A 114,381-nucleotide genomic window follows, 5' to 3' on the forward strand; every position below is an offset into this window, starting at 1 on the left:
GTTTTCTCAAAATCATGGGTGAGGAACTCGTGGCGTTTCGCGATGGCAGTGGCAGCATCGGTCTGCTGCATGCCCACTGCGTGCACCGCGGCGCATCCCTGGAATACGGCAAGATCGAGCAGCACGGCATCTCATGCTGCTATCACGGCATGGTGTTCGATGTGGACGGCACCTGCCTGCGGGTGCCGTTTCCCGAAGGCGAAGAGGAAGAGGGCGAGCGCTATCGTTGCTCGATCCGGCAGGGGGCGTACAAGGCGTTCGAGCGCAACGGTCTGGTCTTCGCCTACATGGGGCCGCCCGACGAGGAGCCGCCTTTCCCGGAGTGGGAGGGAGACTTCACGGTCGCGGAGACGGACGAGCTGGTGCCTTACAGCAACTTCCAGCACTGCAACTGGCTGCAGGTGCAGGACAACGCGGCCGACAACTATCACACCATGGCATTGCACGCCAAACGCCAGGTGACCGGCGAGCACTACCAGGGCACGACCTTTGACGAGGTGGGTGCCGCGTCGATGGAGGTGCCCCCCGACATGCAGTTCGTCCCCGTGCACGGAGGCCGCAGCCTGGCTTGCGCGGGGGCGCGCCGCTCGGATGATGAGCGTATGCACATCCGTGTTCAGCACCAGGTGCTGCCCAACTTCAGCCTGCATGCTTACACATCCGAAGATGGCAAAAAGAAGAAGCTCTTTAGTCGTTTTCATATGATCCGCTGGACGGTGCCGGTCGACGATCACAACAGTAAGATGATCGGCTGGCGCGTCATGGGCCCGGGCGTGGACACGCGCGGCATCGGCGACAAGAGCATGGTGGGCTATGAGACCATCGATTTTCTCGAGGGCCAGGTCGCCATGCGCCGGCCGGAGCGCTTCGGCCAATATGCGCTCGAGGATCTTCCGCCCATCCCGCCCGATCACCGCGCCCGGGCCAACTACAAGGATTGCCAGTACGCGCCGGGCGACTATGAGGCCATCATCAGCCAGCGGCCCATCGCGGTGCATGCGCTGGAGAACCCGACAAAGTTCGACGCGGGCTTGTATGTGTTTCGCAAGTTGCTGCGCGATGCCGTGCGGGGCAAGAACCCCAACGCCAGCCCGGAGCAGTTCGCGCAATGGCTGCGCGATTGTTCCGGCAACCCCAATAGCTACTGCTCGGGCAATGTGTTCGAGCTGCCAGTGGGCCGCACCACCGAGGAGGAAATCACCTTGCGCCGCCACCTTGCCCGCCAGGTGGTGCAGATCATCACTGAGGCCGACGGTCTGCGCGGCGCGCAGCGGCACGCCTTTGTGACCGACAAAATGGAAGCCCTGCAGCAGGAAGTGTTGGCGCGGAGGATGGCTTGAACGCGCCGGCCTCGTCGCCCGCGCTGCAGGCCATGGCCGGCTTGGACATCATCGAGGTCCAACTGAGGGCCATACGCCTGCAGGCGCAGGGCATTCTTGCATTCGAGCTCACCCATCCGGGCGGCGCGGAATTGCCCGCCGCGCAGGCGGGCGCACATATCGACGTGCATCTGCCCGGCGGGCAGGTGCGCTCCTATTCGCTGGCGGGCGACCCCGCGGACCGCTCGCGCTGGATACTGGGAGTCCTGCGCGAACCCAAGAGCCGTGGCGGTTCGCGCGCCATGCATGAGAGCTTGCGCGTGGGCGACATCGTCAAGGTGGGCCTGCCGCGCAATGCCTTCGGGCTGGCGCCGGAAGGTGAGCACGCCGTGCTGCTGGCTGGCGGCATCGGTATTACGCCGCTCAAGGCCATGGCCCATGCGCTCGCCGCACAAGAGCGCTCGTTCGAACTGCATTACTGTGCACGCACTGCGGGCCATGCGGCGTTCGTCGACGAGTTGCGGGCGCTGCTGCCCGAAGGGCGGTTGCATCTGCACTTCGATGACGGTGACAGCAGCAAGGGTCTGGACATTGCCGCCTTGCTGGCCGATTACGAGGCTGGCCGCCACGTCTACTACTGCGGACCCGCCGGGTTCATGGCCGCTTGCGCCCAGGCCAGCAGCCACTGGCCCGGCGCTGCAGTGCACAGCGAACACTTCAAGGCGCCCGAAGTGGTGCGTCCCGAGGGCGCGGGCGACGGCAGTTTCGACGTCGAGCTGTCTCGCAGCGGAGTGACCGTGACGGTGCAGCCGGATCAGACGATCGTGCGGGCGATGGAGCTGGCGGGCTTGCGTGTTCCGACCTCCTGCCTATCCGGCTTGTGCGGGGCCTGCAAGGTGGACTACCTCGAAGGAGAGGTGGATCACCGCGACTTCGTATTAAGCGACGAAGAGAAAGAGCATTGCCTGACGGTCTGCTGCTCGCGGGCGCGAAGCGCCAGGCTGGTGCTGGACTATTGATCCGGCCGGGGCGGCGCGCGCGCCGCCCCGCTGCCGTGCGCCGGCAAGAGGGCACGCAGACGATCAATCGAGGATGCGCCCGGGGTTGAGCGTATTGTCCGGATCCAGCGCCCGCTTGATGCGCTGCAGCAGTTGCAGTTCCCCGGCGCTGCGCGTGTAGCCGAGAAAGGGCTTTTTCAGAAAGCCGATACCGTGTTCGGCGCTGATGGTGCCCTGGCGGCCCCGCAACGCGCTATAGACGATCTCTTCGACGTTGAACCATTCGCTCTCCGGATGGGGGCCGGTGAGGATATGGATATTGTTGTCGCCCAGGTGGCCCATGAACAGATGCCGGGCTTGCGGGTAACGCTGCTGCAAGGCGCGTTGGACCTGATCCACGAAGTCGGGCATCTGGGCCATCGGCAAGCCACAGTCGAAATTGACTGTGGGTTTGAGCGCAGACATCAGTTCCGGGATGCTTTCGCGCAGGCGCCAGAATTTGTCGGCATCGGCCAGGCTCGCGGCTACGGCGCAGTCGGTCACCAGGCCATCGTCATAGGCGCGGGTGAGCGCGGCCTCCAGGTTCGCGTGCGACTCGGTGCCGCCGCTGGCCTGGATGAGGACGCTCCATGCGCTGCCCGGACCCAGCGGAGAGGCCACGCCGGTCAGTTCGCTGGCCTGTTGCAGGAACTGCGTTGACATGAACTCATAAGCGGTCAGCTGCGGGCCGAGCGTGACCCGCAGGTGACGCAGCAGGGCGGCCAGCGAGGCGATGTCGGGGATCTGGGCCAGGGCCGTGGCCGACGCGCCGGGCGGGGGCTGCAGCCGCAGCGTCAGACGCGTGATGATGCCCAGCGTGCCTTCCGAACCGATAAACAGAAAGCGCAGGTCCAGGCCCGAGCTGTTTTTGACCAATCGGGTCAGCGAGGTGACGACCTCGCCATCGGCGAGCACGGCTTCGATGCCAAGCACCGAGTCGCGCAAGGTGCCATAGCGCAGCACCTGAGTCCCGCCGGCATTGGTGGCCGCATTGCCGCCGATCTGGCAACTGCCGCGAGCCGCGAAATCCACCGGGAAGAACCAGCCTGCGGCAGCCGCGGCCTCTTGCACCTGTTGCAGCGTCGCGCCGGCCTGCACCTGCATGATGCCCTCGACGTCGTCCACGTACTCGATGCGGTTCATGCGGCCCATGTTGATGACGACATCGCCATCGGCGGGCACGGCGCCGCCCGCCAGGCCGGTCAAGCCGCCCTGCACGGTAATGCGGTGTCCCTCGTGGCGCGCCTGGCGTACCAGGGCGGCGACGTCGTCCGTGCTGGCAGGCTGGTGCACGGCGCGCGGCACCCCGCGCGTCAGGCCGCTCCAGTCGCGCAGATAGCGCTCATCGACGCTCATGCCTTCTTCTCCACGACCGGAGCAGGGGTGGCGCTGCTCGAGCCCATGGTCGAGGCGATCTGCACGCCGCCCAGGCGCTCGATCAGCGCGGCCTGATCCGCCTTGGCCTGCCGATCCACGTCCTCGGGATTGCAGATCGCATACAGCGCGGCCTTCATGTCGGCCAGTACCGTGGCATAGGCGGGGTCGGCGGCCAGGTCATGGAGCTCTTCGGGGTCCTGCTCGAGGTTGAAGAGCTCCGGCTCGAAACGGACATAGTGGTGATACTTCCACGGGCCTTTCCGGAGCATGAAGCCTGCGGTGTTGCTGCCGGCGGCGTGGTACTCGCTCAGAATGGCGCGCTGCGGATCGAATGGCTGTCGGTGAGCGCAAACAGGGATTTGCCTGGGCGCTGATCCATATAGGGCCCGGCATCCAGGCCCACGGCCTGCAGTATGGTGGGATACAGATCGAGCAAGTCCACGGGCGTCTCGCACACCCCGGGGGAGACATCGGGGCCAGCCAGCAGCATGGGGATCCCCACGCTTTCCTGGTAGAGCGTGGATTTGCCCCACAGGCCTCGGGCGCCGACATTGTCGCCGTGGTCGGAGGTGTAGACCACATGGGTGGAGTCCTTCAGCCCCAGGGTCTCCAGTTCGCTCAAAATGCGTCCGACATTGCTGTCCAGAAAGCTGCACAGCGCGTAATAGGCCAGGAACGCACTGACGCGCTCGTTCTCATCGGCAAATGTCTCTTCGCTGCGTTCGAACTCGGCGTAGGCCTGCACCCAGGGATGGCGCTCGTAGCCTTGCTTGGGGTGCAGTTTGGCTTGGGGGATCTGGCGGGCGTCATACAGCGCATAGAAGGCCTGCGGCGCGATGAGCGGGAAGTGCGGCGCGACCAGGCCGACATACAGGGCAAAGGGTCTATCCTTGGCGGCGGCATTGCGCAGCCAGTCCAGGGTGCGCTCGGTCACCGAACGATCGTAGGCGGTGTAGGGGGACTCGCCGATGCCGATGCGCTCGCCCAGCATGCGCTTGCGGCCTTGCGAGGGCAGATACGGGTCTCGTATCGATGCCCAGACCATGCCGTGGCCACCCAGCACGTGCATGGGGATATGCTCGGCATCGAAGCCGACCGGATCTTCTTCGTTGCGATAGTGCAGCTTGCCTATGCTTTCGACCCGCACGCCGTGCTCCTGCAGGGCATGTCCCCAGCCGGAGGGATCGCCGATGTAGGGCATCGCGTTATCCCAATGCCGGGTCTGGTGCACACGCTGCCCGGTCGCAAACGCCGCCCGGGCCGGTACGCAGATGGGGCTGGGCGTATAGGCGTTGGGAAAGCGCACGCCGCGGGCGGCCAGGGCATCGAGATGAGGGGTCTTGATAAAAGGATGTCCGGAGCAGCCCATGAACGCGGGGTTGTGCTCATCCGACATGATGACAACGATGTTTCTGCCTTTCATTGCATTTCCTAAAGATCGCTGGGGCGTTCGTGCCAGCCTCACGCTTCGGGCACGTAGCCGCTTTCCTTGACCACGGCGGACCAGAACTGGCTTTCCTGCTGTAGCTGCTGTTGCAAGCGCTCAGGAGCGGTGACCAGGGGTTCGAAGAACTGCTGGCGCATGATGGCTTCAAAGCCTTGCGACTGCACTGCGCCGGCCATGGCCTTGGTCAGCGCCTGCCCCGCGGCTGGGGGCAAGTCCTTGCGGCCCAGCAGCATGAAGTATTCCGATTGCGTGAGCGTGGGGTAGCCTGCGGCGGCGAAGGTCGGCACGTCATGCAGGGCGGGTGACGGCGCCGAACCGGTGGTCGCCAGGATGCGGATTTTGCCCGCCTTGTGCATGGGGATCAGGTTGGGCAGGGTGGTGATCAGCGCCGGCAGGACTCCGCCCATGGTGTCGGTCAGCGCGAGCGACCCGCCTTTGTAGGGGATGGGCGTGAGCGGCACCTTGCTTGCGCTCGCGAGCATCATGCCCAGAAACTGCATCACCGTACCGGCGCCCGGCGTGCCATACACGGCGAATTTAGGATCCTGGCGGGCCAGCGCCAGAAACTCGGCCAAGGTCTTGGCGGGGCTGTCGGCGCCCACCGCAAAGCCGAAGTCAAACTTGCAGGCGGTGCCCAACGCAGTGAAGTCGGTGGGCTGATAGTGGATGGATTTGTACAGGTAGGGATACAACGTCAGATTGGTCGACGGTGTGAACAACAGCGTATTGCCGTCGTTGGCCGCGTTGAGCAATGCGTCGACGGCGATACGGCCGCCTGCGCCCGCCTTGTTCTCCACGATCATGCTGTAGCCGGCGGCGCGCATGCCCTCGGCCAGCGCCCGAGCGACCAGGTCTATCGCCCCGCCAGGGGCGAACCCGACCAAAAGGCGGATAGGGGAGCTGGCTTTGGGCTGCGCGATCGGCAGCGCACTACAGCAAACGGCCGCGCCCAGGGCGCGCAGCAGGTGTCTGCGGGGAATATTCATCATTGTCTCCGTATCGGCACTTGTGGACGTGCCTGCTTGGCCGACAGCGTAAGGCTGGGCCAAGCGAGAGGACAAATATTATTTTTCGTGCCACAATATAGTTTTTTTCTTATGCCTTGATGGCCCAACGATCCCAGACCGGTCTGGCCGACGCGTTGACGCGCGCGGGCTCAGCGGAGGTTGCCGCGCAGATGGATGTTCGGCGGCCGTTGCAGGCCCAGGTTTTCACGCAGCGTCTTGCCTGGATAGGCGCCACGGAAGATGCCGCGCCGTTTCAATTCCGGCAAAACGTGGGCGACCACATCGCGCAAGCCGTCGATCAGGCGCGGCTGGATCAGGGCAAAACCGTCCGTGGCTTCGGCCTCCAGTCGAGATCACTTCCGGGATACTGATGGCATGCGCGATGGCTTTGCGGACCCGGATATCCTGCAGCAACGGCTTGTCCATGTTGTAGAAGAACTGGATGTGCGGCCCGCCGAGATCCTTGACGTCATGCGTCGGGTGTTTCCACATCGACCAGATTGGCGAAGGTGGATTTGCGGCGTGGATGGACTTTCTTCAGCGTCAGGATGGAGTACGCGACATCTGCGGAGCTGAAGGGTTTTCCGTCATGCCACTTTACGCCTGTGCGCAGATGGAAGGTATGGCGCAGCGCGTCGGGGCTTTGCTCCCACGAAACGGCCAGGGCTGGCACGAGCTTGAGGTCCGCATCGTGGTCGACCAGACCTTCGAGGATCTTGGCGCCGATGGCCTCGGGCCCGTTGCGATCGATCTGCGTCAGCACCGCGGGCTCGTTGGCATACTCGGTCACCGTGCCGGCGGATTTTCCGAACACCAGGGCCGGAACGGCGCCTTGGGCAGCGATGGCCAGGCCGAGGAAAAGATTGAACCGCCTGCGAGTAAAAAGCATGATGTTTTCCGCAGTGAGCGGAGCGAATTCCAGAGACTGGGAATCCTATATTTCATCGCCGCAGCGGTCTAATCATAAGAAAACATATGAATATCCGCGCAGCGGTAATTTGCTTAACACCTGAAGGCCGGGTGTGTTTGTCGTTCGCGAGTGCGCTGCGGCGTCGGGTCCTTGTGCGTGGCTCGTCCGGCCGGGGCGACGCGGCGCACCGGCAAGACCGTGTCGCCAGGTGCTAAGGCTGGGCGATGATGCGTCCGGTGAGCAGCTTGCTCTTGACCAGATCCTTCATGACCACAATGAGCGCCTGCCCGACGGCCTGAGAGGCTGCCGCCTGGGCGTCGCCCGGCATGCGGACGATGGACTGCACGCGCGTGATGGCAGGCCGGACGACTTTGCGCTCTTCGATGTGCCGGTCGTGCTTGCCGAGATCCAGGCCGGCGCTGGCCGGAAGGACGGCAAAGGCCAGCCCTTCGCGTACCAATGCATAGTTGAGATCGGGATCGTTGATTTCGTATTTGACGTTCAACGGGCAGTTCAGGTCGATCGCCGTGCGCTCGATGAGACGGCGTAAATCGTGATCTCTGTCCGGGGCGACCAGCGGGCGCGAGCCGATGGCGGAAAACGCGATGGTCTTGCCTGCGCGTTCGAAGAGCGAAGCGCGGCCAAACAGCGAGAACCCTTCTTCGTAGATGGGGGTGCAATCCAGCCCAGGCAACTCGAACGCGTTGGGCATCAAGGCGACATCCAGTTGGCGGGTTTCCAGCGCCGTGCGCATTTCGCTGGACAGCGCCGACGACAGCAGCAAGCGCACGTCAGGCAGCTCGCGTTCGACATGGCGCAGCAGCGGGGCGACCAGCACCCGCGCCAAGGAGCGCGACAGGCAGACCCTGACCGGCCCGCGCGGCTTGCCGGGCGGGCCCGGCACATCGATTTTGAGCGCATCCAATTGCGCCAGTATGGAGGAGGCGCGTTGCCGGAGGCGCTCGCCTGCCGGCGTCAATGTCACCCCCTTTGCACGTCGCTCGAACAACGTGATCCCCAGTTCGGATTCCAGCGCGGCGACATGCTGGCTCAGTGCCGGCTGCGCCACGCGTAACGCCGCCGCCGCGACCGAGAAACTGCCGCACTGTGCAATTTCGAGAAAGTATCGCAGCTGTCGAGGAGTCATTGGATAAGGAGGTGGTGTTTCAAATCACAAAGCCTGAGTCAAGGAGAGGCGCGGATGCGGATACGGCATGCCTCGACTATCGGCGGGCTGCCGTGCTTTCAGGGTGGCCCATCGGATGTTAGCCGCTCAAGCTGGGTGCTACGAGGGTATGTCTTTTCAACGCGTCACGCGGCCGCCTAGTCGATCACGCACAGCGCCGGCATGGAAAGCGCACGCTTCGCTGATCCTGCATGCGGAGCGGGCAGAAGGTTTCCGTTGCGCCCCGGAGGACTGGGGGTTGAGAGTCGTTCATAATGCAATCAATTCTCAATATTGTTTGTAGACGGCGAGCCTGATGGCGACCCTATCACGGAGGATGAATGACGGATTACGACATCGCAACTGTGCCGCAAGGCCGCCTGCGGGGACAACGCAAGGGGGGCGTGAGCGCCTTTCTTGGCGTTCCTTACGCCGAGCCGCCAGTGGGCGCGCTGCGCCTGCGCTCGCCCCGGCCTTGCCAGTCCTGGAGCGGTGCGCGGGATGCCTTGCGGCCCGGGCCGGCGAGTTTGCAGACGCCGCTGGGCAATCAGAGCTGGCTCAACGAACCGCCGGCCGCCCAGTCGGAGGATTGCCTGTTTCTCAATGTGTGGACACCCTCGACCTCGGGCCGTCAGCCGGTTCTGTTGTGGGTGCATGGCGGCGCTACCCGCAATGGCAGTGGCGCGGCCGGTGCCATCGATGGTGCGGCGCTGGCCGCGCATGGCGTGGTGGTGGTGACGATCAACTATCGGTTGGGCGCGCTGGGCGGGTTGGCGCATCCGTTGCTCGCCGACCCTGACACCGGCTTGTGCGCCAACTGGGGGCTGCAGGACAAGCTGGCCGCCTTGCGCTGGGTGCGCGACAGTATCGCGGCCTTCGGGGGCGATCCGGCCCGGGTCACGCTGGCTGGGCAGTCGTCGGGGGCGGCCAATGTCGCCCTCATCGCCCAGCATGGGCTGGAGGCCGGACTGTATCGCGGCATCATCACGCAGAGCCCGCCCTTGTTTCGCCCGCCCATGTTCGCGGAGATGGAGGCCGCCAGCGCCTATACCGAGGCGCTGAGCGCGTCGTTGGGCGTGGACGTCGCGGGCCTGCGTCAGATCGATGGTGCCGTGCTGCAACAGCAGGAGCAGGCATTTGCGGTCTCGGCGGCTTTCAAGCGGCCGGCTACGGCGCCGGTGCGTGACGGCCAACTGATACGGCAGTGGCCATACGATGCTCCGGCCGCCCGGGTGCCGCTGCTGGCGGGGTGGACGGCCACCGAAGCGGACTTCTGGTTTGATCTGACCGACGGCCAGGGGCAGCGCCTGTCTCCCATGCAGGCGCCGGCCACGCTGGCCGAACTGCAGCCGCGTGCGGCCGCCCTGGTCGCGGCCCACTATGCTTTCGCCCAGGCGCCCGACGTGCGCGAGGTCATCGACCTCTACGCCCAGGGGCACGACACGGCGCCAGCCATCTGGCGAGCGCTCTATACCGACCTGGTATTCCGAGCGCCGATGCTGCATATGCTGGCGCGCCATGCTCGCGCCGGGATGCCGGCCTGGGCGTACGAATTCGGGTTTCCGGTCGCCGGCAGCGCCGACAGTTCACCGCATGCGGCGGATGTTCCTTTCGTGTTCGGCAATACCGGCCAGGCGCACGTGAGCCAGAAAATAGGGCGGCCCGCCGAAGCGTTGGCCGTGTCGCAGGCCATGATGGGGCGTTGGCGTGATTTCATTGTCGACCAATCGCCAGGCTGGTCCGGGTTTGATCCCGCCCGCCCGGCGGTGATGCGTTTTGGCCTGGACGGCGAGCATGCTGCCCCTGTGCACGCAGCCTCGGCGGCGGGCTTGTGGCCCGGGTATTTCTCTGCGACGCAGGCGTGAAAGACGACTAGCGTGCCTCGCCGACGATTTTGGTTGGCCCATCATCAATGTACGTACATAATGAATAACAGCAAAGTATTCTATGTACGGATGTAGACGAAGAGCTATGCCGGGCCACCAAAGGAGAGTGAGGATGCGCAATTGGATTGCGGGTGTTCTGCTGGGCGCTGCGGGCGCGGTTGCGGCGGCGCAGGCGGCCTACCCCGAGCGGGGGGTCAAGATCATCGTGCCGTATCCGGCCGGGCAGACCACGGATGTGATTGCTCGCGCCATCGGGCAGGAACTCGGCCAAGCCCTGGGCCAGTCCTTTTTCGTGGATAACCGTGGGGGCGCCGGTGGCATCATCGGGATGGAGGCTGCCAAGCGCTCGGAGGCCGATGGCTACACGCTGCTGATGACGGCCAGCGGCCCGGTGGCGATCAATCCGGGGCTCTATAGCAAGCTGCCCTACAACGTCGAGAAAGACTACGAGCTCGTCGCGCTGGTGGCCATGGTGCCGCTGTTTCTGGTGGTGCGATCGGACTTCCCCGCCAACAATGTGCGCGAACTGCTCGACCACGTGAAGCAGCATCCGGGGCAGTTGAACTATGGCTCGGGCGGCAGTGGGCTGACCAATCATCTGGCGATGGAGATGTTCAAGAGCCAGGCGGGCCTGAACCTGACGCATGTGCCCTACCGGGGAGCCGCCGCCGCGCTGACCGGGCTGATCAGTGGCGATGTCGCCGTGATGTTCGAGGCCGGGCCGGCCATCATGCCGCACGTGCAGGCCGGCACCTTGAAGGTGTTGGCCGTCGGCGGCAAGGAGCCGGCGCGCGCCTTCCCCAAGGCCGCGCCCGTGTCCGAGGCAGGCGTGCCAGGCTACGAGGCGCAGGCCTGGATCGTGCTGCTGGCGCCGGCGGGTACGCCTCGGCCGGTCGTCGACATGCTCAATGCGGCAACGCGCAAAGCGCTGGGCCGCGCGGATCTGCAGGACAAGCTCGCGGGCCTGGGCGCCGAGACCGTGTCGGCCAGCCCCGAGCAGACGCGCGAATTCATTGCGCGCGAACTATCGGTCTGGGGGCAGGCCGTCAAAAGTTCCAACGCTCGGGTGGATTGATCCGCGCGCCTCGACGCTCGGATAAGAACCGTCGATCAGCGTGTGGGTCGACAGCACCAGGTCGCGCACCGCACGGCGGCTGATCTTGCCTTGTGGATTGCGCGGCAGTGCAGCGACCGCGATGTGGGCGCGTGGATGCTTGTAGCGGGCCAGCTGCGCTACGCGCTGTCGCGCGGCCTCATGCCAGGCCGGGGCCGCGTGTTCGGCCACGGCGATGATGACCTCGCCCCAATAATCGGAGGGCAGCGCCACCACGCAGATATCGCCGCAATCCGGCATGCCGGCCAGCGCGGCCTCGATTTCGTCGGGGTATATCTTGTAGCCGCCGCTTTTGATGACGTCTGCCATCCGCCCCAGAAGCCAGAGCCTGCCGTGCTCGTCGATGCGGCCCAGGTCGCCGGTGCGATGCCAGCCATCGGCAGGCGGGGCGTGGAAGCCTTCCTGGTCGATGTGCCCGATATACATATGCCGCGAGCGCAGTTCGATTTCGTCGTGGTCGTTGATACGCAACTGCACACCGGGCGCGGGCCATCCCAGGCAGGCACCCTCGGCCGGATTGGCGTCAAAGCAGGCTTGCGTGGCTTGGGGATCCAGCACGGTGATGGGGTTGACGTTCTCGCTCTTGCCGTAGGTGATGCGTACGGTCGGGCCGAACATGGCGCGGGCCTTGGCATACAGGCCTGGGGTGAGGGTCTGCGTGCCGGTGAAGACACACCGCACACTGGGGAATCGTTCACCGTCGAATGACGCGGCCAGTTTGGCCAGCATCGTCGGCGGAGCGAAGACCGCGTCCAGCGTGCCGCTGCGCAATTCGCGGCCGACTGCCTCCCGTTCCACCCCTTTGAGCAACACCGCTGTGCCACCGTGATCCAACCAGGCTCGCGCCTGCATGGATGCGCCGTGGACGTAAGGCGTCATCAGCAGCACCCTGGAGCCAGGCCCCGGCGTGAAGGGCAGGACGGCCCGCAGTATCACGGCGGCCAGCCAGCGGCGGCCCTGGTCGTAGAGCAGGGCTTTGGGCTTGCCCGTGGTGCCCGACGAGAAGATCACGCGGCCGGGGTCCGCAGCATTGACGGCGGGCAGCACCGGCGGCGTGTCCAGGGGCGCGATGTCTTCGCAAAGTACAAGCGCTGCCCCGAGGTCGGCGACGGTCGGAGCCAGGGCGCGGTCGGTGATGATATGGCGCATGGGGGTGAGCTGCTGGGCCCACATGATCTCGTCACGGGTGTAGGCGGCGTTCAGGTGCACCAGGCAGGCGCCGCTGATCGTCACGCCATAGTCGGCCCACACTGCCGCGCCGCCGTTGGGCAGATAGATGCCGACATAGTCGCCGGCGCCCACGCCTTGGGCCTGCAAGGCGCAGGCCAGCGCATGAGCGCGGCCGTTGAGGTCCGCGAAGCTCAGTTGGGCATGGCCATCATCGACGGCGATCGCTTGCCCGAAGCGTTGGGCCAGGGTGTGCAGTTCTCGCGACCAGGCGATGGTGTCGGTCATGCTCAACTCCGAAACAGCGTGCGGACATCGTCGACCTGGGCAAGGCTGGCCAGCCGATCGTACAAAATGCCTTCTGCCGGCATATCGGCAGGTTGAGGCTGTCTGCGCCAGATGGCCAGGCAGTCGTCGAACTTGGCGCGCAGCTCCGTCTCGGATAGGGGCCGATGAGCATGGCCGCGTGGATACCGGATCTCGCCCGATTGCAGAACCCGTCCGTCGTGCAAGGTAATCGTGACCGTGTCGTGGCGTGAAAAGGCGCCGTCCTCGGGGTCGGCCTCATCGATCAGCCCGATATCCACCACGCCGTAGAGTGCCCGCAGTGCCGGTTCATTGACAAAACCGTCGTCAAGTTCAGACAGTCCGACCTTGCCGCGGGCCAGCGCGGCGGCTACTGCGAACTGAGCACTGAACTTGGCTTCCAACGCCGTCACGGGGGCGGTGTTGCGCAGCATCGAGGCCTGAGGCCGGCCAATGCCGATCTCCACCCGCTGCACCTGCGACGCGTTGACCGAATGCTCGCGCGACAAGTCGATCACCGCGTCGATGACACGATGGCCGGAGTAGCAAACGGGATATTTCTTGATGGACAGGCCGGTCTTGAGAATGCGGGGCTCGGATCGGACGTAGGGGCGCTCACGGTCGGCCCGCCCGTGTGGCGACAGGGCGGCAAGAAATCCCGCATGATGCTCCAGCGCATCGAAGGCGGCTGTCAGCCCCAGACCGGTCAGGCTGATGGCCTCGAAGGCCAGCGCTGCGGATCGGCCGGCGTGCAGAGGCTTGGCCATGGTGCCGAAATTGGCGACCAGGCCGCTGGCCAGACTGGCGGCGATGGCCAGCGCCCGAGCGGCGTCGGCGGCCTTAAGACCGCGCAGAAAGGCCAGGGCGGCCGTAGCGGCCACGGTGCCGAATACGGCGGTGGGGTGCCAGCCCTTGATGTGATACGGATCCGGCTCGCGTGAGGTCAATTCGGCCCAGACTTCGTAGCCCACGATGTAGGCGCGCAGGCAGTCGCGGCCCGATGCGCCTTGCACGTGCGCCTGAGCCAGAATGGCAGGCGTGAGCACGGTGCTGGGATGGCCCGACAATGCCACGTCGTCATAGTCCAGCGCGTGGCCGGCTACGGCGTTGACAAAGGCGGCTTGCGCCGGCGGCAGCGACTCGGACCCAAACCATAGGGGGGCCTGCCCCTTGCCCCCTATGCTGCGGGCGTGCTCCAGCGCGATGCGGGTGACGTCCTCGTCGCTGGCCGCCAGCGCCACGGCGATGGTGTCGGTCATGCCCTGGCGGGCAATGGCCTCGGCCTGCGCCTGGCGCGGACCGAACTCGGGATTGGCGATATAGGCGCCCAGCGCCTGGGTCAGTCCTGTCATGAGGGTCTCCGGGGCGGGGCTCAAAACGAGCGTGGCATGCCCAGCATATGCTGGCCGATATACGAGAGGATGAGGTTGGTCGAGATGGGGGCAATCTGCAGCAGACGCGTTTCGCGCCATTTGCGTTCGACGTCATATTCGCGCGCAAACCCGAAACCGCCATGCGTCTGCAGGCAGGCTTCGGCAGCGTGCCATGACGCTTCGGAGGCGAGCATCTTGCCCATGTTGGCCTCGTCGCCGCATGGCAGCCCTGCCTCGAAAAGCGTGGCGGCTTTGCGCAGCATCAGGTCGGCGGCCTGGGTCTCGGCGTGCGCGCGTGCAATCGGAAACTGTATGCCCTGGTTTTGGCCGATGGGCCGGTCAAAGACGCGCCGATCGTTGGCATACGCCACGGCGGTACGGATGAACCACCGCGCATCGCCGATGGCTTCCGAGGCCACCAGAATGCGTTCGGCGTTCATGCCGTCCAGAATGTAGCGAAAGCCTTTGCCTTCCTGGCCGATCAGGCTGCTGGCAGGAATGCGCAGATTGTCGAAGAACACTTCCGTCGTGTTGTGATTGACCATGGCCTTGAGGGGGCGGATGTCCATGCCGTTGCCCAGCGCCGCGCGGATATCGACCAAAAAAACCGACAGGCCGTCGCTTTTCTTCTGGACGTCGTCGTACGGGGTAGTGCGCGCCAGCAATAGCATCAGATCCGACTGCAGGGCGCGGGAGGTCCAGACTTTTTGCCCATTGACGATATAGCTGTCGCCGTCTTTCACGGCGCGGGTCTTCAGCCGCGTGGTGTCGGTTCCGCTCGTGGGTTCGGTAACACCAAAAGCCTGAAGGCGCAGTTCGCCTCGCGCGATCGCGGGCAGATAGCGCGCCTTCTGCTCCGGACTGCCATGGCGCAGCAAGGTGCCCATGGTGTAAATCTGGGCGTGGCAGGCCCCGGCATTGCAGCCAGCGGCATGTATCTCTTCGAGGATGACGGCAGCCGCGCGCAGCGGCATGCCGCTGCCTTCATATTCTTCCGGTATCAGCGCGGCCAGAAAGCCGGACGCCGTCAGCGCCGCGACGAACTCGTCGGGGTAGCGTTCATCCTGCTCCAGGGCGCGCCAGTCCTCACCGGGGAACGAGTCGCAGATGCGGCGCACACTGTCGCGGATGTCGGGGAAATCATCGCCCAATGGCATGGAAAGCGGATTGGAATAGGTATCCATGATGCCTCGCAGCAGGTGTCAGGCGGCCAGCGATTCGCGTGCCGGGATAAAGCCTCGTGGCAGTCCTGCGCGGGCCAGTCCGCCGTACAGCGTGGCGTCGGGCAGCGTGGCTTGCAGCCGTTGGCGCACGCCAAGCAACGCCTCCAGGTCTATGCCGGTATCGATGCCCATCGACTCGAGCATGTAGGCGGCGTCCTCCATGACGATGTTGCCTGTGGCGCCAGGGGCAAAGGGGCAGCCGCCCAAGCCACCCAGGGACGCATCGAACGCGCGCACGCCGCAGTCCAGCGCCGCCAGCAGGTTGGCCAGCCCCGTGCCACGCGTATCATGGAAATGCGCGGCCACGGGCAGCGTCCCGACTTCGGCCAGCACCGCCTTGAAGACGCGGCGCACCAGTGCCGGGTGGGCATAGCCGACGGTGTCGGGCACGATGAGCTCATCGGCGCCGGCTTCGGCCAGGGCCACCGCATACCGGACCACATCATCGACCGGCGCGCGTCCCTCGTAGGAGCAGCCCAGCGCGGTGGCCAGTCCCCCGCAAAGGATGGGCCGGACTGGCTGCTCGCGCACCTGCTGCGCCATGGCGCGGAAATCGGCCAGGGATTCCTCGCGGCTGCGGCGTACGTTTTTCATGTTGTGGGTTTCGCTGACCGACATCACGAAATTGATTTTGTGCACGCCCAGCGCCAGGCCGCGCTCTGCCCCGCGCGTGTTTGGCACCAGCGCGGCCACCGTCAGATCCGGGATCTGCAAGGCGCCGAGAGTGACTTGCTCGGCATCCGCAAACTGGGGCAGAAGTTTGGGCGGCACATACGAGGTGACCTCGATTTCCGCTACCCCCGCCGCGGCTTCCTGGCGTATCCATTCCAGCTTGTCCTGCGTGGCCACGAAGGCGCTGACACTTTGCAAGCCGTCTCGCAGGCCCACTTCGCGCAGGCATACGTCTCTTGTCATGCTGCTCTCCCTAACGGCCCGTGAAGACCGGCTTGCGTTTTTCATTGAAGGCCAGCACGCCTTCTCGGCGATCGTCGGTGTCGATCAGATGGTTGTAGGCTTCGATCTCGAATCGAAAGGCTGTGCGCAGTTCCATCTGGCCGCCATAGCGCACGGATTTCTTGATCTGCCTCACCGACAGCGGCGCGTTGCCGGCAATGACCTCGGCCGTGGCAAGCGCAGCCGGCAGCACCTGGGCAGGGTCGTACAGCGCATTGGCCAGGCCCCAGTCCAGCGCCTGCCCGGCATCAAAAGGCCGACCGGTCATGAGGATCTCTTTGGCGCGACGGTCTCCGACGGCGCGTGGCAGATTCTGTGTGCCGCCGGCGCCAGGCATGATGCCCAGGGTGACCTCGGTCAAGGCAAAGCGAGCCTGCCGGCTGGCATAAACAAAGTCGCAGGACAGCGCCATTTCCAGCCCGCCAGCATAGGCGTGGCCATTGACGGCCGCGATGACTGGCAGCGGTAGGTCCACCAGCGTCCAGTACATGCGCTCGAACAGCTCATGCTGACGCTGCCAGGTTTCTCGGCTCATACCGTTGCGTTCTTTGAGGTCGCCGCCGGCGCAGAAAATTCGCTCGCCCGAGCCGGTGAGCACGACACAGCGAACCGCGCCGGCGTCTTCGGTCAGGCGGCTCCAGAGATCGAGCAGATCGCGCCCCATCTGGGTGTTGATCGCATTGCCGTTTTGCGCACGATCGAGCGTGACCAGTAAGGTGTGCGGGCCGTGCATGCGGGTGCTCACGGTCTCGTAAGCGGGAAGTTCCAGTGCCTGCGGATTCATAGACCTGTCTCCTGGGCTGCCGGGGTTCGTCCCAGCAGGACATGCGTATGCTCGCCCAGCGAGGGCGGGCCTGAGTGGGGGCGGGGCCGTTGGCCGTCGAAACTCAGTGGCAGGCCGATGACATCCATTTCCGTGCCGGGTACGAGCTGGATGAGGTCGAGCGCCTGGGTTTGCGGATGCGACAGCATCTGGTTCATGTCGTTGACGGGCGAGCAGGGAAGGCCGGCTGCCTCCAGCCGCTCGAGCCAATAGGCGGTTGGGTGCCGCGCGAAGAGGGCATCGAGCGCGGCATACAGGCTGGCCTGATTGGCCACGCGGCTCGGGTTGTCGGCATAACGCGGGTCGCCTGGCCATTCCGGGTGACCGACGACCTGCGCCAGACTGCGAAACAGGCCGTCGTTGCCGGCCGCGACGACGATTTCGCCGTCCGCGGTGGCATAGCCTTTGTAAGGCACGATGCTGGCGGTGCCCGAACCGTGCCGAGCCGGTGTCTGGCCGCAAGCCAGTACTTGCGCGGCGATCAGGGACACCCAGGTCGTCGCCGTCTCGAACAAGGACACATCTACGATCCGGCCGCACCCGCTTGCCTGGCGCTGCAGCAGCGCGGCCAGCACACCGATGACCGCCCACATGCCCGTGCCCATGTCAACGATGGATGCACCCACGCGCACCGAGGGTCGGCCGGCTTCGCCGGTGGTGCTCATGATGCCGCCGAATGCTTGCATCAGCGGGTCGTAGCCCGGATGCTGCCGCAGCGGCCCGGCACCTCCGAACGCACCCATATTGCAATAGACCAGGGCAGGCTGGAGTGCCAGCAGCGCCGCGCCACCCAGGCCCAACGCGTCGACCTGACCGGGCCGCAGATTCTGCAGCACGACGTCGGCGCGCTCGGCGATGAAGCGCCGCAGGGTGTCGGCCTGCTCCGGGTCACGCAAGTCGCAGACGACGGATTGCTTGTTGCGGTTGAGCGCCTGAAACAGCGTCGCGGCGCCTTCCTGGAAGGGCGGGCCCCAGGCGCGCGCGGAATCGCCATCGGCCTGAACTACTTTGATCATGCTGCCGAAGTGGGCGCGCCCATCCCCAAGGAACCCATCATCTTCATGAAGGCGACTTCCTGCATCCAGGGGCCGGACGACCCTGTCATGTTGCCGGAAGGCTCGCTCAAGGGCGATTGGGAGGTGGAACTGGGCGTCGTCATCGGCCAGCGCGCACGCTACGTTCAAGAGGATGCCGCGCTGGATTACGTGGCCGGGTACTGCGTGGTCAACGACGTCAGTGAGCGCGAGTTCCAGATGGATCGCGGCGGCACCTGGGACAAGGGCAAGGGTTGCGACACCTTCGGCCCCATTGGCCCCTGGCTCGTCACGCCAGACGAGGTACCCGACCCGCAGGCGCTGGATCTGTGGCTGGACCTCAACGGCCAGCGCATGCAGACCGGCAACACGCGCACGATGATTTTCAGCGTCAAGACCATCGTCAGCTACGTCAGCCGCTTCATGACGCTGCTGCCAGGTGATGTCATCATCACGGGCACCCCGCCTGGCGTGGGCCTGGGGATGACGCCGCCCGTTTTTCTGCGCGAAGGCGACGTGATGACCCTGGGCGTGCAGGGCCTGGGCAGCCAGCGCCAGCGCGTGGTGGGCTTCGCGCGCTAGCGCCGGTGGCCAGGCGCTCAGCCGGAACGGGCCGACAGGCGCAGCATCAGCCTGTCGGCCAGCCACATCAGGATGAGCGACAGGCCTACCAGCGGAAAAATCAGGTTCATCGAGGAATACCGGGGAATGCAGACCGGATCTTGAGGAAGAAGTACTCCTGATCGCGGTAGCCGTAGGCGCGGCGCTTGATGACTTTGATGGTGTTGTTGATGCCCTCGACGATGCTGGTGTTGAGCCGGTGGCGACAGCGAGACAGAATCCCGTGCAGATAGGCTTTTAGCTTGAACGCGAAGTGAGCCAAGGCGGCGATGCCGCTGCCCTGAGCCTGTTGCAGCCAGTGATCCCATGCCTGGCGGGCGTAGCCGGGGTGTTGGTAGAACCACAGCTGTTTGAGCTCATCGCGCATCAGATAAGCGGTGAGCAAGGGCTGGTTGGCCTGGAGCAACTCGTCCAACTTTACCGATTGGCACGGATCGAGGTTTTTGCGATTGCGCAGCAGTAGCCAGCGACTGGACTTAATCACCCGGCGGGCCGGCTTGTCGTGCCGCAACTGGTTCGCTTGGTCTACACGCACCCGGTCTATCACTTCACGGCCGTACTTGGCCACGACGTGGAACAGGTCGTAGACGATCTCGGCGTTGGGGCAGTTGGCCTGGATCTCCAGCTCATAGGCCGTCGTCATGTCGATCGCTACGGCCCGGATCTGCTGGGCAACCCCAGTTGGCAGTTGTTCGAAGAAGGCTCTGGCCGTCTCGCGCGAGCGGCCATCACCGATCCATAGCACCTGACGGCGGATCGGATCGACAACGACCGTGGCATAACGATGGCCCTTGTGTAGAGCGAACTCGTCCATCGCTAGGTAGTGGATCTGGCTCCAGTCCGGCTCTTGGATCGCCCGTCGCAGCAGGGCCTTGTCCAGCGCCTTGACCGTGTGCCAACCCAGTTGGAAGAAGCGCGCCACGGCCAGAATGTTGCTGGACTCAAGCAACTGGCTGACCGCCTCGGCCAGCCGGTCGGTCACTCGCTGGTAACGGCCCAGCCAGCTCAGCCTCTCCAGATGCGGTCCACCGCACTGCTCGCACCAGACCCGCCGACGCGGCACTACCAGCGTCACTCGCAGCGCCATTAGCGGCAGATCCCGCACCCGGCGCGTGGTCGTCTCATGCACCTGCCGACATCGGTTGCCGCAGTGCTCGCAGTGCATCGTTCGCGCTGAAGGCTTCAGGTAAATCGTGACCGTCCGGCTCTCACCTTCAGGCCACACGACCCGCTCCACCCGATAACCTTCCCACCCACCCAACCTCTCGATCGTCTTGCGGTCCAGCATGATCCCGGCCTTGATCCTTGAAAAATCAAGGATCAAGCGTAACGGCAATCAAGCACGGCTCCACGCTATTCCGCGATGAACCAAAAATCAGACCGCCAGCCACCATGATGAGCATGACGCCACGCATGGCGCGTGCCTGCTTCGGGGCGGGCGGAATGCCCAGCCCCCCTGCCGGGCGCCGCTTCCACCACATGATGGCCCCGGACACCGACAGCAGCACGATGCCCAGGCAGGCCAGGCTCAGGACGATCTGATTGGTCAGGCCGAACTCCTGGCCCATGTGGACGTTGATGCCCCATTCCAGCGTCTTGCCCATCGGCCCGTAATCGCCGTAACTCATGTCCAGTAGCGGCTTGCCGGTGTATTGATCCAGGTGCACCACACGCTGCTTTTGCAGGTCGTTGGGATAGACCGCGAGGCGGTGTACACCCCTTGCGGGCCAACGGGCAGATTGATGGCATAGCCGGGCGCCATATTCAGCGCCTCGACGGCCTCGACGGCGTGATCCAGCCCGATGGGCGGGCGTGCCGAGGTGCCGGCGTGCTCGGCATGAAGCGGCGCACCGTGGCCGGCGTGTTCGCCGTGGCCCGCGTGGCCTTCATGCCCGCTTGCGGCTGCCGGCGGCGATTGCGGCACGCGGGCCTGCTCCAGCGACCAGGGGGTTTTGCCCTGATCGGCCAGCCTGAGGTCGGACATCGGGATCTGTACGCGTACGCCTGCCGGATAGCCAAAATTGCTGCCATTGGCCCATTGGTTGATCTTCCCTCCCCATACCTGCGACCAGGGCATGCCGGTCAGGGCCAGAAAGGCAATGAAAAACGCCGTAAACACTCCCGTGACAGCGTGCAGGTCGCGCCAGAACACCCGCTGCCTGGGAGCCCCCCGCACGGTTACCACCCCCTGGCGGCGGCCTCTGGGCCACCAAAGATAAATGCCGCTGGCCACCAGCAGCAACGACCATCCCGCGGCGACCTCGATGAGCGCGTTGGCCACCGGGCCGAAGTAATCCAGGCTATGCAGCCGCCGGATGGTCCACATCAACGTGTCGCGTTCGGGCAGGCTACCCAAAACGTGCTGGGTGTAGGGGTCGACGTACACGGCCAGTCGCGTGCCGCCTGCGGTGCGTACCACGGCTTGCGCGGAAGCGTGCGGGCCGGACGGCGGCAGGTATTTGAGCAGGGTGCTGCCTGGCTGCGCGGCGAGCGCGGTAGCGGCAATCTGGGCCGCCGTGTGGGGCGTGCCGCCAGCCTGCGGGACGTGCCGCAGATCGTGATACCAGGCGTCCTCGATCTCGTTGTGGAACAAGTACAGCGCGCCGGTGACGGCCAGCAGGATCATGAAGGGCAACACCAGCATGCCGGCGTAAAAATGCCAGCGCCAGACCGCACGATAGAGGTCGCCTGCCGGCGCCCGATCGGCAGCGTTTTTTGGGGGGTCAAGGACATGAGGTCTCCTCAGAAGCGATAGTTGGCGCTCAGTTCCACGCGCCTTCCTTCACCTATCAGCCATTGGGTCTGGTTGTAGTAGGCAGTTTCCGCGTAGTGGCGGTCGAATACGTTGTAGCCACGCAGGGCCAGGGTCAGGTCGCGGCGCGCCTGCCAGATGATGGCCAGATCGGTGGTGGTGTAGCCGGCCATCTCGAGCGTATTGGCCGCGTCGGCATAGCGGCGGCCCACGTAGCGCAGACCTGCCGCAGCCGTCCATTGCGGGGCGACGCGCCAACTGAGCCAGGCGTTGGCGACTCTCTCGGGCACGTCGGTCGGGACGTTGCCGGCGCGGGACACGGTCTGTCCCGCCTGAGCCTCGTTGAAGTCGTCGTAACGCGCGCGTAGAACAGCCGCGTTCAGATCGAGCCGCAGATCCGCGCTCAGTTGCAGGCCCAGCGTGGCCTCGAGACCTCGGCTGGACTGCTTGCCGACCTGCACACTGAGCCCAGGGTTGGCAGGATCGCGGCTGAGCAAGTGATCCTTGCGCAACTGGTAGGCCGCCAGCGTCCATTGCCCGCGCTCGTCCCAGAAGACCTGCTTGACGCCGACCTCTACCTGGCGGCCGGTCGACAGGTCGAAACCCTTGTTGGCGGGCGACAGCAGCAGCAGGCTGCCGACCGGATCGGCCGCTTCGGAGTACTGGGCATAGACCGAGAGTTGGCTCGTGAAGGCGTACACCGAACCCAGCCGCCAACCCACATTGTCGAACTGCGTGCGGTAGGCGGTGCGGTCGGCAATCAGATCGCGGCGCTTGAGGTCGATATGGTCGTAGCGTATTCCTGCCAATAGCGACCATTGGGGCGTGAGTTGCAGCCGGTCTTCGGCAAACAGCGCGTATTGCTCGGCCGTATTGCGATAGCGTGGCGTGGTGCCCGCCAGATTGATGAACTGCCCGTGTGTCACATCGTAAGGGTCGACGACGGAACTGCCGCCGTAGGGCGAATTGTTCGTGTGCCTGAGTGTGGCGCGGTTTGTCTCCAGTCCAACAGCGACCCGGTTGTCCAAGCCCAGCAACTGCCCTGTGAAGCTGGCATCGGCCATGGCGCCTGCCTGCGACTGGTCATGCTGGATGTCCGTGTACGCGCTGCGCTCGATCAGGCCCGACGGCAGCCAACGGTAGTTCTCGGCGTTGCGATAATCGCGGTCGCTGCCGATGTAGAAAATGCGGGCGCGGACCTGCGTGGTGGTGTTGGGTTGCCAGTCTGCCCGGAGTTCGCTGCGATGATCCCGATAGATGATTTTGCTGTCGGTCACGTTGTAGTTCTGACGTCGAAGGCCATCGTCCAGCTCGCCATCGACCAGGGGCGTGCCGAAGTACCGCGTGGGCTCCTGCCAGGAAAACGCCTGAGTCAGGGTAAGCCTGAGCTCGGGCGAGACGTCCAGGCGCAGCGCGCCCGTTGCGGCGGCATTGCGGCTGTCGCCCAGGCTCAGGCCGGCGTCGGTATGATTGCCGCTGATATCCAAGCGATACGACCAGCGGTCATCCAAGGAGCCGCCGCTGCCAAAACCCGGCCGCTGTGTGTCATGCGTGCCGGCCGTGAGCTGGATTTCGTTTTCGATGGGGCCGGGCGCCGGTTTGCGCGGGATGACGTTGACGACCCCGCCGATGGCGCCCTCTCCATACAGCACGGAGGCGGGGCCGCGCAGGACCTCGATGCGCTCGACTGCCCAGGGGTCGTAGACAAAGGTCTGGCCGACGCCGCCGAACTGGCGCACGCCGTCGTAAAGCAGAGCCACCGAGTTGCTGTCGCTGAAACCGCGCGACGACAGCGACGAGGCGCCGTTGCCCGGGTGACGCATGGCGCTGATACCTGTGGCTTGCGTGATGGCGTCGATGGCGGTGGGAGCGGCCCGCTCGCGTAACTGGACGCTGTCAATGATGTCGATGCTGGCCGGCGTTTGCAGGGGCGTTAATTCCAACAGCGTGCCGGTGACGGTGGATTCGAGTAGCGGACTGTCTGGCGCATCGCTATGGACGACGATGCGGGGCAGAGTCGCGACGGACGCCGCCCAGGGCACGCCTGGCGTGCAGCACATCGCCGCCAGGAGCATCCTGGCAGATGGGATAGGCATGATGTTTCTCGTTCGGATCGGTGACGGCCGTGCGGTGCGCACGGCAGGACGCGCGCCGGCGGCAGGCCGGCGTCGATCAGGCGAGAGACAAGGGTGGGGCTCGCGCGCCAAGTGGCGCGCTCAGGATGGGATAGGCGCGCCGCACGGGCGGTGCGCGGGCCGCCACAGGAAAGATCCGTTCGGCCACCGGCACCGGGCCGGGCGCCGCGCCAAGCAACGCGGCTGCCGCGACCGCCGCTCCGATGGAGCAGGCAGCCGCCTGGGCGGCATGGCGCTCATCGGGAGCATGGTCGGCCTTGGAGGGGCCTTGCACCCATATGGGACCCGCGGCCGAACACAGTTGGATCAGCGTGCCACCATGGGGCGAGCCGGGCATGAACCCCTGCGGCACCAGTGCCTTGAGCGCGAACAGAACCAGCGCCAGCCAGAAAACGGCGGCGCGGTATCGCGGCAGAAGGCGGATCGGGGCAGACATGATGGTTGGGGATTCTAGACGACTTGCGTGGCCGCGCGCGCACGACGGGTTCACGTTGCAAAACTCGGCATTGCGCAACAAAACCTCGCGCCGTCTCCAGGGCAGCACCAGGCGAGCGCGCGATTCCGGGGGGAGGGCGCCGGTGGAACCTGGGATTTTCCCTTATGCTTGCGCAAAGCAGGGGGGGTTTGTCTTGTCGAATGCACGGCATTCTCTTTTAGACGCCCCTGATTTGTTACGATAGCGACATTCGGCGCGGCAGCGCGCGGATCTAGCCGTTGACGCTCCCTTTTTCCCAGACCTGCGCCCTGTCGCTTCGACCAGGCCGATGTGGCTTGCCTCCCTAACAGGCAGCCCGGGTTGGCGGAGGTAGCTACGGCAAACGTGCCGGTCCACAGGGCCGGCTCTTTTGGGAATATTCCAAGTCGAGTTATCGACGGGGCGGCAATGAAGACGTGGTTCAAGCGCATTTTGATAGGCTTGGTGGTGGTGGTCCTGGTGGCGGTCGTTGGTGCGGCCATCTTCCTGCTGACCTTCGATCCCAATGCCTACAAGTACAAGCTTGAGGAGTTGGTCCAGGAGCGCTATCAGCGCACCCTGACGATCGACGGCGAGATCGAGCTGTCGCTCTTCCCGCGCATCGGCCTGTCGGTGCAAGGGGTGTCCCTGTCCGAAACCAACAGCCCCGAGACCTTTGCGTCGATAGACAGCATGCGTCTGGCCGTGGCCGTGTGGCCGTTGCTGTCGGACAATCTGGTGGTGGATCACGTCACCATCAACGGCTTCAAGGCGCGCATCATGCGCGACAAGGAAGGCCACTTCAATTTCGAGAACCTGGTTGGCGACTCGGTGCAAAGCACGGTCGTGCCGGCCAACGCCGCCGAGGCGACGGCCGGGGTCATCGCCGGCGCGACCCAAGCCCTGACCAGCGGCACCGTCAAGGCGCCGCGCAGCATGCAGATCGACATCGCCGGTCTGGGCCTCAAGGATGGCGAGTTGCAGATGCTCGACGCCATGAGCGGTATGGCGGTGTCCGTCACGCAGCTCAACGCCAACACCGGGCGGGTGACGTTCAATCAGCCTTTCGACGTCAGCCTCACTGCGCGCGTCGAAGGCGGAGATCCGCGTTTCGATGCCAACCTTACCGGCCAGGCTTTGTTGCGCCTGGACCCGGCCGCCAAGCGCTATTCCGCCCAACGGCTGGATTTGCGCATGGATGGCAAAATTCCGAGTGCGCAGGCCAAAAGCCTGGTCATGCGTGGCAACCTGGCTTTCAATGGTGCGACCTCGTCATTGGATGTGGCCGGCCTGGAACTGCTGTTCCAGGGTGATGTCGCCCATGCCTCCACCAAATTGACCGGTGTCGAGGCCAGTCTCGCTGTCCCCAAGCTTTCGCTGGACCCGCACAAAACGCAATTGCAGGTTGAAAAGCTCGCCATGCGGGCCAAGGGCGCGGCAGCCGACGGCCCGTTCGAGTTCGCGCTCGACACCCCCAGCCTGCATGTCTCGCCGACCTCAGCCGGAGGCGACGCGCTGACTGGCCGCGTGCGCACCCAGACGGTCGATGCCAGCTTTGGTTTGACCGGAATCAGCGGCAATGCCTCCGAGCTCGATATCAAAGAGGCCAAAGTCAACGGCAGCTTCAAGCAGGGCGAGCGCGTGGTCAAGACCACCTTGGCCTCGCCGGTGTCCCTGCAATTGTTGCCGCGGGTCATCGGCCTGGCTGCGCTCAAGGGCGACGTCAACATCACCGATCCGGCACTGCCCAAAGGCAGCCTGCAGATTCCGCTGATCGGCAGCGTATCGGCGGATCTGCTCAAGGATCTGGCCAGTGCCAAGATCAACGCCGTACTCGAAGGCGGCAAGTTCGACCTCACCGCCGATGTCACCCAGTTGTCGACGCAGCCGCAACTGAAGTTTGCACTGGCCGTCGACACGCTGGATCTGGACAAGCTCGTCCCTCCCGTGGGGGCCGCGCCGGCCAAGACGCCCAACGATGGCAAACAGGATGAATCCAAGCCTGCCGCCAAACCTGCCGTGGCGGCCAAGCCGGCGGATGACAGCCTCAATCTGTCCGGCCTGGTCGGGCCGACTGCCAACGGATCGATCAAGGTCGGCCAGTTGGTCATGCGCGGCCTCAAGGCCGCTCAGGTAGGCGCCAACGTCAAGCTCGAGAAAGGCAAGCTGGATATCTCCTCGCTGGCGGCGGATCTGTACAACGGCAAATTGGTGGGTAGCCTGTCGGTCAATGCCGCCGAAGGCAACCAGATGGCGGCCAAGCTCAACCTTACCGGCATCGCCATTGAGCCGCTGCTGGTGGATGTGGCCAAACAGGACGTCCTGTCCGGCACGGGCAGCCTCGCGCTGGACCTGAGCACCGCCGGGGCCAACACCTATGCCCTGACCAACAATCTGGCTGGCACGGTGCAGGCGCGGCTGCGCAATGGCGCGGTCAAGGGTATCAACCTGTCTCAGACGCTGCGTGATCTCAAGGCCGTGGTCAGCCAATCGCAGGAGATGTCCTTCGGCGCGGACAATTCGCGCCAGACGACGTTTGGCGCCATGGACGGCGACATGACCTTGGCCAAAGGCGTCGGCACGGTCAAGCGGTTGGATATCGCCACGGATTATCTGCGCGTGACGCAAGGCAGCCCCGCGACGATCGACTTCGTCAATAGCACCATTAATGTCGTGGCGATTGCACGCGTGGTCAACACCAGCAACGAAGGCAAGGATCTTGCCGACCTGCGCAATTTGCCCGTCCCTGTGCTCATCAGCGGTACGTTCGACAAGCCCGTCTACACCGTGCAGTGGCGTGAGATCGCCGGCTCGCTGCTCAAGCGCGGTGTCGAGAGCAAGATCAAGGATGCGCTGGGCGGCAAGTCCGGCAAAAATGAAGTGGGCAAGGCACTCAAGGGCATTCTTGGCAAATGAGCGTCACCTATCAACCCATCGCCGATTGCGGCTCGACTGCTCAGGCCGAGGCGCAGCCCTACCATCGGCGCTGGCTGGTCAGCAACGACGCCGGCCAATGGCTGTCACGCGAGCTCGCCCCTAGGCTGGCCGAGATCAACGTCGATGTGAGATTGGGATACTTGGTCCTGCGTGCGCCAGGCATGCTGCGTCTGGATATTCCGCTGGATGTTATCGAAGATGATGACAGTGTGCGCTACCAGATCCTGATCGGCGGGCAGACGGTCGACGTCGTTGACGAGGGCGAGCTGGCGTCGGCCTGGATGTCCAACTATCTGGGTATCCCGGCGCGCCTGCTCAAAGTGCATCCCGATATGGCAGCGGTGCGCTGGCCTGTCTAAGCCTTCGCGCGCAGGCTCAATACCATGTGGGCGAGCAGGCCCGCGGCCAGACCCCAGAAAGCCGAACCAATACCCCAGAAGCTGACGCCCGAAGCCGTGGCCAGCAAGGTGATCAATGCCGCCTCCCGGCGCTGTGCATTGCCCATGGCATTGGCCATCCCTCCCATGATGGCGCCCAAGAGCGCCAGTCCCGTCAGGGCGGCGATGAGCGCCGCAGGCAACGCCTGGAAAAACACGGCAACGGTGCCGGCCGCCACACTCAGCAGCACATAGCTCAGGCCATAGGTCGCCGCGGCGATATACCGCCGGGCCGGATCAGGATGCGCTTCCGGTCCGGTGCAGATCGCCGCGATGATGGCGCCCAGCGTGACGCTGTGCGCGCCAAACGGTGCGGCGGCCAGACCGGCCAGACCGGTGACGGCAACCAGGCGAGACGCGGGCGGGCGATAGCCGGCAGCCTGCAGAATGGCTAGGCCGGGCAGGTTCTGAGAAGCCATGGCCACGACAAACAAGGGTATCCCCAGGCTGATGGCGGCCTGCAGCGTAAAGTGCGGGGTGGTCCAGACAAAGGTCGTCCACTCCCAGCGCACGGCCTCCAGATGCAGCAGGCCTTGGCTGGCGGCCACCGCCAGGCCCAGCACCAGTACGGCCATGACGGCAAAGCGTGGCAACCAGCGCTTGCACACCAGGTAGGCCGCGCACATCAGTAGCACCAGCGCCGGAGCCCCCGCCATATGGCGAAAAATGCCCATACCGAAATTCAAGAGCACCCCGGCCAACATGGCGCCGGCAAGTTCGCCGGGGATGCGGCGCACGATGGGGTCTATCCAGCCGAAGACACCACAGACGAAGGTGAGTAGAGCTGCCAGTACAAAAGCGCCGACCGCCTGGTCAAACGGCACGCCGACCAGCCCTGTGACCAGGAGCGCGGCGCCGGGCGTAGACCAGGCAAACACCACGGGCAGTCCGGTACGCAGGCTGATGACCGCGCCACCCACGCCCAGCGCCAGGCAGATCGACCCAAGCCAGGAGCCGATCTGGGCGGTGCTCAGTCCGCCGGCATGGCCGGCCTGCACCATCAGGACGGCGGTACCGCTGAAACTGACGATGACGGCCACGAGCCCAGCCACCAGGGCCGAGACGGAGACATCCCGTGCAGCGTTCAGGCGGGGGGAGGCGAGCGTGGAGGGCGGCGGGCCCTCGCTCATGCGGGCGCACCCGTCAGGCGGCGATACTTGGCCATCAGGCTTTCCTGGCCTTCTTTCCATTGCGGGTGCAGTTCGATGCACTCGACCGGGCAGACCACCTGGCATTGCGGCTCATCGTAATGGCCCACGCATTCGGTGCAGCGATCTGGGTCAATGACGTAATAATCCTCGCCCATCGAAATGGCTTCGTTGGGACACTGCGGTTCGCAGACGTCGCAGTTGATGCATTCGTCGGTGATGAGTAAGGCCATGGCAGGGCGGGCGAGGGACTGGAGTCCCTCGCATTGTAGCGCCCGGTTGGTGAATGCTTAGCCGGCGTTGTTGGGCCAGGATTGCTCGCGGCGTTCCTTGGCCTTGGCTTGCAGCCAACGCTCCACCGAGGGGAAGACGAACTTGCTTACGTCGCCGCCCAGTTGCGCGATTTCGCGCACGATGGTGCCCGAGATAAATTGGTACTGATCCGAAGGCGTCATGAACAGCGTCTCGACGTCGGGCAGCAGGTGGCGGTTCATGCCGGCCATCTGAAATTCGTATTCGAAGTCCGAGACGGCGCGCAGCCCGCGCACGATGACACGGCCATTCTGCTCGCGCACGAAGTCCTTGAGCAGACCGCCGAAGCTGCGGACTTCGACATTGGGGTAATGGCCCAGCACTTCGCGGGCGATTTCAACCCGCTCGTCGATGCTGAAGAAGGGCTTTTTATTGCGGCTGAACGCCACCCCCACGACCACTTTGTCGAACAGGGCAGCGGCGCGGCGCACCAAGTCTTCGTGACCGCGCGTCAGCGGGTCGAACGTGCCGGGGTATACGGCAGTGATCATGCAGGCTCCCAAACCTTGTTTGTTTATGGTGTAACACCATCCTCCGAACCCGGATTATTCTCCGTTTTCCGCAATGCAGCAAACTGGAGCAAACCGTAATGGACAGCTCCGGCTTTACCGTTGCGTAAAAGCTCAAAATCCGGGGGGGCGGCGATGGGAGCCTCGGATTCCACATAGATGAGGGCGGCGTCGTCCAGCACGGCGGGCAGCAAGGGCCAGATCCGCTCCAGCCACCCCTGTCCGAAGGGCGGGTCCAGCAACACGAGATCGAAACGCGAGGCATCCATGCGCGACAGAACCTCCATCGCGTCGCCCGCGTGGATGCGGATTTGCTCGGCTTTCAACTTGTCGCGCAGCGTCCGCAGCGCGGACACCGCGGCGCGATCGCGCTCGACCATCTGGACCTGGGCCACGCCGCGCGAGGCGGCTTCCAGGCCCAGCGCGCCGCTGCCGGCAAACAGGTCCAGCACGCGCTTATCGTGGAAGTCGGCGTGCCAGAGATGGTTGAGCCAGTTGAACAGGGTCTCCCGCACACGGTCGGGAGTGGGCCGCAGGCCCGGGACATCCGGCACGGTGATCGGGGTGCGGCGGAACTGGCCGCCGACGATGCGAATGGCGCGTGCGCCGCTAGCAGATTGCTTCAAGAACGGAACCTCCTGGCGCGAATAGTAGCCGGTCGCAGCGTGGTGATGCGGATCCCGAATATACTTTTGCACATGTTCAGCTTCTTCAAGAAAAAGACCCCTCCGCCCGCCGCGCAGGCTTCGCCCGCGCCGCCGCCGGAGCCTGTCGTCCAGCCGGCCGCGCCCGTCTCGCCGCCCGCTGTTCCGTCCCCTCCACCCGCCGCAGCGCCTGCTGTGCCTGTCCCGCCGCCTGCGGTGCATCCGGCGGCGCCGCCCGTTCAGCCCGAACCGGCCGCCTCGCCTGTGCCCGCCGTGCCGGAACCCGTCGCCGCGCCCGTTGTGCCGCCGGCGCCTTCGCCTTCGGCCATCGCGCCGGCCGCTGCCGCCGAACCGGCCGCCGCACCCAAAAAGGCCTCCTGGCTCAATCGTCTCAAACAGGGCCTGGCGCGTACCGGGCAGAGCATCGGCGGCATTTTCGTCGGCGTAAAAGTCGACGAAAATCTGTTCGAAGAGCTGGAATCCGCCCTCATCATGGCCGATGCCGGTATCGAAGCCACCGAAAAACTCCTCACGGAGTTGCGTGCGCGCGTCAAAAAAGACCGCATCGAAGATGCGGCTCAGGTCAAGACGGCGCTGCGTCAACTGTTGACGCAACACCTCAAGCCGCTCGAGCGCAGCTTTGACCTCACGCGCACCCAGCCTCTGGTGGTGATGATCGCCGGCGTCAACGGCGCCGGCAAAACGACCTCCATTGGCAAGCTGGCCCATACCTTTCAACGGCAGGGCGCCAGTGTGCTGCTGGCTGCCGGCGACACGTTCCGCGCGGCAGCGCGTGAGCAACTGGTCGAATGGGGCACCCGCAACAACGTCACCGTCATCGCGCAGGAAGGGGGCGACCCCGCCGCCGTGGCCTTTGACGCGGTCAATGCGGGCCGGGCGCGTGGCGTCGGCGTGGTCATGATAGACACCGCAGGGCGCCTGCCCACGCAGTTGCACCTGATGGAAGAACTCAAGAAGATCCGTCGCGTCATCAGCAAGGCCGATGCGGCCGCGCCGCATGAGGTTTTACTGGTGGTCGATGGCAACACCGGCCAGAACGCGCTGGCCCAGATCCGGGCCTTTGACGCGGCCATTCAGCTCACGGGTCTGGTCGTGACAAAACTGGACGGTACCGCCAAGGGCGGCACCCTGGCCGCCGTGGCCGCCGGCAGCCAGGGCGTGCGGCCGGTGCCCGTCTACTGGATAGGCGTGGGCGAGGGCCTGGAAGACTTGCAGCCCTTCGTGGCCGAAGAGTTCGCCTCCGCCTTGCTGGCAGACTGAGGCGGCAGCCCCTCGCGCCAGGTGTTCGGGCATCACGGGCCCGCGCACCTGAGTCGCCACGCCGTGCCTAGCTTTTCCAGAACGCCTTGCCGTCGGCCAGCTTCACGAATGTGGGCTGAGCCTCGGTGGCAAGCACCTCCAGCCTTGCCGCGATCCACCCCAGCGCAAACCAGGCCTGGGGATGGTGCAGGGTTTGCGCCCGATAGTGCTCGGCAGCGACGGCCAGGTCATTGATTTCACCCAGCAGATCCTGCACGCGTGCCAGTTGCTTGCGATAGGCGCGCAAGCGGGCGCCAGGCAGCAGGGACTCCGCAAAGGTCAGCGCGTAGCGCAGCCGTTTGCCACGTTTGCGAAGCTCATGGCGCGCCTCCAGCTCCAGGTCTGCGAACTGCCGGCCCTGCGAGACAACCTGTTTATGCCACTTGCGTAGTCGCCACGTCAGAAAGGGCTGCAACGTCGGCTTGGGTGGCGCGGCATCGAGCGGGATGATGGCGGGCTCGATGGGCATACCCTCGGTAATCACCGGTTCGGGCACCCCTTGCTCGCCGGGCACGGCGCGCACGTTCATGCTCCATTCGTACAAGTCCAACAGCCAGCCTTGAAAGGCTATCCCGCTGCACAGCGCTTGCGCATCTGCTCCGCGCGCCACCGGTTCGACCGGGATGTCCGGCATGCCAGCCTGGGTAAGGGCCGGGATGATGGTGTCAGCCAACACATCCTGGTCTCGGCTGGTGCCCAGGGCTGCGAAATACTCGCGCAGGCCCGATTGCAGCGCAGCCGGCGCGGGCGCGATAGCACCTTCGAACAGGCTCCAGGCCGAACGCAGTCGGCGCATGCCCACGCGCAGTTGATGCACATGCTCGGGTCCGCCGGCGGCATAGATGCCGGCCGTATCGACTTCGGCCAGCATCGCCGCGTTGCGGATGATCTGCTCCAGGCACTCGTCGCCGACACGGCTCATGGCCTGCACGGGACTCATATCCGCGCTGAGCTTGACGCTGGTGGCTCCGCGCGGCGCCCAGAAACGCGCCACGATCTGCTGTGCGGTGGCTTCGTCGCCAGCCAGGGCGAGGGCCGCCGCCAATTGCGCCAGCGCGTCACCGCGCTCGGATTTGCTGCGCGAATCCAGTATCAGGCCGTGGCGTTGCTGCCAGTCCCGCGCCATAGTAAAAATCGCCTCCGGGCGGCCCGAAAGCAACTCGAACTCGATTTCGCAAATAGGCAGCTCCAGGCCGCCTGCGCGCAGCACACCCAGATCCAGGGCGGCTTCGACCGTGCCCTCGCGGGCGTGCAGCTTACAGAGCAGGCGCTGCACATCGGTTTCATAGCAAACCCCTAACTGGCCATGTATGCGGGCCAGTGCGTCGCCGACCTCGGTGCCCGCATAGACCGACAAGTCCAGCACGGGGCCAGGACGAAGGTGGTTGAGTTCGATGCGGCTGATGGCGTTGGCGCCGGGCATCTTGACGGTTTGCACCCAGGTGTCGCCCTCCTGGCGCAGGCGCAGGGCGATGCGCGCCCGGACGAGTTCGCGCTCGGGTGTATCGAAATACATGGCGCGCAGCGGCAGGCGTGTCGCCTGGCGTTCGGCGATGTCCTGTTTGATGCCCTCGACCGCCCTGGCGGGGACGTGCAGTTTCAACTCTTGTTCTGACATGTCGTCCTTGCCCACGCAAAAGTCGGGATAGTAATCATGGCATAGCCCGTTCTTGATGACCTGTCATATATCAGAAATAAATCAAGAAAATTCAACCCATACGGACCTTTATCGTCAATTTAACGAGAAAGGATTGCTTGGTGATGAAAAATGCCGCCCCTGGGGGCGGCATATATCCATCAGGCGGGCGCGAGGATCAGAGGATGTGCTTGCGGGCCTGGGTGATGACGATCTCGGCCACCACGACAATGGCGAAGATGGATACCAGCACCAGTGCGACGCGATCCCACTGAAAGAGATTGAGCGCGGTGTCCAGGACCATGCCGATGCCGCCCGCGCCGACCAGGCCTAGCACGGCGGATTCGCGCACATTAATGTCCCAACGCAACAGCACGATGGACCAGAATGCCGGCCGGATCTGCGGCCAATAGCCGTACCAAAGGACCGCGCTGCGGCTGGCGCCAGACGCCGTCAACGCTTCGATGGGGCCGCGGTGCGCCTGTTCGATGGCCTCGCCCACGAGCTTGCCGACAAAGCCTATGGACCGGAAGGCGATGGCCAAGATGCCCGCCAGCGCGCCCGGTCCGAAGATGGCGATGAACAGCAACGCCCACACCAGCGAATTGACCGAACGGCTGGAAACCAGGATCAGCCGGGCCAATTGATTGAGGATACGGCTGGGGGTGAGATTGTTGGCCGCCAGCAGGCCCACGGGCACGGCCAGCAGCACCGATATCAGCGTGCCCAGCGTGGCGATGTGCAGGGTTTCTATCAGCGGGCCGTGCACGCCTTCGGCATAGAACGCCCAGTCGATGGGCCACATCCGTGTAAACAGATCTCCCATCTGTTGCGGTGCGTCGTAGAGAAATTCGGGGATGATCTCCACGCCGCGCATGGCCTGCACGACCGCCGCCACCACCAGCAGATAGAGCATGAAGCGCAGCAGACGCTGGCCTGCGCTGTAGCGTTGCCAGGTGCGGTGGCCGTCTTCAGGTTGAGTGAGCAGTGCGCTCGTCATGGCCGGCCCTCCGGTTTGCTCAGGCCCCGTGCGCCATTAAAGCGTTTGACCAGGAGACGGTCAAAGCTCCACCCTTCAAGGAACACCGCTCGCACCATGCCTGCCAGCATTTCTCCCAGCATGATGATGGCGATGAGGGTGATCAGAATGGCCGACACAAAGTCATAGTCGAACCGTTGGAACGCCGAAAACAAGGTCCCGCCTACGCCGCCCGCTCCGACGATGCCCACCATGGTGGAGTTGCGCAGGTTGGAGTCGAACTGGTAGGTGGAAAAGCCGACAAACCGCGCGAATACCTGAGGCAGTACGCCGAAGATGATGAGGTTGGGAAAGGCGGCCCCGGTGGCCCGTACGGCCTCGACCTGCTTGAGTGAGATCTCTTCGATGGCCTCCGTAAACAGCTTGCCGATAAAGCCGATCGAGGCCAGCGTCAGCGCCAGAATGCCGGCTAATGCGCCAAAGCCCACCGCCTTGACGAACAGAATCGCCACGATGACCGGATGCAGCGAGCGGCACAAGGCCACCAGCGCGCGCGCCGGCCACGATACCCAGGCCGGCATCATATTGCGCGCGCCCAGCAGGCCGACGGGCAACGACAGCACGATTCCCAGAAGCGAGGCCAGTACGGCGATTTCCAGGCTTTCGGCGATGCCTTTCCATAGTGTGGCGGGCTTTTCGAAGTTGGGCGGCACCATGCGCGCCAGAAAGGTCGACGCGTGGTCCATGCCGTGCTTGATGCGCGTCCAGTTGAAGTCCAATTGTGTGGCCGCGTAGACGGCATAAACCACCAACGCCACCGCCAGCAACCGTGCCTGCCACGGCAGGGCAAAAGGTCGTCTGGCACTGCGATGTCCCTTGGCTACTGCAACCACGACTCGCCTCCGTAGATAGCCTTGAGCGTGGCGGTGTCCAGGCCTTGTCCATCGCCGTCGTAGACCACCTGGCCGCCCGACATGCCGACAATGCGCGAGGCGTAGCGGCGCGCGAGTTCGACGTCATGTATATTGACCAGCACGGGGATGCCACTGGCGCTGCCTTGTTCGGTCAACAGCTCCATGATCTCGACCGACGTCTTGGGGTCAAGCGACGAGGTCGGCTCGTCGGCCAGCAGCAATTGCGGGCGTTGCATCAGGGCGCGAGCGATACCCACTCGTTGGCGCTGGCCGCCGGACAGCGCATCGGCGCGCTGGTCCGCAAAACCTGCCAAGCCTACTGTCTCCAGCAGGCCGAAGGCGCGGTCGATGTCTTCCTGCTCGAAGCGGCGCAACCAGGCCTTGAGCGCCGAGGTATAGCCCAATCGGCCTGTCAGCAGGTTTTCCATGACGGTCAGGCGCTCGACCAGGTTGTACTCCTGGAACACCATGCCGATACGCCTGCGGGCATGCCGCAACGCCTGGCCGCGCACGCGGGCCAGATCCACGGTGGCACCATCGGCCTGCAGCACGATTTGCCCCTGCGTGGGCTCGATCAACCGGTTGACGCAACGCAAGAGCGTGCTTTTGCCAGTGCCCGAAGGACCGATGATGGCGGTCAACCCCTGCCCGGCCACGTGCAGGTCGATCCCCTTGAGGACGGGCTGCCCGGCCCGGTACTCCTTGACCAGGCCGGAAATGCGCAAAGACGTCGTCATGCTTATTGCTTGCCTTTGTTCTTGGCGGATTCGCGGTCGTAGGCCGCGCGATTGAAGCTCTCTCCGCCGGATTCAGCCACTTCGCGAACGATGGCCCAGTCTTTCTTGTACGTCACCGGGTAGAAACGATCGGCGCCGTCAAAGGCTTTTTTCATCTCATCGGGGAAGCGATAGTCATAGAAGCACTTGAGCATCTGGTCGCGGAACTTGGGCTCCAGGTCGTGCGCATACGAAAACGACGAGGTGGGAAATTTCTCGCTGCGGTAAATCACCCGGAAATCCTCTTCCTTGATTTGCCCGCGCTCGGCCATGCGCTTGAACACATCCGAGGCCACGGCGGCGGCGTCATAGTCCCCCGAATTCACGCCCATGACCGACTGGTCGTGCTTGCCCGAGAAGACCACCTTGTAGTCCTTGTCGGGGGTGAGCCCTTCTTTGGGGAAAAGCGCGACCGGCGCCATATGGCCGGAGTTGGACGAGGGGGCGGTGTGCGCCAGTTTCTTGCCCTTGAGGTCCGTGAGCTTTTGATAGGGGCTGTCTTTCTTGACGATCACGATCAGGTTGTAACCCTGAAAACCATCGGCATACCCCTTGACCGCGAACGGCACGGCACCCGCAATATTCACCGCGTAGGCCGTCGGGCCGGTGGAAAAGCCGCCGACGTGCAGGCGGCCCGAGCGCATGGCCTCGATTTCCGCCGCGTTGCTCTGCACCTGATAGAACACGACGCGTTTGCCGGTGCACTGCGCCAGGTGGTTGGTGAAGGGCTTGAAGATGTCTTCATACACCGCGGGGTCTTCCACCGGGGTGTAGGTAAAGACCAGGGTCGAAGGTGTCTTCAGCTTGGACGCCTCGGTGGGCGTATCGGCCACCAGATCCTTGTTGGCATCGCAGTACATTACATCCAGATCGCCCCGGTTCGAGCAGGTGTCGGCGGCAAAAGCGGTATGACTGCCTGCGGCCACGGCCAGGACAAAAGCGGTTTGTACGATGCGCTTGGCTTGCATGGTTTGTCTCCTCGGGAATTTTTTCGGGTATTCATTCTTGTCCTCAGATTCAAACACAAAAAAACGCGCCACAAACTTGGGGGGTTCCCGATCTTTTCTGGTGTCTTTTGTTCGTTTTGTTCGTTTTGTTTTCCAAACGCGCAGACACAAGGGGATCGGTGCGATCCTTCGAGCGCACCGAAGCGTCATCATTTAAAATTAGCAATAATTCCCATTAGCGTTTATGGAAAGGCCCGTGCAACCTGTCGACTACGCCACCTCTGACGAATTTGTCAGCCTGTACCGAGAACATCACGGGTGGCTGGTGCAAATGCTGCACCGCAGGCTCGGCGGCGCTGATGCAGCGGCGGATCTGGCGCACGATACGTTCGAGCGGGTCATGCGCAGCCGTTCTCGCCTGGCCTTTGCCGAGCCCCGCGGGTTCTTGACCACGGTGGCCAAGCGGTTGCTGATCGACCAGTCCCGCCGCAAGGCGATCGAGCAGGCCTATCTGGAAACCCTTGCGGCCCGCGCCGACGATGTCGTCGCGAGTCCCGAAATGCATGTGCTGGTGGTCGAGGCGCTGGAAGCGGTCTGCCGCATGATGGAGCAGTTGCCCGCGCGGGCGCGGCAAGTGTTCGTCCTGGCCCAAGTGGAAGGGCTGACATACCCGGAAGTCAGCGAGCGCCTGGGCGTGTCGGTGCAGGCCGTGCAGCGCGATATGGTCAAGGCCTGGCAGCATTGCTATGGGGTGCTGTACGCATGAACGCCTCCGAAACCGACCGCCTGCATCCGGCCATCGTCGAGCAGGCGGCGCAATGGATGATGCGCACGCTCGGCGCGCCCGGAACGGATACCGAGGCGGCCTGTACGGCCTGGCGTCAGGCGGATGCTCGCCACGAGTTGGCCTGGCAGCGCATGCAGGGTATCCGTCAGGATATGGGCGCCGTCTGCGTCGTGCCGGTATCCGGCACGACGGCGGGGCAGACGATTCTGCGGTATTGCGAAAAGCGGTCCCGCCGCAATGCGCTCAAGTGGGCGGTAGGTGGCTTCGCTCTTGGCACTGCAGGATGGATGTCCGCCCGGCAGGGCGTGTGGGACGGCGGCGACGTCTATCGCACGGCCACCGGCGAGCAGCGCACCGTGACATTGCCCGACGGCACCGTGCTGACCATGAATACCGGATCCGTCGTCAGCCTGGATTTTGACGCCGCCCGCCGCCAACTCGATTTACGCGAGGGCGAAATCATGATCGCCACTGCTGCCGATTCTGGCGGCCGCCCGTTCCGTGTCAAAACCTCAAATGCCGTACTGACGCCGCTGGGAACCCGTTTTGCCGTGCGCGAACTGGACCAGGGGCGCCGCATTACCCGGCTGACGGTGTTCGAGGGTTCCGTTCGCGCCGAGCCGGCCGCGCGCCGGCAAGCCGCCCGGGTGGTGCATGCCGGCGAAATGGCGGAGCTCGACGATCGCACGCTGTTGTTTGCTGCGGCTATCCAGGAGGACCAGCCCGCCTGGGCCAATGGCATGCTGGTGGCCAACCGGATGCGGCTGGACCGCTTTTTGGACGAATTGGCACGCTATCGGCCCGGCATCGTGCGCTGCGATGCCGCGGTAGCCAGCCGCGAGGTGACCGGCGCATTTCGCATCGACGATACCGATCGGGCGCTGGAAGTGCTGGCAAGCGTGCTGGGCCTGCAGCTCAGATATCGCACCCGCTACTGGGTCAGCGTCGGCCCGCGCGTGGCCTGAGCAAAAAATTTGTAACGGCGGCGAAGGTTATTGATTCTCGTTCGTTAGACAGGAAAGCAGACTTCGAGGCGCCCGAAGTCTGGCCTCTCATCGGACGAACCAGGAATCCCGTCATGGCATCACGCCAGTCTTCAACCTTTTTAGTCACCCTGCTGCGTGCGCGCCCCGCGCGTTTGTGTCTTGCCGTTCAACTTGCGCTGGCCGCCCCGGCCGCAGTCTGGGCCCAGGCTGCGTCGGCCACGGATATCGTTTTCGCCATTGCGCCCACTACGCTGGACCAGGCCCTGGGCCAGTTTGGCAGCGCTGCCAAACTCACCGTGGCTGCATCGCCGACTCTGACGCGTGGTGTCATGACCCAGGGGCTGTCGGGCCGTTACACGCCTGAACAGGGCTTGGCCCAGTTGCTGGCTGGCACCGGCTTGCAGGCCGTGGCCAATCCCAACGGCGAAGGCTACCAGTTGCGCCGTGCGCCGCAGGATGGCGCCGGTGTATCGACGTTGGCGCCGGTGGCCGTGACCGGAGCCTACGATATGGCGGCCACCGAAGGCAGCGGCAGCTACACCAGTGGCGTTGTCACCATCGGCAAAGGGAAACAGTCGGTCAAGGATATCCCGCAGTCGGTCACTGTCGTGACCCGTCAGCGCATGGATGATCAGAACGCCACCAGTCTCGATGACGTGCTGGCCAACAGCACGGGCATGACGCTTTACAAAAGCCCGATGGGCGGCAATTACGTGTTCTCTCGTGGTTTCCGCGTCGACACCTATCAGTTCGATGGCGTCAATCGCGAGTTTTACTATCCGCAAGCCAACAGCTTCACCAGCAGCACGGTCATCCTCGACCGCGTCGAGATCGTGCGCGGCGCCAACGGCCTGCTGCAAGGCGCCGGCTCGCCCAGTGCGTCCGTGAACCTCGTGCGCAAGCGTCCGCTGGCAGAAAACCAACTGCAGTTGACCACCAGCGCCGGATCCTGGGACAACTACCGCGCCGACATCGATGCCACCGGGCCGCTGAATGAGTCGGGCACGTTGCGCGGCCGCGCCGTGGCCAGCTATAACGACCGTGACTATTTCTACGACGTGGCCAAGAGCCGCAACACGGTGCTGTATGGCGTACTGAGCTATGACATCGCCCCGTCAACCACGATCACGGGTGGGGTAAGCCACGAAGACCTGCGGTCGACGCCGTTTTTCCACGGTCTGCCCCATTACACCAATGGCGATGACATCGGGCTCAAGCGCTCTACGTCGTTCGCGCAGCACTGGAACCGCTGGAACGGCAAGCAGACCTCGGCCTTTGTCGAGTTGGCGCACCGCTTCAATCAGGACTGGTCGGTCAAGCTCACGGGTAACAGCACGCAAGAGTCCAACGACAGCAAATACGCCTTCACCGAAGGGGCGGTCAATCCGCTGACCGGGTCGGGCCCGACAATGTATGCGGGGATTTTTGATTTTTCCACGCACAACAAAGCACTTAATCTGGACATCGATGGTGTTTTCGACGCCCTCGGGCGCAAGCACTCGGTAAGTTTCGGTGCCAGCGTCAATCATCTGACCAGCAAGAACGACTTCGCGACGGCGCGTCTTGGGCGCGGCTTGGACATCTGGAATCCTGACCATGATGTGCCCGAACCCACCGATGCCTGGCTGCGCGAAAATGCCTACCGAGGTGATGCGACCATCATCAAGATGAAGCAGACCGGCGTTTACGGTGTGGGCCGATTCAGCCTGGCCGATCCGCTGACCCTGGTGGCCGGGGCCCGCGTGAGCTGGTACGAGAACACTGCGCGCTATCGTGACAGCGGCGATCGCTACACCGATCCGTACAAGGAAAACGGTGTGGTCACGCCTTATGGCGGCCTGATCTACGCCTTCAATCCGCAATGGTCCGGGTATGTCAGCTATGCGGAGATCTTCGAGCCGCAGAATGCGCTCGATGCCACCGGCAAGTTGCTCGATCCCATGGTGGGCAAGAACTATGAGCTCGGCGTCAAGGGCGAGTTGATGGGCGGCAGGGTGAACACCTCGATCGCAGTCTTCCGTATCGATCAGAAAAACCGTGCGCAGCAAGATCTGGCAGGTATCTGCTCTGTGGGCGATGTGTGCTACATCTCCAGCGGCAAGGTCCGCAGCCAGGGCGTCGAGGCCGAAATCAGTGGCGAGGTGCTGCCAGGCTGGCAGGTGTTCGCGGGCTACACCTTCAACAGCCTGAAGTTCCTCGACGACACCTCGGTGTCCAACACCAACTTCGGCCGCACGTTCACGCCCAAACACATGTTGCGTCTGTGGTCGGACTATCGTTTGCCCGGCGAATTGTCGGCGTGGACCCTGGGCGCGGGCGTGAACTACCAGTCAGGCAGTTATACGGAAACGCGTGGGGTGCGTGTGTCGCAGTCGCCGTATGCCGTCTGGAACGCGCGTGTGAGCTACAAGATCAACAAGAACTGGACGGCGGCGTTGAACGTCAACAACGTGTTCGACAAAACCTACTACCAGACCATTGGTGCGCCGGGTTGGGGAAGCTTCTACGGCGATCCGCGTAACGCGACGCTGACCTTGCGCGGCACGTTCTAAGCGCAGCAGGCGGAAAAGGGGAACTCCCCCTTTTCCGGTCAGGCGCGCCAGCCCAGTTTGCGCGAAATCTCCTGGGCGCAGCGCTGCAGCGGTTGGGCGATGCTGCCATTCCACGTGACATCGAAGAGACCGCTCGGGCCAATGGTCGTGATGGCCAGCACCAGTTTGCCCGCATGATCGAAGACCGGCACGGACAGCGCGTCCACGCCCGGCAGCGGATTGCCCACGGCCCGCGCCATGCCATGCACGCGGATATCGGCCAGCATGGCTTGCAGATGCTCCGGGCGTGCAGCCTTCAGGGGCGTGGCCAGCGTCGATGTCACGGCCGTGTCGTTCGCTTCGCGGGCGATGTAATGCTCGGCCACTTTTGGGGGCAGCCAGGTCGCGAAGACCAGACCGGTTGCGGTGTTGAGCATGGACATCACCGTGCCCTGGCGCATGTTCACGTGCACCGGATAACTGGCCTCGGTGATATGAACCATGGTCGGGCCGTGCGAACCGAGCACGGCCAGCCCCACGGTGTGGCCGATGTCTGCCTGAAACTGCGCGACTTCGGGCAATGCCATGCGCACCGGGTCCAGGCGCTGCAGGCTCACCAGACCCATCTGCAGCGCGAAGGGGCCCAGCTCATAATGACCGCTGACGCTGTCCTGCTGCACCAGGCCGACGCGGATAAAGCTCACCAGATAGGGGTGGGCCTTGGCAGACGTCATGCCGGCTGCGGCGGCCACGTCGCGCAAGGTCAGCGGCCGGGCCGCGTCGACCAGGGCCGACAACAGCGGAAACCCCACCTCGACCGACTGAATGCTGCGGCGTCCGTCATTGGCTGTCGCCATGGTTCTCAACCTCCGTGACCGTGCCGTGCCGCAAGCAGGCGGTCGGCCATTTCGACAAAGCCTTCGCCGCCGCGCGAAGGGGTGACAAAGGCGGGCGTGTGCTGGATGCGGTGCAACTGCGCACCGATGTTGGCCACACCCACCGAGAGCGGGAAGAACTCGAACATGGGTTCATCATTGGGCGAATCGCCAATGAACAGCGTATGAGATAGCGCCTGCATGATGCTTTGCCCCAGTTCGCGCTCGAAGAGGCGGCGCGTCATGCTGAGCTTGTCGTAGTCGCCAAACCATCCATTGACATGAATCGAGCTGACTTTGGCTTGTGCGCCGGCCTCGGTAAAGATCTCGAGGATCCGATTGACGGCATCCTGCGGCAAGGCAGGGACATCCTCGCAAAAATCGATGGCCAGATCGGCGGCGCGATAAGCCTGATCGCTGGCCAGTGCCGTGCCGGGCACCTCGCGAAGCACGCGGTCACGGATGGCATCGAGCCGCGCGCGGTCGGCGCGGCGGCTTGCCGCATCGGCCCAGTAATGGGTCTTCATCCGATGCGCGCTGCGATCATAGGCATAGTAGAAAGCGCCGTTTTCACCGACCACGGCGCGCACCGGCCACATACGAACGATGTGATCGCACCAGCCTGCTGGCCGGCCGGTGATCGGGATGACGCAGATGCCGGCCCGCTCCAGACGCTCCAGCGCCATATAGGCCGCTGCCGTCAGCCGCCCATCGGTGGTGACGGTATCGTCGATATCCGTCAGTACCGTGCGTACCGAGGCCGCAACCGGGGCGGGCAGGGCGGCGAGGGGTTGCATGTCTTTCCTTTGTCGAGTGGTTGTCTGGCGGCAGGCCGAAGAGTGTACCGGCGGCCCGCATTTTGCTCTCGGGGGCGCGAAGCGGCCAAGGGCGGTAAAATTCGGACTTTCCCGCTCGCTGGCTCCTTTTCTCATGTCTGCCCAGATATCTTCCGTTGCCGACGACGCCGTTTCGGACTTCGGCATTGCCTCTGTACCCGAGATCATTGCCGAGCTGCGCGCCGGCCGCATCGTCATTCTGGTTGACGAAGACGACCGCGAAAACGAGGGTGACCTCGTCATGGCAGCGGAGTTCGTCACGCCCGAGGCCATCAATTTCATGGTCACCCACGGCCGTGGTCTGGTCTGTCTGACACTGACCGAAGACCGCTGCCGCCAACTGGATCTGCCGCTGATGGCCAGCCGCAACGGCACCCGGTACGGCACGAATTTTACCCAGTCCATCGAAGCGGCAGAGGGCGTCGAGACCGGCATCTCTGCCGCGGACCGCGCCCGCACCATCCAGGTGGCCGTCGCCCGCGACGCCAAGCCCAGCGATCTCGTGCAGCCGGGTCACATTTTCCCGGTGCGTGCGGTGCCAGGGGGCGTGCTGGTGCGCGCCGGCCATACCGAAGCCGGCTGCGATCTGACCGCCATGGGCGGCCTGACGCCGGCCGCGGTCATCTGCGAGATCCTCAAGCCCGACGGCACCATGGCTCGTCTGCCCGATCTGGTGCAGTTTGCCCATGAGCATGACCTCAAGATAGGCACCATCGCCGACCTGATCCAGTACCGCAGCGAGCACGAGTCCATCATCCAGCGGGTCGGCGAGCGCCAGATGCAGACCCCCTGGGGCGAGTTCCGCGCCATTGCCTATCGGGACGACGCCACGGGAGCGCCCCACTTGGCCCTCGTACACGGTAAGATCGACCCGAGTCAGGAAACCCTGGTGCGCGTGCATGAGCCGGCCTCACTGCTTGACGCGCTGGATACCGGCGCCAGCCCGCACAGCTGGGGGCTGGGCCAGGCTCTGACGGCCATTGCGGCGGCTCCGGCCGGCGTCATGGTGCTGATGAACTGCCAGTCCTCGACCGAGCACCTGTTTGGCCAGATTGCCCATTGGGGCCGGTCTGCGGAGCAGGCCCCGGCCCAGGATGGCGACCGTTTCGGTTTGCGCACCTACGGTATTGGCGCGCAGATTTTGCGCGATCTGCACGTCGGCCAGATGCGGCTGCTTGCGCGGCCGCGCAAGATGCCCAGCATGGCCGGGTTTTCCCTGACCATTACGGGTTACGATTGCCCCCCGCCCCGCAACACTGACGAATAAGGCCGACGAATGAACCCCTACATCCTTACCCCCGACCTCAACGGCGAAGGGCTGCACATCGGTATCGTGCGCGCCCGCTTCAATGAAGAGATCGGCCAGACCGAATTGACTGCCTGCCTGGAAGAACTGGGCAAGCTGGGCGTGGACGAGCGCGATGTCATGGTGGTGTCCGTGCCGGGCGCCCTGGAGCTTGGCGTGGTCCTGGCCCGCATGGCCGAATCGTTCGAATTCGACGCCCTGATTGCACTGGGCGCCGTGATCCGTGGCGAAACCTATCACTTTGAAGTGGTCAGCAATGAAATGGCCACTGCTATCACCTGTATTTCTCTGGAAACCGGCATTCCGGTTGCCAACGGCGTGCTGACGGTCGACACCGACGAGCAGGCCGCAGCCCGCGCCGAAGGCAAGGGCCGCGATTGCGCCCAGGTTGCCGTCGAAATGGCCAACCTGGTTGCCGCGCTGGAACCCGAGGAAGACGACGAAGACGACGAGGACGAAGATTTTGACGACGAAGAAGACGAGCGCTGATAGCCCCGAGGCGGCCCAGTTGGGGGCCGCCAGCGCCGGGGCGGCGCGCGCCAACGCGCGTAGCGCGCGCCGGCGTGCCCGCGAGTTCGCGCTGCAGGGCGTGTACGCCTGGCTGCTGCGCGGTGGCCAGGGTACCCAGGATGCCGGCGAAATCGACGCCCACTTGCGTGATGCCGAAGATTTCTCCGAAGCCGATGCGCAATGGTTCAAAACGCTGTTGCATGGCGTGCTGCGCGAGGCGCCCAGCCTGCGCGAACGGTTCACGCCGTACATCGACCGTCCGCTCGGCGAGCTGTCTCCCGTGGAGCACGGCATTTTGTTGATCGGCAGCTACGAGCTGGTGCATCACGTCGAAGTGCCTTACAAGGTCGCCATCAACGAGGCGGTTGAGCTGGCCAAGTCCTTCGGTGGCACCGATGGCTTCAAGTTCGTCAACGGTGTGCTCGACAAGCTGGCCGCGGACGTGCGTACCGCCGAGGTCAAGGCCGCGGCCCAGCAGCGCCGCTGAGGCATCGGCCGGCCGTGGCCTCCGAGTTCGATCTTATCGCGCGCCATTTCACTCGCGCCGCGCCCGGGGATATCCTGGGCGTGGGCGATGATTGCGCGCTGTTTCCGGTGCCGCAAGGCATGCGGGTGGCGGTGAGCAAAGACTTGCTGATCGCGGGCCGGCATTTTTACCCCGACGCCGACCCCGAGTCGGTGGGCCACAAATCCCTGGCGGTCAATCTTTCCGATCTGGCCGCCATGGGCGCGCAGCCGCTTGGCTGCTTGCTGGGTCTGGCCCTGCCCTCCATGGACGAGCCGTGGCTGGCGGCTTATGCGCGCGGCTTTCATGCGCTGGCGCAAGCCAGCGGGTGCCCGCTTATTGGCGGCGACACCACGCGCAGCCTGCATGATCTGACGCTCAGCGTCACCGTATTCGGCGCCGTGCCGGCTCAGGCGGCGTTGCGTCGCGATGCGGCACGTACGGGCGACGATATATGGGTCTCGGGCGAATTGGGCGCCGCCGATATTGCCTATCGCCTCCTCGACGGGCAATTACCCGCCGACGCAGCGCGCCTGGCCCAGACCCGTCGCGCACTGGAGTGGCCCCAGCCACGTCTGGCATTGGGCGCGGCGCTAAGGGGCCTGGCTCATGCCGCCATCGATATCTCGGATGGTCTTGCACAGGATCTGCGCCATATTCTGGCCGCAAGCGGCGTGGCGGCGGAGTTGCGTTACGCGGATCTGCCACGCGCTGCAGGTCTGGCCGGCCTGGACGACTCCACGCTGCAACGGGCGCTCTTGGGCGGTGGCGATGTGTACGAACTGTGTTTTACTGCGCCGCCCGAGCGGCGCGCTGCCATCGAGCACGCCGCGCTGGCCTGCCAGACGCCAGTAAGCCGCGTGGGCCGTATCATGCCCGGCACCGGCTTGCAGGTGCTCGACGCCCAGGGCCAGCCATTGCCTCACATCCCTGGCGGATTCGATCATTTCGGCGACGTGGCCTGATACCATCCCGGGCATGCCCGCTTTGAGCTTGAATCGCCGGACCATGACCGAACCTCATTCTTCTTCGATGCGCGAGCGCTCGCGCGTGGATTACCCCAGCCTGGCTTGGATTTGCGCCCGTCCCGGGCGATTTCTGGCGTTCGGCCTGGGCAGCGGCCTGATCCGGCCGGCCTCCGGCACCTGGGGCACGCTTGCTGCATGGGTCATCTGGCTGCTCTTGCCGCCGATCCCCAATCTCGCCATGGGCATCCTGCTTGCGCTGGCGTTTGCTTATGGTTGCTGGGCTTGCGGTTATGCCGGCAAGGAACTCCGCGTCCATGACCACGTCGGAATGGTGTGGGACGAAATGGTGGCCTTCTGGCTGGTGCTGTGGCTGGTGCCGGGTGGTTGGATGGCCCAATTACTGGCTTTTGTGCTTTTCAGATTCTTCGACATCGTCAAGCCGCCCCCCATCAAAACGTTTGATGCCCGCTTATCGGGCGGGTTTGGCGTAATGTGGGATGACATCCTGGCGGCCGTCTATGCCTTGCTGGTCATGGCGTTCGTCGTTCGATTAGGAGTGTTGGCATGAGTTTGCAGAACAACATGGGGCTGGCACCTGCCGCCTTGAGCGCCGCAACGGCCATGGGGCTGGCCGAACAACTGGGACCGGTGCTGCAAGAGCAGGGCTGGTACCTGGGCACGGCAGAATCCTGCACGGGCGGGCTGTTGTCGGCTGCGATTACCTCGGTGGCGGGATCGAGCGGCTGGTTCGAGCGCGGCTTTGTCACCTACAGCAACGCAGCCAAGGTCGATGCGCTACGCGTGTCGGCCGACACGCTGAATCATTTCGGTGCGGTCAGCGAAGAAGTCGCACTGGAAATGGCCCAGGGCGTGCTGTTGGCCGCGCCTGCCTGCCATGTCTCCATCTTCACGACCGGCATCGCCGGCCCGGGCGGCGCGACGACCGGCAAGCCGGTGGGCATGGTGTGTTTTGGCTTTGCCACGCGGGCTCAGGAAGGCATTCATTCGCGCGCCGTCACGCACGTCTTCGCCGGCGACCGCAGCCAGGTGCGCCAGGCTGCCGTAGAGTTCGCCTTGCGTGGCCTGCTCGAGTTTCTGGGCGCGCCGGCCAACCGGTGCTAGGCGACGCGCCGTCGGCCGTCAACGGACGGCGTTGATCGCCTCACGCAGGCCGGCCGCCGCCTTGGCGGCCGCTTCGCGCCAGTCGTCACCATTGCTGGCATAGATGATGGCACGCGACGAGTTGATCATCATGCCCGTGCGAGCCTGATTGGCGCCGGCCTGCACGGTGGCATTGATATCACCGCCCTGCGCGCCGATGCCGGGCACCAGCAACGGCATGCTGTCGCCGATGCGCTGGCGCACGGCGGCAAGTTCGTTGGGGAACGTCGCGCCCACCACCAGGCCGCATTGGCCGTCGCGGTTCCACTTCTCTGCGACCAGTCCGGCCACGTGCAGATACAGCGGCTTGCCGTCGGCCATCTGCAAAAATTGCAGATCCGAGCCCCTCGGGTTGGAGGTGCGGCACAGCACGATCACGCCCCGGTCACGCCAGGCCAGGTAGGGCTCGACAGAATCCAGGCCCATGTAGGGGCTGACCGTCACGGCATGCGCCTGATAGCGCTCGAAGGCTTCGCGCGCATAGTTTTCCGCGGTCGAACCAATGTCGCCACGCTTGGCGTCCAGCACGATGGGCAGATCGGGATGTTCGCTACGGATATGCGCACACAAGGCTTCGAGCTGATCTTCGGCGCGATGCGCGGCGAAATAAGCGATTTGCGGCTTGAAGCTGCTGGCGTAAGGCGCGGTCGCGTCGACGATGCCCCGGCAGAACTCCAGAATGGCGTCGGGCTTGCCCTGCAGCTCGTGCGGAAAGCGCAGCGGATCCGGGTCCAGCCCGACTTGCAGCAGAGAGTTTCGGGTCGCCCAGGCGTGTTCGAGTTTTTGGAGGAAATTCATGGGGATCAGTGCAGTTTGACCCTGGGGTGGGTGCGCCGCATCAACAGGCGCGCCAAGGCCATTGTGGCGGTACGCGAGACACCCAGCACCGCTCGGTGGTGCATCAGGTGCAGGCTCATGTACATCAGGCGCGCCAGTGTACCGCTTACGAAGAGTCCGCGTCCGGCCAGCTTGCCCATCAGGCTGCCGACTCCTGCCCCTTGGCCCAACGACACCAGCGAACCATAGTCGCGGTACACATACGCCTGCTGGGGTTCATCCTTGCCTGCCAGGCGGGCGCCGAGTTTGCGGGCCAGATAGCTGGCTTCCTGGTGCGCGGTTTGCGCGCGCGCCGGCACGATACGCTCACCATGCCAGGGAGCCGCGCAGCAGTCGCCCAGCGCCAGCACATAAGGATCTTCGGTTTCCAGGCGCTCATTGACGATCAATTGGCCTGCCTTGTTCAAGGGCAAACCCAATTGGGCGAGCAGGTCCGGGCCGCGAATGCCGGCGGCCCACAGGCAAAGCGAGGCCGCAAAACTGCGGCCATCGGCCGTCTTGACACTATCCGGGCTCACTTCGGCCACCCGGCAATGGGTTTCCACACGGATACCAAGCTCGGTCAGGCGAGCGGTGGCCGCGCGCGAAATCTTCTCGGGCAAGGCAGAAAGGATGCGAGGCGCACCCTCGACCAGGGTGATGGCCATGTCGCGCTCGACTCGAAAATTCGGCAGGCCGTAGGTGCTGACGACATGGCTGGCCTCGGTCAGCTCAACGGCCAACTCGACGCCGGTGGCGCCGCCGCCCACGATGACCAGGTCCAGGCGAGCCGAAGGATTGCGCAGCTTGTCCTGATCCACCTGAGCCATGGCCTTGAGGATCGTCAGCCGAAAGGCTTCGGCGTTTTCGGTGTTATCCAGCGTGACGGCATACTGAGCCGCACCAGGCGTGTTGAAAAAATTTGACGCGCTGCCCACCGCCAGCACCAGGTTGCCATAACTCAACTCGCGCGGCCCGAGGATTTCCTGGCCGCGCGGGTCGCGGACCGCGCCGATCCGGATACGCCGCGCAGCCCGGTCGACCGAGGTGAGCTCGCCCTGGGCGAAACTAAAGCCCGCCAGCCGCGCCAGCATCAGATAAGAAAGCCCTTCCTGGTGGATATCCAGCGTGCCGGCGGCCACTTCATGCAGCGACGGCTTCCAGATATGAAAAGGGCGGCTGTCGACCAGCAGAACGCGCTCGGGGCCATAGGCGCGGCCCAGTTGGGCCGCCAGCTCCAGGCCGCCAGCGCCGCCACCGACAATCACGATACGTTCCGGGGCAGAGAGAGCAGGCATCATGCAGGTATCGGAAGAGGGCATGGAGCTTCAGTATAGAAGCATGCCTGCCACCTGCAAACGCCTGCCTTAATTCAAGATAAAACGGCTGATCGCCACCGCGACCCAGACGGCGCCCGTAAAAATCAGCATCAGCATCACGGCGGCGCTGCCCAGATCCTTGGCGCGCCCCAGAAGTGGATGCGTCTCGACCGACAGTGCATCGGCCAAGGCTTCGATGGCCGAATTGATCAGCTCCACCACCAGCACCAGCACGACCGAAGCAATAAGCATGAAGACTTCGTCGGTGGTGCGCCCCAGAAAAAACGCGGCTGGAATGAGCAGCACCGCCAGGGCAAGCTCCTGGCGAAACGCCGCCTCGTACTTGACGGCCGCCTTCAGGCCCTGCCACGAGTAGCGCAAGGCGTTGAGGATGCGGCGCAGGCCGCCGGTGCTCTTGTAAGGCGAAGGATGTGGAGTCATAAAGCGATACGGGGAATCGGGTCTGCCGCTTTTTAACAGATTCAGGTGTCGCCCGTATCGTGGCCGCGCAAGTGCGGAAGGCTTTCCCGGTGCAGGAATCAGTGTCCGGGCTGCGCGGACGGCGTCAACGGCTCACCGGCCTCCAGGCGCTGGGCGCGCACCGCGTATTGCCGGGTCACCACCGCGCCAAAGAAAAAAATCTGCGCCGAATAGTAAATCCAGATCAAAAGCGCGATGAGCGAACCCGCCGCGCCATAGGCCGAAGCCACGCCGCCGCGGCCCAAATAAAGGCCGATCCCCCACTTGCCCAGCAGAAACAGTGCGGCGGTCACCACCGCGCCCGGGATCACATGGCGCCAAAGCACCGACACCGAGGGCAGCAGCTTGAAAATCACGGCAAACAGCGCTGTTACTACCGCGAACGAAAACAGATTGGCCAGCCAGTCGCCCACCATCGCCACCAGCGAATTACTCCAGATCTCGCCGTAATAGCCTCGGGCCACGCCCATCGCTGCATTGACCATCAGCGAGAACAACAGAAAGCAGGCCAGCACCAGCACGAGTCCAAACGACAGCACACGGCTGCGCACCAATCCCTGAATACCACCCGAGGTGTCGGGTTCGACTTCCCAGAGTTCATCCAGGCTGGCTTTAAGCTCCGAAAAAGCCGTCGTCGCACTGAAAATCAACACCCCGACCGACAGCAACGCCGCAACCCAACCCTTGCCCGACTGATGTGCGCTGGCCAAAACGGTCTGAATCACCTCGGCCCCGCGTTCGCCCGTCAGGTCGCGCACCTGATCGAACAACTCCGAGCGCACCGCTTCTTCACCAAAAAACGCGCCTGCCACGGCAATGACCAGAATCAGCATCGGCGCCAGCGAAAACACCATATACAGCGCCAGCGCAGCCCCCTTGCTGGCGGCGCGGTGGCGCGACCATTGCCTGGCCGAATCCATCAACAGCCCGGCCAATTCTCTCGGATGGCAAATTCGCAGCAATGTGGGAAAACGCATCTGGCCCCTCCGGAAGTGTCAGACCCATTGTAGGCATCAAAGTGGGGCCGCATGCAAGCCGCCCACAAAACAAAACCCCCGGCGATGAACCGGGGGTTCTGATAGCAACCGGAGAACCGCGTGGCGAAGGTACGCGGCGCTCCAGGACAGAGAGGCGGGACTTAGAAGTCCATGCCGCCCATGCCACCCGGCATGGCCGGGGCAGCGGGCTTGTCTTCTGCCAGCTCGACCACGGCGGCTTCAGCCGTCAGCAGCAGGCTGGCCACCGAAGCGGCGTTTTGCAGGGCAGTGCGGGTCACCTTGGTGGGATCCAGAACGCCTTGCTCGACCAGGTCGGTGTACTCGCCGGTGGCGGCGTTGTAACCGTAGTTACCCTTGCCAGCCAGAACGGTGTTGACCACGACGCTGGCTTCTTCGCCGGCATTGGCCACGATGGTGCGCAGCGGCTCTTCGACAGCACGCAGGATCAGCTTGATACCGGCGTTCTGGTCGGGAGTGTCGCCTTGCAGGCCGGTGATGGCTTGCTTGGCACGCAGCAGCGCAACGCCGCCGCCAGCAACCACGCCTTCTTCCACAGCAGCGCGGGTAGCGTGCAGGGCGTCTTCAACGCGGGCCTTCTTTTCTTTCATTTCGACTTCGGTGGCAGCACCGACGCGGATCACGGCAACACCGCCGGCCAGCTTGGCCACGCGCTCTTGCAGCTTTTCACGGTCGTAGTCCGAAGTGGCTTCTTCGATCAGGGTGCGGATCTGCTTGACGCGCGCCTCGATCGACTTGCCGTCGCCGGCGCCGTCGATGATGGTGGTGTTTTCCTTGGCGACTTCGATGCGCTTGGCTTGGCCCAGTTCTTGCAGCGAGGCCTTTTCCAGGGACATGCCGGTCTCTTCCGAGATCACGGTGCCGCCGGTCAGGATGGCGATGTCTTCCAGCATGGCCTTGCGGCGATCGCCGAAGCCCGGAGCCTTGACGGCGGTGGTCTTCAGAATGCCACGGATGTTGTTCACAACCAGGGTGGCCAGGGCTTCGCCCTCGACGTCCTCGGCGATGATCAGCAGCGGACGGCTCGACTTGGCGACTTGTTCCAGCACCGGCAGCAGATCACGGATGTTGCTGATCTTCTTGTCGTAGATCAGGACGAAAGGATCGTCCAGAGCGGCGACTTGCTTGTCGGGGTTGTTGATGAAGTAGGGCGACAGGTAGCCACGGTCAAACTGCATGCCTTCGACGACATCCAGTTCGTTTTCCAGCGACTTGCCGTCTTCGACGGTGATGACGCCTTCCTTGCCGACCTTGTCCATCGCGTCAGCGATGATCTGGCCGATGGAGCTGTCGCTGTTGGCCGAAATCGAGCCAACCTGGGCGATTTCCTTGCTGGTGGTAACCGGCTTGGAAGCCTTCTTCAGCTCGGCGACGGCAGCGGCCACAGCCTTGTCGATACCGCGCTTGAGGTCGATCGGGTTGAAACCGGCGGCAACGTACTTCAGGCCTTCCTGAACGATGGCCTGGGCCAGCACGGTGGCGGTCGTGGTGCCGTCACCGGCGTTGTCGGAGGTCTTGGACGCAACGTCCTTGACCAGCTGGGCGCCGATGTTCTCGAACTTGTCCTTCAGTTCGATTTCCTTGGCGACAGACACACCGTCCTTGGTCACGGTCGGGGCGCCGAACGAGCGCTCCAGCACGACGTTGCGACCCTTCGGGCCCAGGGTGGTCTTCACAGCGTTGGCGAGAACATTCACGCCGCGAACGATGCGCACGCGGGCATCATCGGCAAACAGAACTTGCTTGGCAGCCATTTTCAGCTTCCTTTGAAAATAGGGATGAACGCTATTACTGGATCACGGCGAGGATTTCTTCCTCGCGGATGACGAGCAGTTCGTCGCCATCGACCTTGACGCTTTGGCCGGCATACTTGCCGAACAGGACCTTGTCGCCGACCTTCAGGTCGACGGGCAGAATCTTGCCGTCTTCCGTCTTCTTGCCGGGGCCGACGGCCAGCACTTCGCCTTGATCGGGCTTTTCAGCGGCGCTGTCGGGAATGACGATGCCGGAAGCGGTCTTGCGCTCGTTGTCCAGGCGTTTGACGATCACGCGATCGTGCAGGGGACGCAGGGCCATGAGGAACTCCTGTTGGATAACTAGAAGATTGATCGGTAGTTGGCGCGGGAGGGCTGTTAGCACTCGCCAGCGACGAGTGCTAATTATAGGGATGACTCGGCAGGCTTCAAGGGGGAGGGGCTGGATTGTTACATATTGGCTGGGTGATATTGACTCGATGTGGCATTCAGCTGATGTCGAATTTCATTGATGTCGGAATTTGACCTGCCCCCAGATTTAGTACGGCACCGACATAGAGCCCAGGGGTAAAAGACCTTCTTTCTGATGAGCCTGCACGAATTGCGCCGGCGTTAAATATCCGAGCGCGCTGTGAGGCCGATCGGTGTTGTACTCGACTCGCCAGTTTTCGATCAAGCTTTTAGCCTGTCGCAGGGACAAGAACCAGTGCTCGTTAAGGCATTCGTCGCGGAACTTGCCGTTGAAACTTTCGATATAAGCGTTCTCCACCGGCTTACCCGGCCGAATAAACGACAGCTTTACGCCTGCTTGGTAGGCCCAGGCGTCCAAGGCTCTTCCGGCGAACTCTGGCCCGTTGTCCACGGTAATAGATCGCGGCAGGCCACGCATCTCCGCCAGCCGTTGCAGCACCATGGCAACACGCAGTCCCGGCAACGACGTATCGACCTCGATGGCCAGGCATTCGCGAGTGTAGTCATCGACGATAGTCAAACAGCGGAATCGGCGGCCATAGGCTAGGCCGTCGGCCACAAAGTCCATTGACCAACTCTGATTCGGCGCGATTGCCGCTGGGCGAACCACGCGCTCGGTCATTAATGTCCTGACCGCCTCGCGTTTGGCCTGCGGGCTGACTACTTTCGGCTTAGCAGATCCTGAAGCGCCGCCTTGTCCAGCATCGACTCGGCCAACAGCTTCTTGAGCTTGTTGTTCTCCTGCTCCAGCTCCTTGAGCCTCTGAGCGTCCGACACCGTCATGCCACCGAACTTCGCCTTCCAGTTGTAGTACGTTGCCTCGGAGATTCCGTGCTTGCGGCACAACTCTGCGGGCTTGGCACCTGCATCGGCTTCCTTGAGCACGCCGATGATTTGCTCTTCCGTAAATCGTTTCTTCATTGCCATTCCTTTGGGAACGGACTCTACATCGATTTCGTACTAATCACGGGGAGCAGGTCAGTAGCGGTTCCAGGAACGATCCCACTCCAGGTCGATGCTCCATTTCGGAGAGAACTGGTAGTTCAGCACCGCAGAAGGGTGGGAGTTGGTGGTCTGATAGTTGCCGGAGTCGCCATAAAAGGTCTGCGTCAGGCTCAGGCTGCCATTGGGTGTGAACTCCGCGGCCTGCGTGGCGGAGGCGCCCAGCAGAAAAAGACCAAACAATGTGCAGTAGCGTGTCATGTGCGTGATGCAGGAAGGAGCCGCGGGGCGTCATGGCAGACAGCGCGCCGCGTGGTATACGTGGGGAAGAGGGCCAGGCGCCCGTCAGCGAGAAGGCCCGGTCTTTGTACAAAACCGGGCCTTCGTCCGCTCAATGCTTTTCGATGCGCCTAGAGCGTGATCTTGCCGGTGTAAAGCAGCCAGAACACGATAACGTCGGCGACCAACAGGATGGCCACGTAGAGTTTTTCCAGACCCACGAACATGGGCTTGCCGTCCTTCTTTTCCTTGCGCGACCAGATGAAGACCGGAAGACCGCAAGTCAGCAGCACGGGCACCAGAGCCAGGTAGTTGAGCGCGCTGGCATAGAGGATGAACAGGCAGAACAGCACGCCCATCACGCCGCTTGTCAGACCGAGTGTCATGCCCTTGTTGGAATACTTCTTGTATTCATGCGTCAGGCACAGCTTGGTCATGTAGAGCGTGGTGGTGATGTAGGCAGGCACCACCATCAGCGCGCTGATGTTGTACATCGTGTTCCAGGCATTGTTGGAGAAATAAACCAACAGCATGGCTGCCTGCATCACGCCGCTGCTTATCCACAGCGACACGGTTGCTGCCTCGTTCTTGTTCGTACGGGCAAACGCCTTGGGAAAGGCGCCGTTCTGGCCTGCAGCCATCGGGATTTCTGCGCAAAGCATGGTCCATGCCAGCCAGCCGGCCAGCACCGAGATGATCAGCCCCAGATCCATCAGCCAACTGCCCCATTGCGCGCCGACGACGTGCTCGAGCACACCCGAGGTCGACGGATTGGCGACCTGAGCAAGTTCGGGCTGCGTCATGGCGCCAAACGGCAGAACGGACAGCAGGATGTAGATGATCAAGGCCGCCAGAAAACCCAGCAGCGTGGCTTTGCCCACGTCGCTGCGATTGCGGGCGCGGCCCGACAGGACCACCGCGCCTTCTACGCCGATGAACGCCCACAGTGTCACCGTCATGGGAGCCATGATTTGCGCCGTGAACGAGACCGGCGTGGCGGCTGCGCCCGTGCCGCTCATGATCTGCGGTGCATTGCCCCAGACGTTGTCGAGCAGTTGGGAATAGTCGATCAGCAGACCCAGCAGGAGGACGAATGCCACCAGGGGAACCAGCTTGGCGATCGTGCCCACCGTGTTGACGAAGCCGGCCACCTTGGTCCCGGACAGCACCAGATAGTTGTAGCCCCAGATGAGGATGGAGCCGCAGATGATCGAGTTCAGGTTGTTGCCGTTGGTGAACACGCCAGGGAAGATCTGGTCGAAAGCGTCCATGAGGATGACCGCGAAGGCGACGTTGCCAAAGCAGGTCATCAACCAGTAGCCCCAGGCCACGTTAAAACCTATGAAAGACCCGAAACCTTCCTGCGCGTACATATAGACCCCGGCATGCAGGTCTGGGCGCAGGTCGGAGAGCATGCGGAATGCATTGGCAATAAAGTAAACGCCGATGCCCGCGATGATCCACGCGATGACGACCGGACCGACGGCCGAGGTGGCGGCGGTATTTTGCGGCAGGCTGTAGACGCCGCCACCCAGCATCGACCCCACCACGATGGCGATGAGCGCCAACATGCCGAGTTTCGCGCCGGCCGAGCCGGAGCTGGCGTCGGTACTTGTACTTGCTTGAGTTTTATCAGTCATTTTCGTTGCCTTGCGATGGAGGAGACCATGCCGCCCGGGTCAGGCCCGGGCGGCACCCCGCTCTATTGCCGTCCCTTCTTGATGGAAGAGACGCGGTGGCTCTTGAAGCTGATGTGCTTGGGCACGGGCTGCGGCTTGCGCGCCTCTTCCACGACGGCGCGAACCCAGTAGTCGCCGTTCTGATCGATGCTCACGCCCTGGATTTCGTGTTCGAAGCCCGGGAAGCGCTTGTCGAATTCCTGCAGCGCTTCGAGATAGCCGGTGATACCCGTGTCATCGGCGGGCAGACGTTCTCCCGGCATCAGAACCGGAATACCCGGAGGGTAGGGCACCAGCATGCTGGCGGCGATACGATTGGCGAAATCCGCTACCTTGACGCGTTCGGTCTGGTAGCGCACAACCTTCTGATAGGCCTCGGCCGGGGTGAGCACAGGCTCGGGGATGGAGCTGACCGCATCGCTGCTGTGCTTCATCAGGTCCAGCTCCTGCATGCTGTCGTGCATGTGCTGGCACAACTCTTTGAGCGTCATCGCGGCGTACTTGGGCGACGCGTGGGCCAGCGAAGGAATGGCATCGATCGCCTTGGCGCCCGTGTCATAGAGCTTCTTGAAGGTCAGCAGGCTTTCGATCAGCGTGCCCCACTTGCCCTTGGTGATACCCACCGAGAAGAGAATGAGGAGCGTGTAGTCGCCGGTGCGGGCAACCTCGATGCGGCGGTCGTCCAGGAACTTGCTGACGATGCTGCCCGGAATACCCTGAGGCAGGTGTTTGCCGTCGGGGGTGATCCCCGGGCAGGTGATGCTGACCTTGACCGGGTCGAGCATGCAATCGGCCTGGCCAATGTCCGCATCGGAAAAACCGTGCCACGCGTCGCCTGGTTTGAGCGTCCACAAATCGGGGGTCTGGCTCAGCAGTTCGATGGAGGCCTTATGGAAAGCTTGCACCTTGCCACTGGCCGGATCCTTGACCTGGGTGGGTTGCAGGACGTCGAAGAACCATGAGGACTCGCCATCGACTTCGGCGAGTTCTTCTTTGACATTGACCACCGCCTGGCGGAAGGCAATTGCTTCTTCGATGGATTCTTGCACGAGCGAGTAGCCGGCTTCTCCCTGCATCATGGCAACGGCCACGTCGATCGAGGCGATGATGGGATAGAACGGCGAGGTGGTGCCGTGCATCATGAACGAATCGTTGAAATCGTCAAAGTCCAGCGGTGCGCGGTCGCTCGGTTTGATGTGGGTCATCGATGTCATGGACAACGCCGGCAACATCTTGTGCGTGGATTGCACCGCGAACAGGGTCGGACGATTGGGCGGGTCATCGGCCACGTCCATGGCAAAGCGGCCACGGTAGAGCGGGTGGAATTTGGCGTAGGCATACCATGCCTCGTCAAAATGGATGCGCGGCACGCTTTCGCTAAGCTGGCCGACGACTTGATTCACGTTGTAGATGAAGCCGTCGTAGGTGCAGTTCGTGACCACGGCGTAGCTGGGGTCGCGGCTGACCGCATCCTTGGTCAGCGCGCTGTCGTCGATGAGTTTTCGGACGCTGTCTTTGCTCAGGCGCTCTGCCGGAATGGGGCCGATCAGACCGTAGCCGTTGCGGCTGGGCGTCAGATACACCGGACGAGCTTGCGACAACGTCAGGCCGTGATTGAGGGATTTGTGGCAGTTGCGGTCCACCACGGCGATTTCATTGGCGCCCACGGCACCCTGCGCCACGATGCGGTTCGAACCCGACGACCCGGCCACACCGTAGAACGTCCACTTGGCACCGAAGAGTTCGGCGGCAATTTCCTCGGATTGCTTGGGCGGGCCGGCGTGAACCAGATAGTCGCCCATTTCGGCGGTCGCCACGCCGATGTCGGCGCGCATCATGTTTTCACCAAAGAAATTGATGAATTCCACGCCGACCGGGTGCTTGAGGTAGGCCATGCCACCCATGTGCCCGGGGCAGTCCCAGTAGTAATCGCCGTCCTCGGTGAAGTTTTTCAGGGTGCCGAAGTAAGGCGGCAGCAGGGTTTCTGCGTAACGGTGCACCGCAGTGTAGACACGGTTGGCGGTGAACTCCGGGGTCTCGGAGTACAGATAGACGTACTCGGTGACTTCCTTCAGTACCGCGACGGGGATGCCATTGACGGCTTCGGCTTCGGAGAGCAGAAACACCGGCACCGTGGCGTTACGCTCACGGATCTTCTGCACCAGTGCTTCGCACTCTTTGACGATGGCCGTGTTGGCGCTGTCCCAGAGAATCGCGATGAAGCTGTAGTGAGGGCTTTGCTGAATGTAAGTCTGACCTGCTTGCAGGTTGGCGGCCTGCTGGACGATAAACCCTCTTTCGGCGATGGCTTGCGCCAGGGCTTGCACGGCCTGGGAGGCGGGACGGCCGGCTTCCAGACTGTCGGAAAGCACTAGCAATGCATTGTGATTGAACTTCATAGCATGACTCTCGGTTGAGGTCGAGCGGCGCATCCGGACTCTGATACTGATCAGTAAAAAACAGCGAAAAACAACCTGCTACAGCTTGATGTGGCCCATGAAATACAGGGCGATTACAAGAATATCGATGGCCAGCAACAGCGCGAGTGCGGTCTTTTCACCGCGATTCAGCGCTCCCGCATCGCTGCCTTGCTGGCGGCGGGCCCAGAAAAACAAGGGCAGCCCCAGACTGAGCAGCAACGGGCTCATCGCGACGTACTGAATATTGCTGGCGTAGAGCATGAACAGACAGAAACCAGCTCCGACGAGGCTGCTGAACAACGCCAGCATTCGCCCCGTGGACTGGCGTTGCGTATACTCGCCGTTAAAGCAGGTTTTGATCAGATACGAGGCAGAGGAAAAGTACGCCGGCAACACGCAGATCGCCGAGATGCCAAGCAGCGTGAGCCATGCATGCTGGGAGAAATACACCATCAGCATGACGCACTGCATGATTCCGCTGCTGACCCAGAGGGCCGTGGAAGCGGCGCCGTTCTTATTCTCTATGGCAAAAATCTTGGGGAACGTGCCATTACGCCCGGCAACCTGAGGTATTTCGGCGCAAATCATCGTCCAGGCCAGCCAACTGGTCAAAATCGAAATCAGTACGCCTATATTGATCAGCCACTCACCCCAGTCGCCCGTGAGCTTTTTCATGACGCCCGCGGTCGACGGATTGGGAATATGGCTCAACACCTGTTGTGACATGACGCCAAAAGGCAGCACTGAAACGATCAGGCAAATGAGCAGCCCCAGTATGCAACCAATCATGGTCGCGCGCGCCACATCTTTCTTGTTGCGCGCTCTGCCCGACAGCGCTACCGCACCTTCGACGCCGATAAAGCACCAGAGCGCGACATACATCGGTGACAGCGTCTGCGACAGAATCGAACCCAGGGGCTTGGCGTCGCCGACGGGATGGTGGCCCCAGATATCGGTCGTGAGTTGAGCGTAGTTAAGGAAATAAGTGACTACGCCGACGAAAACCACCAGCGGGATCAGTTTGACGAACGTGCCGACGGTATTGATCATGCCGGCCATTTTGGTGCCGGCCAGCACCAGGACGTGAAAGCCCCAGATAAGGATGGAAGCTCCGACGATGGATGCCAGATTATTGCCGCCGGTGAAATCGCCCGGCATGAAATAGTTGAGCGTGTCCATCACCATCACAGCAAACGCTACGTTGCTGAAAATGGTCATGAGCCAATAACCCCAGGCCACGACAAAGGCACTCAACGGCCCGAAGCCCTCCCTGGCATACATGTAAATGCCGGATTGCAGGTCGGGCCTGAGGTCCGAAAGCACCATGAAGGTTCGGGCAATGAAAAACATGCCGAAACCGCTGATCAACCAGGCGATGACGACCGGGCCAAGGGCTGATGTCTCAGCCATGTTTTGAGGCAGGCTGTCGACACCGCTGCCTATCATTGAGCTCACGACAATCGCCACAAGCGCCACAAGGCCGAGTTTCTGGTCGATGGGCTTAGTGCTGCTCATAGGTTCTCATAGGCTGCTGAAACGTGCATTTGAAACGGAGCGCGCCGTGGTTGGCGGCACATCGCGCTGGTTTGGCGACCCATTGCCTGCGCGTGGAGGCACGGGCGGCAAATGGATCAGACGTGGCGGTGTCAAGGCACGAGCAGTTATGCAGGTTCCTTACACAGGGCTTAGGTCTGTTGAACGCGTCAAAGATACCAGAATGTTGATATCAGATGCATACGGTTTCGTATATTTTTTAAACAACACCAAAAAGTCGCTAATATTTTGTATAAACGTGACAAATTGTGGTTCCGACGCGCGGTGCCGCATCAAGAGGGGCGGAATTTTTTTGCGCTTAACCGTTTGAATTTCCAGCGATTAATGCTGCGCGTCTGCGGAAATTTTTGTTTTCAGCTTCTGTTTGATGAAATCGCCGGCGCTAATTTGTCGAGCGGCAAAGGGCGGTTTGTTTGTGGCAAACGCAGGGGGCTTCGCGGCAGCCTCTGCCGTCTTTCGTCAGGCGGGAAGGCAGCGCTTAAGCAGCCGAGGGCGGCGTGGTGGCCGCGGCGGCGTCGATGGTGACATCCCAGATCGAGGGCGAGCCTATATGCCGTCGCAAGGCCTCGGTGAAGGCCCTTATCCGGGCGCTCGCCCGGGGCATGGCGCGCAGCAGATAGATGCCGCTGTCTTGGGGGGGCGTGCAGTCCTGTAGCCCGATCTGCACCAGATTGCCTCGGCCAATTTCCGGTCCCGCCGACCAATTGGGCATAAGGGCGATGCCGAGTCCGTCCAGTGCCGCCTGGCGCCGGGCATCGCAGTCGTCGCATTCGAGGACAAAGCGGGCCTGCCGGGCCCAGGCGCCGTCGCCGATTTCGCGCCATCCGCGTACGCTTGTGCTATGGCGCCGGTCGATCAGGCGATGCCGTGCCAATTCGCTCAGCCGGCGCGGCGTGCCGTAGCGTTCAAGATAGCTGGGTGCTGCACACATGAGGTACCGGTGGCTGCCGATACGTTGCCCGATGAGGCTGCTGTCCGGCTGCTGCCCCACACGCACGACGACATCCATACGCTCGACGACCGGATCCACGATGCGTTCCGTCAGGGCGAGTTCGACCTGCAACTGCGGATGCCGCTCGCCAAGCCGACCCAGAATGGGCACCACGTATCGCCGGGCAAAAGCGGGCAGGCAGCTTACCCGCAACAGGCCTTGCACGTTTTGCTCCAGCGAAATGACTTCGGATCGGGCTTCGGTCATGTCGTGCAGGATCTTGACCGCGCGCTCGTACAGCACTTCGCCAGCTTCGGTGGGGACAAGCGCACGGGTCGAGCGCACGAAAAGTGGCACCTGCAACTCGGACTCCAACGCGTCGATCTGGCGTGCCACGGAGGACACGACCAGTCCGCCCCGGCGGGCGACCTCGGAAAAACTCTGCGCCTGGGCCACATCGACGAAGATCGACAGGGTTTCCGCGAATTTGGCTGCCTTCATTTGTGCGTGTGGTGCAAAGGGGTTTGGCGCCGACTGCGCGGGCGTGTGGAGATTTGGCACGTACGATAGCGGCAGCAGCGGTATTTCTGCAAATTTCACATAGATCGCGACATCATGGCGACGTCCACAGGAGACTTCATGCACGCCCTTATCATCAATCGCCGTACCCGCGCCGGGTTGGCCGCAAGCGCCTTGAGCCTGCTGGGCTGGGGCGCCAGTTTGACGCCCGCTGCCGCAGAATCCTATCCGAGCAAACCGCTGACCGTCGTCGTTCCCTTTGCGGCTGGAGGAACCGTCGATAAAGTTGCCAGGCAGTTGCAGCAATCCTTGCAGGACAAGCTGGGTCAGACGGTGGTGATAGACAATCGAGGCGGCGCGGGCGGCACGATAGGCACGGCCCTGGTGGCCAAGGCCCCGGCGGACGGCTACACGGTGGAGATGGTGTTCGACTCTTACGCGACCGAGCAGCATATCTATCCGAGGCTGCCGTACTCCACGGAGAAGGACCTCACCGGCGTGTCGTACATGGTGCGCTCCCCCATGGTGCTCGTCGTCGCTCCGGGCACGCCTTACCGTAGCCTGGCCGACTATGTCGCCGCAGCCAAACACGGCAACGTCTCGTATGCGTCGGTCGGCCCGGGTAGCTCCAACCATCTGGCTGCCGAGCTGTTCCATCAAACGGCCGGCAGCAGCGGTCTGCATACGCCGTATCGCGGGGGCGGTCCGGCCATCACGGATCTGTTGGGCGGACACGTGGAGTCCATGATCGCCAGCCTGCCCCTGGTGTTGCCGCATATCCAGGCTGGCAAGTTGCGGGCGCTGGCGGTGACCGCGCCGTCGCGTGTGCCGGCTCTGCCGCAAACGCCTGCTGTCGCGGAAAGCTATCCAGGGTTTGAAATCTACTCGTGGGTGGGCATGGTGGCGCCGGCCGCAACGCCTGCCGATAGGCTGGACAAATTGTCCCAGATTACGATCGAAGCATTACGCGACCCTGCGGTGGCGCAACGAATCAATGAGTCCGGGTTCGATGTCGTGGCCGGCGGCCGTGAAGAAATGAATGCCCTGGTCAAGTCGGAGTCCGACCGTTGGGGCAAGCTTATCAAGGCACAGGGGATTGTGGCTCAATGACGGATACACCGGCGACGATGGATTCTTTTACCTATACCAGCCAGGCGCAGCGCGTCGTCTTCGGCCCGGGCAGCCTGGCGCGATTGCCTGCCGAACTGGATGCGTTGACCCTGCGTCGCGCGCTGATGCTTTGCACGCCTGCCCAGCGCGGGCAGGCCGAGCAGGTTGCCGCGCTGCTCGGTCCTGAGCGCGTGGCAGGCGTGTTTGACGAGGCCGTCATGCACGTGCCTATGGAAGTGGTGCATAGGGCGCGTGCGCAGGCGCGTCAACAGCAGGCTGACTGTGCGGTGGCCGTAGGCGGCGGATCTACCATCGGGCTGGGCAAAGCGATTGCGCTAGAGACCGGCTTGCCTGTAATAGCGGTACCGACGACCTACGCCGGATCGGAGATGACACCCATTTACGGCGTGACCGAGGCGGGCTTGAAGAGAACCGGTCGTGATGTCAGGGTCTTGCCGCGCACGGTGATCTATGACCCTGAACTCAGCTATGACTTGCCGCCCGGCATCAGCCTGACAAGCGGGATCAATGCCATTGCTCACGCGGCCGAAGGCCTGTATGCCCAGGATCGCAATCCCATCATGGATCTGATGGCGCAGGAGGGCATTCGTGCGCTGGCGCTCGCCTTGCCGCGCCTGGCCCACACGGACCAGGCGGCGGCCGCGCGCGCCGACGCGCTGTACGGTGCCTGGCTATGCGGCACGGTGTTGGGTAACGTGGGCATGGCGTTGCATCACAAGCTCTGTCACACCTTGGGAGGTAGTTTCAATTTGCCGCATGCCGAGGTTCACACGGTGATTCTGCCCCATGCGCTGGCGTATAACGCCGCCGCAGCACCCGCGGCCATGGCGCGGATCGCCTCGGCGCTTCAGGTCGCGCACGCCGCTCAGGGCGTGTTCGATCTTGCGCGCAGTCTCGGGGCGCCGACCGCATTGCGGGATATCGGTATGCTCGAGGCGGATCTGGATCGGGCCTGCCAGATCGCACTGAGCACGCCCTATCCGAATCCGCGTCCGCTCGAGTCCGAGGCGCTGCGTGTACTCTTGCAGAACGCCTATGAAGGCAAGCGCCCGGACTGAGTGCCGCCGCTCATAGGCATAGCAGAGCCAACGCGGCCAGGGCTGCCGCGAGGGCGGTGGCCGGCAGTCGGCGCGGGGCGTAGCTGAGCATCAGGGTGACGAGGATGGCCCCGCAGGACAGCAGACCCAGCCATACCAACGCTGCCACGGCGCTGCCCCACGCCTGAAGGCAGCAGGTCAGGCCCGCCAGCGCGAGCGCCACGCCATTGAGGCGCAGCATCCACCGGCGTGTGGCCGGGGTATCCAGACCGGTGACCTGTTCATGATGCCGGTCCATGGCCAGAGCCAGACAGGCGAAGGCGGCGAAGGTCAAGGCGAGCGCAGTTGTCGCAGCGATCGACGGCGTCATGCCCGCTCCAGCAACCAGACCAGCAGCGCCAGCGATCCCGATGCCAGCAGCAGCCATAGCCAGGCGCGCGGGGCCGCAAACACCCACAGCGCGGTCAGCGTAAAGATCAGAAAACTCAACATACTGGCGGTGGCCACGCCAAACGCGGGGCTTGTCATGCCGCTAAAGGCAAGGGTTCGCGCCAGCAGGGTAGCGCCCACACTGCTGAACGCGTATCCCCCAACGATGGCCGACAGAACTCTTGCCAGCACTTGCCAGCGATAGCCGCGCGGCAGGGCGACTGCCCGGCCAGCCTTGGGCGTCCAGCGCATGGTGCGGCGCAGGCGCCAGGCCAGCGCTGCAAAGAGACCACCGAAGGCCAGAATGGTGCCTTCCACCAGTGCGGCCTACCAATCGCCTGCCCGCACATACGTGAAGATGTGTTCTCCGGTGGACAGGGCGTTGACGAAGGGCAAAAGCAGGCAAAGCAGCGCGGCGCAGGCAAACTGCTCGGCCCAGGCGCGTAGGGGTGGACGCACACAGGCATGCGCCAGGCTCAAAAGCCAGATCAGCAGGAATGCCTTGATCTCCCAGGCATCGCGGCCTGGCAGATGCGCTGGAATCAGCCGGTTGGCATGGAGGTAGGCAATACAGGCCACGGCCGCGCCGGCGATGGCCGCGACATTGAAAGACTCGGCCAGACGGTAAAAGCCCGGCGTGAGCCGGCCGAACTCGCCCTCCGGCCTATTGCGCCGTTTGATGATGAACAGAACCGCACCGCAGGCCATCATCAGCGTGCCCGCCAGGCCGCAGACGAAGTAAAGCCATTTGACGATCCAGCCGCCATAGCTGGCGACGTGCAGCCGTTCCATGACTTCGTGGGCCGAGTCCGCAGCGGGTTGGCCCGCCATGAGCGCGACGGGCCGGCCACTGACGCCATCGAAGGCCAGCCGGCCGGCCGGACTGATCAAGTGGCGTTGTGTCGAGTCACTATCCGGATGCGCGTAGATGGTGATGCGCTCACGAGGCTGGCCGGGACGTTCGATCATTATCATGCGCGCGGGGTTGCCCAAGGCCGCTTCAGCGACCCGCAGCAAGGCCCCGGTTTGCTCGCGTACGGGACGATCCGCCTGCAGCGCAGGAGCAGCAGGCAGGGCAACGGCGCTGCCGGGCGTCTCCTGCCGCGAGAGGTCGGCTTGCCAGCGCGCGTAGCCTTGCTCGCCATAGACCGATTGCAACGGACCGGGCATGTAGCTGGTATAGAAAATCGCCAGCCCGGTGTAGGCGATCATGAGTTGAAAGGGCAGGGTGAGTACGGCGCAAGCATTGTGGCCGTCCAGCCAGGCACGCTGCCCGGGGCCGCGCCGGAGGGTGAAGAAATCCTTGAAGATGCGCTTATGGACAATGATGCCGGACAACAGTGCCACCAGCATAGCGACCGTCAACGCACCCACGAGCCAGAAGCCAGCGGTGCTGGCATGCAACGAGTAGTGCAGCGTCATGAAATGACGCCCGCCCTCGGTCTTGCGGCCCCAGGGCTGAGGCAGCAGCGCACCATCGCGCGGATCCATGGTCGCTTCATGCGTGGCGCCGCTGGCGCTGCGCCACACCAGACGCAGGGTCTGCGAGGTTTCACCCGGCAGCTCGATGCGCCAGAACCGGGCATGCGCGTCCTGCCCGGAGAGAAAGCGTGCGGCGTGGGCGAGGACATCCGCCTGCGGCACCTGAACCGGCTTGGAGGGCAAGGGCGGCTCCGCCCCCATCCAGCGGGAGATGGGGGCGCGAAATACGCTCAGGCTGCCAGCCAGGAAAATCAGGCACAGCAGCCAGGCGCCCACCAGCCCGCACCAGGTATGCAGCCAGCTCATGCGCTGGCGCAGGCCCGGTTTCATGTTTAGTACGTGCCTCGCAGCGTCAACATGACATTGCGGGGTTCGCCGTAGTGGATACCGTTGACCAGGTTGCCCACGGCGCTGTAATAGGTCTTGTTAAAGATGTTGTTGATATTGAGCGCAGCGGACCAGTTGCGGTTGATCTGGTACTTGCTGTATGCATTCCAGACCGCACGTCCGCTGGCCTGAACCGTGGTGGCTCCAATCTGGCGCGACTGCGAGCTTTGCACGTTGACGCCGCCACCGACGGTGAGAGCGCTCCAGTCGCCCGGCAACTGATACGTGGTCCAGAGGCGGAAGATATGCTTGGGGGTGTACCAGGCGAAGGCCTTGCCCTCGCTGTCCTGATCCTTCAGGTACTTGGTCGTATTGAAGGTATAGCCGGCATACAGATTCCACCCGGGCAGCAGTTCGCCGTTGACCTCTGCGTCAAAGCCTTGGCTGCGCACCTTCCCGGCGTCGGTGTAGCAATAGTAGTCCGCAGAGCAGGTCGGGCTGGTGTTGTAGTCGACCTGGGCGCGGTGGTTCTGATCGATGCGGAAGATCGCGAATGCGGTATTCAGCCGGCCGTCCAGCAGTTCGCCCTTGAGGCCGAGTTCATAGCTGTCGCCGACGATGGGCTTGAGCGACTGGCCCGACGCATTGACTTCGCTTTGCGGCTGGAAAATATCCGTGTAGCTGACGTAGGTCGTCCATTGCGGAGTCAGATCCAGGATCAGGCCGGCATACGGCGTGACGTGGTCGTTGGCCTGCCGTTTCTGGCCGTTGGTCAACTTCCCTGCGGTCGTGGTGTCGGTGGTCCAGATCCGTTTGGAGCGGCTGTAGCGCGTGCCCAAGACAAGTTTGAGGGGGTCGGCCAGTTGCAGGCGCGTGGTGCCGTAAAAGCCAAGTTGGCGGTTGGACCCATCGCGAACTTCGTCCGTGCCGGCGCGCAGGGCGGCCGTGCTGGGCTCTGGCAGGTCCGGGTCAAACCGGAAGGCGTTGAAAGTGGCGTAGTTGACCAGGTAGGCGTAAGACGTATCGATCTTGCTGTGGCCATAGTTGGTGCCCAACACCACTTCGTGCGTGCGCCCGAAGGCGCGGAACTTGCCTGTGAGGTTCGCATCCAGGCCTGAAGTGTCGATATCCGCTACCGTTCGTGCCGCCGAGACGGTGCCCATCTGCGTGGTGGGGTTCACGGCACGGCTGGAGGCGGTGTACTTGAGGCGCTGGTTTTCCTGGACATAGGCGCCGGTGATCTTCGCACGCCAGTCATCGTTGAAGGCGTGGGTGAGGTCGGCGTAAAAACCTTGATTGGTGGTTTTCTGATGGTTCCAGTCAGCGGCATAGCTGGTGGATCGCTTGAAATCCACCTCTTCGCCGGTGCTGTAGCGCGGCAGGCCAGAAATCGAGGGGCGGCCGCTGAGCTCTTCGTGGCTATAGCCCACGTTGACCTGCGTGCGGGGGGTTATGTCGTACTCGAGCGTACCGTAGACGGTGGTGTTGAGCAGATCGACGCGATCGACGAAGGAGTGGTTGTCCTGCCGGTCGATGACAGCGCGGCCGCGCAGGCTGCCGTCTTCGTTCAGGATCTTGCTGCCATCCAGCTGCAGGCCATAGCGGTCCCAGCTTCCGGCTTTGGTCTCGATCGCGAGCCGGTCCTCTTCCAGGGGGCGTTTGCGTACCAGATTTACCGCGCCGCCTGGCGAGCCCGACCCTTGCAGCAGTCCTGCCGCGCCACGTAGTACTTCCAGGCGGTCATAGAACGCCGTGCCACCCGAATAGTTGCTGGCACGGCCATACATATTGCGTTCCAATGGCACGCCGTCATACTGGATGATGCTGTTGTCAAAGCCGCGCGAGTAGATATATTTGCCGCCTTGGGGACTTTGCTGCAAGGTGACACCGGTGGTGTTTTCCAGCGCGTCATATACGGAGGTCAGATTCTGCTCATCGAGGCGCTGGCGGGTGACCACGCTGACAGACTGCGGGATGTCGCGCAGCCGTTGTTCACCTCTGCCGATCGTGACTGCCGGCGTCGTATAGGATCCGGTGCCTTCCGAACGCAGACGGTACTCCTGGCCCGTGACGGAGACGGGCTCCAGCATGGTGGCGGCGCCGGCCGGCAGGCGCCGCACCGCATAACCGCCACTGGGCAGGCGCACACCTTCAAAACCGCTGCCTGCCAGAAGCGCCCGCAGGCCGCTGGATGCGCCGTAGCGGCCTTGCAGGCCGCGGCTCTGCAGGCCGGCCAGTTGACTGGCGTCAAAGGAAACATTCACGCCTGCGGTGCGCGCGAACTGGTTCAGTGCCTGGTCCAGGGGGCCTGCCTCGATCGCGAAGGCAACGTCGGTATCCTGCGCCGATGGAGCGCTTTGCGCCTGGGCCGTGGGGGGTACCCAGGCCAATGCCGCGCTGCAGAGCAGGCCGGAAAAGACCGTGGATATCAGGGCGGGCAGAGGCGCTAGGCGCGCGGTCTTGCAAGTGCGATTGCGGTTCATTGCGTAGTCTTGAGGAGCCGGATTGAAAGGTGTCTTTCCCTGTAGGCCGATCCAGAACGCAAATCCCCTCAAAAATTTTTATTTTTTGTCAGGCCGGCTGAACTACAACCCAATAGCGCGTCCAGTAACGCACCCGCACCGGCAGGGTCTGGGCCAGGAAACTCAGCGCGCGATCCGTGTCATTGACATGGTAGGTGCCTGATACCTTTATATCGGCGATGTCGGCTGAGCAGGTGATGCGGCCGTGGCGGTAGCGTGCCAGCTCGGCCAACAGATCCGCCAGCCGCATGTCCTTGCCTTCGATCGCGCCGGCCACCCAGGCGTCGGCAGCCATGGCCGGGTCACTCATCTGCTGAGCCGTCTGGCGGCGCAATTGCCACGTCTGCCCGGCCTGAGCGACAACGGTCGATGTGTTATCGGTCGGGCGCAACGCGACGGCGTCCTGCTGGACGCTGACCTGGGCGTAGTCATCGCCCAGACGCACGACGAACCGGGTTCCGAGCGCCTGTATGGCGCCAAAAGGCGTGCGTACAAAAAAGGGCCGCTTGGATGGCGAAGCGGGGTCCCGCCCCGTATCGACGGAAATTTCCCCCCGGTAGAGCACGACCACGCGTTCTGCGGCCTGCATCTGCACGTCCACCGCACTGTCGGTGTTCAGGATCAGCAGGGTGCCGTCCGCCAGGCGCAATCGGTCGGTGCCCCCGACGGAGGTGCGGACGTCGGCCAGTACGCTTTGCCAGGGGGTGTGGTCGTGTACGGCCCAGCCTGTGCCTGCCACGCCGCCGGCCACCAGCATGCCCTTGAGAATCGCGCGACGGCGCAGTTGCCGTTGGCTGTGAGCGGCGCCCATGGCAGAGAGTGTATCGAGCGCCAGCCCCTGGGGAACGGCGTGGAAGTCCGCGTTCAGCGCCTGCATCCGCGCCCAGGCGCTCTCGTGCGCGGGCGCCGCACGAAACCAGCGCTCAAAGGCCGCACAGGTATCGGGGTCGGGCGAGCCGAAATTGAGTTTTACCGACCAGGCGATGGCCTCGTCGACCACAGCCGAAGGGATGATGCCGGCCTCGCTCACGGCGCACCAAACCGGTGGGTATAGCACTGCCGCAGACCCGCCGCCACGTAGCGCTCGGCGGTGGCCAGGGATACGCCAAGCCGTTCGGCGATCTGCGGACAGCGCATGCCGTCGAGCTGGGCCCACAAAAAGGCCTGGCGTACCTTGGGTTTGAGGGAGTCAAGCATCTGGTCGATTTTGATGAGCGCCTCCAGCACCAGCATGCGGCTCTCGGGCGAAGGAGCCAATTCCTGCGGCGTGTTAGCCAGGACCTCGAGCCAGGCGCGCTCCAGCTCGCGGCGGCGCCAGTGGTCCACGAGCAGGCCCCGGGCAATCGTGCTCAGGTAGGCACGTGGCTCGCGGGTTTCTATGGTGGGGCGGCCCAGCAACCGGACGAATACGTCGTGAGCGAGGTCGGCGGCTTCGAAGGAGTTACCCAATTGGCGGCGCATCCATCCCTGCAGCCATCCGTGATGGTCCGCATAGAGCGTCTCGACTTGGGCGTGCTTGGGGGAGGACATCGCAAAATACTTGCAAATGATAACTATTATTTATTGTAAAGAACAGATAAGACGCAGGCAAGAACTGCGTGTCCGCGGGCGATGACTTGGCCGGCTCCCCGGCGGCTCGACGGTCTTGCCAGCATCCGATATATTGAATCGTCCCCATACGTGCATGGAGTCGTAGATGGAATCCCTGACCGGCCGGGCGGCAACGCCCAATGCGACGGCCATCCCTGCCGGCGAAGACAGCCAGGCCAACTGGCATGCTCGGACGGCCGATGAGGTGGCTCAGGCACTGACGGTGGATGTGCGCGATGGGCTGTCCAACGACCAAGCGCAGGCCCGGCTGGCGCGGTCCGGGCCCAATGTGTTGCCTCAGGGCGAGAAAAAACACCCTTTGATGAGGTTGTTGGCCCAATTCAATAATGTCCTGAACTACGTGCTGCTGGTGGCCAGTTTCATCAAGATGATGCTGGGACTGTGGCTGGACGCGTCCATCATCCTGGCGGTGGTGGTGCTCAACGCCCTGCTCGGTTTTTTCCAGGAAGGGCGCGCTGAAAAGGCCTTGGACGCCATTCGGCATATGCTTTCCTCCGAGGCACGGGTCGTGCGCGAGGGGCACAGCCGCCTCATTTCCGCGGCCGATGTCGTGCCGGGCGATGTGGTGTTGCTCGAGTCAGGCGATCGCGTACCGGCGGATTTGCGCCTGGTCGACGTGAAAAATCTGCTGACTGACGAGTCGGCCCTGACAGGGGAGTCCGTACCGGTGGAGAAAACCGTGGCGGTCGTGGCCGCCAAGGCGACCATCGGCGATCGCCATAACCTGGCATTTTCCGGCACGATGGTCGTCTCCGGCCGAGCAACCGGGGTCGTCGTGGCCACCGGCAGCCGCAGCGAGTTGGGGCGGATCAATCAGATGTTGACCGATGTGGCCGTCCTCGATACGCCACTGCTGCGTCAGATCGCGCGCTTTGGCTATGTGATCACCGCAGTGATCATGATCCTGGCGGTAGTGCTGTTTGCCTGGGGGCATTGGCTGGGTCACCTGAGTTTTGTCGAGTTGTTCCAGGCCATTGTCGGCATCACCGTGTCCGTCATCCCCGAGGGCCTGCCAGCGCTGATCACCATCACGCTGGCCATCGGCGTGACCCGCATGGCACGGCGCAATGCCATCATCCGTCGTTTGCCGGCAGTGGAGACGCTGGGGGCGGTATCGCGTATCTGCTCGGATAAGACGGGCACTCTCACGCTGATGGAAATGATGGTTACCTCGGTCGTGACCGCCGAGGGCGTTTACGACGTCAGCGGCAATGGCTATGCGCCTGAGGGCCGGGTGACGATGCAGGGGCAGCCCGCAGATACCGTGTCGCTGAGCTTGCTTGGGCGGGTCAGCCTGCTGTGCAACGATGCATCGTTGGTCCGGGTGGATGAGCAATGGAAAGTGCAGGGCGATCCGACCGAAGGCGCGCTTTATCCGTTTGCGGCAAAGTTGGGCATGGAGCTTGGGCCAGAGACTGCCGCCTGGCCCCGGGTGGATGCAATTCCGTTCGAGTCCGATCACAAGTTCATGGCGACGCTCAACCGTGGCGCAGACGGACACATACTTTTGGTCAAGGGCGCTCCCGAAATCATCATGGCCCACTGCGATCGGCAGCAGATGGGTGATGGTGCAATGCCCCTGGATCGCGAGCGTTTTGAAGCACAGGGCCAAGACCTCGCCGCGCGGGGCGAACGTGTGCTGGCGCTGGCCTGGCTGCCGCACCCCAGCCTGGCGGCAGGCAACCTGGGGCCGGCAGACTTACCGCATAACCTGATTTTGCTGGGACTGGTCGGTTTGATGGACCCGCCGCGCAAAGAGGCCATGCAGGCCGTGCGCGAATGCCATGCCGGCGGTATTCGCGTGACGATGATCACGGGAGACCACAAAGTCACCGCGGCAGCCATTGCCGGGATGCTGGGCATCGGAGATGGTAAGACGGCTGTCACCGGGGCCGAGATCGAAGCCATGAATGACGCCGCGCTCCAGGAGTGTGTGCGCGACGTGGATGTGTTTGCGCGCACCAGTCCGGAGCACAAGCTCAGGTTGGTCAAGGCGATGCAGGCCAACCGGCAGATCGTCGCAATGACGGGCGACGGCGTCAATGATGCGCCGGCCTTGAAAAAAGCGGATATCGGCATCGCCATGGGCATCAAGGGTACCGAGGTAACCAAGGAGGCCGCAGGCATGATTCTGGCCGACGATAACTTCGCGTCGATCGCCGCTGCCGTGAAAGAGGGCCGCACGGTCTACAACAACATCGAGAAAGCGATGTTGTTCATGTTGCCGACCAATGTGGCGCAGGGGGCGGTGATTGCCATTGCGATCATTATGGGCCTGGCCTTGCCCCTGACTGCGCCGCAGGTGTTGTGGGTGAATATGGTGACGTCGGTGGCCTTGGGGCTGGCAGTCTCGTTTGAACCCCACGAGCCGGGAGTCATGCGTCAGCCTCCGAGATCGGTGGATCGACCCATCGTCACGCGCTTCGGCATCTGGCGCATACTTTTCGTGGGAGGGTTGCTGATTCTCTACACGCTGGCCGCTTTTTTTGTCATGCGCTCGCAAGGAGTGAGCGACGATATGGCGCGCACGGCTGCCGTCAACGCCATTACGCTGGGCCAGGTTTTCTATCTGTTCAATATCCGCTATCTGGTCGACTCTTCATTATCATGGCGCGCGCATCGGTCCAACCCCTATGTGTGGCTGGGGATCGCAGCGGTGCTGGTGTTGCAACTGCTCTTTACGTATGCCCCGTGGATGCAGGCCATATTCCAGACAGAGCCGTTGCCAGCCATGGCCTGGCCCGCGCTTGTGGGCGGCGCGGTGGTGGTGTTTCTGGCGATCGAAATCGAGAAGTGGGCCCTGCGCGCGTATCCTGCCATGTATCGTGCGTTGGCCGGCAGCGCGTGAGACGGTACGCCCGGCCAGCAGACCTTGCGCTACAACCGTCGGCAGGAGACTTGTCATGAATAACGCCTTGGTTTTCGGTGCGCGTGCGCTTGTCGCGTTGTGTGTGTTCGCGACGTGCGCGTCGATCACCGGCTGCGCCAGGCAAGCCGCTCGCGGACAGGATGGCATCGACTATCGTTCGCGTGCGCCAGACGCGGGCTCCGAACCGGGGCGGGGGCAGCCGCCGTCCAATCGCCGCCTGACGATCCAATCGGGCGAAGGCGAACGTCTGAATCTGCCCTGGTTCATCCAGGACACCGAAAACTGGATCAACGGTAACTGAGCCCTTGCTAGCCGAGCCTGGCCGGCGCACCTGGGCCGGTATCTAGGCAGTGATGCAGAGACACCGGCCATGCCGAGGCAAACGACCGGCCCGGCGGGTCGGCCTAGCCCTGGCGAGGCGGCTCGTCACGAAGCTCGAGCTCATTGCCAAGCACCTCGGAGGTATCGTCGGCGCGATCCGTCGGCTCCAGCGCCCGGCGGGTTTGTCCGGGCGCGGCGGCGTTCTCTCCTTGATCGAGGCGTTCGGGTTGCATGACGACGTTGGTCGCAGGCGCATACCCGCGCTTGTCCTGGCCGAAGTACACCACCGTATGAGGATAGGGCAGCTCGATGTTGGCCGCGTCGAAGTGTTTCTTCAGCAGGCGGTTGTAGCCGCGTTGCACGGCCCACTGCATCCCGGGCGTGGTCTTGATGAGAATGCGGATGGTGACGCCCTTGTCGTTGACGGCGGTGACACCGGCAACCGTCATGTCCTCGATGATCTCAGGACCCAGGACCGAGTCGGTCAACAATTCGGCAAACGCCGCGCGCATATGTTCGATGGCGTCGTCAACGCTTTCGCGATGCGCGATCGTGTATTCGCCCAGGTGATAGGAGAAATCACGCATGTGATTGGCCACAACATCCACCGATGAGAAGGGAACCAGATGGTAGCCCCCGTCCAGCGTCCGTATGCCGACCGAGCGGATCGTCATTTTTTCTACGGTGCCGAAGACGCCGGCGACCTCCACGACGTCGTTTTCATTCATGCCGTTCTCCAGCTGAATGAAAACCCCGGTGATGATGTCCTGCACCAGCTTCTGGGCGCCAAAGCCAATGGCCAGGCCCACCACGCCAGCGCCGGCGATAAGCGGGCCCACGTCGATGCCGATTTGCGACAAGAGCACCATCAGCGTCATGGTGACGATGACGATCAGAGCAGCATTGCGAAACAGCGCCAGCAGCGTGCGTTCGCGCGCGCTGGGCATGCCGCAGCCTTCGCTTTGGCTGAGGCGGTGTTCGATGACGCTGGCGATCACGGTCCAGGCCAGGGTGGCGATGAGCAGCACAATGGCGATGTTGATCACCATGCGGATGGCCGCTGCCCCGCGGTCAGACGCCAACCAGCTCGACAGATCGAACGCATGCCACGCATCCAGTATGAGCAAGAGGATGACGATCCGTACGATCCAGCCGATGAACTTCAGGGTGGCCGGCACATAGGCGTTGACGCGAGTCTCGAGCAGAGGAAGCCGACGGCGCAGGTCATCGGGCAGATGGATGCGTTTTGCCAGCACCGTGTTCAGCATGAGGATGATGAGACTGCCCGCGCCGATGGACAACAGCGTTTGCAGCGTGGCCCGGGCCATGAAGGGCAGCGCATTGGTCGGGTCGATCTGGCTGAGCACCAGCAAAATGGTGAAGTAGCCGATGCCAAGAATGTGCCAGATGCGCGACAGGAATCGCAGTCGCGTACCCATGAAGGTAGCCGCATGAGCCGCTCGGTGCTCCAGGTGGGAGCGCACCGCTTGGCGGTTGTGCCAGATCACCCTGACCGCGTAGATATAGACCGCAAGCATGATGATCAGGCTGGCCAGGTGGCCGAGCGCTGGCGAAAGGGCGATTGCGATGACCGGCGCGACCAGCAACGTGCCGTAGCCGGCGATCGCCACCACGCGTATGAGCCACGCGTTCCAGTACCTGGCATGTTCGTCGGCCATTGGCAGCAGGCGAAGGTGGGGATGGCGTACGGCGAAGATCGTGCGTATTACGACTTTGACAAGCTCGACGGAGACGAACGCGCGCAGAAACAAAATCGCCAGCGCGTCCAGTTTTCCCGTGGCGGGCGTGCCCCACAGCCCTGCTGCGCCGCCTGCTGCAGCGGCAAGCAGCACGATGCCGGCATCGATGGCCACCGCACCCAGGATGGCTCCTGCGCGCTGGTACAACACCCGCAGGGGCAGGGGGCGAGCAGTGGTCTCGGGGGCGCAGTCGGCCACCCAGTGATCGATGCGCGTATAGATTCGCAGCGCAATCAGGCGCAACAGAATGAAAGCGATAATCGTGGCAAGTGCAGTCAGGCCTAGCGGCAGGAACACGTGAGTGGCGGTTTGTCCGTCCATGCGCAGGCTCTGCCCGTAGGCGAGCTTGCGCAAATCTTCCACCCCCTGACCTGTATCGGCGGCCAGGCCTGTCAGGAAGCGCTGCAGGTTGTCGGTCATGCGCTCTTGCAGCCCCGGCTCCGCAGCGGCCAGGGGAGCTTTCTGCGTGGCGGTGGCAGGCGCTTGTCCTGCCGACTGCTGCCGCAAGGTCTTTACGAGCGCCTCGCGGGTGGCGGGATTGTCCAGCAGGTCGGCCAGTGCGGCCGGAGTCAACGCCTCTGGTGTCGTTGTCGCGGACTGTGCGGCCGGTTCAGGGGCAAGCTGCGCATGTGCGGCAGGCAACCAGAAGGCCGATAAGCAAGTAAGCATCAACGCCAACAGCAACGCCAGCAACCAGGGCACCTGGCGTTGCTGACGCCTGCGGTGCTCGGCATATAACGGGGATAAGTGTGATGCTGTCGTTGCGTATCGAACCACTAATGACTCTCCTTTCTCGGCAGGGACCGCGCTTGCGGCCTGCCCCATGATAAGGCCTGCCGCGGTGACATGTGAATGCGCCGGGTGTGCGAAGAACGCCTGAGATGGCGCGACACGGCGTGCACGTCGTTGCAATCCGCAGGGTTGGCGCGTCTGGCCCGTGGGAGGCCGCCGGGGGGGGAGCTGACTTGGCGGGACGCAGAGGGCGCCGACCGCATACACTGTCGGTCAACCCTGTTTTTTGCGGATGTCGCCATCCGCCCGTATCGTGACCGACACGTCTTTTTCTTCGTTGCCACTGCTTCCCGCCCTTCTGGACAATCTACAGGGGTTGGGTTTTGAGCAGATGACACCTATTCAGGCCGAGAGTCTGCCGCTCATTCTTGACGGGCGCGACCTGATTGCCCAGGCCATGACCGGCAGTGGCAAGACGGCGGCTTTTGGGCTGGGCGTGCTGCAGACGTTGGATGTTGGTCGTCTGCTGCCGCAGGGGCTCGTGGTGTGCCCCACGCGCGAATTGGCCGATCAGGTCGCCCAGGAACTGCGTCGGCTGGCCCGGCTCATTCCCAACGTCAAGATCCTGACGCTGTGTGGCGGCGCGGCCGCCAGGCCCCAGGCCGAGTCCCTGGCGCGTGGCGCGCATCTGGTGGTGGGTACGCCGGGCCGTATCCAGGACCATCTGGCGCGCGGCAGTCTGGATCTGTCAGGTCTGAAGACGCTGGTGCTCGATGAGGCAGACCGCATGGTGGACATGGGTTTTTATGACGACATCGTTGCCATCGCTGCGCATTGCCCGCTCAAGCGCCAGACGCTCCTGTTTTCGGCGACTTATCCAGAAAATATCCGCAAACTGAGCGCCCGTTTCCTGCGCAACCCCGCCGAGGTCAAGGTGCAGGCGCAACATGATGCCAACCGCATCGAGCAGATTTTCTACGAAATCGGCGAGGACGAGCGGCTCGATGCCGTGGTCACGCTGCTGGCCCATTTCCGTTCGGTCTCCACTTTGGCCTTTTGCAACACCAAGATCCGCAGCCATGATCTGGTCGAGCGCTTGCAAGCCGCCGGCATCAGCGCGCAGGCGCTCAATGGCGATCTCGAGCAACGCGATCGCGATGAAATCCTGATCCAGTTTGCCAATCAGAGTTGTGCGGTGCTGGTGGCCACCGATGTGGCCGCGCGAGGCCTGGATATCCAGAATCTCGGTGCCGTGATCAATGTCGACGTGACCAAGGACACGGAGGTCCATGTGCACCGCATCGGCCGCAGCGGCCGGGGTGAGCAGAAGGGCCTGGCATTGAGCCTGTGCTCGGCTGAGGAGATGCGCTGGGCCAATCTGATCGAGCAGTACCAAGGAGCGCCTCTGAAGTGGGCGGATATCAAGGCGCTGCGGGCCAAGGCGGATCGTCCTCTGCGCGCGCCCATGATCACGCTCAGTATTCAGGGCGGCAAGAAAGATAAATTACGTCCAGGCGATCTGCTTGGCGCTTTGACTGGCGAAGGTGGCTTGACGTTCGAGCAGGTCGGCAAAATCAACATCACCGAGTTCACTTCCTATGTAGCGCTGGACCGGCAGATCGCCAAACAGGCCTTCGCACGTCTGTCCAACAGCAATATCAAAGGCCGTCGCTTTCGAATGCGGTTTCTCGAGGAATTCTGACCGCACGTCTGACGCTCTCGACGCCCCTTCACGGGGCGTTTTTCATGGGGATGAGCGGCGCTGCGAGCACTGGCGGCCGCCTTGTTCGGCCACGCCTGTCATTTCTTGGCGTCGCTTTAGTGTCAACACTATTGGTGTTATCCCTTGTTTTGCGGGCAAAAAGTCTACGTTTAAACGGGCCTGGCGCTAAGGGCGATTCTAGCCATGCTTGACGCATTACTAGGGTTTTCCCCCGAATAATGCCGATCATTTTGGTCTATCTCTTTGGATTTATGAGGTTTTCCCCATTTTAACGATTCGCCGGTCGCTATCAAAGAGTTGACACTTTTGTTTGCCTCTTGATAGCATGTCAACACTGTGAGGGTCTTCCTTCCGAGTGCCCTGCTTATTGCCTAGCGCAGTTGTTGACATCGGAGAGTTGGAAATGAATGTCCCTGAGGTGACTTCCCCAGCAGGAAGCTCGTTTGGCCGTCGTCGCGTTACCGCTGGCCTGTTGGCCTTGATGGCCGTGATTGCAGCGCCTGGTGCCTTGGCGCAAACGGCTTCGTGGCCAAACCGGCCGGTCACGCTGATCGTGCCTTTCGCTCCTGGCGGGCCGACCGATGTTACTGGCCGCGTGTTGGGCGAGGCGTTGGGCAAACTCTGGAAGCAGACCGAGGTCATCGAGAACCGTGCTGGCGCAGGCGGAACGGTGGGAGCGGGCTTTGCCGCCAAAGCTGCACCCGACGGATACACCTTGCTGCTGGGGGTGACGGGTTCGCATAGCATCGCCGGGGCGTTGTATCCCAGCCTGCCCTATAATCCCAAGACGGATTTCGAGGCGATTTCCAAGATCGTTCAGTATCCCAACGCCATTGTCGCCAATGTGGATGTGCCGGCGAAGAATCTGCAAGAATTGATCGCGCTGGCCAAGAAGGACGGCAAGTATCAGGTCTATGGCACCGATGGCAATGGGACGGCGTCACACTTGACGATGGAAATGCTGCGTGAGCGCGGCGGTTTCCCTATGCAGGCGGTGCAGTACAAAGGCGCCAGTCCTCTTATCAATGACATCATCGCCGGCCATGTGCCTGTAGGCATTACGGGCTTCCCATCGGCCGAGGAGCACGTCAAGGCCGGTAAGCTCAAGCTCCTGGCACTGACCACGGATAAAGATTACAGCGGCAACCACTATCCAACGATCGCCGAGCAGGGCTTTCCGGGGTTTTCAGCGGCTCCCTGGTCGGGAATCTTTGCACCCAAGGGAACGCCTCCTGCCGTGGTGCAGAAAATTGCGGCCGACATCAAGACTGTCATGGCCTCGCCGGATGTCGCCGCAAAGATGAAAAACCAGGGCCTGACGGACATGCCGGTGACGTTGAAGGCGTTCGAGGAAGAGCTGGACCGAGAGCGCGCGACCTGGGAAACCGCAGTCAAGGTGTCAGGCGCGAAGGTGCAGTAAGTCATGGCTTTCGACGTGGAATTCGATGTGGTGATCGTCGGCGCCGGCGGTTGTGGTCTGACCGCGGCCATTGCGCTGCACGAGGCATGCCCGGGGGCGAGTATCGCCGTGTTGGACAAGGCCGAACGGGCCTGCGGCAATACGGTCCTGTCCAGCGGGTCTATCCCCGCCGCCGGGACGCGCTTTCAGCGTGCAGCGGGTGTGTACGACACGCCGCAGATGTTTCAGCAGGATCTGAGTCGCATCGCGGGAGAGCACGAGGCCATGCATCTTACTCAGGCCCTCACCGAGAGCTCCGCATCGCTGGTCGAATGGCTGGTTGACCAGGCCCACGTCCGCCTGACATTGGTAGAAACCTACAAGCATATCGGCCATCGTGTGCATCGCTTGCATTCTCCTCCATCTCGGCGCGGAGCAGATCTGGTCGATGATCTCTTGGTCGAGTGCGAGCGGCGCGAGATTCCGGTGGCCTGGAGAAATGGCGTGTCCAACGTCAGCCGTAATCTGGAGGAGGGCTTCTCTGTCGAATGCGCGACCCCCGATGGCGCGGTCACGCATATCGGCGCGCGCCATGTCGTGTTGGCCTGCAATGGCTATGCCGCCAACCGGCAGTTGCTCGCGCGCTTCGTGCCCGAAGTGGCTGCTGCGCCTTATGGCGGTGGCATGGGCAGCGAGGGCGAGGCTCTCGCCTGGGGGGAAGCGCTCGGAGCGGGGCTGGCCAATATGAAAGCCTACCAAGGCCACGCCAGCCTGGCCGACCCGCACGGATCATTAGTGACCTGGACCGCGATCGAGAAAGGGGGCTTCATCGTGGATGCGTCCGGCCGTCGATTCGGGGATGAAAGCATGGGTTACTCGGCGTTTGCTGCCGTCGAGCTACAGCGCGCCGGGCCTTTTTGGGTCATCGCCGATACACACGTGCGCGACGTGACGGCCGCCGGGCAGCAAGAGTATGCCGAACTGGTGTCGCATGGGGGAGTACTTTCCGGCTCCGCTCAGGAGCTATGTGCACGGTGTGGCATCGAGGCAAGCGGGTTTAAGGCGACATTGGCTGCGGCGCGGGCCAGTGCTGCAGGCGCGCCAGATCCATTTGGCCGCGATCAATGGGGCCTGGGGCCCCTGGGGCCAGTGCTGACCGCCACGCGGATCAGCCCTGCCATTTTCCACACCCAGGGTGGCTTGACGGTCGATGCCGATGGCGGGGTGCTGCGACGCGACGGAAGCCGTATTGCGGGGCTATGGGCGGGCGGCGGCGCAGCCAGCGGAATCAGTGGAAACAAAGGCAGCCTGGGCTACATGTCGGGCAATGGCCTGCTGGCCGCGCTGGGCCTGGGATGGCGTATCGGGCAGGTGTTGGCCGCCGAGTTAAATGAGGCGACACCATGAGTGAGCACATCACGTTGATGAGCAATGCGAAGCCGACGCGGGCCTTGGCGCAATGGTGTGCCGGCCTGCGGCGCGCGCATTTGCCTGCGGATTGCCTGCAGGAAAGCTCCCGGCATGCACTGGATACGCTGGCGGCCTGCGCCGCGGGCATGCAGCAACCTCTCGTGCGCGCCGCGATAGAACTGGAGCGCCGCATCAATCCCACGCAGGGTACGGTGCCCCTTTTTGGTGGCCCGCAGAGGTGGACGGTTATCGAGGCCGCAGGTCTGATGGCCATGGCCTGCCATGCCCTTGAGATGGATGATGGCAACCGCGAGGGATCCATTCATCCTGGCACGACGATCGTGCCGGCGGTACTTGCCCTGGCTTGGCACACGTGGGCCGATTACCTGCAGTTTCTGACAGCGGTGACCGCAGGCTATGAAGTGGCCATCAGCATCGCCGAGACACTGCATCCGCATGCCAGCCGCCGTGGATTTCAGACTACACCGGTAGCGGGCGTGGTCGGCACGGCCGCCGCCTGCGCCACGCTGCTCGGTCTGGAGGCCGAGCAGATCGAAAGCGCGATGGGTCTGCCGGCCAGCGCGGCGGGAGGTCTGTTCGCCTATCTGGAAGGGGGCGGAAACGTCAAGAAATTCCACCCTGCACATGCGGCACGTGAGGGGCTGCGTGCGGCGCTCATGGCGCAGCAAGGCGCAGCGGTGGGGCCGGTCGGCTCGATCGAAGGCCCGTCAGGGATACTGGAGGCATTTGGCGGCATACAAGGGTGGGATGGCAATCAGGCCCGTGCACGCAATGCTCCGGCGATCATGCGTTCTTATCTCAAACCCTATCCGTGCTGCCGCCATATTCATCCGGCCATCGATGCCATCCTGGCACTTAAGGCTGAGGCTGGCTGGAACGCGGCAGACGTGGAGTCGATCGAGGTGTGCATGTTTGGGGCTGCCATGCCGCACGCACAGCTGCCCTGGAACACGCTGGAGATCGCGCAGTTGTCTTTCCCGTGGGTGATGGCGCTTGCCTGTCTGGATGGCGAGGTCACGCTGGCCGGATTCTCGCAGCAGGCTCGTGCGCGCGCTGATGTCAATGCGCTGGCCGCGAAGGTAACGGTGCGGCAGGACGAGGAGTGCGACACGCTGTATCCGGCTTATGGCCCGGCGCGTGTCACGTTAAGGCTGCGCTCGGGACGGCAGTTTTCGAAATGGGTGGCCGATCCCTTGGGCTCGGCCGACTTACCTATTTCCGATGAGGCGCTCGACACCAAGGCCGCGCAAGCCTTTGCGCTGTCATTCGCGAGCGGCCGCCCGGCCGAACTGATACGTATGCTGCGCGACGTGCAGCCTTGGCCCCTGGTTGATTTACGTTGACGGCTGGCGCGAGCTGCCGTTTCGATTTTCTCCCTGCTACTGTCGGAAATATCATGACTGGACGAATCAGTAAGCTTCTGCGCATCACGGGTTTATGCAGCATGTTGGCCTCGGGTCCTGTCGCCATGGCGGCTACGCCCTGACCCTCCCAACCGATACGTCTGGTTGTGCCGTTTGCCCCGGGTGGCGCGGTCGACACCTTGGGTCGTCTGGTGGCGGCGCAGTTGACCGATGTGCTGGGGCAGAATGTCGTGGTCGAGAACAAACCCGGTGCCGGTGGCAACATCGGCTCGAACTACGTTGCCAAGGCGGCACCCGATGGCTATACGCTGTTGTTCGGGGCGGCGGGAAACATCGCCATCAACCCCTCGCTGTTCTCCAATATGCCTTTCGACGTCGCGCGAGATCTGGCGCCGGCTGCGCTTGTGAGTCAGTCGATGAATGTGCTGGTCGTGCCCGCAGCCTTGCCGGTGAACTCCGTCGCAGAACTGGTGCAGTACGCCAAGGCGCACCCCAGCGAGGTGAACTTCGGCTCGTCGGGCAACGGAGGGACGACGCACTTGGCAGGCGAGCTGTTCAATGCGATGGCAGGCACACATATCACCCACGTTCCGTATCAGGGCAGCGGCCCGGCCATGGTGGATCTCTTGGCCGGGCGGGTTCAACTGATGTTCGACAACCTGCCCTCGGCCATGCCCTATATCCGTCGCGGCGATCTGAAGGCGCTGGGTGCCACGGGCCCCGCTCGAAGCCCGCAATTGCCGGATACGCCGACGATTGCGCAGACCGGTCTGGCCGACTATGAGGCCACGACCTGGTTCGGCGTGTTTGCGCCGGCGGGCACGCCCCAGGCCGTGCTGGATAAAATCAATACCGCAGTCAACCAGACCATGCAGGCACCGGCCATCGATCAACGCCTGCAGCCTCTGGGGACATACTTTCAGCCAGCCAGCCGGGCTCAATTCCAGGCGCTCATCGAAGCCGACACCCGCAAATGGGCCAAGGTCATCAAGAACGCAGGAATCCGGCTGAACTGAGTCTGAGGCTGGTGTCAGGCCGCCATGCTTGACAGCCAGGCGCTGGTTTCCATATCCAGCGCCATCTGCCAGACATCGGGCTGCACCGCTTGCGGCAGGCCAGGCAGAATGCCGGCGGCCAGGTCGGCGAGTTTGGCCTGGAACTGCTCCTTGCTCACGGGATTGTCCGGGCTGCCGATCGCGCTTTGGCAATCGGCGCTGTAACGTTGGCCATCGTCCATTTCGACGTCGACCCATGCCGGGCGGTCATGGGGCGGCTTCATCGGATGATCTGCCAGGCGCATCTGCACCTTTTCGCGCAACCGGGAGATCAGCGGATCGTCGAGGGTCGACAGGCTGAACGCCTGCGCGCTCGCATTGCCCAGGGCGAGCGATGCGGCAACCATGTGCGGCATCGAGAAGCGCGCGCCCAGCGTCGTCTGCGGATGGACGCTGTCTAGCGTCAAGGCAAGAGGGTGTGTGGCCAGATGGATGCTGCGGATGCGTTGGGGATCGAGGCCGTGAGTCTCGCGCAGTGCGATGCAGGCCTGGACGGCGGAGTGTCCGTGTTGGCAGCAGGAGTAAAGCTTTTGGTAGCCGTGCGTCAGGGACCAGCGGCTGCCGAGATCACGCGTAATTTCGCCTTCGCGCAGCTCGGCGCCAAGGATTTCTACGCAGACCGCTTCCATGCTCTCGGTGCCGCCGCCAAAACCGCATTCGGCCCAATCAGCGCATTGCATGCCATTGACCGAGCCGGCTGCGGCCCAGCCGTTGCGAATCAGGATGCCCGACATCAAATGTGAGCGCGGGCCCATGCTGGCGGTCGTGATGGCGCCAGATACGGCGCTTTGCAGCGTGGCCGCATCGTGGCCGCGCAACAGCGACACCGCGGCCGCTGCGCCGACCGCACTCCATAACGCATGCCCATGCACCGGAGGCGGCATGACATGGAAACTCATGGCGCAGCGTGTCACCAGCTCGTAAGCGCCGGTCAGCGCGGTGAGTACTTGGCGCAAGCTGGCGCGCGTTGCGCAGGCCTCGGCCAGCAGAGCCGGCAACGTATAGATGCCGGCATGGCAGATGGCCAGCCGGAAACCTTCGTCCAGTTCGCACCAATTGCCCGCCAGGGCGTTCCATGACGCCGCTTCCAGGCGCCCGACACGGGGCAGGGCAGGACTGATCAGGGCGGCGTCGGCGGCGTTGCCCAGAGCCAGAAGCAGCGAGGCGTAACGGCGTAACTCCGGTTCGCGCGAGCCGGCCGCCATGGCGGCCAGATCGTCGCAGACCACCTCGACGGCGCGTTGCCGCACTGGAGCCGGAATGGCGTCCCAGCTCAGAGCAGAGACGAATCGGCATACTTCCGCCAGACCGGTGGCGAACGAAGATGACATGGGAGTGATTCCTGTTTTACTGAGAGCCGCTGAGCTGATTGGCGACGTGGTTGGCGGCGCGCTCGATGTGGGAGCGCATAAGGGATTCGGCAAGCCGTGCATCGCGCCGGGAGATGGCGCGCACGATCTGCCAATGTTCTTCCAGCGCATCATCCTTGCGCTCGAGCACCGATCCGGAGTGGCGGCGATAAATACGCAGCAGATGATAGAGATCGTCGCACAGCGCAGTGATGATGCGTTGGTTGCCACTGGCGCGCACGATACGCTCGTGAAGGTCGAAGTGCCGATCCGGCTGCTCGTGTCCCGTCCGGCCGCGCTGATGGGACTCCAGATCGCGTTGCAGATGCTCGATCTCGGCATCACTCATGCGCTGGGTAGCCAGAAAACAGGCCACGCCCTCCAGGCCCATGCGGACCTGGAACAGTTCCAGTGCCGAGGCGGCCGTCATGGTGACCACGCGTGCTTTGGTATAGGGCTCGCGCGTGACGATCTGGATACCCTGCAACCGGCGCACGGCTTCACGCACCGGCCCGCGGCTCACGCCGAATTCACGGGCGAGTTCGACCTCGTTGATCACACTGCCAGGCGCGAGCGCGCCAGCGTAAATACTGTCCAGCATGCGTTGGTACACCACGTCAGTAAGCGGTGCATCGATGCCGTCCTTATCGATGGTTGTAATAGGCCTGTCTTTCATGGCCGTAACGGTAGAGGGACGGCTTTTAAGTGTCAACTCTTTTGGGGAGACAGCCGCGCTTGCCGGCAGGCCAGAATCCGCTCGATGGAGCACGAGCAGGAGCTGCCGTCGCGGCTCCTGCTCATGCTCTTGGAGGGGGCCCCGTCGTCTGCAAGGTATGACGAGGACGCGCTCTTTACTTGAAACGCGCCGCGTTGTCCTGCAGCGCGGTGTCTGCGCATTGCGCATCCAGATGACCGCCAGGCGCCCCGGCTACCCCGATGGCACCGATCACCGTATCACCGGACTTCACGGGCACGCCGCCGCCCAGGAGCAGGAATCCGGGGATATCGGTCAGGTTGGCCGCGCCCGGGTTCTTCTGGGCGTTTTCCATCATCGCCAGGGTTGGTGACTTGGCCGAGACCGAGGTGTAGGCCTTCAGGCGGCTGCCTTCGATGGTGTGCGGGCCGGCGTTGTCGGCGCGGGCAAGAACCTTGAGCACGCCGGCGCGATCGACCACGGACGCCGTGACGTTGTAGCCTTTGGCCTGGCAGGCCGCCACTGTCGCGTCTGCCAGGTGGCGGGCATCTTCGAGCGAGATGTTCTTTTCGGTGAGAACGGCGGCCTGGGAGGCGCCGCACAGGGCGAAAGAGGCGAGCAGAAGCGCAGTTTTTTGCATGGTGGTCGTCCTTTGGATAAGAGACTCCAGCATAGGCTGTTGCTCGATTTGGCGGTAGCCGCCCGGCTACGCATCGGCCTCCGTAGTGCTACGGAGCGGGCGCTTCCAGGAGCAGGGCGTATTGCCGGATCAGTTGCGCCAGCGAACTGACTTCCAGTTTGGCAAAAACATTTGCCCGATAGGTCTCGACCGTGCGCGGCGAGAGATCGAATTCGCGGGCTATCTCCTTGTTGGCCAGACCTTGAACCACGCGTTGAGCCACGTCTTGCTCGCGAGCCGATAGGCGTTGCAGGCGCATGAGCGCGGCTTCGGTCACTGCCGCACGCTCGCGGCTGGCACTATGGCTACGTACGGCTGCCTGCACCGTATCCAGGAAGAGATCGTCGTCGACCGGTTTTTGCAGGAACTCGATGGCGCCGCCTTTGAAGGCCCGACGGCACAGGTCGACGTTGGCATGGCCGGTGAGCATGAGCACGGGCATGTCGCTGTGTTCGGCAAGTTTGCTCAATACGTCCAGGCCGCTGATGCCGGGCATGCGGATATCGAGCACGACACAGCCCACGATCTGGCCCAGTGGCTGTTGCAGAAACTGCAAAGGATCGGCATAGCCTTCGCTGCGCAGACCCACACTGCGCAGCAGCAAGGCCAGGGCGTCACGCACGGCGTCGTCGTCGTCGACGAGGTAAACCAAGGGGGTGTGAGAGGCATTCATGCCGCGGGCTCCAGAGGCAGGCTGAGAGTAAAGCAGGCGCCACCGTCAGGCAGGTTGGCCGCTGTGAGGCGAGCATCCATGGAGCCGGCGAGGGTTTCACACAAGGCCAGGCCCAGCCCCATTCCGTCGGCACGCGTGGTGTAGAAGGGTTCGAAGATGTGAGGGAAGTCGGCCGCGGCGATGCCGGGCCCGTTGTCGCTGACGCTGAATTGGTAGTGTCCGTCACGCACGTCGCCGCGCAAGCGGATGCGGCGCGGTGCCGATCGGGTCTGAAGTACGGCGATGGCGTTTTGCACCAGGTTGTGCAGGATTTGTTCCACGGCGATTGGGTCGCCCAAGGCGCGCGTGGCAGGCGCGGTGTTGGTCCATTCCAGGCTGATCTGGTGCCTGGCCAGCTCCGGTTCGCACAGAAAGCCAAGATTGCCTGCCAGGCTGTCAGGCACCAGGGGTTTGCGCACGGCGGCTGCACCCGAGCCGACCAGGGCACGCAAGCGTTCAATGATGTCCGCGGCCCGGCGGGCCTGTTGTGCGCTGGCCTCGAGCGCCTGGCGTACCGTGGAGGCTTCGTCGGGATCGTCCATCAAGCGCTGTGCCGCGCGAGTCTGGGCAAGAATGGCGGTAAGAGGCTGGTTGAGCTCATGAGCGATGCCGGCAGCCATCTCGCCCAGCGTGTTCAGGCGCGAGAGAGCGGCCAGCCTGGCCTGCTCGGTCTGCCGTCGGGCCTGGCGCCGGCTGTTTTGCCAATAGCGTCCTGCACCCACCAGCAACGCGCTGACCAGCATCCAGCCTACCCAGGCCAGCCAGGGCCAGTCTGCGGGTGCCACGCGGCGCGAGGCCAGCATGGGGAAAGGCTGGCTGACGGAGCCCAGGATCTTGGCCACGGAGAGTAATGGACCACTGCTGGCAGGTTGCTCGCGCAATGCCAGGGCATTGCTGCTCACGTTCAGGGTGAGCGTACCGACATCGTCAGCGATATCGGCGGGTGCCAGCAAGCGTTTGGCATCAATCAGCATGCTCCAGGACGAGGGCGCCACGAGCCAGTAATGGCTGGCATCCAGAGGCAGAACCACGGCGTGGCCGCTGGTTCTGGCCCGTTCGACGGCGTGCTCCAGTCCGGCCGGAGCGGGTTGGCTACCTTGCCAGCCTTGCGGGGAGGGCCAGCCCAGTCCCAGCAGTTCGGCCAGCGCCGGGCGCAAGCTGGGTAGCAGGCGCTCGGGCGTTGGCGGATGCGACAAAGCCCCCAGTGTCTCGAGCACGGCCTCGTGCTGCACGGCCTTTTGGCTGAGCATGCGATGCGCGATGCTCGCGCCCTGAAGGAAATGGTCGCGCTGCGATTGGTACTCGTAGCGGCCCAGCAGCACGATGCCCGCCAGGCTGAGCAGCAGCCAGGCGACGATGCCTCGCCGAAGGAATGTGGGTGTGGTCACGATGGCCCCATTATTACAGGGCAGTGGCATCTCGGCTCTCCGTAGCGCTACGGAGAGGGGCCGCGTCAAAGGGCTGGCCCTAACGGCGGCAGGGGAATAAATTGCAAGGTCAAACGGGCGTTGCCGCCGTCCGGTGGGTGTTTTTCTACAAGGAGCATGATATGAGTATCAAGGCTTACGGTGCCCGCGCGGGCGATCAACCCCTCGGGCCCCTGGATATCCGTCGCCGCGACGTGGGGCCGCACGATATCCGTATCGATATCGCTTATTGCGGGATTTGTCATTCCGACCTGCATCAGGTGCGCTCGGAGTGGGCAGGCACTCAGTTCCCTTGCGTACCTGGCCATGAGATCGTCGGCCGCGTGACGGCCGTCGGCGAGCAGGTAACGGGCTTCAAGCCCGGCGACCTGGCCGGAGTGGGTTGTATCGTGGACAGTTGCCAGCATTGCCAGGAATGCAAGCTGGGCCTGGAGAACTACTGCGATGATATGGTGGGGACATACAACTCGCCGACGGCGGACGCGCCAGGCTGGACGCTGGGCGGGTACTCACAGCAGATCGTGGTGCACGAACGCTACGGATTGCATATTCGCCACCCGGAGAAAGATCTGACTGCGGTGGCGCCACTGCTGTGCGCGGGGATCACGACGTATTCCCCCTTGCGGCACTGGCAGGCCGGTCCCGGCAAGAAGGTGGGTATTGTCGGCATTGGCGGCCTGGGTCATATGGGTATCAAGCTCGCGCATGCGATGGGCGCGCAGGTGGTGGCCTTTACGACCTCCGAGTCCAAGCGTCAGGCCGCGCTGGCGCTCGGCGCGGACGAGGTCGTGAATTCGCGCCAGGCCGAGGAAATGGCCGCTCATGCCAAGAGTTTCGATCTTATCGTCGATACAGTGGCTGCGCCGCACGATCTGGACAGCCTGCTGATGCTGCTCAAGCGCGACGGCAATCTCACCCTGGTCGGCGCGCCACCCACGCCGCACGATGCGCCCGATGTCTTTAGCCTCATCATGAAGCGTCGTTCGTTGTCGGGTTCGCTGATAGGCGGAATTCCCGAGACCCAGGAGATGCTGGATTTTTGCGCTGAACACGGCATCGTCGCCGACATCGAGATGGTGCGTGCCGATCAGATCAATGCTTCTTATGAGCGCATGCTCAAGGGCGATGTGAAGTATCGCTTCGTGATCGACAACGCCACGCTGGCCGACTGAGCCATCCTTCAGGGCCGTGGCGTCGGGCGGGATACTACCCACGCCGCGCAGGCGGCCATGCCTGCGCCCACGGCGCAGGCCAGCGGCCAACCGGGCCTGGCACCCCAGAGAAACACCAGATAGCCCAGGGCCATGCCGGCGGCCGCAAAGCGTTTTCCTTTGCGGCTGACGGCGCCTTGCTCGCGCCATTGCCGCAGCGGAGTACCGAATTTCGGGTGCTGCAGCAGCCAGGCTTCCAGGGCCGGTGAGGAACGGGCAAAGCACCCCACCGCCATAATCAGAAAGATGGTCGTCGGCATCACGGGCAAAAAGGCGCCTATGAAACCGAGCGTGACCATGACCCAGCCGAGGCTGGCCCATGCATAGCGTTTCCATCCAGTCGCAGGTGGTCCGGACACACTCAGGCTCCCATTTTCAGCCTGAGTGTAGAGCAGGATGCGTTAAGATTCTTCGCTCTTGCCTGGGAGGCATCATGCAGACCGAAGCCCTGTGGGCCTACTGTGCCCTTGCCGCCATCTCGGTGGTCAGCCCTGGCCCGGCGACGGTTCTGGCCATACGCAATTCGCTGGGGCCGGGCATGCGGGCGGTGTTTTTTGGGGCCCTGGGTAACGTCTTGGGGCTGTTCTGCCTGTCTGCGGCCTCGATGCTGGGACTGGGGGTGCTGCTCAGAACGTCGGCGGCCATGTTCATGGCGGTCAAGATCCTGGGGGCGTGCTATCTCTTTTATCTGGGCTTTAAGCAATTGCGGGGCCGATCGCCTATTGTGATTGTCGCCGGCCAGTGCCAGGCATCACGCGCGAGCCGCTCGTACTTCCTGGAGGCCGTGGGCCTGGCATTGACCAATCCCAAGCCCATTCTGTTCTTCGCTGCGCTGTTTCCGCAGTTTGTCGTGCCCGGTGAACCGCTGGCGCCACAGTTCTGCATGCTCACAGGCATCTTCATGGTGATGTCTCTTTGCTCCTTGCATATCTACGCCGCGGTGGCGCGGCAGGCCCGCACGGCGCTCAGCCGGCCGCGCGTGGTGCGTTGGGTGGACAGGTTGATGGGCGGGATTTTTGTCTGTTTTGGGACGGGTTTGTTAGCGCTCAGGCGTATAGCACCGTGATATCTCGCGAACGGTTGGAGGCAAAGCAGGTTCCCATCTACTTTGGCGCGGTTGTGCTGGCCTTGCTGGCAGCATGGGCGCTACCGGGGACGAGCCGGCTGTCCGGGGCGATAGATCCGATCGTGGCCCTGATGCTGTTTGCCACCTTCTTGCAAGTGCCCATGGTCGAGCTACGCCACGCGTTGCGGGATCTGCGTTTTCTGGGGGTGCTGGGGCTGGCGAACTTCGTCGCGGTGCCGTTGCTGGTGGCCGGGCTGGTGCCGTGGATGCCGGCAGATCCGCTGATTCGGTCGGCCATGCTGATGGTTTTGCTGGCTCCCTGCATCGATTATGTCGTGACCTTTGCCCATCTCGGCCGGGCTGATGCACGGGCACTCCTGGCGGCTACTCCGCTGCTTTTGGGGGCGCAAATGGTGCTGTTGCCGGTTTACCTGAGCGTGTTCATCGGTGCGCAGGCGGCGCCGTTGCTGCCTTGGGAGCCATTTTTATCGGCCTTTTTTCGGTTGATCGTCGCTCCTCTGGTTCTGGCCGCATTGTGTCAGGCATGGATGGCGCGCGCCGGCTCGCATCCGAAGGTGCGCCGTGCGCTGGGGGTTTTGCCGGTGCCGGCGACGGCGGTGGCGCTGGCTGTCGTGGTTGCTGCCATCTCGCCCGGGGTGGGGCTGGACGTCATCCGGGCCGCGGCCCCTGTTTACCTGGCTTTCGCCGTGTTGGCGCCTGCATTGGGGTGGATGGTGGCTTATCATCTGCCTCGCCCTCAGCGTCGGGCCGTCGCATTCAGCGCGGCCACCCGCAACTCACTGGTGGTTTTACCCATCGGGTTGGCGATCCCCGGGGCGCAGCCTTTAGTGCCGGCCTTCATCCTTACCCAGACCTTGGTCGAGCTGGCCGCCGAGCTGGTCTATGTCAGAGTCGCTGCGGGTCGTCAACGGGCTTGACGCCTTTCCCGAGTCGATCGGTACGGGAACTCCGGCCGGCTGCAAGGTATCGAACCGCAGGCCTTGTTTCCCACGATTCGCTTTTCAGCGTCGAAACTCAACGCGCACTCATGGCGCAACTAAGCTGTATGAAACCTAACCACCTCCTTGGCATTGCCTTGTTTGCTCTGATCGTTGACGCTCAGGCCGCCACGGCGCCCGCTGTCGATGCTCGCGCCTGGCTGCTGCTGGACGTCACCACCGGGCAGGAGCTGGCCTCGAGCCAGGCCGACATGCGTATAGAGCCGGCCTCGCTGACCAAGATCATGACGGCGTACCTGATATACGAGGATCTGGCGGCCGCACGTCTGTCTCTGGATCAGAAAGTGCGCATTTCGACGCGCGCCTGGCGCGTGCCTGCGGGCAGCTCACGCATGTTTCTGGAGCCCGGCCAGCAGGTGAGTGTGCAAGCGCTGCTGACCGGGCTGATGGTGCAGTCCGGCAACGACGCGGCAGTCGCTCTGGCCGAAGCCAGCGCGGGGTCGGTGGAGGCCTTTGTGGCCCGCATGAACCGGCGGGCAGCCGAACTCGGCCTGGCCCATACGCGTTTTGCCAGTCCGGCCGGGCTGCCCGATCCCCAGACCTACTCCACTGCGCGTGATCTGGGCAGGCTGGCTCAGCGTTACGTGGCCGATTTTCCCCAGTGGGCGACGAGGTTCGATGCTCAGCGCGAGTTCGAGTACGGGGGGATCCGTCAGCGCAATCGCAACCGCCTTCTTTGGCAGGACAGCAGTGTGGACGGCATCAAGACGGGCCATACGGGCGCAGCCGGCTATTGCCTCATTGCGACCGCCAGCCGTTCCGAGCAGGGCGTGACGCGGCGCCTGATCGCGGTCGTCACGGGTACCGATTCGGATAAAAGCCGTACTCAGGCTGGGCAGACGTTGCTCGATTGGGGCTATCAGGCCTACGATCTGGCCCCGGCCTGGGGTTCCCCCGCGAGCGCTCGCGTGTGGATGGGGGCAAGCGATGAGGTCAGCTATGCTCCGCGGCATGCACCCTACCTTGCGGTACCCACGGGGCGCACGCCAGAGCGTCAGGTGGTTCTTAATACGCCGCTTCGCGCGCCGGTGCAGGCCGGTCAGCAGATTGGCGAGGTACGCTGGCTGCTTGACGGGCAGGTGGTGGGACAGGCGCCCTTGTTGGCCAGCGAAGAGGTCGCGCCGGCCTCCTATGCAGGTCGTATGATGGACGCGGCCACGCTCTGGGTAGGCCAGACGCTGAACATCGGTCCGGCCGCGGGTGGCTGACCAGCCCGCAGTCGTTGAGCCCATGCCGGACCCGTGAAACAATTCGGTGCGCTCAGATATCGCACGCGCGCGGCGGTCGAGTGAGTCACTGGCGATAATGTTGCGCGATGGTGGTTGGCGGCCGCCAACCGATAGTCATGCCGCTCATGGAAACTTGACGGCTTTTCTTCTATGTTCCGGGTTTGGCGCGAGCCCGCGCCCGGGATCCAGGTAGCAGCGAATGTACTCACAGATTTTGGTCTTTATCGTCTCGGCCTTCATCTTGCTGACGCTGAGTCGGCTCGCTCTCATGCTCTGGCAGCGTAAGCGCGTGGCCGAGGCCGGCCACCCGATGCGCATCCTGCTGGGCGGGCTGCGCATCGATGCCCATTTGATAGGCATCATGGTTGCATTGCCGCTGGCGTTGGCGCCATGGCTGGGGCAATGGTCCGCTGCCATCGCCGTCAATGGCGTCTGGCTGGTCACGGCATGGTCGCTGATATGTCTGCTGGAGTGCTCTACGCCGCAGTACGTCATCGAATATGACACGCGCCCGAATCAGCTCTACGTCATCTATCTGAAGTATCCCCGTGAGGTCTTCTCGATGCTCTTCAAAGAGTACCGGTTGGCGCTGTTTCTGGGGGTGGCGCTGCTGGCGGCTTTGGCTGGGCTGGGCTGGCGGCTTTTCAGTCAACCGTGGCTGTTTACCGACCCCGTACTGGCCTGGTGGCTGCGGCCGTTGCTGACCCTGGCCGGCATCGCGCTTTGCGTTCTGGCGATTCGCGGCACCCTCAAGCATCGGCCCATCAATCCATCCACCGTTGCCTTTTGTGGCGACGGGCTGGTCAATGCCCTGGCGCTGAACTCACTCTATAACGTGATGTTCAGCGTCTATTCGCTCAAGAATGAGGCGTCAGCCAGCCGCGCCTATGGCGACATGGATGATGCCGACATCCAGGCCATCGTGCGCGCGGCTTCGCGTATCGAAGGTGCGCCCTCGGATCCGGCCATTCCTACATTGCACCGGCAGGTGCCTGCCCAACGGCCTGGCCGCAAGCGTCATCTCGTCTTAATTGTTGAAGAGGGCCTGGGGGCGCTGTTTGTCGGCCATCTGGGCGGCAGTGGTTGCACGCCCGAGCTGGATCGGCTTGCGCCACTGGCCTGGATGTTCAAGCATGCCTACGCCACCGGAACCCGCTCGGTGCGCGGGCTGGAGGCGCTGTCGGCGGGCTTTCCGCCATCTTTGTCACAAGCCGCCTTGCGTCTGCCGGGCGCGCAATCTCGGTTCTTTACCCTGGCCCAGTTGTTGGGGCAGCAGGGTTATCGCAATTGTTTTGTCTATGGGGGCGAAGCCCACTTCGACAACATGAAGGCGTTTTTTCTGGGCAATGGATTCACCGAACTCTATGACCTGAAGACCTTCAATAATCCGGCTTTCGTCGGTACTTGGGGCGCCAGTGATGAGGATATGTTCAACCGCGTGCATGACGTGCTGGAGCAGGCGGGCGATGAGCCTTGCTTCATTCTGGCGTTTAGCGTCAGCAATCATTCGCCTTGGGAGTACCCCGCCGGCCGTATCACCCCCGTGGGCGAGCCGGCAACCGTGGGCAACACGGTGCGGTATGCCGATTGGGCCATCGGGCAATTTTTCGATCGGGCCAGACAGTCGGCCTACTGGGACGACACGGTGTTTCTCGTGACCGCCGACCACGACGTGCGCGTCGGCGGCAAGCAGCGCATTCCCTTGCGGCATTTCCATATCCCGGCGCTGATCCTGGGCGGTCCCGTGCACCCACGTATCGATGAGCGCGTGGTCAGCCAGATCGACTTTCCGGTTACGCTGCTGTCGCTGCTGGGCATCGAGGGCGAACACCCCATGATAGGTGCCGATCTCACCGACCCGGCCGCCGGTGGGCGCGCCGTGATGCAGTACGGAGATGTTTATGGGTTGCTGCAGGAGCAGACGTTGACCATTCTCGAACCTGGCAAACCGGGCTCCCAGTACCTCTATCAAGGCGGCGATGATTATTTGCCCATCGTGCCTGCCGATGCGGGCGCGCTGCGCAAAACGCTCGCTCATGCACTGTGGCCACAACGCGTTTACCGTGATCAGGCCTACACGCTGCCGCATCTGCGGAAAAAGCGTTGAGGCGGCCGTGCGCGGGCCTGCCCGCCTCAGTGGGAGGAGGAGTCGGGCGTGTGGGCGCGGTTGCGACGCTTAGAGCCTGAGGGCATCACACCAGCCTGCGCGGAGCCGTCGATGTCCATCTCATCGGCGGGAGGTTTCTGTTGCGTTTGCACCGGCAGGGTGTCCGCGGGCCCCAGTTGCGGCTGGATGAAGTCCATGAACGCCCGTGTCTTTGCGGGCAGAATCTGCTGCGGAAAATGGCCGTATATGGAGATGGGCTGGACCTGCCATTGCGGCAGAATGCGGCGCAGCGAGTGCCGTTCGATAATGGGGTCCAATGCCTGGCAGGAGGGAAGCCGGGTAATGCCCAGGCCCAGTCCGGCAAACGTGCCCATGACACTGATGTTGTTACCTGCGAGATGGCCGCTGATTTCGATGCGTTCGGTCTGCTTTCCATGAGTCAGCAGCCAGAACGAATGAGCGTCGTCGATGGCGGTACGCAGGCACTGGTGATGGATCAGGTCGGCCGGTGATTGCGGCTCGCCGTGCTGCTCGAGATACTCGTCCGAGGCGTAGAGATAGTTGTCCAGACGGATGATCTCATCGACGACGACCGCGTTGTCGTCCTGAAAGTCACTGCCCGCACGGCCAAAGCGCAGCACGATGTCGAAAGGCTCGCCTTGCGAGTCTGCGGTGGATTTCATGCTGAGATCGAACTCGCACTCCAGATCGGGATAGGCGTCCATGAAGGCGCGCAGCGAAGTCGGCAGCAGCCAGATCGCCAGGCTGTACGGCATCGAGATACTCAATCGACCCTTGGGCTTGCTCGACAGCGACAGCAACTGTTCCTGTGCCAGGCGGGCCTCGTCGATGAGGCCTTGGCAACGGCGCAGATATGTGGACCCGGAGTCGGTGAGTTCCAACCTCCGCGTATTGCGGTTGATCAGTCGTAGCCCGATGGCGCGCTCGAGCTGGCCGATGCGGCGCGACAGCGTCGACGTCGGTATGTGCAGTGCCCGGGCCGCCAGGCTGAAGCTTTTGCGCTTGGCGACTTCGACGAATAGCGCGATGTCGTTGAGCTGGACGGTATTCGGTTCCATAGAGTGGGCGCTTGCAGGTGTCCGCGAGGGCAAAGTGTACCGCGCAGAATCCGTGGTCCACAGCAATATGTTGATATATTGAATTTCAATTGGGCTTGTATTGGCACAAATTTGCCGTGTTTTCTTTCCTAAACTGCCACATTGAAGGCATTGCAGACAGATCGCGGCTTAGTTGAGCAACAGCCCGCAAACGCATGGATAAACCTGCTTACCGCTTCACCGTCCTGACGCCGACCTACAACAGGGCGGCCATGCTGCATCGTGTCTACCAGTCTCTGGTCGGCCAAACCTTGCGCGACTTCGAGTGGCTCATCGTCGACGACGGTTCTACCGACAATACCGAGGAGATCGTCGGCCAGTGGCAGGCACGCAGCGCGTTTCCGATTCGTTATGTATGGCAAAACAACCAGCACAAGAAAACCGCTTTCAATCAGGGCGTAAAGCAGGCGCACGGTGAACTCATCGTGGCGTTGGATAGCGATGACGAAATGACGCCCGATGCGCTGGCCATACTCGACCAGGCATGGCGCGATATCCCGGCCGGCGAGCGTGCTGGTTTCGTGGCCGTCACGGGCTTGTGTGCGCGCCCCGATGGCCGCATCGTCGGAGATCGTTTCCCTTCGGATGTCTTGGATAGCAATGCCGTCGAGATGTATTTTCGATACCGCGTCCAGGGCGAGAAGTTCGGCTGCATGCGCACGGACGTCCTGAGGCAATTCCCGTTTCCGCAAGACGTCCCCGGTTTTGTCCCGGAAAGCCTTGTCTGGTGGGCCATCGCCAGGGCCGGTTATCGCAGCCGCTTCATCAATCGCGTGGTGCGCATTTATCACGACTCGGCCGATAGCCTGAGTCAGGGACAGGTTTCTGCAGGGGGCAATGCGCAGGGTCTTTACCTTCTGGCCTGGGACATGTTGCAGCACCACACCGCGCAGTTTCGCTTTCGGCCCAAGGGATTTTTGATGGCTGCGGCGCGCTATACGCGGTTTCGGTTGCTGCTGAAACACGCTGCCCGGCAGACCGCTGCCGGCACCTACCGTCTCACCCATCCGGTGGGCCGCCTGCTTGCCTGGCTCATGTGGCCGCTGGGATATCTGTTGTACCTGCGTGATCGTGCACGCTCCTGACACCGAGCGTGGTCCGGTCTGACACGATATTTCCCTGCTCCATATGCTTATGGTGATGCCTGCCGGGTTGTTCGGGGATACTGCATTGCCTAGGCGCGCAAACCCTTAATTGACGCGGCATTCGGCGCTACGGCAATATCCGCCGATCATTCAGAATAATGTCAGGAGTTCTTATGCGCCGCACCCTGATCGCGTTGGCCATCGCCGCCGCTGTTGCCATGCCTTTTGCCTCGCAAGCGAAAACCTTGCGCTGGGCCGCTCAAGGCGACATCCTTACCTTCGATCCTCACTCCCAGAACGAAGGCATGACCATCGCTGCCAATAGCTATGTCTATGAGCCGCTGGTGGATTACGACAAGGATTTCAAGGTCGTGCCGCGCCTGGCGACTTCGTGGGAGCAAGTCTCTCCGACGTTGTATCGCTTCAAACTGCGCGAGGGCGTCAAGTTCCATGATGGTGCGCCGTTTACGGCCGATGATGCCGTATTCTCGATCCATCGCGCCATGGCTCCCACATCCAATTACAAGGCCTATACGACCGGCATCAAGGAAGCACGCAAGGTCGATGATCACACCATCGAGATCGAGACGACCGCACCGAATCCGGTGCTGTTGCGGCAGTTGCCCAACGTCTTCATCATGAATCGGGCCTGGTCGGAGAAGCACAACGTCGCCAAGCCTCAGGATTTCGTCAACAAGGAAGAGACCTTCGCCGCGCGCAATACCAACGGCACAGGTCCCTACAAGCTGAAATCGCGCGAAGTCGATGTACGCACCACCTTCGAGGAGAATCCGGACTGGTGGAACAAGAAAGACAAGGTCGGCAATGTGACGGAAGTGGTGTTCACTCCCATCAAGCAGAACGCCACACGCACCGCGGCGCTGCTTTCCGGTGAGATCGACTTTGTGCTCGACCCGGCCGCGCAGGATCTGGACCGCCTGCGTCAGCAGGCCAAGGTGGTCGAGGGCAACGAATATCGCACCATCTACATCGGCTATGACCAGAAGCGGCCAGAGCTGCTGTACTCCAGCATCAAGGGCAAGAATCCCTTCCAGGACGCGCGGGTGCGCGAGGCGCTTTACCGCGCCATCGATGCCGACGCCATCAAGCGGGCAGTGATGCGTGGCCTGTCAGCACCCACCGGTACCATGATCGCGCCGCAGGTGCATGGCTGGACCGAGGACCTGCACAAGCGCGTGCCCTACGACCCGGAGAAGGCCCGCGCTCTGCTCAAGGAGGCGGGCTACGACGGCACCTTGAACTTCACGCTGGACTGTCCGAACAACCGCTACATCAACGATGAGGCCATTTGCCAAGCGATCGTGGGGATGTGGGCCAAGGTGGGCGTGAAAGCCGCGTTAAACGCCATGCCGCGCGCGACCTATTTCCCCAAGGTTCAGAGCAACGACACCAGCGTCTATCTGTTTGGCTGGGGGGTGCCCACGTTCGATGCCATGTATACCTTGCAAAACCTCATCCACAGTAAAGGAGAGGGTGCCGACGGGATGTACAACATCGGCAACTACAGCAACAAAGATGTCGACGCGATCATTGACCGCGTCAAGACCGAAACCGATGCGGCCAAACGGGATGCGTATATTCATAAGGCGCTGGAAATACACGCCAAAGAGTTTGGCCATATCCCGCTGCATGACCAGGTCATTCCCTGGGCGATGCGCAAGAATGTCAGCGTGATCCATCGCGCCGACAATCGTCTGGTAGCCGACTGGGTAAAGGTCGACTGATCGGCATCGATTGATGCGCGGCGGCTTGCCTGCGAGCTGCCGCGCCTTGCAGTGAGCTGCCATGTTTGCATTCATACTTCGACGGCTCGTGCAGGCAGCCGTGGTGATGGTTGCCGTTGCCTTGCTGGCCTTCCTACTGTTTCAGTACGTGGGCGATCCGGTGACCATCATGTTGGGCCAGGACGCCACGGCGGCCGAGCGCAGCGAGCTGCGCCACAGGTTGGGTCTGGATGATCCTGCCCCTTTGCAGTTTGCGCGTTTCATCGGCAATGCCGTGCAAGGCGACTTTGGTATTTCCTTGCGGCAAAGCGAGCCCGTCTCCAGCTTGATCAAAAGCCGCCTTCCGGCCACGTTGGAGTTGTCCATTGTCGCCGCTTGTCTGGCCTTGGTGATCGGCCTGCCGCTGGGTGTTTATACCGCGTTGCGTCGCAAGGGCTGGCTGGCCCAGCTTGTGCTGGCCGGCTCCCTGCTTGGCGTGTCGCTGCCCACCTTCCTGATCGGCATTCTGCTGATACTCGTGTTCTCCGTGCACCTGGGCTGGTTACCCAGTTATGGGCGAGGAGATACCGTCAAACTGGGATGGTGGTCGACGGGCCTGCTGACCGCCAGTGGCTGGAAGCACCTGATTCTGCCGGCGATTACGCTGTCGCTGTTTCAGATGACGCTGGTGCTGCGGCTGGTGCGCTCCGAGATGCTGGAGGTGTTGCGCGCCGATTACATTAAGTTCGCGCGGGCCAGGGGCTTGACGCGCCGGGCTATCCACTTCGGGCATGCGCTGAAGAACACCATGGTGCCGGTCATTACCATCACGGGTCTGCAACTGGGGGGCATCATCGCGTTTGCGATCGTGACCGAAACGGTCTTCCAGTGGCCGGGAATGGGTTTGCTTTTCATTCAGGCGGTGCAATTTGCTGACATTCCCGTCATGGCAGCCTACCTCTGCCTTATCGTGTTGATCTTCGTTCTCATCAATCTGGTTGTGGATCTGTTGTACTTCGTGGTGGATCCGCGGCTGCGCGCCGGATTGTCGCGCCAGGCGGGGGGGCATTGATGCGGACGACGTTAAAGCGCTGGTGGGACAGCGACTTGTGCTGGTCGTGGCGCCATGCCCCCGTGGCCATGTGCGCCACGCTCGTGCTGGTATTGATGCTGGTGGGGGCTTTTGGGGCGGGTTGGGTCGCGCCTCACAACCCTTTCGATCTGGTTTCCGTGGAGTTGCTCGACGCACTGTTGCCGCCGGCCTGGGACGGTAATGGACAGGGCAAGTACCTGCTGGGCACGGACAGCCAGGGCCGCGATCTGTACTCGGCCATTCTGTACGGCACCCGGGTGTCGCTGCTCATCGGTGTGGCATCGGTGGCGCTGTCCATGCTGATAGGCGTGGTGCTGGGCCTGATTTCGGGTTATGCGGGCGGGCGAATCGATGCGTTCATCATGCGGGTAGCGGATGTGCAACTGTCGTTTCCGGCCATTCTTATCGCGCTCCTGATAGATGGGGTGGCGCGCGCGGTGGTACCGCGCGACATGCACGAGATCATCGCCTTTCCGGTGTTGGTCGGCGCCATCGCATTGGCGGGCTGGCCTCAGTATGCTCGCACGGTGCGGGGCTCCACTTTGGTGGAGAAGAACCGTGAGTACGTACAGGCGGCAAGAGTCATTGGCGTGCCCTCGCTGGTGATCATGTTCCGCCACGTCCTGCCCAATGTCACCGGGCCAGTTCTGGTGCTGGCCACCGTGCATCTGGCTACGGCCATCATCACCGAGGCCACGCTGTCGTTTCTCGGCGTTGGCGTGCCACCGACCGCTCCTTCCCTGGGCACGCTGATACGCATAGGCAACGATTTTCTCTTCTCGGGAGAGTGGTGGATCACCATCTTTCCAGGTGCCGCGTTGGTGTTGCTGGTGCTGTCTGTAAACCTGGTGGGCGATTGGCTGCGCGATGCGCTCAATCCGCGGCTCAACTGAGGCAATCATGAGTGCATTGTTGCGAGTCCAGCATCTGTCGGTGGAGTTTCCCAACCGGCGCGGGGTACTCAAGGCGCTGGACGACGTTTCGTTTTCCATCGCTGCGGGCGAGGTCTTGGGCGTGGTAGGAGAGTCGGGCGCGGGCAAGTCCTTGACGGGCGCGGCCATCATCGGCTTGCTCGAACCGCCCGGGCGCATCAGCGCGGGCGAGATCCTGCTCGAAGGCAGACGTATCGACAACTTGCCCGACGAGCAGATGCGCCGCGTGCGAGGCAGAGAGATCGGGGCGGTGTTCCAGGATCCGCTGACGTCGTTGAACCCTCTCTATACCGTAGGCCGGCAGTTGGTCGAGACCATCGTCACGCATCTGCCGCTGACGGCACGGCAGGCGCGCGAGCGAGCTGTCGAGTTGCTGGCGGCCACGGGCATTCCTGCCGCCCGCGAGCGCATCGACCACTATCCGCACCAGTTTTCCGGGGGCATGCGTCAACGGGTCGTGATTGCACTGGCGCTGGCCGCCGAGCCCAAGTTGGTGGTGGCCGATGAACCCACCACCGCGTTGGATGTCTCGATTCAGGCGCAGATCATCGAGCTCTTGAAGAAGCTTTGCCGCGAACAGGGCACTGCCGTCATGTTGATCACCCATGATATGGGCGTGATCGCGGAGACCGCGGATCGCGTGGCCGTGATGTACGCGGGACGGCTGGCCGAGATCGGGCCTGTGGCCGATGTCATCCATCGGCCTCAACATCCCTATACCGCTGGCCTGATGGGTTCCATCCCCAAACTGCATGGCGGGGCGGGGCGCCTGGTTCAGATCGATGGCAGCATGCCTCGCCTCAACGCCATCCCGCCTGGCTGTGCGTTCAATCCGCGCTGCGCTCGGCGTGTCGAGCGCTGTGGCCGCGACCGGCCGGAACTGGTGGCCGCAGGGGCCTCGCGCGCAGCCTGTTGGCTGTTGGAGCAGGAGGGCCGGGCATGAGTGGCGCTTTGGTGAAAGTCAACGATGCCGCGCGCTGGTTCGATGTATCGGCACCCTGGTTGGAGCGCAAGCTGGCACGCAAGCCCCGCCTCATGCTGCGAGCGGTCGATGGGGTGTCGTTCGAAATTGCGCGTGGCGAGACCTTGGCCTTGGTGGGCGAGTCAGGGTGCGGAAAGTCCACGGTGGCGCGCATGCTGGTCGGCTTGTATGAACTCACCCGCGGCAGCATCACCTTTGACGGCCAGCCGCTTTCCAGCATGCAGGGGCGCGGCGGCCGGAGGTTGCGCAGCCGGCTGCAGATGATCTTCCAGGACCCCTATGCCAGCCTCAACCCGCGCTGGCGCGTGGGCCGGATCATCGCCGAGCCCTTGCTGACTCACACGACGATGACGCCTGCCGAGCGCGAGCAGCGCGTGGCCGAGCTGCTCGACCAGGTCGGTCTGGATCCGGCCGATGGCAGCCGTTATCCCCATCAATTCTCCGGTGGTCAGCGCCAGCGCATCTCGATTGCGCGAGCGTTGGCCGTGCGGCCTGAGTTTCTGGTTTGTGACGAGCCAACCTCTGCGTTGGATGTGTCGGTTCAGGCGCAGGTGCTCAATCTGATGAAAGACCTGCAACGGGAACTGGGCCTGACCTATCTGTTTATTTCACATAACCTGGCGGTAGTCCATCATGTGGCAGACCGGGTGGGGGTGATGTATCTGGGGCGTATCGTCGAAGTGGCCAGTCGCGATGCGCTGTTTCAGAAGCCACGGCATCCCTATACGCGGATGTTGCTGGAAGCGATTCCGGACCTCGACGGTACAGGAGAACCGCGCACCGCCGTCGCAGGCGAGGTGCCCAACCCGCTGAATCCGCCACCAGGCTGCACGTTTCATCCTCGTTGCCCTCATGCCGATGCGCGTTGCAAAAGCGAGGCGCCGCAGGCCTTGCCGGCTGGCGCCGGCGTCATCGTGGCCTGCCATGCCGTCCAGGAGGGGCGGTTGGACTAGCGCGGGTGCGCGGGCAGTCAATGCCGATGGTCGTGCCTGCCGTGATCTCGATGGGCGTGATCATCATCCTCGTCGTCGTCGGCCTCGTCTTCGTCCAGGATGTCTTCGGCGTTTTCGCTGAGGTCGAAAGGCAGCACGTCGGACAAGACGTCAGACCACGCGCACTCTTCCCCTTCCTGATCCAGTTTGATGAAGCGTTCGCCTTCGGTCATCGAGATCTGGATGGCCCATAAATAGAGGCAATCGTAGGTTTGCGCAGCCGTATCGGGCAGGCCTCCGCGTCCGCCCAGAATCCGGGCGCCGGGGCCACCCATTTGCATGTGAGGACGGTCATCCTCTTGCGTGGCCTGGGCGTCCAGTGCTACGCCGAAGGCAGCCCATTCGGTGCCTTCCTCGCTTTCGGCGACCTCGGCCAGTACCGGCTGGCCGAGATAGGCGCTCAAGGCGTCAGCGGTTTTGGCCAGCATCTCGAGTTCGGGCTCGCTGAATCGTGCAAGCGCGGCGGGCGGTTTGGCGGAGGCGGACATGAGATACCTGACAGTGAGTTGCGAAAACCGTATTGTCGCGCTTTCCCGCGCGCTTGACAGGGGTGTGGCAACGACGACGACCGCTGCGCGCTACTATCCTGGGGTTTCCCCTGTCTTCGTCGTTTATGTCGTCCGCTTCAGCCCGTTATATGGTGTTGCCCTTGCTGGCCGCGCTCATCTGGTCCGTCAATATGGTGGTAACCAAAATGGCGGTCAGTGTCATTTCACCGGCCGCCATCAGTTTTTACCGCTGGCTCATTGCACTCGTGCTGTTGGCTCCTTTCGCCTTGCCCGGCGTTGTGCGGCAATGGGCGCAGATACGGGCGGTGCTGTGGCGCCTGGCCGTGTTAGGGGCGCTGGGCATGGCCGTCTTTCAGGGGCTGTCGTACGTGGCGGCAGCCAGCACCACGGCCACCAATATGGGCATCATCACCTCGACCGTACCGCTGATGACCATCGTGGTCGGCGCGCTGCTGCTGCGTGAAGCGCCAAGCCTCATGGCCGTGGTCGGGGCGCTGGTGGCGCTGTTTGGCCTGGGCATCCTGATGGGCGAAGGCCATCCGACCCGGCTTCTGGCGATCGGTGGCAGCCTCGGCGACGGCTTGATGGCCTTGGCCGCCCTGTCATATGCCCTCTACGGCGTGCTGCTGCGGCGTTGGCATTTGCAGATTGGCGTATGGCAGTCGCTATTCATGCAGGCTGCCTTCGTCGTGGTCTTTCAACTGCCTTTTTTCCTGCTGGCGTCGCCCTCGCCACTCAATGGACAGAACCTGCCTCTGGTGCTGTATGCGGCGATTTTCCCGTCCCTGTTCGCGCCGTTTCTTTGGATGCAGGGCGTGCGCTATCTGGGGCCCAATCGGGCAAGCATTTTTCTCAACCTCATGCCGGTTGCTACCGTGGCAATCGCCGCGCTTGTCCTGGGAGAGCGGCCGCACAGCTACCACATCGTCGGAGGCCTGCTGGCCCTGATCGGCGTGAGCCTGGCCCAGGTGCGTTTGCGCCGTCGGCCCGCCACTGCGGTGTCGTCCTGAGAAACCGGGCGTTACCGTCGCACCAGCAGGGCCATCGTGCCGGCTTGGGCAGTTACCGCCTACAATCCGGTATTCATTCGCATCCTTCTTACCGAGTCCATGGCCCAATACGTCTACACCATGAATCGCGTTGGCAAGATCGTGCCGCCCAAGCGACAGATCCTGCGCGACATTTCCCTGTCATTTTTCCCCGGCGCCAAGATCGGGGTACTGGGCCTGAATGGCTCGGGCAAATCGACGCTGCTGAAAATCATGGCCGGCGTGGACAAGGAGATCGAAGGCGAAGCCATTCCCATGCCGGGCTTGAATATCGGCTACTTGCCGCAAGAGCCGCAACTCAACCCCGAGCATACGGTGCGCGAATCGGTGGAAGAAGGGCTGGGCGCCGTCTTCAACGCCAAAAAGCGACTCGACGAGGTGTATAGCGCCTACGCCGAACCTGACGCCGATTTCGACGCCCTGGCAGCCGAACAGGCCGAACTCGAGGCCGTAATCGCGGCGGCTGCCTCCAATGGCGCCGACGACATCGAGCACCAGATGGAGATTGCCGCCGATGCGCTGCGCCTGCCGCCCTGGGATGCCACCGTAGGCAATCTGTCGGGCGGTGAAAAGCGGCGCGTGGCGCTGTGCCGGTTGCTGCTGTCCAAGCCCGATATGTTGCTGCTCGATGAGCCGACCAATCACCTGGACGCAGAGAGTGTCGAGTGGCTGGAGCAGTTCCTGCATAAATTCCCAGGCACCGTGGTGGCCGTTACCCACGATCGTTACTTCCTGGATAACGCCGCAGAGTGGATACTCGAGCTGGACCGCGGGCACGGTATTCCCTGGAAGGGCAACTACAGCTCCTGGCTCGAGCAGAAAGAAGCGCGCTTGAAGCAGGAAGAGGCCAGCGAGTCCGCCCGCCAGAAGACCATCAAGAAAGAACTGGAATGGGTACGCCAGAATCCCAAGGGCCGTCAGGCGAAAGCCAAGGCCCGTATTGCCCGTTTCGAGGAGCTGTCCTCTTACGAGTACCAGAAGCGCAACGAAACCCAGGAAATCTTCATTCCTGTGGGCGATCGTCTGGGCAATGAGGCCATCGAGTTCGATCACGTCAGCAAAGCCTATGGTGATCGGCTGCTGTTCGACGACTTGAGTTTCAAGGTGCCGCCCGGCGCGATTGTCGGCATCATTGGCCCCAACGGGGCGGGTAAGTCGACGCTGTTTCGCATGCTTGCCGGCCGTGAACAGCCTGATTCGGGCGAAATCAAACGTGGCCAGACGGTCAAGCTGGCCTACGTCGACCAGTCGCGCGATTCGCTGGATGCGGTCAAGACGGTGTTCGATGCGGTGGCTGATGGCGCAGACATCCTCACCGTGGGCAAGTTCGAAATGCCGTCGCGCGCCTATCTTGGACGTTTCAATTTCAAGGGCGGTGACCAGAATAAGATCGTCGGTCAGTTGTCGGGCGGTGAGCGCGGACGACTGCATCTGGCCAAAACCCTGATCGCGGGCGGCAACGTGTTGCTGCTGGACGAACCGTCCAATGACCTGGACGTGGAAACCTTGCGCGCGCTCGAAGATGCTTTGCTGGAGTTTCCCGGTAGTGTGATGGTCATCAGCCATGACCGCTGGTTCCTGGATCGCATCGCGACGCATATCCTTGCCTTCGAGGGCGATTCGCAAGTGGTCTTCTTTGACGGCAACTACCAAGAGTATGAAGCCGACAAAAAACGCCGTCTGGGCGATGAGGGCGCCAAGCCCAAGCGCCTGCGCTATAAAGCGTTGAAATAAATAAGCCTGAAGGGAAGGCCTGCGGGCCTTCCTCCTTGCGGAGACTTGTCATGCTCTTGAGCGCCGATCAATCGATCCTGCTAGTCGTCGACATGCAGGAGCGCCTCATGCCGGTCATCGACCGGGGCCAGGATGTGGTGGGCACGGCCGATAAACTGGCGCGCGCGGCGCGCTTGCTTGACGTGCCTGTCGTGGCGACCGAGCATCACCGCCCCATGCTGGGAGGTACGCTGGCACCCCTGAACGAGCAGGTGCAATCGACCTTCCAGAAAATGCATTTTTCCGCCATGCGTGAGCCAGGCTTCGAAGCCTGGCTGCCGCCAGCCCGAAAAACGGTCCTGCTGACCGGTTGCGAAGCGCATATTTGTGTGCTGCAGACGGCGCTGGGCCTGCTTGCCCAAGGCTGGCGCGCCGTTGTCGTGGCCGATGCCGTCGGGTCGCGCAAAGCCTCCGACCATCATGCCGCGCTGCGGCGCGCGCGGGCGGCCGGGGCAGACATCGTCACCAGCGAGATGGCTATCTTCGAGTGGATGCAGACGTGTGAACACCCTCGCTTTCGGGACGTGTTACGGCTGGTCAAATAGAGGGATGGGCCGTTATATTTTGCCCAACTTGCAAGAAATTTTAATTTCTTGATACGCAAAATGGGTAAACCTCACAGCATTCAGGCCCGTTTTTTGTCATCCTGATCAGGTAATTTTCAGGAGCGCGCACGGAGCGCGTAGGTAGTCAGACCTGCTGCTGGTGTGCGACCCCGGGCACAAGAACAGGAGAACCCTATGAAGACGAAAACGATTTCCAAAGCATGTCTGGCCGTTGCGTTGGCGGCCTCGATGGCCGGCTGCTCGTCCTGGGACGGCATGAGTCATCGTCAAAAGAGCACGGTTGGTGGTGCTGCCCTGGGTGGTGTAGCCGGCGCGGTGATCACCAATGGCGGGATTCTCGGCACGGTGGGCGGCGCGGCAATTGGCGGCGTGATCGGGGATCAGGTCGGCAAATAAACCCCCATACAAAAAAAGCCCTGCGCGGCATGCGCAGGGCTTTTTTTGGGTTCATCGAGGAATACCGGGGAATGCAGACCGGATCTTGAGGAAGAAGTACTCCTGATCGCGGTAGCCGTAGGAGCGGCGCTTGATGACTTTGATGGTGTTGTTGATGCCCTCGACGATGCTGGTGTTGAGCCGGTGGCGACAGCGAGACAGAATCCCGTGCAGATAGGCTTTTAGCTTGAGCGCGAAGTGAGCCAAGGCGGCGATGCCGCTGCCCCGAGCCTGTTGCAGCCAGTGATCCCATGCCTGGCGGGCGTAGCCGGGGTGTTGGTAGAACCACAGCTGTTTGAGCTCATCGCGCATCAGATAAGCGGTGAGCAAGGGCTGGTTGGCCTGGAGCAACTCGTCCAACTTTACCGATTGGCACGGATCGAGGTTTTTGCGATTGCGCAGCAGTAGCCAGCGACTGGACTTGATCACCCGGCGGGCCGGCTTGTCGTGCCGCAACTGGTTCGCTTGGTCTACACGCACCCGGTCTATCACTTCACGGCCGTACTTGGCCACGACGTGGAACAGGTCGTAGACGATCTCGGCGTTGGGGCAGTTGGCCTGGATCTCCAGCTCATAGGCCGTCGTCATGTCGATCGCTACGGCCCGGATCTGCTGGGCAACCCCAGTTGGCAGTTGTTCGAAGAAGGCTCTGGCCGTCTCGCGCGAGCGGCCATCACCGATCCATAGCACCTGACGGCGGATCGGATCGACAACGACCGTGGCATAACGATGGCCCTTGTGTAGAGCGAACTCGTCCATCGCTAGGTAGTGGATCTGGCTCCAGTCCGGCTCTTGGATCGCCCGTCGCAGCAGGGCCTTGTCCAGCGCCTTGACCGTGTGCCAACCCAGTTGGAAGAAGCGCGCCACGGCCAGAATGTTGCTGGACTCAAGCAACTGGCTGACCGCCTCGGCCAGCCGGTCGGTCACTCGCTGGTAACGGCCCAGCCAGCTCAGCCTCTCCAGATGCGGTCCACCGCACTGCTCGCACCAGACCCGCCGACGCGGCACTACCAGCGTCACTCGCAGCGCCATTAGCGGCAGATCCCGCACCCGGCGCGTGGTCGTCTCATGCACCTGCCGACATCGGTTGCCGCAGTGCTCGCAGTGCATCGTTCGCGCTGAAGGCTTCAGGTAAATCGTGACCGTCCGGCTCTCACCTTCAGGCCACACGACCCGCTCCACCCGATAACCTTCCCACCCACCCAACCTCTCGATCGTCTTGCGGTCCAGCATGATCCCGGCCTTGATCCTTGAAAAATCAAGGATCAAGCGTAACGGCAATCAAGCACGGCTCCACGCTATTCCGCGATGAACCTTTTTTTGTGCACCCGGGTCAAGCCCGGGTGTTTCTTGATCAGGCGGATGCCTGTGTTTCGCTCTGCGGCATTTCGATCTTGACTTCGAGCACTTCCAGGGTGTCCTGGCGCTCAAGGTTGACCTTGATATCGTCGGGATTGATCTTGACGTACTTGGAAATCACGGCCACCAGTTCCTGCTGCAATTGCGGCAGGTAGTCGGGGGAGTCGCCCCGGCCTGAGCGCTCATGCGCCAGGATGATCTGGAGCCGTTCTTTGGCGACGCTGGCCGAAGCTTTCTTCTGGCCGAGCAGAAACGACAGGAAGGACATTGCTTACTTTCCTCCGAACAGGCGCTTCAGGAAGCCGGGCTTCTCATACTCAGTAAAGCGCAGCGAGCGTTCTTCGCCCAGATAGCGGGCCACCACATCTTTGTACGCCTCGGACACATCGGTGTCCTTGAGGTGGATGGCGGGCAGACCCTGGTTGGACGCCTGCAGCACCGCTTCCGATTCGGGTACCACCCCGATCATCTTGATGCGCAGAATGTCTTCGATATCGCCCAAGGACAGCATTTCGCCGTCGATGACGCGCTTGGGGTTGTAGCGCGTGAGCAGCAGGTATTCCTTGACTGGCTCGTCGCCCTCGACGGCGCGGCGCGACTTGGCTGCCAGAATGCCGAGGATGCGGTCGGAATCACGCACTGACGAGACTTCGGGGTTGGTCACCACGAGCGCGTCGTCGGCGTAATAGGCCGCCAGCAGCGCACCGGTTTCGATGCCGGCAGGTGAATCGCAGATGATGTAGTCGAAGCCCATTTCCTTGAGGTCTTCGATGACCTTACCCACGCCTTCCTGCGTCAGCGCGTCTTTGTCGCGCGTCTGCGAGGCGGGCAGGACGAATAAGTTTTCGAGGTGCTTGTCTTTGATGAGGGCTTGCTTGAGGCTGGCCTCGCCTTGAATCACGTTGACGAAGTCGTACACGACGCGCCGCTCGCATCCCATGATGAGGTCGAGATTGCGCAGGCCGACGTCGAAGTCGATGACCGCGGTCTTGTGGCCGCGCATGGCGAGGCCCGATGAAAAGCTGGCGCTGGTGGTGGTCTTGCCCACCCCGCCTTTGCCGGAAGTCACCACAACAATACGTGTCATGACGATCAAACCCTTATGTTCGTATAAATCGCGTTATCGTAAAGCAAAAAGCCCTTAATGGCTTCTTACAAGTGTGTGGGAGCCACTCAGGTCTTAACCTTTGAGCGCCTCGATATGCAAAGTATCGCCGTTGAGCCGCACGAGCGCAGGTTGATTATGCAGGTTGCGGTCCAGGCGGTCTTCTACGACGCGGTAAACGCCTGCTACGGCCAGCAGTTCTGCGTCCAGATGCGTGGTGAAAATCCGCGCCGACGTGTCGCCCCGTGCGCCGGCCATAGCTTTGCCGCGCAAGGGCCCGTAAACATGAATATTGCCGTCGGCAATGACCTCGGCACCCTGGCTGACCATGCCGATGACCACGAGGTCCGTGTGGCGGGCGTAGACGCGCTGACCGGAGCGCAGTGGTTTGGTAATGACCAGGGCCGTTGACGACTGCGGTGCCGCCGGCGTGTGATTGGCCGCCGCGGTGGTCTCTCGCGCTGCCCGGGTCGGCACGGCTTGGGCGTCGCCACTGAGCGCGACACTGATCTGTTGCTTGGCCGCCGGGCTGGCTTCCGGTGCAGCGGGCACCGGCGTTGATACGTGGTTGGGGGGGGCAGGGTCAACAACCTGGGGGGCGCGCGCTGCGGTAGTCGACAGTTCTACCGGCGTCAGGCCGGCCTTGCGTGCGGCGTGCAGATTGGCGCCCTCGGCGACCACTCCGATCGGCGGCAGATTGTGCGCGGCCAACGCCTGCACCAACGCGGGCCAGTCCACTGTCTCGGTCAGACGGCTGGCGTCTATCACCACGGGTTCGTTCTCGAAGAAGCTGCCAGCGTCTGCCATGCGTCTAGCCAGAGCTTCTTGCAGCGGTTCGAGGTCGGCGCTATGCAGCACCACGCGGATGGCATAGAGCGTGGCGCTTTTGAAATCCAGGGCGAGAGGTTCGGTAGTCATGAGGGGGTGTCTTGCGGTCGGCCTGCAAGCAGGTGCAGACCGGTCAGGAGTGTCGGGCATGATAACCCGGCTGACCCTGTTGAGTCGCTGGTGAAATGGGTTTGTCCGGCCTTTGTGACGCTTGGCGTCCGGATGCGACAACGCCCCCAGGGCGGGGGCGCTGCGCGAAGGGGCGGCAAGGGCGTTTACGTGCCCCACGAATCCTTGAGCGTGACGATGCGGTTGAGCACCGGCGCCTCGGGACGCGAGTCCTGACTGTCGACCGTGAAGTAACCCAGCCGCTCGAACTGCCAGGTGGCACCCGGCTCGGTCCGGGTGCCCGGCTCCAGCCAGCCGCGAACGGTGTGAATGGAGTTCGGATTCAGGCAGGTCAGAAAGTCTTTATCGCCACCGTCCGGGTGCGGATCGGCGAACAGGCGGTCATAGAGTCGCACCTCGGCGGGCACCGCGTGCGCGGCACTTACCCAAGTGATATTGCCTTTGACCTTGACGCTGTCCGCGCCCGGGGTGCCGCTCTTGGTGTCGGGCAGATACTCGGCCTGGACTTCGACCACGTTGCCGGCCTCATCCTTGGTAAAGCCCGTGCAGCGCACGACGTAACCGTACTTCAGGCGGACCTGATTGCCGGGGAAGAGGCGGAAGTACTTTTTGGGAGGTTCTTCGCGGAAATCGTCACGCTCGATCCAGAGCTCGCGCGAGAAGGGAAATTCGCGGTGGCCGGCCTCGGGGTCGTGCGGGTTGATGGGCGCTTTGCAGTTTTCGCTCTGGCCTTCGGGGTAGTTGGTGATGACCAGCTTGATCGGGTCGAGCACAGCCACCGAGCGGGGCGTCGTCGGGTCGAGGTCGTCGCGCACGGCCTGCTCGAGCAGGCTGTAGTCGATACGCGAATCCGATTTGGAGACGGCCGTGCGGTCGCAGAACAGCCGTATGGCCGACGCCGTATAGCCGCGGCGGCGCATGCCAAACAGCGTCGGCATGCGCGGATCGTCCCAGCCGTCCACATGGCCGTCTCGCACCAGTTGCAGCAACTTGCGTTTACTGGTGACGATATAGCTCAGGTTCAGGCGCGAAAACTCGTACTGATGCGGCAACGGCCGTGCCAGCTTGCCCAGCTCCGCCAGCCGGGCCAGGATCCAGTCGTAGAACGGCCGTTGGTCTTCGAATTCCAACGTGCAGATGCTGTGGGTGATGCCTTCCAGCGCATCCTCGACCGGATGCGCCCAGCTGTACATCGGGTAGATGCACCATTTGTCGCCGGTGCGATGGTGGGTGGTATGACGCACGCGATACATGACCGGATCGCGCAGGTTGATATTGGGCGAGGCCATGTCGATCTTGGCGCGCAGCACCAGGCTGCCGTCCGGATGCACCCCATCGCGCATCTCGCGCAGCCGGACCAGGGATTCGGCGGCCGGCCGGTCACGGAAAGGCGAGTTGGTGCCCGGTTCGGTCAAGATACCGCGCTGGGCGCGGATCTGGTCGGCGCTTTGCTCATCGACGAACGCATGGCCGGCTTCGATCAGCGCTTCGGCGAATTCATACATGAACTCGAAGTAATCGCTGGCGAAGAACAGGTTGTCGTTGCCGTCTGCCTTCCAGTCAAAACCCAACCACTGGACGGCCTCCATGATGGCGTCGACGTATTCCTGATCTTCTTTCTCAGGGTTGGTGTCGTCAAAGCGCAGGTGGCAGACGCCGCCGAATTCCTGGGCCATGCCGAAATTCACGCAGATGCTTTTGGCATGCCCGATATGCAGATAACCATTGGGTTCGGGCGGAAAGCGCGTGCGGATGCGTGCCGGATCGGGAGCGCCGCCCGCCTGCACGGAAGCCGGGCCGGGCTTGCCGGCCCAACGCTTACCCTGGAAGCGGTCTGCCGCCAGGTCTTCTTCGATGATATTGCGCAGGTAATTGCTGGCTGCGTGAGGCGTGGGGGTTTGGGTCATTCTGGGGCGAAGTCGAAAAATGCGGCCACAAAAGACCCATTTTGCCACGTTCGGGAAGGACTTCCGTTGCAAACCCGCCTCCCATGCCCGTGGAAGTGGCTCTACACTACCGCCCATCATGAATATCGCCCCTCTTCAGCTGGCCCGGACCCAGTTCACGGCAAGCCTGAGCTTCCTGGCCTTGTTCCTGGCCTTTTCCATGGCGTTGGCCTGGATCCTGTTGTTTTTCAAGCTGCGAGCCCGTAGCGGCCAACCGGGTTGGCTTGCCGCCTACCGGTTCTGGGTCCGTATCTTCGCCTTGTCTTTCGTGCTGGCGCTGGTCAGCGCCATGCCTGTGCTCGTGCAGTTGGCCAGCCTGTGGCCCGGCCTGATGGACAAGATCGGCAATGTGGCCGGTCCGCTGCTGGGATTTGGCGTGTTGTCGGTCTTTATCCTGAAATCTTGTTTTCTGGGGGTGATGCTCTTTGGGCAGCGTCAGGTCTCCGATCTGGCGCACACGCTGGCCGTGCTCATGGTGGCGATCGGCCAGGTGGTCGCGGTGGGTTGGGCGGTTTCCCTGCAGTCCTGGCTGCAGACGCCGGATGGCGCAGCCATCGTTGATGGGCGCTATCAGGTCTATGACTGGGTCCGGGTAATTTTCAACCCCTCGTTCGGCTGGCGCATGGGTTTGACGGTGCTGGGGGCCATGCTGGCGGCCGCCTTTCTCATCATGGGCGTGACGGCCTTGCAGGCACTGCGCCGGCCACTGGTGGGCGGCGAACGCCATGCCTACAAAACCGCGCTGGTGATCGCCCTGGCCGCCGCCTTGTTGCAGGCGCCCGCGGCCTGGGGACTGGGGGAGGTGGTGGCCCGGTTGCAGCCGGCCAAAGCCGCCGCGCTGGCAGGCTATTGGCACAGTGGCACCACGCCCGAGCTGGTCATTCTCGGCGTGCCCGACACGGCGGCGCAGCGCAATCAGAGCGCCCTGACCCTGAGCAATTCGGGGGGGCGCTGGCTGGCCCAGGATGCCGATGCGGAGTACATCGGGCTGGATAAGTTTTCCGGCATGTCACCGCCGGTCGCCATGGTGTTTCTGGCCCTGCGCGCCTTGTGGCTGCTGGGGGCGATGATGTTTGTGGCCGCGCTATTCTCTTTTTGCCTGAGTTTTCGCCGAGGTTACGATCCGGCGGCAATGCCGCGCTGGTGGTTGCGTATGCTCACCGGCATGATGTTTGCCGGCGGCGTATCGGTCGTGCTGGGGGTGTGGGTGGCCCAGATCGGGCTGCAGCCTTACATCGTCAATCGTACGATCACCCAATCCGAGGTGCTCAGCGCCGTGTCTGCATCGACGCTCTGGTGGGGGTTGGCCGGTTACGGTGCGTTATACGCCTTGCTGCTGAGCGCCTTCATCGGGATGTTGTTTCACGCCGCGCGCTACGGAGTGGTGCCGGTGCGCAAGATCGGAGGCAAATCATGATCGCCACCTTGGCCGCATCGCTGGGCCTGAGTCCGGAAGATCCGACCTTCTGGATGCCGATGGTGTTCATGGGCCTGCTCTTGCTGCTTATTGCGGCCGGCATCGTGCTCGATGGTTTCGACATCGGCGTAGGCATTCTGCTGCAGTTCGCGCCGGCCGAGGAGCGTGGCCGCATGATGGGACTGCTCAGCCCATGGCGCGATGCCAACGAATTCTGGCCTTTGCTGGGCATAGGCTTGCTGGGCGCAGCCTTTCCCTTTGCCTGGGGCGTGATCATGGGCAAGCTCTACGGGCCCTTGGTGGTCATGGTCTTGGGCATCGTGTTGCGCAGTGTCGCGTTCGAGTTTCGCATCCGCGCCAGCACCGAGGTCAAGCCGCGCTGGATTTTCGCGTTCTGGGTGGGCTCGCTTCTGGCGGCCATGGGCCAGGGTATGGTTCTGGGCCGTATCGCCACCGACTATCAGAGCGACTCGGGCTATGGTTGGTTCTCATTGTTCGTCGGGCTGTGCGCAGTAGCGGCTTACGCGCTTTTGGGGGCCTGCTGGCTGGTCATGCGCATTGACGGCGAGTTGCAGCGCCGTGCGGTGTCGTGGGCGCGTCACGGCATCCGCTGGACGGCGGCCGGCATGGTGGCGATTGCCGTGACGCTGGGGCTGGCCAACGCGGGGATATTCTATAAATGGAGCAATGCCGCGCACCTTGGGGCTGCCGCGGGCGTATGGGTCTTGATGCTGCTGGGGTTCGTGGTGGCGGAAATGTTGCTCGCCCGCCTGCCAGGCAAAGCGGACCGCGTCGCCTGGATGCCCTTTGTGTTGTGTGTGGCGCTGTACCTGCTGATGCTGGCCGGACTGGCCTACAGCTTTTTCCCGTATCTCATTCTGGACGACATGACGATATGGGACGGTAGCGGGGCGTTGGACTCCATGCGCCTGGTGCTGGCCGGGGTGGTCATCGGAGTGCCAGTGGTTCTGGTGTTCAATATTCTGGCTTACCGCTCGGTTTTTGGCCGGGAGCGCCGCGCCGCGGCGCTGTTGCCACCGCCGGGCTGAGCGAGTCCGATCCGATCAGGCGCGCGGCAGGCGGATGCGAACCAGCAGGCCGCCGCTGCTGCCGCTGTCGAGTTCGAGGTCGCCACCGTGCGCGCGCGCAATGGCTTCGGCCAGCGCCAGCCCGAGGCCCACATTGCCCGTGCGGGTGCGGGCCCCGTCCAGGCGGGCAAAAGGACGTAGCGCTTCGGCCCGCCGTTGAGGCGCTATGCCCTCGCCGTGGTCGGCCACCTCGATGATGGCGGAGTGCGCATCGTTTAGCAGCCGGACGTCGATGGGCGGCGCGCCGTGGTGCAAGG

At 63.1% G+C, this 114,381-nt stretch carries 103 protein-coding genes and 2 pseudogenes (2 of these 105 cut by a window edge); 44 read left to right on the forward strand and 61 right to left on the reverse strand.

The annotated features are described in order from the left end of the window. Both LK440_RS03160 and LK440_RS03165 read left to right on the forward strand, forming a co-directional pair. A protein-coding gene (locus tag LK440_RS03160) for a Rieske 2Fe-2S domain-containing protein (RefSeq protein ID WP_005015395.1) crosses the window boundary here: on the forward strand, positions 1-1,340 show its 3' portion. It extends 214 nt beyond the left edge of the window; only the last 1,340 of its 1,554 coding nucleotides appear in the window; its start codon lies beyond the left edge, outside the window; the stop codon is at positions 1,338-1,340. Beyond that, the gene (locus LK440_RS03165) at positions 1,337-2,338 is read left to right on the forward strand and encodes a PDR/VanB family oxidoreductase (RefSeq protein ID WP_005015393.1); all 1,002 of its coding nucleotides are present in this window, start codon (positions 1,337-1,339) and stop codon (positions 2,336-2,338) included. Before LK440_RS03160 ends, LK440_RS03165 begins: the two co-directional genes overlap by 4 nt. Before the next feature lie 63 nt (positions 2,339-2,401). Here the strand turns inward: LK440_RS03165 and LK440_RS03170 are convergent, their stop codons facing one another. From LK440_RS03170 to LK440_RS03185, 4 genes are read right to left on the reverse strand one after another with little or no spacing between them, the layout of a single operon-like run. Then, positions 2,402-3,712: an FAD-binding oxidoreductase gene (locus LK440_RS03170; RefSeq protein ID WP_005015391.1), complete on the reverse strand. Its 1,311-nt coding sequence runs from the start codon at positions 3,710-3,712 to the stop codon at positions 2,402-2,404. Then, complete coding sequence (locus tag LK440_RS03175; protein WP_155267695.1) at positions 3,709-4,002, reverse strand: hypothetical protein; 294 nt, start codon at positions 4,000-4,002, stop codon at positions 3,709-3,711. Before LK440_RS03175 ends, LK440_RS03170 begins: the two co-directional genes overlap by 4 nt. Positions 4,003-4,040: 38 nt before the next feature. Continuing rightward, positions 4,041-5,156: a sulfatase-like hydrolase/transferase gene (locus LK440_RS03180; protein WP_227944774.1), complete on the reverse strand. Its 1,116-nt coding sequence runs from the start codon at positions 5,154-5,156 to the stop codon at positions 4,041-4,043. 38 nt (positions 5,157-5,194) lie between these two features. Then, positions 5,195-6,166, reverse strand: coding sequence for a Bug family tripartite tricarboxylate transporter substrate binding protein (locus LK440_RS03185; RefSeq protein ID WP_005015389.1), 972 nt, complete (start codon positions 6,164-6,166; stop codon positions 5,195-5,197). A 119-nt stretch (positions 6,167-6,285) separates the two neighbouring features. Between LK440_RS03185 and LK440_RS03190 the strand changes: the two genes are divergently transcribed. Then, a complete protein-coding gene (locus tag LK440_RS03190) occupies positions 6,286-6,558 on the forward strand; it encodes a hypothetical protein (protein WP_025341199.1) in 273 nt (90 codons plus the stop codon). A 98-nt stretch (positions 6,559-6,656) separates the two neighbouring features. Here LK440_RS03190 and LK440_RS03195 read toward each other — a convergent pair whose 3' ends face one another. Together LK440_RS03195 and LK440_RS03200 are read right to left on the reverse strand one after the other, a co-directional pair. Then, complete coding sequence (locus LK440_RS03195) at positions 6,657-7,076, reverse strand: ABC transporter substrate-binding protein (RefSeq protein WP_005015387.1); 420 nt, start codon at positions 7,074-7,076, stop codon at positions 6,657-6,659. A 232-nt stretch (positions 7,077-7,308) separates the two neighbouring features. Continuing rightward, complete coding sequence (locus tag LK440_RS03200; protein WP_005015386.1) at positions 7,309-8,244, reverse strand: LysR family transcriptional regulator; 936 nt, start codon at positions 8,242-8,244, stop codon at positions 7,309-7,311. A 359-nt stretch (positions 8,245-8,603) separates the two neighbouring features. Between LK440_RS03200 and LK440_RS03205 the strand changes: the two genes are divergently transcribed. Together LK440_RS03205 and LK440_RS03210 are read left to right on the forward strand one after the other, a co-directional pair. Then, positions 8,604-10,127 (forward strand): carboxylesterase/lipase family protein, encoded by a 1,524-nt coding sequence (locus tag LK440_RS03205; RefSeq protein WP_005015385.1) that lies wholly within the window; start codon positions 8,604-8,606, stop codon positions 10,125-10,127. Between the two features lie 133 nt (positions 10,128-10,260). Beyond that, positions 10,261-11,223 (forward strand): Bug family tripartite tricarboxylate transporter substrate binding protein, encoded by a 963-nt coding sequence (locus tag LK440_RS03210; protein WP_005015384.1) that lies wholly within the window; start codon positions 10,261-10,263, stop codon positions 11,221-11,223. Here the strand turns inward: LK440_RS03210 and LK440_RS03215 are convergent. From LK440_RS03215 to LK440_RS03240, 6 genes are read right to left on the reverse strand one after another with little or no spacing between them, the layout of a single operon-like run. Next, the gene (locus LK440_RS03215) at positions 11,173-12,717 is read right to left on the reverse strand and encodes a class I adenylate-forming enzyme family protein (RefSeq protein ID WP_005015380.1); all 1,545 of its coding nucleotides are present in this window, start codon (positions 12,715-12,717) and stop codon (positions 11,173-11,175) included. The two genes, LK440_RS03210 and LK440_RS03215, sit on opposite strands and share 51 nt — an antisense overlap. 2 nt (positions 12,718-12,719) lie before the next feature. Further along, positions 12,720-14,087, reverse strand: a complete 1,368-nt coding sequence (locus tag LK440_RS03220; RefSeq protein WP_005015378.1) for an MmgE/PrpD family protein — start codon at positions 14,085-14,087, stop codon at positions 12,720-12,722. A 20-nt stretch (positions 14,088-14,107) separates the two neighbouring features. Next, on the reverse strand, positions 14,108-15,292 hold the full coding sequence (locus LK440_RS03225; RefSeq protein WP_005015376.1) for an acyl-CoA dehydrogenase family protein: 1,185 nt from the start codon (positions 15,290-15,292) through the stop codon (positions 14,108-14,110). Between the two features lie 18 nt (positions 15,293-15,310). Next, positions 15,311-16,246 carry a hydroxymethylglutaryl-CoA lyase gene (locus LK440_RS03230; RefSeq protein ID WP_005015375.1) on the reverse strand — a complete coding sequence of 312 codons (936 nt, stop codon included), beginning with the start codon at positions 16,244-16,246 and terminating at the stop codon, positions 15,311-15,313. 10 nt (positions 16,247-16,256) lie between these two features. Next, the gene (locus LK440_RS03235; RefSeq protein WP_005015374.1) at positions 16,257-17,069 is read right to left on the reverse strand and encodes an enoyl-CoA hydratase/isomerase family protein; all 813 of its coding nucleotides are present in this window, start codon (positions 17,067-17,069) and stop codon (positions 16,257-16,259) included. Next, positions 17,066-18,124, reverse strand: coding sequence for a CaiB/BaiF CoA transferase family protein (locus LK440_RS03240; RefSeq protein ID WP_005015373.1), 1,059 nt, complete (start codon positions 18,122-18,124; stop codon positions 17,066-17,068). Before LK440_RS03240 ends, LK440_RS03235 begins: the two co-directional genes overlap by 4 nt. On the opposite strand from LK440_RS03240, the pseudogene LK440_RS03245 reads away from it, so the two are divergent. Continuing rightward, positions 18,095-18,724, forward strand: a pseudogene (locus LK440_RS03245) (fumarylacetoacetate hydrolase family protein); the annotation flags it as partial. The gene LK440_RS03240 and the pseudogene LK440_RS03245 overlap by 30 nt on opposite strands. A 106-nt stretch (positions 18,725-18,830) precedes the next feature. Here LK440_RS03245 and LK440_RS03250 read toward each other — a convergent pair. The 5 genes from LK440_RS03250 to LK440_RS03270 all read right to left on the reverse strand — a co-directional run bounded on the left by LK440_RS03250 (position 18,831) and on the right by LK440_RS03270 (position 24,086). Further along, positions 18,831-20,051: an ISL3 family transposase gene (locus LK440_RS03250; protein WP_005015371.1), complete on the reverse strand. Its 1,221-nt coding sequence runs from the start codon at positions 20,049-20,051 to the stop codon at positions 18,831-18,833. 25 nt (positions 20,052-20,076) lie between these two features. Further along, positions 20,077-20,433, reverse strand: coding sequence for a PepSY domain-containing protein (locus LK440_RS03255; RefSeq protein ID WP_406564573.1), 357 nt, complete (start codon positions 20,431-20,433; stop codon positions 20,077-20,079). Next, positions 20,388-21,389 (reverse strand): PepSY-associated TM helix domain-containing protein, encoded by a 1,002-nt coding sequence (locus LK440_RS03260; RefSeq protein WP_232826085.1) that lies wholly within the window; start codon positions 21,387-21,389, stop codon positions 20,388-20,390. The genes LK440_RS03255 and LK440_RS03260 overlap by 46 nt, the downstream gene beginning before the upstream one ends. 116 nt (positions 21,390-21,505) lie before the next feature. Further along, positions 21,506-23,575 carry a TonB-dependent receptor gene (locus LK440_RS03265; RefSeq protein ID WP_005015370.1) on the reverse strand — a complete coding sequence of 690 codons (2,070 nt, stop codon included), beginning with the start codon at positions 23,573-23,575 and terminating at the stop codon, positions 21,506-21,508. A 112-nt stretch (positions 23,576-23,687) separates the two neighbouring features. Continuing rightward, positions 23,688-24,086, reverse strand: coding sequence for a DUF2946 family protein (locus LK440_RS03270; protein ID WP_005015368.1), 399 nt, complete (start codon positions 24,084-24,086; stop codon positions 23,688-23,690). A gap of 447 nt (positions 24,087-24,533) precedes the next feature. Here LK440_RS03270 and LK440_RS03275 point away from each other — a divergent pair, with 447 nt between their 5' ends. Next, a complete protein-coding gene (locus tag LK440_RS03275) occupies positions 24,534-27,020 on the forward strand; it encodes an AsmA family protein (RefSeq protein ID WP_005015364.1) in 2,487 nt (828 codons plus the stop codon). Beyond that, a complete protein-coding gene (locus LK440_RS03280) occupies positions 27,017-27,400 on the forward strand; it encodes an MOSC N-terminal beta barrel domain-containing protein (protein ID WP_005015361.1) in 384 nt (127 codons plus the stop codon). The genes LK440_RS03275 and LK440_RS03280 overlap by 4 nt, the downstream gene beginning before the upstream one ends. Here the strand turns inward: LK440_RS03280 and LK440_RS03285 are convergent. The 4 genes from LK440_RS03285 to rsmD are packed head-to-tail and all read right to left on the reverse strand — an operon-like array spanning position 27,397 to position 30,073. Next, positions 27,397-28,608 carry a benzoate/H(+) symporter BenE family transporter gene (locus LK440_RS03285; protein ID WP_005015358.1) on the reverse strand — a complete coding sequence of 404 codons (1,212 nt, stop codon included), beginning with the start codon at positions 28,606-28,608 and terminating at the stop codon, positions 27,397-27,399. The two genes, LK440_RS03280 and LK440_RS03285, sit on opposite strands and share 4 nt — an antisense overlap. Beyond that, a complete protein-coding gene (locus LK440_RS03290) occupies positions 28,605-28,859 on the reverse strand; it encodes a YfhL family 4Fe-4S dicluster ferredoxin (protein ID WP_005015357.1) in 255 nt (84 codons plus the stop codon). The genes LK440_RS03285 and LK440_RS03290 overlap by 4 nt, the downstream gene beginning before the upstream one ends. A 57-nt stretch (positions 28,860-28,916) precedes the next feature. Beyond that, entirely contained in the window at positions 28,917-29,429 is a 513-nt protein-coding gene (coaD, locus tag LK440_RS03295) for a pantetheine-phosphate adenylyltransferase (protein WP_005015356.1), read from the reverse strand. 23 nt (positions 29,430-29,452) lie between these two features. Beyond that, positions 29,453-30,073: a 16S rRNA (guanine(966)-N(2))-methyltransferase RsmD gene (gene rsmD, locus LK440_RS03300; protein WP_026087870.1), complete on the reverse strand. Its 621-nt coding sequence runs from the start codon at positions 30,071-30,073 to the stop codon at positions 29,453-29,455. 72 nt (positions 30,074-30,145) lie between these two features. On the opposite strand from rsmD, the gene ftsY reads away from it, so the two are divergent. Beyond that, positions 30,146-31,372: a signal recognition particle-docking protein FtsY gene (gene ftsY / locus LK440_RS03305; RefSeq protein WP_005015354.1), complete on the forward strand. Its 1,227-nt coding sequence runs from the start codon at positions 30,146-30,148 to the stop codon at positions 31,370-31,372. 67 nt (positions 31,373-31,439) lie between these two features. Here ftsY and LK440_RS03310 read toward each other — a convergent pair whose 3' ends face one another. From LK440_RS03310 to phnD, 5 genes are all read right to left on the reverse strand, one after another. Then, positions 31,440-33,029, reverse strand: a complete 1,590-nt coding sequence (locus LK440_RS03310) for a CYTH and CHAD domain-containing protein (RefSeq protein WP_005015352.1) — start codon at positions 33,027-33,029, stop codon at positions 31,440-31,442. A gap of 196 nt (positions 33,030-33,225) precedes the next feature. Beyond that, entirely contained in the window at positions 33,226-34,047 is an 822-nt protein-coding gene (gene phnE, locus LK440_RS03315) for a phosphonate ABC transporter, permease protein PhnE (RefSeq protein ID WP_005015351.1), read from the reverse strand. Next, positions 34,044-34,919, reverse strand: a complete 876-nt coding sequence (phnE, locus tag LK440_RS03320) for a phosphonate ABC transporter, permease protein PhnE (RefSeq protein WP_005019899.1) — start codon at positions 34,917-34,919, stop codon at positions 34,044-34,046. Before phnE (LK440_RS03320) ends, phnE (LK440_RS03315) begins: the two co-directional genes overlap by 4 nt. After that, a complete protein-coding gene (phnC, locus tag LK440_RS03325) occupies positions 34,907-35,677 on the reverse strand; it encodes a phosphonate ABC transporter ATP-binding protein (RefSeq protein WP_005015347.1) in 771 nt (256 codons plus the stop codon). The genes phnE (LK440_RS03320) and phnC overlap by 13 nt, the downstream gene beginning before the upstream one ends. Positions 35,678-35,679: 2 nt before the next feature. Further along, positions 35,680-36,684, reverse strand: coding sequence for a phosphate/phosphite/phosphonate ABC transporter substrate-binding protein (phnD, locus tag LK440_RS03330; protein ID WP_005015342.1), 1,005 nt, complete (start codon positions 36,682-36,684; stop codon positions 35,680-35,682). A gap of 235 nt (positions 36,685-36,919) precedes the next feature. Between phnD and LK440_RS03335 the strand changes: the two genes are divergently transcribed. The 3 genes from LK440_RS03335 to LK440_RS03345 all read left to right on the forward strand — a co-directional run bounded on the left by LK440_RS03335 (position 36,920) and on the right by LK440_RS03345 (position 40,988). Next, positions 36,920-37,429 carry a sigma-70 family RNA polymerase sigma factor gene (locus LK440_RS03335; RefSeq protein ID WP_005015340.1) on the forward strand — a complete coding sequence of 170 codons (510 nt, stop codon included), beginning with the start codon at positions 36,920-36,922 and terminating at the stop codon, positions 37,427-37,429. After that, positions 37,426-38,415: a FecR family protein gene (locus LK440_RS03340; protein ID WP_005015338.1), complete on the forward strand. Its 990-nt coding sequence runs from the start codon at positions 37,426-37,428 to the stop codon at positions 38,413-38,415. Before LK440_RS03335 ends, LK440_RS03340 begins: the two co-directional genes overlap by 4 nt. Positions 38,416-38,528: 113 nt before the next feature. Then, the gene (locus LK440_RS03345) at positions 38,529-40,988 is read left to right on the forward strand and encodes a TonB-dependent siderophore receptor (RefSeq protein ID WP_005015335.1); all 2,460 of its coding nucleotides are present in this window, start codon (positions 38,529-38,531) and stop codon (positions 40,986-40,988) included. Positions 40,989-41,026: 38 nt separating this feature from the next. On the opposite strand, the gene LK440_RS03350 is transcribed toward LK440_RS03345, so the two are convergent. Together LK440_RS03350 and LK440_RS03355 are read right to left on the reverse strand one after the other, a co-directional pair. Beyond that, complete coding sequence (locus tag LK440_RS03350) at positions 41,027-41,824, reverse strand: IclR family transcriptional regulator (RefSeq protein ID WP_005015333.1); 798 nt, start codon at positions 41,822-41,824, stop codon at positions 41,027-41,029. Positions 41,825-41,829: 5 nt separating this feature from the next. Then, the gene (locus LK440_RS03355; protein ID WP_005015332.1) at positions 41,830-42,639 is read right to left on the reverse strand and encodes an HAD-IIB family hydrolase; all 810 of its coding nucleotides are present in this window, start codon (positions 42,637-42,639) and stop codon (positions 41,830-41,832) included. A gap of 133 nt (positions 42,640-42,772) precedes the next feature. Between LK440_RS03355 and ribBA the strand changes: the two genes are divergently transcribed. The 6 genes from ribBA to LK440_RS03385 all read left to right on the forward strand — a co-directional run bounded on the left by ribBA (position 42,773) and on the right by LK440_RS03385 (position 47,089). Beyond that, the gene (gene ribBA / locus LK440_RS03360) at positions 42,773-43,945 is read left to right on the forward strand and encodes a bifunctional 3,4-dihydroxy-2-butanone-4-phosphate synthase/GTP cyclohydrolase II (protein WP_005019888.1); all 1,173 of its coding nucleotides are present in this window, start codon (positions 42,773-42,775) and stop codon (positions 43,943-43,945) included. Positions 43,946-43,954: 9 nt separating this feature from the next. Then, positions 43,955-44,473 (forward strand): 6,7-dimethyl-8-ribityllumazine synthase, encoded by a 519-nt coding sequence (ribH, locus tag LK440_RS03365; protein WP_005015321.1) that lies wholly within the window; start codon positions 43,955-43,957, stop codon positions 44,471-44,473. A gap of 19 nt (positions 44,474-44,492) precedes the next feature. Next, on the forward strand, positions 44,493-44,981 hold the full coding sequence (gene nusB / locus LK440_RS03370; RefSeq protein WP_005015320.1) for a transcription antitermination factor NusB: 489 nt from the start codon (positions 44,493-44,495) through the stop codon (positions 44,979-44,981). 14 nt (positions 44,982-44,995) lie between these two features. Next, positions 44,996-45,964, forward strand: a complete 969-nt coding sequence (gene thiL, locus LK440_RS03375) for a thiamine-phosphate kinase (protein ID WP_005015315.1) — start codon at positions 44,996-44,998, stop codon at positions 45,962-45,964. 67 nt (positions 45,965-46,031) lie between these two features. Beyond that, complete coding sequence (locus LK440_RS03380; protein ID WP_005015314.1) at positions 46,032-46,535, forward strand: phosphatidylglycerophosphatase A family protein; 504 nt, start codon at positions 46,032-46,034, stop codon at positions 46,533-46,535. Continuing rightward, complete coding sequence (locus LK440_RS03385) at positions 46,532-47,089, forward strand: CinA family protein (RefSeq protein WP_005015313.1); 558 nt, start codon at positions 46,532-46,534, stop codon at positions 47,087-47,089. The genes LK440_RS03380 and LK440_RS03385 overlap by 4 nt, the downstream gene beginning before the upstream one ends. A gap of 18 nt (positions 47,090-47,107) precedes the next feature. Here the strand turns inward: LK440_RS03385 and pyrF are convergent, their stop codons facing one another. The 12 genes and pseudogenes from pyrF to LK440_RS03445 all read right to left on the reverse strand — a co-directional run bounded on the left by pyrF (position 47,108) and on the right by LK440_RS03445 (position 61,290). Further along, positions 47,108-47,926: an orotidine-5'-phosphate decarboxylase gene (gene pyrF / locus LK440_RS03390; protein WP_005015310.1), complete on the reverse strand. Its 819-nt coding sequence runs from the start codon at positions 47,924-47,926 to the stop codon at positions 47,108-47,110. A gap of 5 nt (positions 47,927-47,931) precedes the next feature. Continuing rightward, on the reverse strand, positions 47,932-49,245 hold the full coding sequence (locus LK440_RS03395; protein ID WP_025341195.1) for an NAD(P)/FAD-dependent oxidoreductase: 1,314 nt from the start codon (positions 49,243-49,245) through the stop codon (positions 47,932-47,934). 66 nt (positions 49,246-49,311) lie between these two features. Further along, positions 49,312-49,704 (reverse strand): diacylglycerol kinase, encoded by a 393-nt coding sequence (locus tag LK440_RS03400; protein ID WP_005015304.1) that lies wholly within the window; start codon positions 49,702-49,704, stop codon positions 49,312-49,314. Between the two features lie 98 nt (positions 49,705-49,802). Next, positions 49,803-50,720 carry a YihY/virulence factor BrkB family protein gene (locus LK440_RS03405; RefSeq protein ID WP_005015301.1) on the reverse strand — a complete coding sequence of 306 codons (918 nt, stop codon included), beginning with the start codon at positions 50,718-50,720 and terminating at the stop codon, positions 49,803-49,805. Between the two features lie 161 nt (positions 50,721-50,881). Next, positions 50,882-52,513 carry a chaperonin GroEL gene (gene groL, locus LK440_RS03410; protein ID WP_005015300.1) on the reverse strand — a complete coding sequence of 544 codons (1,632 nt, stop codon included), beginning with the start codon at positions 52,511-52,513 and terminating at the stop codon, positions 50,882-50,884. A 34-nt stretch (positions 52,514-52,547) separates the two neighbouring features. After that, positions 52,548-52,835, reverse strand: coding sequence for a co-chaperone GroES (locus LK440_RS03415; RefSeq protein ID WP_005015299.1), 288 nt, complete (start codon positions 52,833-52,835; stop codon positions 52,548-52,550). A gap of 216 nt (positions 52,836-53,051) precedes the next feature. Further along, positions 53,052-53,905: pseudogene (locus LK440_RS03420) on the reverse strand (IS3 family transposase). Positions 53,906-53,962: 57 nt separating this feature from the next. Then, on the reverse strand, positions 53,963-54,187 hold the full coding sequence (locus LK440_RS03425) for a hypothetical protein (protein ID WP_005015298.1): 225 nt from the start codon (positions 54,185-54,187) through the stop codon (positions 53,963-53,965). Between the two features lie 149 nt (positions 54,188-54,336). Continuing rightward, positions 54,337-55,845: a basic amino acid/polyamine antiporter gene (locus LK440_RS03430; protein ID WP_025341194.1), complete on the reverse strand. Its 1,509-nt coding sequence runs from the start codon at positions 55,843-55,845 to the stop codon at positions 54,337-54,339. Between the two features lie 62 nt (positions 55,846-55,907). Then, positions 55,908-58,283 (reverse strand): Orn/Lys/Arg family decarboxylase, encoded by a 2,376-nt coding sequence (locus tag LK440_RS03435; RefSeq protein ID WP_005015296.1) that lies wholly within the window; start codon positions 58,281-58,283, stop codon positions 55,908-55,910. Positions 58,284-58,361: 78 nt separating this feature from the next. Further along, positions 58,362-59,819, reverse strand: a complete 1,458-nt coding sequence (locus LK440_RS03440; protein WP_005015295.1) for a basic amino acid/polyamine antiporter — start codon at positions 59,817-59,819, stop codon at positions 58,362-58,364. A gap of 517 nt (positions 59,820-60,336) precedes the next feature. Next, the gene (locus tag LK440_RS03445; protein WP_005015291.1) at positions 60,337-61,290 is read right to left on the reverse strand and encodes a LysR family transcriptional regulator; all 954 of its coding nucleotides are present in this window, start codon (positions 61,288-61,290) and stop codon (positions 60,337-60,339) included. A gap of 138 nt (positions 61,291-61,428) precedes the next feature. On the opposite strand from LK440_RS03445, the gene LK440_RS03450 reads away from it, so the two are divergent. Both LK440_RS03450 and LK440_RS03455 read left to right on the forward strand, forming a co-directional pair. Further along, positions 61,429-62,418 (forward strand): tripartite tricarboxylate transporter substrate binding protein, encoded by a 990-nt coding sequence (locus tag LK440_RS03450; RefSeq protein ID WP_005015289.1) that lies wholly within the window; start codon positions 61,429-61,431, stop codon positions 62,416-62,418. Continuing rightward, the gene (locus tag LK440_RS03455) at positions 62,415-63,497 is read left to right on the forward strand and encodes a maleylacetate reductase (RefSeq protein ID WP_017685312.1); all 1,083 of its coding nucleotides are present in this window, start codon (positions 62,415-62,417) and stop codon (positions 63,495-63,497) included. The genes LK440_RS03450 and LK440_RS03455 overlap by 4 nt, the downstream gene beginning before the upstream one ends. A 10-nt stretch (positions 63,498-63,507) precedes the next feature. Here LK440_RS03455 and LK440_RS03460 read toward each other — a convergent pair whose 3' ends face one another. The 6 genes from LK440_RS03460 to LK440_RS03485 form a co-directional block, all read right to left on the reverse strand. After that, positions 63,508-63,846, reverse strand: a complete 339-nt coding sequence (locus LK440_RS03460; RefSeq protein WP_005015284.1) for a DUF3325 domain-containing protein — start codon at positions 63,844-63,846, stop codon at positions 63,508-63,510. Next, positions 63,843-64,223, reverse strand: a complete 381-nt coding sequence (locus LK440_RS03465) for a hypothetical protein (RefSeq protein WP_005015283.1) — start codon at positions 64,221-64,223, stop codon at positions 63,843-63,845. The genes LK440_RS03460 and LK440_RS03465 overlap by 4 nt, the downstream gene beginning before the upstream one ends. A gap of 9 nt (positions 64,224-64,232) precedes the next feature. Beyond that, the gene (locus LK440_RS03470; RefSeq protein WP_005015278.1) at positions 64,233-65,717 is read right to left on the reverse strand and encodes a PepSY-associated TM helix domain-containing protein; all 1,485 of its coding nucleotides are present in this window, start codon (positions 65,715-65,717) and stop codon (positions 64,233-64,235) included. Between the two features lie 2 nt (positions 65,718-65,719). Then, positions 65,720-68,197, reverse strand: coding sequence for a TonB-dependent siderophore receptor (locus LK440_RS03475; protein ID WP_005015277.1), 2,478 nt, complete (start codon positions 68,195-68,197; stop codon positions 65,720-65,722). A gap of 88 nt (positions 68,198-68,285) precedes the next feature. Next, the gene (locus LK440_RS03480; protein ID WP_005015276.1) at positions 68,286-69,266 is read right to left on the reverse strand and encodes a FecR domain-containing protein; all 981 of its coding nucleotides are present in this window, start codon (positions 69,264-69,266) and stop codon (positions 68,286-68,288) included. Beyond that, complete coding sequence (locus LK440_RS03485) at positions 69,263-69,766, reverse strand: sigma-70 family RNA polymerase sigma factor (protein WP_005015275.1); 504 nt, start codon at positions 69,764-69,766, stop codon at positions 69,263-69,265. Before LK440_RS03485 ends, LK440_RS03480 begins: the two co-directional genes overlap by 4 nt. A 166-nt stretch (positions 69,767-69,932) precedes the next feature. Between LK440_RS03485 and LK440_RS03490 the strand changes: the two genes are divergently transcribed. Further along, positions 69,933-72,695: a cation-transporting P-type ATPase gene (locus LK440_RS03490; protein ID WP_005015272.1), complete on the forward strand. Its 2,763-nt coding sequence runs from the start codon at positions 69,933-69,935 to the stop codon at positions 72,693-72,695. Positions 72,696-72,750: 55 nt separating this feature from the next. After that, on the forward strand, positions 72,751-73,017 hold the full coding sequence (locus LK440_RS03495; RefSeq protein WP_005015271.1) for a hypothetical protein: 267 nt from the start codon (positions 72,751-72,753) through the stop codon (positions 73,015-73,017). A gap of 103 nt (positions 73,018-73,120) precedes the next feature. Here the strand turns inward: LK440_RS03495 and LK440_RS03500 are convergent, their stop codons facing one another. Then, complete coding sequence (locus LK440_RS03500) at positions 73,121-75,499, reverse strand: mechanosensitive ion channel domain-containing protein (protein WP_005015270.1); 2,379 nt, start codon at positions 75,497-75,499, stop codon at positions 73,121-73,123. Between the two features lie 343 nt (positions 75,500-75,842). Here LK440_RS03500 and dbpA point away from each other — a divergent pair, with 343 nt between their 5' ends. From dbpA to LK440_RS03525, 5 genes are all read left to right on the forward strand, one after another. Continuing rightward, positions 75,843-77,231 carry an ATP-dependent RNA helicase DbpA gene (gene dbpA / locus LK440_RS03505; protein ID WP_005015268.1) on the forward strand — a complete coding sequence of 463 codons (1,389 nt, stop codon included), beginning with the start codon at positions 75,843-75,845 and terminating at the stop codon, positions 77,229-77,231. Between the two features lie 424 nt (positions 77,232-77,655). After that, the gene (locus LK440_RS03510; protein ID WP_005015266.1) at positions 77,656-78,672 is read left to right on the forward strand and encodes a Bug family tripartite tricarboxylate transporter substrate binding protein; all 1,017 of its coding nucleotides are present in this window, start codon (positions 77,656-77,658) and stop codon (positions 78,670-78,672) included. 3 nt (positions 78,673-78,675) lie between these two features. Beyond that, positions 78,676-80,058 carry an FAD-dependent oxidoreductase gene (locus LK440_RS03515; protein ID WP_005015263.1) on the forward strand — a complete coding sequence of 461 codons (1,383 nt, stop codon included), beginning with the start codon at positions 78,676-78,678 and terminating at the stop codon, positions 80,056-80,058. Next, positions 80,055-81,425 carry an MmgE/PrpD family protein gene (locus LK440_RS03520; protein WP_005015261.1) on the forward strand — a complete coding sequence of 457 codons (1,371 nt, stop codon included), beginning with the start codon at positions 80,055-80,057 and terminating at the stop codon, positions 81,423-81,425. The genes LK440_RS03515 and LK440_RS03520 overlap by 4 nt, the downstream gene beginning before the upstream one ends. A 167-nt stretch (positions 81,426-81,592) precedes the next feature. Continuing rightward, a complete protein-coding gene (locus LK440_RS03525) occupies positions 81,593-82,462 on the forward strand; it encodes a tripartite tricarboxylate transporter substrate binding protein (protein ID WP_005015260.1) in 870 nt (289 codons plus the stop codon). Positions 82,463-82,476: 14 nt separating this feature from the next. Here LK440_RS03525 and LK440_RS03530 read toward each other — a convergent pair whose 3' ends face one another. The 5 genes from LK440_RS03530 to LK440_RS03550 form a co-directional block, all read right to left on the reverse strand. Then, on the reverse strand, positions 82,477-83,832 hold the full coding sequence (locus tag LK440_RS03530) for an MmgE/PrpD family protein (protein WP_005015259.1): 1,356 nt from the start codon (positions 83,830-83,832) through the stop codon (positions 82,477-82,479). A gap of 16 nt (positions 83,833-83,848) precedes the next feature. Further along, positions 83,849-84,526, reverse strand: coding sequence for a GntR family transcriptional regulator (locus LK440_RS03535; protein ID WP_005015258.1), 678 nt, complete (start codon positions 84,524-84,526; stop codon positions 83,849-83,851). Between the two features lie 175 nt (positions 84,527-84,701). Continuing rightward, positions 84,702-85,184 carry a GlcG/HbpS family heme-binding protein gene (locus LK440_RS03540; RefSeq protein WP_005015256.1) on the reverse strand — a complete coding sequence of 161 codons (483 nt, stop codon included), beginning with the start codon at positions 85,182-85,184 and terminating at the stop codon, positions 84,702-84,704. Between the two features lie 88 nt (positions 85,185-85,272). Then, positions 85,273-85,896, reverse strand: a complete 624-nt coding sequence (locus tag LK440_RS03545; RefSeq protein WP_005015247.1) for a response regulator transcription factor — start codon at positions 85,894-85,896, stop codon at positions 85,273-85,275. After that, the gene (locus LK440_RS03550; protein ID WP_005015239.1) at positions 85,893-87,353 is read right to left on the reverse strand and encodes a sensor histidine kinase; all 1,461 of its coding nucleotides are present in this window, start codon (positions 87,351-87,353) and stop codon (positions 85,893-85,895) included. Before LK440_RS03550 ends, LK440_RS03545 begins: the two co-directional genes overlap by 4 nt. Before the next feature lie 131 nt (positions 87,354-87,484). On the opposite strand from LK440_RS03550, the gene LK440_RS03555 reads away from it, so the two are divergent. Further along, a complete protein-coding gene (locus LK440_RS03555) occupies positions 87,485-88,534 on the forward strand; it encodes an NAD(P)-dependent alcohol dehydrogenase (RefSeq protein WP_005015236.1) in 1,050 nt (349 codons plus the stop codon). An 8-nt stretch (positions 88,535-88,542) separates the two neighbouring features. Here the strand turns inward: LK440_RS03555 and LK440_RS03560 are convergent, their stop codons facing one another. Beyond that, positions 88,543-88,872, reverse strand: coding sequence for a YbaN family protein (locus LK440_RS03560; RefSeq protein ID WP_005015233.1), 330 nt, complete (start codon positions 88,870-88,872; stop codon positions 88,543-88,545). A 134-nt stretch (positions 88,873-89,006) separates the two neighbouring features. Between LK440_RS03560 and LK440_RS03565 the strand changes: the two genes are divergently transcribed. The 4 genes from LK440_RS03565 (at position 89,007) to LK440_RS03580 (ending at position 93,994) form a co-directional block, all read left to right on the forward strand. Further along, positions 89,007-89,639, forward strand: a complete 633-nt coding sequence (locus LK440_RS03565) for a LysE family translocator (RefSeq protein WP_005015232.1) — start codon at positions 89,007-89,009, stop codon at positions 89,637-89,639. Next, positions 89,636-90,577, forward strand: coding sequence for an arsenic resistance protein (locus tag LK440_RS03570; protein WP_005015230.1), 942 nt, complete (start codon positions 89,636-89,638; stop codon positions 90,575-90,577). The genes LK440_RS03565 and LK440_RS03570 overlap by 4 nt, the downstream gene beginning before the upstream one ends. Positions 90,578-90,705: 128 nt before the next feature. Beyond that, on the forward strand, positions 90,706-91,866 hold the full coding sequence (locus tag LK440_RS03575; protein ID WP_005015228.1) for a D-alanyl-D-alanine carboxypeptidase family protein: 1,161 nt from the start codon (positions 90,706-90,708) through the stop codon (positions 91,864-91,866). A gap of 220 nt (positions 91,867-92,086) precedes the next feature. Beyond that, positions 92,087-93,994: an LTA synthase family protein gene (locus LK440_RS03580; protein WP_005015226.1), complete on the forward strand. Its 1,908-nt coding sequence runs from the start codon at positions 92,087-92,089 to the stop codon at positions 93,992-93,994. Between the two features lie 26 nt (positions 93,995-94,020). Here the strand turns inward: LK440_RS03580 and LK440_RS03585 are convergent, their stop codons facing one another. Further along, positions 94,021-95,073, reverse strand: coding sequence for a LysR family transcriptional regulator (locus tag LK440_RS03585; protein ID WP_005015224.1), 1,053 nt, complete (start codon positions 95,071-95,073; stop codon positions 94,021-94,023). 194 nt (positions 95,074-95,267) lie between these two features. Here LK440_RS03585 and LK440_RS03590 point away from each other — a divergent pair, with 194 nt between their 5' ends. The 6 genes from LK440_RS03590 to LK440_RS03615 all read left to right on the forward strand — a co-directional run bounded on the left by LK440_RS03590 (position 95,268) and on the right by LK440_RS03615 (position 101,881). After that, positions 95,268-96,197 (forward strand): glycosyltransferase family 2 protein, encoded by a 930-nt coding sequence (locus tag LK440_RS03590; RefSeq protein ID WP_005015222.1) that lies wholly within the window; start codon positions 95,268-95,270, stop codon positions 96,195-96,197. A 173-nt stretch (positions 96,198-96,370) separates the two neighbouring features. Continuing rightward, a complete protein-coding gene (locus tag LK440_RS03595; protein WP_005015220.1) occupies positions 96,371-97,942 on the forward strand; it encodes an ABC transporter substrate-binding protein in 1,572 nt (523 codons plus the stop codon). Positions 97,943-98,003: 61 nt separating this feature from the next. Continuing rightward, on the forward strand, positions 98,004-98,993 hold the full coding sequence (locus LK440_RS03600; protein WP_005015218.1) for an ABC transporter permease: 990 nt from the start codon (positions 98,004-98,006) through the stop codon (positions 98,991-98,993). Beyond that, on the forward strand, positions 98,993-99,907 hold the full coding sequence (locus tag LK440_RS03605) for an ABC transporter permease (protein WP_005019861.1): 915 nt from the start codon (positions 98,993-98,995) through the stop codon (positions 99,905-99,907). Before LK440_RS03600 ends, LK440_RS03605 begins: the two co-directional genes overlap by 1 nt. Positions 99,908-99,914: 7 nt before the next feature. Then, positions 99,915-100,889 (forward strand): ABC transporter ATP-binding protein, encoded by a 975-nt coding sequence (locus LK440_RS03610; protein ID WP_005015215.1) that lies wholly within the window; start codon positions 99,915-99,917, stop codon positions 100,887-100,889. After that, the gene (locus tag LK440_RS03615) at positions 100,886-101,881 is read left to right on the forward strand and encodes an ABC transporter ATP-binding protein (RefSeq protein WP_005015214.1); all 996 of its coding nucleotides are present in this window, start codon (positions 100,886-100,888) and stop codon (positions 101,879-101,881) included. Before LK440_RS03610 ends, LK440_RS03615 begins: the two co-directional genes overlap by 4 nt. Before the next feature lie 17 nt (positions 101,882-101,898). Here the strand turns inward: LK440_RS03615 and LK440_RS03620 are convergent, their stop codons facing one another. Next, positions 101,899-102,408 (reverse strand): hypothetical protein, encoded by a 510-nt coding sequence (locus LK440_RS03620; RefSeq protein WP_005015213.1) that lies wholly within the window; start codon positions 102,406-102,408, stop codon positions 101,899-101,901. Positions 102,409-102,557: 149 nt separating this feature from the next. Here LK440_RS03620 and LK440_RS03625 point away from each other — a divergent pair, with 149 nt between their 5' ends. From LK440_RS03625 to LK440_RS03640, 4 genes are all read left to right on the forward strand, one after another. Then, a complete protein-coding gene (locus tag LK440_RS03625) occupies positions 102,558-103,439 on the forward strand; it encodes a DMT family transporter (protein ID WP_005015212.1) in 882 nt (293 codons plus the stop codon). Between the two features lie 99 nt (positions 103,440-103,538). Continuing rightward, on the forward strand, positions 103,539-105,212 hold the full coding sequence (gene ettA / locus LK440_RS03630) for an energy-dependent translational throttle protein EttA (RefSeq protein ID WP_005015211.1): 1,674 nt from the start codon (positions 103,539-103,541) through the stop codon (positions 105,210-105,212). Positions 105,213-105,262: 50 nt separating this feature from the next. Then, entirely contained in the window at positions 105,263-105,796 is a 534-nt protein-coding gene (locus LK440_RS03635; protein ID WP_005015210.1) for an isochorismatase family protein, read from the forward strand. A gap of 195 nt (positions 105,797-105,991) precedes the next feature. Next, positions 105,992-106,213 (forward strand): glycine zipper 2TM domain-containing protein, encoded by a 222-nt coding sequence (locus LK440_RS03640; RefSeq protein ID WP_005015209.1) that lies wholly within the window; start codon positions 105,992-105,994, stop codon positions 106,211-106,213. 51 nt (positions 106,214-106,264) lie between these two features. On the opposite strand, the gene LK440_RS03645 is transcribed toward LK440_RS03640, so the two are convergent. The 5 genes from LK440_RS03645 to LK440_RS03665 form a co-directional block, all read right to left on the reverse strand. Beyond that, positions 106,265-107,485 (reverse strand): ISL3 family transposase, encoded by a 1,221-nt coding sequence (locus LK440_RS03645; RefSeq protein ID WP_005012365.1) that lies wholly within the window; start codon positions 107,483-107,485, stop codon positions 106,265-106,267. A 121-nt stretch (positions 107,486-107,606) separates the two neighbouring features. After that, the gene (gene minE / locus LK440_RS03650; protein ID WP_005015207.1) at positions 107,607-107,879 is read right to left on the reverse strand and encodes a cell division topological specificity factor MinE; all 273 of its coding nucleotides are present in this window, start codon (positions 107,877-107,879) and stop codon (positions 107,607-107,609) included. Positions 107,880-107,882: 3 nt separating this feature from the next. Continuing rightward, a complete protein-coding gene (minD, locus tag LK440_RS03655) occupies positions 107,883-108,698 on the reverse strand; it encodes a septum site-determining protein MinD (protein WP_005015204.1) in 816 nt (271 codons plus the stop codon). Positions 108,699-108,791: 93 nt separating this feature from the next. Beyond that, the gene (minC, locus tag LK440_RS03660; protein ID WP_005015201.1) at positions 108,792-109,634 is read right to left on the reverse strand and encodes a septum site-determining protein MinC; all 843 of its coding nucleotides are present in this window, start codon (positions 109,632-109,634) and stop codon (positions 108,792-108,794) included. Between the two features lie 185 nt (positions 109,635-109,819). Continuing rightward, positions 109,820-111,580 (reverse strand): glutamine--tRNA ligase/YqeY domain fusion protein, encoded by a 1,761-nt coding sequence (locus tag LK440_RS03665; protein ID WP_005015199.1) that lies wholly within the window; start codon positions 111,578-111,580, stop codon positions 109,820-109,822. Between the two features lie 118 nt (positions 111,581-111,698). Between LK440_RS03665 and LK440_RS03670 the strand changes: the two genes are divergently transcribed. After that, on the forward strand, positions 111,699-113,036 hold the full coding sequence (locus LK440_RS03670) for a cytochrome ubiquinol oxidase subunit I (RefSeq protein WP_025341192.1): 1,338 nt from the start codon (positions 111,699-111,701) through the stop codon (positions 113,034-113,036). Beyond that, positions 113,033-114,085 carry a cytochrome d ubiquinol oxidase subunit II gene (locus tag LK440_RS03675; RefSeq protein WP_005015196.1) on the forward strand — a complete coding sequence of 351 codons (1,053 nt, stop codon included), beginning with the start codon at positions 113,033-113,035 and terminating at the stop codon, positions 114,083-114,085. Before LK440_RS03670 ends, LK440_RS03675 begins: the two co-directional genes overlap by 4 nt. Before the next feature lie 15 nt (positions 114,086-114,100). Here the strand turns inward: LK440_RS03675 and risK are convergent, their stop codons facing one another. After that, positions 114,101-114,381, reverse strand: partial view of a sensor histidine kinase RisK gene (risK, locus tag LK440_RS03680; protein WP_005015195.1) — the end only. Its footprint extends 1,198 nt past the window's final position; 281 of the gene's 1,479 nt are visible here — the last part of the coding sequence; its start codon lies beyond the right edge, outside the window; it ends in the stop codon at positions 114,101-114,103.

Source organism: Bordetella holmesii (genome assembly GCF_020735985.1).
GTDB lineage: Bacteria > Pseudomonadota > Gammaproteobacteria > Burkholderiales > Burkholderiaceae_B > Bordetella > Bordetella holmesii.

Bases quoted from the DNA above. Each gene is read 5' to 3' on its own strand.
- LK440_RS03170 (WP_005015391.1), bottom strand. From the start codon at position 3,712: ATGAGCGTCGATGAGCGCTATCTGCGCGACTGGAGCGGCCTGACGCGC.
- LK440_RS03175 (WP_155267695.1), bottom strand. From the start codon at position 4,002: ATGCTCCGGAAAGGCCCGTGGAAGTATCACCACTATGTCCGTTTCGAG.
- LK440_RS03180 (WP_227944774.1), bottom strand. From the start codon at position 5,156: ATGAAAGGCAGAAACATCGTTGTCATCATGTCGGATGAGCACAACCCC.
- LK440_RS03185 (WP_005015389.1), bottom strand. From the start codon at position 6,166: ATGAATATTCCCCGCAGACACCTGCTGCGCGCCCTGGGCGCGGCCGTT.
- LK440_RS03190 (WP_025341199.1), top strand. From the start codon at position 6,286: ATGGCCCAACGATCCCAGACCGGTCTGGCCGACGCGTTGACGCGCGCG.
- LK440_RS03195 (WP_005015387.1), bottom strand. From the start codon at position 7,076: ATGCTTTTTACTCGCAGGCGGTTCAATCTTTTCCTCGGCCTGGCCATC.
- LK440_RS03200 (WP_005015386.1), bottom strand. From the start codon at position 8,244: ATGACTCCTCGACAGCTGCGATACTTTCTCGAAATTGCACAGTGCGGC.
- LK440_RS03205 (WP_005015385.1), top strand. From the start codon at position 8,604: ATGACGGATTACGACATCGCAACTGTGCCGCAAGGCCGCCTGCGGGGA.
- LK440_RS03210 (WP_005015384.1), top strand. From the start codon at position 10,261: ATGCGCAATTGGATTGCGGGTGTTCTGCTGGGCGCTGCGGGCGCGGTT.
- LK440_RS03215 (WP_005015380.1), bottom strand. From the start codon at position 12,717: ATGACCGACACCATCGCCTGGTCGCGAGAACTGCACACCCTGGCCCAA.
- LK440_RS03220 (WP_005015378.1), bottom strand. From the start codon at position 14,087: ATGACAGGACTGACCCAGGCGCTGGGCGCCTATATCGCCAATCCCGAG.
- LK440_RS03225 (WP_005015376.1), bottom strand. From the start codon at position 15,292: ATGGATACCTATTCCAATCCGCTTTCCATGCCATTGGGCGATGATTTC.
- LK440_RS03230 (WP_005015375.1), bottom strand. From the start codon at position 16,246: ATGACAAGAGACGTATGCCTGCGCGAAGTGGGCCTGCGAGACGGCTTG.
- LK440_RS03235 (WP_005015374.1), bottom strand. From the start codon at position 17,069: ATGAATCCGCAGGCACTGGAACTTCCCGCTTACGAGACCGTGAGCACC.
- LK440_RS03240 (WP_005015373.1), bottom strand. From the start codon at position 18,124: ATGATCAAAGTAGTTCAGGCCGATGGCGATTCCGCGCGCGCCTGGGGC.
- LK440_RS03250 (WP_005015371.1), bottom strand. From the start codon at position 20,051: ATGCTGGACCGCAAGACGATCGAGAGGTTGGGTGGGTGGGAAGGTTAT.
- LK440_RS03260 (WP_232826085.1), bottom strand. From the start codon at position 21,389: ATGATCCTGCTGGCCGTCACCGGCGCGCTGTACTTGTTCCACAACGAG.
- LK440_RS03265 (WP_005015370.1), bottom strand. From the start codon at position 23,575: ATGTGCTGCACGCCAGGCGTGCCCTGGGCGGCGTCCGTCGCGACTCTG.
- LK440_RS03270 (WP_005015368.1), bottom strand. From the start codon at position 24,086: ATGTCTGCCCCGATCCGCCTTCTGCCGCGATACCGCGCCGCCGTTTTC.
- LK440_RS03275 (WP_005015364.1), top strand. From the start codon at position 24,534: ATGAAGACGTGGTTCAAGCGCATTTTGATAGGCTTGGTGGTGGTGGTC.
- LK440_RS03280 (WP_005015361.1), top strand. From the start codon at position 27,017: ATGAGCGTCACCTATCAACCCATCGCCGATTGCGGCTCGACTGCTCAG.
- LK440_RS03285 (WP_005015358.1), bottom strand. From the start codon at position 28,608: ATGAGCGAGGGCCCGCCGCCCTCCACGCTCGCCTCCCCCCGCCTGAAC.
- LK440_RS03290 (WP_005015357.1), bottom strand. From the start codon at position 28,859: ATGGCCTTACTCATCACCGACGAATGCATCAACTGCGACGTCTGCGAA.
- coaD (WP_005015356.1), bottom strand. From the start codon at position 29,429: ATGATCACTGCCGTATACCCCGGCACGTTCGACCCGCTGACGCGCGGT.
- ftsY (WP_005015354.1), top strand. From the start codon at position 30,146: ATGTTCAGCTTCTTCAAGAAAAAGACCCCTCCGCCCGCCGCGCAGGCT.
- LK440_RS03310 (WP_005015352.1), bottom strand. From the start codon at position 33,029: ATGTCAGAACAAGAGTTGAAACTGCACGTCCCCGCCAGGGCGGTCGAG.
- phnE (WP_005015351.1), bottom strand. From the start codon at position 34,047: ATGACGAGCGCACTGCTCACTCAACCTGAAGACGGCCACCGCACCTGG.
- phnC (WP_005015347.1), bottom strand. From the start codon at position 35,677: ATGACGACGTCTTTGCGCATTTCCGGCCTGGTCAAGGAGTACCGGGCC.
- phnD (WP_005015342.1), bottom strand. From the start codon at position 36,684: ATGCAAGCCAAGCGCATCGTACAAACCGCTTTTGTCCTGGCCGTGGCC.
- LK440_RS03340 (WP_005015338.1), top strand. From the start codon at position 37,426: ATGAACGCCTCCGAAACCGACCGCCTGCATCCGGCCATCGTCGAGCAG.
- LK440_RS03345 (WP_005015335.1), top strand. From the start codon at position 38,529: ATGGCATCACGCCAGTCTTCAACCTTTTTAGTCACCCTGCTGCGTGCG.
- LK440_RS03350 (WP_005015333.1), bottom strand. From the start codon at position 41,824: ATGGCGACAGCCAATGACGGACGCCGCAGCATTCAGTCGGTCGAGGTG.
- LK440_RS03355 (WP_005015332.1), bottom strand. From the start codon at position 42,639: ATGCAACCCCTCGCCGCCCTGCCCGCCCCGGTTGCGGCCTCGGTACGC.
- ribBA (WP_005019888.1), top strand. From the start codon at position 42,773: ATGTCTGCCCAGATATCTTCCGTTGCCGACGACGCCGTTTCGGACTTC.
- ribH (WP_005015321.1), top strand. From the start codon at position 43,955: ATGAACCCCTACATCCTTACCCCCGACCTCAACGGCGAAGGGCTGCAC.
- LK440_RS03380 (WP_005015314.1), top strand. From the start codon at position 46,032: ATGCGCGAGCGCTCGCGCGTGGATTACCCCAGCCTGGCTTGGATTTGC.
- LK440_RS03385 (WP_005015313.1), top strand. From the start codon at position 46,532: ATGAGTTTGCAGAACAACATGGGGCTGGCACCTGCCGCCTTGAGCGCC.
- pyrF (WP_005015310.1), bottom strand. From the start codon at position 47,926: ATGAATTTCCTCCAAAAACTCGAACACGCCTGGGCGACCCGAAACTCT.
- LK440_RS03395 (WP_025341195.1), bottom strand. From the start codon at position 49,245: ATGATGCCTGCTCTCTCTGCCCCGGAACGTATCGTGATTGTCGGTGGC.
- LK440_RS03400 (WP_005015304.1), bottom strand. From the start codon at position 49,704: ATGACTCCACATCCTTCGCCTTACAAGAGCACCGGCGGCCTGCGCCGC.
- LK440_RS03405 (WP_005015301.1), bottom strand. From the start codon at position 50,720: ATGCGTTTTCCCACATTGCTGCGAATTTGCCATCCGAGAGAATTGGCC.
- groL (WP_005015300.1), bottom strand. From the start codon at position 52,513: ATGGCTGCCAAGCAAGTTCTGTTTGCCGATGATGCCCGCGTGCGCATC.
- LK440_RS03415 (WP_005015299.1), bottom strand. From the start codon at position 52,835: ATGGCCCTGCGTCCCCTGCACGATCGCGTGATCGTCAAACGCCTGGAC.
- LK440_RS03425 (WP_005015298.1), bottom strand. From the start codon at position 54,187: ATGACACGCTACTGCACATTGTTTGGTCTTTTTCTGCTGGGCGCCTCC.
- LK440_RS03430 (WP_025341194.1), bottom strand. From the start codon at position 55,845: ATGACTGATAAAACTCAAGCAAGTACAAGTACCGACGCCAGCTCCGGC.
- LK440_RS03435 (WP_005015296.1), bottom strand. From the start codon at position 58,283: ATGAAGTTCAATCACAATGCATTGCTAGTGCTTTCCGACAGTCTGGAA.
- LK440_RS03440 (WP_005015295.1), bottom strand. From the start codon at position 59,819: ATGAGCAGCACTAAGCCCATCGACCAGAAACTCGGCCTTGTGGCGCTT.
- LK440_RS03445 (WP_005015291.1), bottom strand. From the start codon at position 61,290: ATGAAGGCAGCCAAATTCGCGGAAACCCTGTCGATCTTCGTCGATGTG.
- LK440_RS03450 (WP_005015289.1), top strand. From the start codon at position 61,429: ATGCACGCCCTTATCATCAATCGCCGTACCCGCGCCGGGTTGGCCGCA.
- LK440_RS03455 (WP_017685312.1), top strand. From the start codon at position 62,415: ATGACGGATACACCGGCGACGATGGATTCTTTTACCTATACCAGCCAG.
- LK440_RS03460 (WP_005015284.1), bottom strand. From the start codon at position 63,846: ATGACGCCGTCGATCGCTGCGACAACTGCGCTCGCCTTGACCTTCGCC.
- LK440_RS03470 (WP_005015278.1), bottom strand. From the start codon at position 65,717: ATGAAACCGGGCCTGCGCCAGCGCATGAGCTGGCTGCATACCTGGTGC.
- LK440_RS03475 (WP_005015277.1), bottom strand. From the start codon at position 68,197: ATGAACCGCAATCGCACTTGCAAGACCGCGCGCCTAGCGCCTCTGCCC.
- LK440_RS03485 (WP_005015275.1), bottom strand. From the start codon at position 69,766: ATGTCCTCCCCCAAGCACGCCCAAGTCGAGACGCTCTATGCGGACCAT.
- LK440_RS03490 (WP_005015272.1), top strand. From the start codon at position 69,933: ATGGAATCCCTGACCGGCCGGGCGGCAACGCCCAATGCGACGGCCATC.
- LK440_RS03495 (WP_005015271.1), top strand. From the start codon at position 72,751: ATGAATAACGCCTTGGTTTTCGGTGCGCGTGCGCTTGTCGCGTTGTGT.
- LK440_RS03510 (WP_005015266.1), top strand. From the start codon at position 77,656: ATGAATGTCCCTGAGGTGACTTCCCCAGCAGGAAGCTCGTTTGGCCGT.
- LK440_RS03515 (WP_005015263.1), top strand. From the start codon at position 78,676: ATGGCTTTCGACGTGGAATTCGATGTGGTGATCGTCGGCGCCGGCGGT.
- LK440_RS03520 (WP_005015261.1), top strand. From the start codon at position 80,055: ATGAGTGAGCACATCACGTTGATGAGCAATGCGAAGCCGACGCGGGCC.
- LK440_RS03530 (WP_005015259.1), bottom strand. From the start codon at position 83,832: ATGTCATCTTCGTTCGCCACCGGTCTGGCGGAAGTATGCCGATTCGTC.
- LK440_RS03535 (WP_005015258.1), bottom strand. From the start codon at position 84,526: ATGAAAGACAGGCCTATTACAACCATCGATAAGGACGGCATCGATGCA.
- LK440_RS03540 (WP_005015256.1), bottom strand. From the start codon at position 85,184: ATGCAAAAAACTGCGCTTCTGCTCGCCTCTTTCGCCCTGTGCGGCGCC.
- LK440_RS03545 (WP_005015247.1), bottom strand. From the start codon at position 85,896: ATGAATGCCTCTCACACCCCCTTGGTTTACCTCGTCGACGACGACGAC.
- LK440_RS03550 (WP_005015239.1), bottom strand. From the start codon at position 87,353: ATGCCACTGCCCTGTAATAATGGGGCCATCGTGACCACACCCACATTC.
- LK440_RS03555 (WP_005015236.1), top strand. From the start codon at position 87,485: ATGAGTATCAAGGCTTACGGTGCCCGCGCGGGCGATCAACCCCTCGGG.
- LK440_RS03560 (WP_005015233.1), bottom strand. From the start codon at position 88,872: ATGGTCACGCTCGGTTTCATAGGCGCCTTTTTGCCCGTGATGCCGACG.
- LK440_RS03565 (WP_005015232.1), top strand. From the start codon at position 89,007: ATGCAGACCGAAGCCCTGTGGGCCTACTGTGCCCTTGCCGCCATCTCG.
- LK440_RS03575 (WP_005015228.1), top strand. From the start codon at position 90,706: ATGAAACCTAACCACCTCCTTGGCATTGCCTTGTTTGCTCTGATCGTT.
- LK440_RS03580 (WP_005015226.1), top strand. From the start codon at position 92,087: ATGTACTCACAGATTTTGGTCTTTATCGTCTCGGCCTTCATCTTGCTG.
- LK440_RS03585 (WP_005015224.1), bottom strand. From the start codon at position 95,073: ATGGAACCGAATACCGTCCAGCTCAACGACATCGCGCTATTCGTCGAA.
- LK440_RS03590 (WP_005015222.1), top strand. From the start codon at position 95,268: ATGGATAAACCTGCTTACCGCTTCACCGTCCTGACGCCGACCTACAAC.
- LK440_RS03595 (WP_005015220.1), top strand. From the start codon at position 96,371: ATGCGCCGCACCCTGATCGCGTTGGCCATCGCCGCCGCTGTTGCCATG.
- LK440_RS03600 (WP_005015218.1), top strand. From the start codon at position 98,004: ATGTTTGCATTCATACTTCGACGGCTCGTGCAGGCAGCCGTGGTGATG.
- LK440_RS03605 (WP_005019861.1), top strand. From the start codon at position 98,993: ATGCGGACGACGTTAAAGCGCTGGTGGGACAGCGACTTGTGCTGGTCG.
- LK440_RS03610 (WP_005015215.1), top strand. From the start codon at position 99,915: ATGAGTGCATTGTTGCGAGTCCAGCATCTGTCGGTGGAGTTTCCCAAC.
- LK440_RS03615 (WP_005015214.1), top strand. From the start codon at position 100,886: ATGAGTGGCGCTTTGGTGAAAGTCAACGATGCCGCGCGCTGGTTCGAT.
- LK440_RS03620 (WP_005015213.1), bottom strand. From the start codon at position 102,408: ATGTCCGCCTCCGCCAAACCGCCCGCCGCGCTTGCACGATTCAGCGAG.
- LK440_RS03625 (WP_005015212.1), top strand. From the start codon at position 102,558: ATGGTGTTGCCCTTGCTGGCCGCGCTCATCTGGTCCGTCAATATGGTG.
- ettA (WP_005015211.1), top strand. From the start codon at position 103,539: ATGGCCCAATACGTCTACACCATGAATCGCGTTGGCAAGATCGTGCCG.
- LK440_RS03635 (WP_005015210.1), top strand. From the start codon at position 105,263: ATGCTCTTGAGCGCCGATCAATCGATCCTGCTAGTCGTCGACATGCAG.
- LK440_RS03640 (WP_005015209.1), top strand. From the start codon at position 105,992: ATGAAGACGAAAACGATTTCCAAAGCATGTCTGGCCGTTGCGTTGGCG.
- LK440_RS03645 (WP_005012365.1), bottom strand. From the start codon at position 107,485: ATGCTGGACCGCAAGACGATCGAGAGGTTGGGTGGGTGGGAAGGTTAT.
- minE (WP_005015207.1), bottom strand. From the start codon at position 107,879: ATGTCCTTCCTGTCGTTTCTGCTCGGCCAGAAGAAAGCTTCGGCCAGC.
- minD (WP_005015204.1), bottom strand. From the start codon at position 108,698: ATGACACGTATTGTTGTGGTGACTTCCGGCAAAGGCGGGGTGGGCAAG.
- minC (WP_005015201.1), bottom strand. From the start codon at position 109,634: ATGACTACCGAACCTCTCGCCCTGGATTTCAAAAGCGCCACGCTCTAT.
- LK440_RS03665 (WP_005015199.1), bottom strand. From the start codon at position 111,580: ATGACCCAAACCCCCACGCCTCACGCAGCCAGCAATTACCTGCGCAAT.
- LK440_RS03670 (WP_025341192.1), top strand. From the start codon at position 111,699: ATGAATATCGCCCCTCTTCAGCTGGCCCGGACCCAGTTCACGGCAAGC.
- LK440_RS03675 (WP_005015196.1), top strand. From the start codon at position 113,033: ATGATCGCCACCTTGGCCGCATCGCTGGGCCTGAGTCCGGAAGATCCG.